A 115,343-nucleotide genomic window follows, 5' to 3' on the forward strand; every position below is an offset into this window, starting at 1 on the left:
GCTACAAAAATATTAGGGAAAACACAAATATCTCAGCTAACGCCCTTTGATTTTATTTCTGCAATCGTCCTAGGTGAGCTCGTTGGAAATTCAATATATGATCCTAAAATTAAAGTATGGTCTATTTTATATTCAGTATTTGTTTGGGTAATTTTAATTTATACTATTGAAGTGATAACACAAAAAGTAAGAGGGACAAGAAGGTTTTTTGAAGGATATCCTTCAATTATTATTCGTAATGGAAAGATTGATCGTGAACAATTAAGCGTAAATCATTTGGATATAAACCAATTACAACAAATGCTTAGGCAACAAAAAGATATATTTTCAATCCGAGAAGTTGAATATATGATATTGGAACCTAACGGAAACATAAGCGTTTTGAAAAAAAGTAAATACGAATCTCCTACTGTAAATGATTTAAGTTTAAAACATAAGCCTGTATACTTACCAATTTCATTAATTAGTGATGGAAAAGTAGTTAAGGATAATTTGAGGGAAGCGGGATTTGATGAAGGGTGGCTTTATAAACAAATAAAGCAAAAAGGAATTACTAAATTTGAAGACGTATTATATGCGGAATGGAAAACAGATGATGGCTTCTTTTGTCAGGAAATGCAGCGGTAGAGAATAAGTGATATATGTAATGTTTGTTTCTAAGTTATCTTTTACATATCAAAAAACGTAATCATTGTATACAATAAAACTAGATCAACAATTTGTATGGAGTGATAAAGATGGAAGCGTTTATTAGAAGTGATCAATATAATTTTATAAAATCACAAGCTTATATTTTAGCAAACGGGCATGCAACGGCAAATGATAGAGGTGTAATTCAAGCGTTAAAATCGCTTGCGATTGAAAAGATAATACATGTATTTGAGAATTTAACGGATGAACAGAAAGAGTTAATTGATACGGTATTAACAGTTCAAAATAGAGAAGATGCAGAATCATTTTTAATGAAAATAAATCCGTATGTAATTCCGTTTCAAGAAGTTACAGCACAAACATTAAAAAAGTTATTTCCTAAGGCGAAAAAGTTAAAACTTCCTGATATGGAAGAAATAGATATGAAAGAAATATCTTATTTAAGCTGGATTGATAAGGGATCAAGCAGGAAATTTATTATAGCGAAAAATGATAAAAATAAATTTGTTGGTCTGCAAGGAACGTTCCAAAGTTTAAATAAAAAAAGCATTTGTTCATTATGTCATGGGCATGAAGAAGTAGGAATGTTTTTAGTTGAAATTAAAGGCGATGTACCAGGAACTTTCGTTAAAAAGGGAAACTACATTTGCAAAGATGGTGTAGCTTGCAATCAGAATATGAAATCGCTAGATAAATTGAACGATTTTATTGACCGCTTGAAGAAATAACGAGAAAACCTCTAGTATTTAAACTGGAGGTTTTTATTTTTTGAAGAAGTAAAATAAGCTTTCTTTGTAAATGTAGATTTATAATGAAATTTGATAAAAATATCTATTATGATACAGTTGCTTATATGCAAGGAGGTAAAACATGGATTACCTTTTATCGAAAGAAAAAGTGAAGCGATGGCCCAAAGATATGATAGCGGCGGGGCGTTGTCATACTGTTGGCCTTAAATCGGATGGCACGGTAGTAGCGGTGGGCCGGAATAAAGAAGGTGAATGTAATGTAAGTGGCTGGCGAGATATTGAAGCAGTCGCAGTGGGCAATGTTCATATGGCAACGAACACGGGTAATGCTCATACAATCGGTCTTACATGTGACAGTACTACGGTAGCAGTAGCAGTGGGTTGGAATAAGCATGAACAATGTGATGTAAACGATTGGCATAATATTGTAGCGGTTGCGGCAGGGTGGCGTCGTACTATTGGCCTTAAATCGGATGGCACGGTAGTAGCGGTGGGCCGAAATAAAGAAGGAGAATGCAATGTAAGCAGTTGGCAAGGTATTGTGGCAGTCACAGCGGGTGACTGGCATACAGTCGGTCTCAAATTGGACGGCACATTGACGACTGTGGGGAATAATCGATATGGTCAATGCAATGTAAGTAGCTGGCGAGGTATTGTAGCGGTCAAGGCTGGGTATCTTCATACTGTTGGTCTTAAACGAGACGGTACGGTGACAGCAGTGGGGAATGATAAACATAACCAGTGTGATGTAAGTGGCTGGATAGATATTGTAGCAATAGCGGCTGGTACGAATCATACAATCGGACTAAAATCAGATGGTACCGTGCTGGCAGTGGGCTGGAATGAGTATGGTCAATGTAACGTAAGTGATTGGCGCGATATTGTAGCGATAGCGGCTGGTTGTGCACATACAGTCGGACTAAAATCAGACGGCACGGTGGTCGCGGTAGGTAATAATGAATTTGGCCAATGCGATGTAGGTAGCTGGCGCGACATTCGGTTGCCTGGCAAATAGTCAATTTACAATCAATGATTAGTAATATTATTCTATTTTAGGAGTAATTATGGAATAGGATATGTAGAAAATAATTAAACTTAAATCTACTGAATAAGAATCTCTTTTGAAAAGGGATTCTTATTATTTTTCATAAAATGAGGGTCTAAATGGAATTTTTGAACAAACTATATTTCAAAATTACAGTAGAAGATATAAATAAAGTATAGAGGAGATAAAGGAATGCTTAAAAGGTTTTTACTTTCTTTACCGGATGTTTTACTTATATGTATCGTTCTTTACATAACGTACACAAATTCTTTTAGCTTTGGACAAATGTTAGTAATTTCGATTGCAATCGGAATCATTGGTGGTCTTGTTATAAGGAGTGGTAAGGATGTATTTATGTATATAAGGTGGACAATGAAACAGAGGAAATCTTGAATACGTTGTATTGCTATTAGGAGGAGATGAAATGACTAAGAAAAAGAGTAGAGTGAAAAATGAAGTAGCGCTTTGGGCATTAACAGCGGTTGTTCTCATCATTGTATGGTACTTTTATCAAAAATAAAAACGCATCGTATTAAAAAAGCACGATGCGTTTTTATTATTTTTTTTTCCAATTTTTTTTAATAAAGTCTTCACGACCAGATTCCTTTTGCTCAGTAGCATATTTCTCTGGATTCTTTTTATAGAAATGTTGGTGGTATTCCTCTGCTGCGTAAAAAGGTGCAGCAGGACGAATTTCAGTCACGATTGGATCTTTAAACATACCGCTTTCTGTAAGAGCTTGTTTTGATTTTTCGGCAAGCCCTTTTTGTGTTTCGTTATGATAAAAAATAGCGGTACGATAAGATGGACCACGGTCAAAAAATTGTCCGCCATCATCAGTTGGATCGATTTGTGGCCAATATAAGTCTAGTAATTTCTGATAAGGAAAAATAGAAGGATCGAATGTAATTTGAACAACTTCTAAATGTCCAGATGTTCCAGCTTTTACTTGTTCATATGTTGGGTTTTCTACATGACCTCCTGCATAGCCAGAAAGTACTTTATGAATACCAGGAAGTTCATCAAATGGTTTTACCATGCACCAAAAGCAACCGCCTGCGAAGGTTGCGAGTTCGTATGTTTTTTCGGACATTGCTGTAATCCTCCTAAATGTATATGTTTTATATAGTATTATATAAAATGTTTTATTGCGCAATAAAAAAGATTTGAAAATATATGTTTTTTATAAACAAGATCCTCCGCTCACATCAATTAATTGTCCAGTTACCCAGCGGCTGTCTGGAGAAGCAAGGAATGCAGTAGTATCGGCAATGTCTTCTACTTCACCTAAGCGATTGAAAGCGGAAATAGTAGTAGCGTACTGCTTCATCATCGGGTCGCTCAAGAGTTCTGCATTCATATCTGTTTTAATAAATCCTGGAAGTATTGCATTCACCGTTATTCCTCGTGCTCCAAGCTGTTTTGCTAGCGTAAAAGTCATTGTATTAATAGCGCCTTTCGTCATACTATATGCAACAAAATCAGGTAAAGAAATGCGGGTGGCAGCGGATGAAATATTAATAATTCGGCTATTGTCACGTAAACGTGGCAGTGCTTGTTGAATGATAAAGAATGGTGCTTTTGCATTTACTGAAAACATTCTATCAAAAAATTGTTCAGTCGTTTCTTCAATAAAAGCACCAGGACCAATGCCAGCATTGTTTATTAAAATATCAAATTGTGTTTCACCAGTGCGCTTTTGTAATTCAGTATCTAAAGCTTTATAAAGGTTTTCTACACCGTGTAAGGATTCTAAATTTGCGCCGATAGAAAAAGCTTGGCCACCATCTGATCGAATTTCCTGAACAGTTTCTTCAGCGTCATCTTTTCGATTACCGTAATGAACAGCAACCAATGCACCGTCATTTGCTAAGCATTTAGCGATCGCTCGTCCAATTCCTCGGCTTGCTCCTGTAACTAACGCTACTTTCCCTTTTAACATAGTTTCCTCATCTCCTCATAAACTTTATAAGTTTTTCTTTATGTAGTAATGCAAACATACTTAAGTAATATATGAGTGTATGTAAGTAATGCATTCCAATTTTGATTTGAGAAAAAATAAATAGAATGAATTTTGATTTTTTTGAAAAAACATGTTGACAACGAAAAGAACAACGTCCTATAATACGTGTAACAAATAAAAGTTAATTAAGAATTTTCTAACTTTATATGTTGTATATGCAAAGAAGAGGAAAGTAGATGATTATGATCGTTTCAGAGAGCTACTCCAAGGCTGTGAGGGTAGTAACAATCGAATCATTGAAGATCACCTCGGAGCATCGCTTGCGAAAGGGAAACTGAGTAGAGGGCGGCGGCATCGTCTCCGGTAAAAGGACGGAGGTCTGATTGGACCTACAAAGCTTATATTTCGTGAGAAGTATAAGGAAGCTGAGTGGTAACGCGAAACTCTCGCCTCAGCAATCAAAGCTACTAAATTGTAGTAGTTGATTGCTGAGGCGAGAGTTTTTATTTTTAAAAATAGAAGAAGAGAATGCGTAGAAGAGGAGAGTAAATGATAAAGATTGTTTCAGAGAGCTGCCCCGAGGCTGTGAGGGTGGTAACAATTCAATCATTGAAAATCACCTTGGAGCACTACTTTTGAAAACTAGTAAAAAGTAGCGGGGTTGTTCCCGATAGAAAAACAAAAGTCTAATTGGACTTGCAGAGCTTATGTTTCGTGAGAAGTATAAGGAAGCTGAGTGGTACCACGATTCCCTCGTCTCAGCAATGGATTGCTACAAGTATGTAAGTAATCGATTGTTGAGACGAGTATATTTTTAAGGGTTATATACTGAATATTCTGTTAAAAATACTCATCTCAGCAATCGATGTAGAAATAGATTGCAAAAATAGAGAAAAAAGAGGAGCGATGTGAGATGGGAAACCAGTACATTTACATGAATGGGGAATTTGTAGAAAAAGAAAAGGCAGTTGTTTCAGTGTATGATCACGGTTTTTTATACGGAGACGGTGTATTTGAAGGGATTCGTAGTTACGGAGGAAATGTATTTTGTTTAAAAGAACATGTGAAACGATTGTATGAATCAGCGAAATCTATTTTACTAACAATTCCAATGACGGTAGAAGAAATGGAAGAAGCAGTTTTACATACACTCCAAAAAAATGAATACGCTGATGCTTATATTCGCTTAATTGTCTCAAGAGGAAAAGGTGACTTAGGACTTGATCCGAGAAGTTGTGTGAAGCCGAGCGTAATTATCATTGCAGAACAATTAAAGTTATTCCCACAAGAATTTTATGATAATGGGCTAAGCGTTGTATCTGTTGCATCAAGACGTAATACGCCAGACGCGTTAGATCCACGTATTAAGTCAATGAATTATTTAAATAACGTACTTGTAAAAATTGAGGCGGCACAAGCAGGAGTGTTAGAGGCTCTTATGTTAAATCAACAAGGATATGTTTGTGAAGGTTCTGGCGATAATGTTTTCGTTGTGAAAGATGGAAAAGTATTAACCCCGCCATCCTATTTAGGGGCATTAGAAGGTATTACGAGAAATAGTGTTATCGAGCTATGTGAACGACTGAGTATTCCGTGTGAGGAAAGACCATTCACTCGCCATGACGTATATGTAGCGGATGAAGTATTTTTAACAGGAACAGCAGCGGAGTTAATTCCAGTTGTAAAAGTTGATTCGAGAGAAATTGGAGATGGGAAACCAGGAAGTGTAACGAAACAATTGACCGAAGAATTTAAAAAATTAACGAGAGAAAGAGGAGTACGTGTTCCCGGGCTGACGGAAAGCTTAGCATAAATAAGGAGAGGAGTTAATTGAAATGAAGCAGCAGTATACAGCGTATGAGAAGTTACAGTGTGAAGAAATGACAGGCGCTGGGCACGTGATTCAAGGTTTGAAGAAATTGGGTGTAACGACCGTTTTCGGCTATCCAGGCGGAGCGATTTTACCAGTATACGATGCGTTATACGAAAGTGGTTTGAAACATGTTTTAACTCGTCATGAACAAGCTGCCATTCATGCGGCTGAAGGATATGCGAGAGCTTCTGGGAAGGTCGGGGTAGTCTTTGCTACCTCTGGCCCAGGGGCGACAAATTTAGTTACGGGCTTAGCAGACGCTTATATGGATTCGATTCCTTTAGTTGTCATTACCGGCCAAGTTGCAACGCCTTTAATTGGTAAAGATGGATTTCAAGAAGCGGATGTTGTCGGAATTACAGTACCTGTTACGAAGCATAATTACCAAGTTCGTGATGTAAATCATGTATCACGAATTGTGCAAGAAGCTTTTTACATCGCCAAAAGCGGACGACCGGGACCAGTATTAATCGATATTCCAAAAGATGTTCAAAATGCAAAAGTCACCAGTTTCTTTAATGAAGAAGTTGATATTCCGGGGTACAAACCAGAACTTGTACCAGACAGCATGAAACTTAGAGAGGTGGCTAAAGCAATTTCAAAATCAAAGCGTCCACTTCTTTATATTGGAGGAGGTGTCATTCATTCAGGTGGATCCGATGAACTCTTCGAATTCGCAAGGGAGAACCGTATTCCAGTCGTTTCAACTTTAATGGGACTTGGTGCATATCCACCGGGAGATCCATTGTTTCTAGGGATGCTTGGTATGCATGGGACATACGCTGCTAATATGGCGGTAACAGAATGTGATTTACTACTTGCATTAGGTGTACGCTTCGATGATCGTGTAACAGGAAAATTAGAACTTTTTTCTCCGCACTCGAAAAAAGTACATATTGATATTGATCCTTCTGAGTTTCATAAAAATGTAACTGTAGAGCATCCGATTGTTGGTGATGTGAAAAAAGCGTTACACATGTTGTTACATATGTCTATTTATACACAAACAGATGAATGGCTTCAGAAAGTAAAGGCATGGAAAGAAGAATATCCACTTTCTTATAAGCAAAAAGAATCTGAGTTAAAACCACAGCATGTGATCAACTTAGTAAGTGAATTAACGAATGGTGAAGCGATTGTCACAACAGAAGTAGGACAGCATCAAATGTGGGCTGCTCACTTCTATAAAGCAAGAAAACCTCGGACGTTCCTTACCTCTGGAGGATTAGGAACAATGGGGTTTGGGTTCCCAGCGGCAATTGGTGCTCAGCTTGCAAAAGAAGAAGAACTTGTCATTTGTATTGCAGGTGATGCTTCTTTTCAAATGAACATTCAAGAACTACAAACAATTGCTGAAAATAATATCCCTGTAAAAGTATTTATTATAAATAACAAATTTTTAGGGATGGTAAGGCAATGGCAAGAAATGTTTTATGAAAATCGTTTATCAGAGTCAAAAATTGGCTCACCAGATTTTGTGAAAGTGGCAGAAGCTTATGGAGTGAAGGGATTAAGGGCGACAAATTCAACAGAGGCGAAACAAGTGGTGTTAGAAGCATTTGCTCACGAAGGTCCTGTCGTAGTTGATTTTTGTGTAGAAGAAGGTGAAAACGTATTTCCGATGGTTCCGCCAAACAAAGGGAATAACGAAATGATTATGAAGAGGTGGGAAGAATGAGTCATACTTTTTCACTCGTTATTCATAACGAGCCAAGTGTCTTATTACGTATAAGTGGAATTTTTGCTCGGCGTGGCTATTATATTTCTTCTTTACATTTAAACGAAAGAGATACGAGTGGCGTTTCTGAAATGAAACTCACAGCAGTTTGTACTGAAAATGAAGCGACATTACTTGTTAGTCAGTTGAAAAAATTAATTGATGTACTGCAAGTAAATAAATTATAAGGGGTGTATGGAGTATGAAAACGTATTATGAGAAAGATGCAAATGTAGAGTTATTACAAGGGAAAACAGTTGCGGTAATTGGTTATGGATCTCAAGGGCATGCGCAGGCACAAAATTTACGTGATTCAGGTGTGGAAGTTGTAGTTGGTGTTAGACCTGGTAAATCGTATGAAGTAGCAAAAGCAGATGGATTTGAAGTAATGTCTGTTTCAGAAGCGGTTCGAACCGCACAAGTTGTACAAATGTTATTGCCAGATGAACAGCAAGCACATGTATATAAAACAGAAGTAGAAGAGAATCTCCGTGAAGGACAAATGTTACTTTTCTCACATGGATTTAACATTCACTTCGGCCAAATTAATCCGCCAAGTTACGTAGATGTAGCAATGGTTGCGCCAAAAAGTCCAGGTCATCTCGTTCGCCGTGTATATCAAGAAGGAAATGGTGTTCCGGCATTAGTCGCAGTGCATCAAGATGCGACGGGAACAGCGCTACATGTAACATTAGCGTATGCAAAAGGTGTAGGTTGTACACGTGCGGGTGTAATTGAAACGACATTCCAAGAAGAAACCGAAACGGATTTATTCGGTGAGCAAGCTGTACTTTGCGGCGGGGTAACTGCACTTGTGAAGGCCGGGTTCGAAACGTTAACGGAAGGTGGATATCGTCCTGAAATTGCATACTTTGAATGTTTGCATGAATTAAAGCTAATTGTTGACTTAATGTACGAAGGTGGATTAACGAATATGCGCCATTCTATTTCAGATACGGCAGAGTTTGGAGATTATGTAACAGGATCGAGAATTGTTACAGATGAAACGAAGAAGGAAATGAAGCGTGTTCTGACAGAAATTCAGCAAGGTGAATTTGCGAAGAAATGGATTTTAGAAAATCAAGCAGGGCGTCCGACGTATAACGCAATGAAAAAAGCAGAACAAAATCATCAATTGGAAAAAGTGGGAGCAGAGCTTCGTGAAATGATGAGTTGGATTCATGCACCGAAAGAATTAGTAAAGAAATAGAGTAAGAGAGTATAAATGAAAAATATGTAAGAGGGGATTTGACAAGATGAGAAGTGACATGATTAAAAAAGGTTTTGATAAAGCGCCGCACCGTAGTTTATTAAAAGCAACTGGTTTGAAAGATGAAGATTTTGATAAACCTTTCATAGCGATTTGTAATTCTTTTATTGAAATTATTCCAGGGCATAAACACTTGAACGAGTTTGGGAAACTTGTAAAAGAGGCAGTTCGTGCGGCAGGTATGGTACCATTCGAATTCAATACAATTGGAGTTGACGATGGTATTGCGATGGGACATATCGGTATGCGTTATTCTCTTCCGAGTCGTGAAATAATTGCAGATTCAGTAGAAACGGTTGTAAATGCACACTGGTTTGACGGCATGATTTGTATCCCAAACTGTGACAAAATTACACCAGGTATGATGATGGCTGCACTACGTATTAATATTCCGACTGTGTTTGTTTCAGGCGGCCCAATGGCAGCAGGAAAAACATCTAAAGGAGAAGTTGTTGATCTGAGTTCCGTTTTTGAAGGAGTAGGAGCTTATCAATCTGGGAAAATTTCGGAAGAAGAATTAAAAGATATTGAAGATCATGGCTGTCCATCTTGTGGCTCTTGTTCGGGTATGTTTACCGCGAACTCTATGAATTGTTTATGTGAAGTGTTAGGTTTAGCTCTTCCTGGTAACGGGAGTATTTTAGCAATTGATCCAAGACGTGAAGAATTAATTAAACAAGCAGCAGAGAAATTGAAAATTTTAATTGAAAGAGATATTAAACCGAGAGACATTGTAACGGAAGAAGCAATTGATGATGCGTTTGCGCTTGATATGGCGATGGGCGGTTCAACAAATACAGTGTTGCATACATTGGCGCTCGCGCAAGAGGCTGGATTAGATTACGATATGAACCGTATTGATGCCGTTTCAAGACGTGTACCACATTTATGTAAAGTAAGCCCTGCTTCCAATTGGCATATGGAAGATATTGATCGTGCGGGCGGGATTAGTGCAATTTTGAAAGAGATGAGCCGGAAAGAAGGAGTACTTCATCTTGATCGAATAACTGCTACGGGGCAAACATTAAGAGAAAATATTGCTGAGGCAGAGATTAAAGATAAGGAAGTTATTCACTCTCTTGAAAACCCTCATAGTGAGGAAGGAGGATTGCGTATATTAAAAGGCAACCTTGCGAAAGATGGAGCGGTTATTAAAAGCGGTGCAACAGAGGTAAAGCGTTTTGAAGGACCTTGCGTTATTTTTAATTCACAAGATGAGGCACTTGCTGGCATTATGCTTGGGAAAGTGAAAAAAGGAGATGTAGTTGTCATTCGTTATGAAGGACCAAGAGGTGGCCCTGGTATGCCAGAAATGTTAGCACCAACATCAGCAATTGCTGGAATGGGATTAGGTGCTGAGGTTGCATTATTAACGGATGGACGTTTCTCTGGAGCTTCACGTGGAATTTCAGTAGGACATATTTCACCAGAAGCAGCAGCTGGTGGAACGATCGCACTTCTTGAACAAGGGGATATTGTATGTATTGATGTTGAAGAACGCTTGCTAGAAGTAAGTGTGAGTGATGAGGAATTAGAAAAGCGTAAAAAAGAATGGAAACGACCAGAACCGAAAGTGAAAACTGGCTGGCTTGGACGTTATGCACAAATGGTAACATCGGCGAATACAGGGGCTGTTCTGAAAATCCCGAATTTTGATTGAGCCAATTTAAAAGAGATAAGGATGATATATAATGGTGCAAAAGGTAAAGGAGAGAGTGAAAATTGAAGATATCTTAATGGCTCATAATTGCATGAAAGATATTGTTATTAAAACACCGTTACAACGTGATACAGTTTTATCTGAGAAATATGATTGTGACGTTTATGTAAAACGAGAAGACTTACAATTAATTCGCTCTTTCAAAATTCGTGGTGCATACAATTTGATTCAAAGTTTACCGAAAGAAAAGTTACAAAACGGTGTTGTTTGTGCAAGTGCTGGTAATCATGCGCAAGGAGTTGCTTATACATGTAATTTATTGAAGATTCCGTCGAAAATATTTATGCCCACAACAACACCGAAACAAAAAGTATCACAAGTACAATTTTTCGGTGGTGATTTCGCAGAGATTGTATTAGTTGGTGATACATTCGATAGCTCTTTCCAAGAAGCACAGTGTTATTGTGAAGAAAATAGAATGACATTTGTTCATCCGTTTGATGATCCGTATGTAGTTGCTGGTCAAGGGACAGTGGCAGTTGAAATTATGCATGATATGGAGAAACCGGTTGATTATATCTTTGCGGCAATCGGCGGTGGTGGATTAGCATCAGGTGTTGGTACATATGTAAAAGGTGTTAGTCCTACTACAAAGGTTATTGGTGTAGAACCGATGGGAGCTGCATCTATGAAAGAGGCTTTTCTTCAAAATGATAATGTCGCATTAGAGAAAATAGATAGTTTTGTTGATGGGGCAGCGGTTAAAAAGGTAGGAAAGTTAACTTTTGAAACTTGTAAAGATGTAATTGATGACATCGTTTTAGTACCAGAGGGGAAAGTTTGTACGACGATTTTAGAACTGTATAAGAAAAATGCGATTGTAGCTGAACCGGCTGGTGCACTCTCTATTGCAGCACTTGATTTATACAGAGATGAAATTAAAGATAAAACAGTTGTATGCACATTAAGTGGTGGAAATAATGACATTGATAGAATGCAAGAAATGAAAGAACGATCTCTCATTTACGAAGGGTTAAAGCATTATTTCATCATTGAATTCCCGCAGCGTTCAGGCGCGTTAAGAGAATTTCTTGATAAAGGATTAGGGCCAGAAGATGATATTACTCGTTTTGAGTATATTAAGAAACATAATAAGGAAAATGGTCCAGCATTAGTCGGAGTAGAATTAAAACATAAAGAAGATTATGAGCAATTAATTACTCGCTTTAAAGAAAATAATATTCAATTTATGGAGCTTAATAAAAACCCTGTTTTGTTTGATTTGCTTATTTAATAGAAGGGAAGAAGAAGCATCTAAATAAAAAAGATAGATACAAGCGAGGAAATATAGTGCTTGTTCTATCTTTTTTATAGTTAAACTAGATACTCATTAAATTCAAGAAGAATAAAGCTAGTTAACCAAAAAAATATCGCAATGCGAATAATTACATACATAGTAAATTCAAAGGTAGTAAGTTTTCGTTCACGTTTTATTTTTTTAGAAATCTAACAGAAAAAACTGAACATAAAAGTAGAACGGCTATAGACATTTTATAAATATTTTCTAACAAACTTACATTTTCTAATAAGTTTTTCAGCATATTTATCACCTATTCTGTAAAGTAGATTACAGAGAAATAGATCTTGAGCTGTCTAGTTTCGTTTATTTTTTATTTTCCCTGTATCATCAATTTCTACATCAGTTGAAATTGTTTGTAAATATTGAAGAGCTTTTTTCTTTTCTTCCTCATTTACAGGGGAAACTTGGTTGTTGCGAATGATATAAGGATTGAATGACATTTGGACATCCTTTCCTTTAAAAGTTAAAGTTAATACGCCAGTTTCGGCGCTTTTTCCATTCACATAACTTGGGAATAAAAAGTTACCTAATGAGTAAGCGATAGGAACTTTATTATAATACTCAAACCCTTGTAACCAATGTGGATGGCTTCCGACAATCGCGTTAGCTCCTGCTTCAACCATTTTAGGTACATATTGCTTTTGGTATTCTACCGGACGGTTTGATTTTTCAACGCCCCAATGCATATAGACGATTAAATAGTCTGCATCTTGTTTTTGTTCTTTAATTGTTTTTGTTACAAGATTTAAATCATAGCCATTCGCAACGCCAGGTTTATTCTCACCAGCTACCCAATTAGAATCAGGCATAAATCGAACGAAGGAAAGAAATTTAAACTTTTTCCCTTTTACGGTCATTTCTCGTGCAGTATATGCATCTTTTGCATTTTTTCCGGCTCCAATGTAAGGGAACTTTAATTTTTCTACGTGAGAAATCGTATCCAATAATCCATCTTGCCCATAATCAAGTGTGTGGTTATTCCCAATATTTACGATGTCATATCCAGTGTTTTTAATAGCTTGTAGTGTAGATGGATCACTTTTAATCCAAAACAATTGCCCAGGTGCTTTCTTTTCTTTCGTTGTAAATGCCGATTCTAAATTCACAAAAGAAATATCAGCTTTTTTTATTTCTTCTTTTACATGTTGGAATGGGTAATCAGCCCCATTCTTTTCGATTATAGGACGTAATTGCCAATCAAACATTGTATCACCAGAGAAGGTGAGTGTGATTTCTTGGTCTTCTATTTTCTTTTCGCTTTTTGAAGCGGTTTTACTAGATTTGTTTTGCAAATCGGGTTTGTCTTTTGCTTTTGAAATAAAAGAGTAATTGATTAATAAAACAATCGGTGTAATGAAAAAGGCTATTAACAAAAATCGTTTTAGTAAAGTTTTCATATATACCTTCCCTTTTAATATTATCCCGCAATTAAATTAACACTGAATCTATTAAAGGTAATTAAAGTTACAAAAAAACAGCGGGTTATGTAGTGGAAAACATTTGTTAATATTCTCAATATTAAGTTAACATATAGATAACCTGTAAATCAATGTATAAACCAAAATATAGAAATAAAGAATTCGAAGGGTGAAGAATGAGAAATGGTTATATTAGGAGCAGTTGTAAATGGGATTTGTATTATATTTGGTACTTTACTTGGTAAATTATTTAGTAGGATTCCAGAAAGTATGAAAGGGACGATAATGCACGCAATCGGTTTAGCGGTTACTGTGCTTGGGCTTCAAAAGGCATTAAAAAGTGAAAACTTTCTTGTTGTCATACTGAGTTTAGTGATTGGTACGGTAATTGGAGAATGGTTACAATTAGAAGAAAAGTTAAAACATTTAGGGGATTGGCTAGAAAATAAAGTTGGATCGAAGGGGAAAGGAAGCATATCAGAAGGTTTTGTAACAGCTACTTTAATTTTTGCAATTGGTGCGATGGGGATACTTGGTGCACTTGACAGTGGGATTCGCGGAAATCATAATATTTTATTTACCAAGGCAATTATCGATGGATTTATTTCTATTATATTAACGACAACTCTAGGAATTGGCGTAGTATTTTCGGCGATTCCAGTTGTTTTATATGAAGGTGGTATTGCAGTTTTTGCAACACAAATTAATAGTTTTGTCCCGGAAGAATTAATGAACCAATTTATAGTGGAGATGACGGCTGCGGGCGGCATTATGATATCTGCTATTGGATTGAACTTGCTTAGTATTATTAAAATCAAGGTGGCAAATTTACTTCCAGGTATATTAGTAGTGGGTGTAATTGTTTCAATTATTTATGGTTACGGTTTGTTAGTAAATTAGTAGAGGATGGAAACACATATGGAGGAATTTCAATTTACAAAACGTGTGCATAAAATATTGGAGATTGCAGCAGAAGAGAGTGAGTGTAGCATAATTCACCCGGTCCATCTGTTTATAGGTATGTGTAAAGAAGGTACAGGAGTTTGCGCTGAGTTATTTATGTATTTGTTTCATAAAGTCGGTCCAGATTTTTTAGAAAAACTTTCGTTACGAAAACGATTCGATTTACATAATCAAGAGTATAAAAAAATAGAGCAATATAAACTATCTTATAATGCGATAGAAATTTTACAAATAGCGAAGAAACGTATGGAACGCTTTCAGCAAGTAGTAATCAATGAAGGACATATTATGTATGCATTATTTCGTGTAGATACAGATATTGGTGAATTTATACATACACAAATGCAAGAAGATATATTACGTATTACAGCTGCACCGAGAGACTTAGCGGTTGATTTAAATAGTTTTAAATCTATTTATAATACATTATTTTGTCATGTAAGAAGAGCTAGTCCTTCTGATTTTGATAAGTTATCACGATTTGTGGCGGATGAATTTGGTGAACGGTGGTTACAGTCGGTTGATTATGGATTTCGGACATATAATGAAAAGTTACCTATCTATATTGCACAGCAGGAGGAAGTGATAATTGGTTTCGCCTGTTACGATGTAGTGAGAGGAAAGAAAGGATTGTTTGGTCCAATGGGCATAGCGAAACAAAATCGTGTGAAAGGTGTAGGAAAAGAATTATTGCATCATTGTTTATATAATATGAAGCAAGATGGATATGAATATGCGATTATTGGACAAGCAGGTCCCATTGAGTTTTACGAGAGAAATTGTAATGCTCGTTTAATATCGATAGATAATAAGTAACCAACTTCATCTAAAGGAGTTGGTTTTATTATGAAAATGATGTAGAGATGTAGTGGTTTTTACTAGAAAATAGCGGGTTTTGTAGTAAATCTTGCATATAAAGCAAATTACTAAACTTTTTACAAGAAAGGGTGTAGAATGGGTATCTAAAGAAAGAAGGTGTGAAAATGGCCAGCTGGAAACGAAATTTAATGATTTGTTGGCTAGGTTGTTTTACCACTGCAGCCGGTATGAGTTTAGTAATCCCTTTCTTATCTTTTTATATTGAGGAATTGGGAGTAACTGGCACTTCAAGCATTGCACAGTGGTCGGGACTTGCATTTGGTGTAACATTTTTAATGGGTGCGATCGTATCACCAATATGGGGAAAGCTTGGTGATATACATGGACGGAAATTGATGCTAATTCGTGCTAGCCTCGGTATGGCGATTATTATGACGCTTATGGGGTTTGTAACGGATGTATATCAATTAGTCGCACTAAGATTTTTAATGGGAGCAGTATCTGGTTTCCTTTCAACCGCAATGACATTTATTGCAGCAGAAACTCCGAAAGAACATTCAGGTTGGGCAATTTCCACAATTTCAACTGGTGGTGTAAGCGGTTCGTTACTTGGCCCGTTACTTGGAGGTTATTTATCTGAATTAATTGGAATGCGTCATGTCTTTCTTGTTACAGGAGCTTTTTTATTCCTTTCCTTTCTCATCGTTTTTTTCTTCTTGCATGAAGAAAATCACTCTGCTCAAGCAAAAAAAACACAGCCGAAAAAAGTATGGACGATGGTCCCAGCGAAGCATTTAATTATTAGTTTGTTTGTTACAACATTTATTATTCAACTTGCTAATATGTCAGTTCAACCAATTGTTACATTGTACGTGAAAAATTTAGTAGGCCCTCATACTGCACATATTGAAACAATTGCGGGAGCAGTTATGTCAGCGACAGGATTAGCCGTTATTTTGGCAGCACCAAGACTAGGAAGATTATCAGATCATATCGGTCCTCAAAAAACGTTAGTTGTAGCGTTATTTGCTGCAGGAATTATTTTTATCCCGCAAGCATTTGTAACCTCAGCTTGGCAACTATTAATTCTTCGATTTTTATTAGGTATCGCACAAGCAGGATTATTACCTTCCGTACAAACTCTACTAAAACAACATACACCAACCCATGTTACGGGAAGAATATTTGGATATAATCAATCATTTCAGTTTTTAGGAAATATGATTGGTCCAGTACTCGGGGGACAAATTGCAGCGCATGCAGGTTTCCAATATGTTTTCCTCTCTACATCATCACTATTATTTATTGCGTGTATCTGGGTTTATTTTCATAATAAGAACGAAGAGGTATCAGAGAAACGACATTTGGAAGTTAGTTAACTAAGTGAATAAAAAAAGGATGAAGCAATGATTGCTTCATCCTTTTCTTTAAAATTTAAGACATAGATAGCTTAATGTACCAAGCTCATAACTACGGTGAATGACTTCACTGCTATTTTCACCACTTCCCATAGCGATAAATAAAGGAACAAAATGTTCTGCTCTTGGTACTGCTAATTGTGCATGAGGAGCATTTTTTTCCCAATTAAACAATGCATCTTTATCGTTATTCTGCATATGTTTAATAATCCAATCATCAAATTCAATTGCCCATTTTTCAGGTGTAGTTTGATTCCATTTCAGTGCTCGTAAGTTATGGACGGTAACACCACTCCCGATTACTAAAATATCTTCTTGTCCGAGTCCTTTAAGTGCTTCTCCAATTTTAAATTGTTCTTTTGCAGAAAGGAATGGATTTACTGATATTTGCACGACAGGAATATTTGCTTCTGGATACATGCGGTGCAGGAGTGTCCATGAACCATGATCTAAACCTCTTGTCATATTATGATGGACTGAAATACCTTTGTTCTTAAATTTTGTTTCTAACATAGATGCAATGCTAGAAGAGCCTTTCGCACGATATTTGATTTCGTATAACTCAGGGGGAAAACCTCCAAAATCATAAATTGTTTCATACTCGTTATCTGATGAGGAAATCGTTAATACTTCACTTTCCCAGTGAGCAGTGAAAATAACAATTGCTTTCGGTTTATATGTTTCTCCAAGTGTTTTTAAAAATCGTGTATAGTCTGTATCTTGAATAGCGAGCATAGGCGAACCATGTGCTAAAAATAATGATGGCATCATAATAGTAGAAACCTCCTAAAAATTATATAGTTACTTTATGTAAGTAACTATATAATTTTATTTCAGGTTCGTCAAGAGATCAGTTTGAAAGCAAGTCTGAAAAATACATCATTTGTCATAATGAAAGCAATTACATATAATATAAAATAAGAAAAGTGAATGGATATTCATTTCTCTTAAAGGTATACATAATAGAGTTGGGAGCTGACGAAATGAATGTACAGGAAAGTTTCGTTACGGCATTGGATGGATCGGAAATTTATTTGCGTAAGTGGTTACCAGAAGGAGATCCGAGAGGAATTATTCAAATAGCACATGGCATGACAGAGCATGCAGGGGTGTATACAGAATTTGTGGATGCTTTATTGGAAGCAGGGTATGGTGTTTATGCGCATGATCATAAAGGACATGGGAAAACAGTAAAAAAAGAAGAAGATTATGGTCATTTTGAACCAAATATAGGGTGGAATCAAGTTGTATCGGATGTTATCTTTGTTTCAGAAAGGATAAAAGAAGAGCAGTCAAGTCCTTTGTTTTTACTTGGACATAGTATGGGTTCTTTTTTATCAAGACGTGCTGTACAACTTAGGGGCGAATTATATGATGGATTTCTGATTTCAGGAACAGGTGGAAATCCAGGGCTTTTAGGAGTTATTGGTCATAAAGTAGCAACAATCGAAATGAAGTTGCGCGGGGCAAAAACGAAAAGTCCAATGTTAAACTTTTTATCTTTCGGAAACTTCAATTCGAACTTTAAGCCAAATCGTACAAAATTTGATTGGTTATCTTCAGATAATAATCAAGTTGATAAATATATTGTGGATCCGTTATGTGGTTTCATTTGTACGACGAGTTTTTACCGAGAATTATTTTCTGGTGTATTAGAAGTAAATAAACTAGAAGAATACAAGAAGACGCCAAAGAATCTTCCAATACATATATTCTCTGGTGATCGTGATCCTGTTGGCGATATGGGGAAAGGTGTAAAAGAAGTATATGAAAACTATAAAAAATGTGGTGTGAAAGACGTGACACTACGTTTATATGAAAATGGTAGACATGAAATGTTTCATGAAGTAAATAAGGATGAAGTATTTAAAGATTTAATTTCGTGGTTAGATGCGCATAATAAATGAGAAAGATAATCCCAAACTGTTTGTAGTTTGGGATTATTTATTTTACAGAAATACGGGCAATAAATTCTTAAATTTACTTTACTTAATAAAAAATAAATCTTATTCTAGAGTCGTTAAAAAAATAAAGAAATATTGTATGAGAGGAAACCTCACTTTTCTGAAGTGAGGTTTTTTGTAGTAACGAAGTAATAGTGAATAAAACTAATTTTAAAAATAATTTAAAATCAAACTATTTATAAAGAAACAGATGCCTGTTCATAATAGTAGTATAATAGTGAATGAGGTGTTAATAGAATGGAAGATAGAACATTAGGTTTATTACTAGATGTTGTTGGTGAATTATTTTCAGATGAAATTTCAATTGCTGTTTCGAATACGAAAGAATATATTTACTATCGGCCAAGTAAACGAATTGATTTAAAGATTAGCGCTGGGGATCCTATAAAGGAAGGAACGATTGCTCATAAAGCGATGGTGATGAATCAAAAAACATCTGAGTTTATGAATCGGGATGTTTTTGGTATTCCTTATCATGGAATGGCTGTACCATTTTCAAACAATGGAAAGCTTGAAGGGTGCGTAACGGCAATTTATCCAGCTTTAACGGATGGAAAGTCAGTCGTTACTTTAAAAACAACAGATGGCTGGATTCCAGTTCCTTTTTCAAAGGTTATGTATTTAGAGGCTAAAGATAAAAAGACGTATGTGAATTCAGAAGAGTTATCAGGAACACATAAATACTCTCTGCAAGAATTCGAATACTTGCTTCCTAAAGATTCATTTATTAGATGTCACCGTTCGTTTATTGTAAATGTTAATCATATTAAAGCGATTTATCCTGATACCCATTCTACTTTTGTACTTTCGATGGATAATGGTGAGAGAGTACCAGTTAGTCAATCATACGCTAGTTATTTCCGTAAGCTTCTAGGATTCTAAATTTTTCTGCTTTAGAACCTAAATTTGCTGTTCTGTCTGAATTTTCGTTATTGTATACTAAAATCCCTATTTTGATAGTGTAAATGTGTAAAATAATTATGAATATTCAATGAGAGAGGGATTACATATGGAGAATAATTTAGATAGAATTAGAGATCAACGTCTAAAAGATCGGGTAGTTACACCTGAAGAAGCAGCTTCCTGGATTCAAAGTGGAATGACTTTAGGCTTAAGTGGGTTTACACGTGCAGGTGATGTAAAAGCAGTCCCATTTGCGCTTGTAAACCGAGTTAAGAATGATGAATCTTTTAAAGTAAATGTTTATACTGGGGCTTCTTTAGGCTCGGATGTAGACAAATTATTTGCTGAGGCAGGAATTTTAGGGAAAAGATTACCTTTCCAAGCTGACGCGACGATGCGAAAAGGAATTAATAACGGAGACTTTTTATTTGTGGATCAACACTTATCTCATACAGCAGAGTTACTCCGCGCTGACGTTCTGGATATAGATTTCGCTATTTTGGAAGCGGTTGCGATTACAGAGGACGGAATGATTATTCCAACCACTTCAATTGGAAATTCCTTAGCGTTTTCCTTAAATGCTAAGTCTATTATTATTGAAATGAATATGGCTCAATCCACGCAATTAGAGGGACTACATGATCTATATGAACCAGGTAAACAAGGGGAGAGGCTTCCAATTCCGCTTGTGAAAACAGATGACCGAATTGGAACAATCGGTATTCCAATTGATCCTGAAAAAGTAAAGGGAATTGTGTTTACGAATCAATTGGATTCGCCATCGACAATTGTTCCTCCGGATGAAGAAACGGTCATTATGGCACAGCATTTAATAGAATTCCTTCGAGAAGAAGTTAAAATAGGGCGATTAACAAATCGTTTAGCGCCGTTACAATCAGGAATTGGTTCAGTTGCTAACGCAGTATTGCATGGAATGTTAGATTCAGAATTTGAAGATTTAGAAGTGTATTCTGAAGTTTTACAAGATGCAGTTTTTGATCTTATGGATGCTGGAAAAGTCAATTTTGCTTCTTGTTGTTCTATCACGCTTTCTGAAGAGAAAATGCAACAAGTATTTTCTAACTTTGAAAAATATCGTGACAAATTAATGATGCGTCCGCAAGAGATTTCCAATCATCCTGAAATTATTCGTCGCCTTGGATTAATCTCAATTAATACTGCATTAGAATTAGATATATACGGAAATGTTAACTCTACTCACGTTTTAGGTACAAAAATGATGAATGGTATTGGTGGGTCTGGTGATTTTGCAAGAAATGCACGCCTAGCTATCTTTGTTACTAAATCGATTGCGAAAGGTGGTAACATTTCAAGTATTGTTCCTTTCGTTTCTCATGTAGACCATACTGAACATGATGTAGATGTTATTGTTACTGAACAGGGGTATGCCGACATAAGGGGACTTGCGCCAAGAGAAAGAGTGGAACTTATTATTGAGAATTGCGCACATCCAATGTATCGTGATCAACTACGTGCTTATTACGAAGAAGCAAAAACAAGAGGTGGACAAACTCCTCATATTTTAGAAAAAGCTTTTTCTTGGCATACGAATTATGCTAAAAATGGAACAATGCTTGAAGCGGTAGTAGAAACTGTATAGGTTTGTATCGTACGAAATAGTAAAACGAATGAGTGAGTTTGAAGATTAAATTTTAGAAAAAGAGAACGCCAACTTTTAGGGATGGCGTTCTTTTTCTTTAAAAAAATTGTACTGGTTATAATAAAGATTTATAAAAATAATCTCTAATTTATGAAAAAAAAGGTTTTTTGAAGTGCTTTCCGAATCAATTTAGTAGTTTACATATCGAAGGTGAGGAGAAAGAATCATGAAGATAAGAGAAGCGTTATTAAGTGAAGCAAATGAATTAAGTGAATTCGCACTACAATCAAAAGCAACGTGGGATTATAGTGAAGAATTCATATTTGCTTGTAAGGAAGATTTAGCAATTACAGAAGAATACATAAAAAATAATTTTGTATATGTTTTAGAAAACGATAATGCGAAGATTGGTTTTTTCTCATTTTTACGTAATGATAAAGCTCTCGATTTCTTGTACATTCATCCTGATTACAAAGGAAAAGGTTACGGGAAAATACTTTGGGAGTATGTAATAGAAAAAGCCAATGAACTAGGATTAAAAAGTTTTACAATTGATAGTGATCCGAATGCAAAAGGATATTACTTGAAAATGGGAGCACAGTTAATAGGAGAGACACCATCAACTGTCTTTAAGGGTCGTTTACTGCCTCTTTTGAAATATGATGTGTAAAACTATTAATAGTAGGGGAAGATTAGAATGGATGATGTAAAGGAAAAAAGAATATATGGAGCACTAATAAAATCGTGGTCGATTGAAACAAGTTCAAAGTGGACAATTGAAAATCCAGCAAAGGGACAGTGTGGTGTAACGGCTCTAGTCGTTCAAGATATATGTGGAGGGAAAATTATAAAGACAAAAATAGGGGGCGTGTGGCATTTTTATAACTTTATAGATGGGCAGAGGTTTGATTTTACAGAGTCTCAATTCAATGAAAACCTGAATTACTTGGGTGTGGAATCAAATCGGGAAGAAGCATTTGCAGATACAAATGAAAAGCAATATAGCATTTTGAAGGGAAAAATAACGAAAGAATTAAAATTATCTTTTGACTCTTAATCTTTAATAAGTTACTATAATGGTGGTAACTTATTAAAGGGAACTTCATAGAGTTGAAAGGGGAAATACATTTGAAAACAATTTATGTAAACGCTACAATTGTAACGATGAATGAACAAAACGAAGTGATAGAAAATGGATATATCATTGTAGAAAATGATCAAATTATAGATGTAAAGAGCGGAGAATTCGCTAATGATTTTGAAGTAAGTGAAGTAATTGACATGAAAGGAAAGTGGGTTTTACCAGGGCTTGTAAATACACATACACATGTTGTAATGAGTCTTTTAAGAGGTATTGGAGATGATATGTTATTACAGCCATGGCTTGAGACGAGAATTTGGCCACTGGAAAGTCAATTTACTCCCCAAATTGCGGTCGCTAGTACGGAATTAGGATTACTTGAAATGGTGAAAAGTGGTACAACATCATTCTCTGACATGTTTAATCCAATTGGAGTAGATCAAGACGCAATTATGGAAACGGTATCAAGGAGCGGGATGCGAGCTGCTGTTTCAAGGACTTTATTTAGCTTCGGAACGAAAGACGATGAAAAGAAAGCGATTGAAGAAGCTGAGAAATATGTGAAGCGTTACTATAACGAAAGTGGCATGTTAACTACGATGGTTGCACCACATAGTCCATATACATGTAGTACAGAATTGTTAGAAGAGTGCGCACGGATTGCAGTAGAGAATCAAACGATGGTTCATATCCACCTTTCTGAAACAGAGCGTGAAGTACGTGATATTGAAGCACAATATGGAAAACGTCCAGTAGAATATGCAGTGAGCTGCGGATTGTTTAAACGCCCAACAGTTATTGCACACGGTGTAGTATTAAATGACGATGAGCGTGCATTTTTAGCAGAACATGACGTTCGAGTAGCTCATAATCCGAATAGTAATTTAAAACTAGGTTCTGGTATAGCGAATGTAAAAGCGATGCTAGAAGCAGGAATAAAAGTAGGAATTGCAACAGATAGTGTTGCATCTAACAATAATTTAGACATGTTTGAAGAAATGCGCATAGCGACTTTACTACAAAAAGGTATTCACCAAGATGCAACAGCTTTACCAGTTGAAACAGCTCTTACACTTGCGACTAAAGGGGCTGCTGAAGTAATCGGGATGAAACAAACAGGATCACTTGAGGTTGGAAAATGTGCTGATTTTATTACGATTGATCCATCTAATAAGCCGCATTTACAACCAGCAGATGAAGTGTTATCACATCTTGTGTATGCTGCTAGTGGAAAAGATATAAGCGATGTAATTATTAACGGAAAACGTGTCGTTTGGAATGGCGAATGTAAAACGTTAGATGAAGAGCGTATTATATTTGAAGCAAGTCGTTATAAACGAGGTTTGCAAAGATAACTAATTATGTGGCAGTTGAAAAAGCTATCCTTTTAAAAGGATAGCTTTTTTCTTGAACGAATAAATATTCAAAAGAATGTCGCATCTTTCTGTTCATATTTCTGCTATAATATATAACGCTTTATAATATTTTATACTTAAGGAGAACAACTCATGAAGCGAAAAAAGAGCCATTTAATGGTAATGGCACTTGTTACATCTTTATTATTAACAGCTTGTAATAATAAAGCGAATAAAAGTGATACAGAGGTTAAAAAACAAGTGTTAAATGTAACAGTATCAGAAGAAATTCCTTCTCTGGACACTGCGAAAACGATGGATGGTACATCAGCACACGTTATGCAAAACATATTTGAAGGGTTATATGTATTAAATGATCAAGATCAGCCTACTCCAGCAGTAGCAAAATCGTTTAAAAGAAGTGAAGATGGTAAGAAATATACATTTAACTTGCGTAAAGATGCAAAATGGTCAAATGGAGATAATGTAACAGCAAATGATTTTATATTTGCGTGGAAACGTGCAATTAACCCTGAAACGGCATCTCAATATGCATACATGCTCTTTTATGTGAAAAATGCGAAAGAGATTAATAAGGGAACAATGCCTCTTGATGCACTTGGGGTTAAAGCAATAAATAATTATACGTTAGAAGTTGAACTCGAACAGCCGGTTCCGTATTTTTTACAGTTGTTAGCACTACCTATATACTTACCACAGCATGAATCATTTTTGAAAGAACAAGGAAACAATTATGCATTGGAACCTAGTAATCTCATATATAACGGGCCATTTGTATTAGAAAAATGGAAGCATGAACAAGAGTTTCAATTAAAGAAGAATGCTGCATATTGGGATCGAAAGAAAGTGAAATTAGACGAAATAAACTTTCATATCGTAAAGGATACAATGACAGCTGTAAATTTATATGAAGCCGGAGATTTGGATCGAGTACCTATTAATTCGCAAGTTGTAGACAAGTATAAAGGGAATAAGGAATTACATATGTCGAGCGATCCTGGAATTGCTATGCTTCGTTTTAATGAAAAAAATACCGCGTTAGCAAATAAAAAGGTGCGTCAATCTATTTCATTAGCGTTAAATAAGGATGATTTCGTTGCTCACTTTATTAATAACGGAGCAAAGCCTGCAAGCGGGCTTGTACCAGTTGGTCATGTAAATGAAGTGACCGGTAAAGATTTTAGAAAAGAAAACGGAGATCTTTCTTCATATGATTTGCAAAATGCGCAAAAGATTTGGAAAGAAGCGAAAAAAGAGCTTGAAGTAGAGCAAGTAAACCTCGAGTTTTTAACGTTTGAACAAGATAATGCAAAACGGATGGCAGAATATATAAAAGGTGATTTAGAAAAGAATTTGCAAGGAATCGCGATACAAATTAAACAACAGCCATTTAAGCAAAAATTACAGTTAGAACAAGCAGGTGATTACGATATAACTATGGCAAATTGGGGACCTGACTATAAAGACCCAATTAGTTATTTAGAGTTATTTACGACAGGGAATCCGAATAATAAAATGAATTATTCTAATGTTCATTACGATGAATTAATAAAGAAAGCGAAAACGGATTTTGTACTAGATACGGAAAATCGATGGGAAGCGTTGCGAGAAGCCGAGCAGGTATTATTAGAAGATGCTGCGGTGGCGCCGCTTTATCATATTGGCTCAGCATATGTACAAAAGGATTATGTAAAAGGAATTGAAAAGCATCAATTTGGTGGTATTTATACTTATAAGAATGCTTATATTGCTAATGAATAAATATAAAAAACCTTACTTTTTAAAAGTAAGGTTTTTTACACATGAATTCTATTAAACCGATTTTAATAAAGCGTAAAAATTCGTATCATATGGGACATCATCTTGATACATATAATTTTTTAGAACGCCTTCTTTTTCAAAGCCTAATTTTAATAGTACTTTATTGGAAGCTTCATTTTCAAGAAATACAATTGCTCCAATCCGCTTTAAATGAATCGTATGGAAACCGTATGATATAACCTCAGAAACAGCTTCAGTCGCATATCCTTTTCCCCAGTGTTCAGGCAAAAAGGCATAACTTATATTGGCTCGTTTATGCTCAGAAGACCAATCATGAAAACCAATGGTACCGATGAGTTCTTTCGTGTCTTTTAATTCGATTCCCCATTTTATACCGCTTCTTGCATTGTAACTCAACTTAAAGTTATGAATGATTTGTTTCACTTGATCAACATCTTGTAACGGTTTTTGGCCATAATAGCGCAGTACATTAGTATTAGAAAAGCATTGTAGTATACGCGGTGCATCTTCTTCGGTAAGTTCTCTTAAAATGAGTCGGTCTGTTTTCAATATAGGAAACATGCTTTCACTCCATTTCTTTTGAAACTAGAATGTGTTGTTATTATATAATCTAGTCTGAAAATAAAGATTATTCAAGAGGGGAGTATGGTTTTAATTTATGATAAAATTGATTGTGGAATATATTTCAAAAAGAGGTTTGTATATGGAGAAAAATTCAATTTTAATTGTAGATGATGATCAAGATATTGTTCAATTTATAAAAGTGAATCTAATGCAAGAAGGTTTTAAAGTTTTTAGTGCTCATAACGGAGAAGAGGCTTTAGAAATAATAAATAATAACAGTATTCAACTTGCTATTTTGGATATTATGATGCCACAAATGGATGGGATAGAATTGTGTAGAAGGATTAGAGAGAAACATAGTTTACCAATTATGTTTTTAAGCGCGAAATCATCGGATGTCGATAAGGTAATTGGATTTAGTACTGGGGCAGATGATTATATTGTGAAGCCGTTCAGTACAATTGAATTTATCGCAAGAGTGAAAGCTCAATTAAGAAGGTATACATATTTCAACCAAAATGCTGTCCAAGTAATGGAAAAGAAAATAAATATTAGAGGTTTAGAAATAGATGAAGTGTCGAGAACTGTAATGTTATATGGAGAAACAATGAATCTTACGAAAACTGAATATGATATTTTACACTTAATGGCAGCCGCAAGGAATCGTGTGTTTACAATTGAAGAAATATATGAGAGCGTTTGGAACGAAAGAGCCTATGAAAGTAATAATACAGTAATGGTTCATATTGCAAGATTGAGAAATAAAATTGAAGAGAATCCAAAAGAACCGAAGTTTATACAAAATGTTTGGGGAGTCGGATATAAAATTGAAGATTAGATCTTTACAGGGTATTAGGGCGAAATTTTTTTTAGCTTTCATATGTAGCATCTTGTTAGCGACTGTAAGTATAATAGTGCTTCAAATTTTAGTTGGAAATATATATAGTCATGTTAATGCGTTAGAGGAAAAATATTCATTTTTATACTTTATAGTTTTTTTGATTTTTACTACGACATACTTTGCATGTATGACAAAAACAATGATGAAAAGATTGTCTGAAATTAATAAGAACGTGAAGGAAATAAGTAATGGTAATTTTGAAGTACATATACCTATTTCAAAAAATGACGAGATTGGTGAATTAGCGACGAATGTAAATAGAATGGTCAAAAGTTTAAAAGAGTCTATCGAGAATGAAAAAAAATCACAGGAAATGAAAAATGAAATGATTAGTAATATTTCTCATGATTTACGAACGCCAGTAACATCTTTAATCGGTTATGCGGACCTGTTAGGAAATAAACTCCATTCGAATGGAGAAGAATGTGAACAGTATGTAAGTATATTAAAGCGAAAAAGTTATGAATTAAAACATCAAGTAGATGATTTATTAGAATACTGTCAAATAAATTATAGAGAGATTGAATTACATAAAGATGAAGTAGATATGAAAGCATTAATTGAACAAATCATGATTGGCTTTGTACCACAATTAGATGATGCTAATATGAGCTTTTATATTAAAAGTGATGAAGTGCTGTATGTAGAAGTTGATGTGGCACTTATAGTGAGACTATTTGAAAATATAATAGGTAATAGTATTATGTATGGAAAAGATGGAAAGGAAATTGCAATTGGAATTTCCAATAAAACAATGAATGTTGAAGTAGAAATTAAAAATTTTGGACAATGTATTCCGGAAGAGGACCTTCCTTACGTTTTTGAGAAATTTTATCGTAGTGAAAAATCACGTAGTTCTTATACTGGTGGGAAAGGAATGGGGCTTGCAATTTCAAAAAGTATAGCCGAGCTCCATCAAGGGGATCTAACTGTACGTAGTAACGATAAAGAAACAGTTTTCACTGTGAAATTACCGCAGTATAAAAAAGTAAGAAAGTCGTAAGTATTTCTTTTATATGTCGTAATTTTTACTTTGTATCATTGAGAAAAAGGATATGAGAGTAGGGATGCGACATGTGGAAGAAATTTTTATTAGTGATTATAGTTTCTTTTTTAATTATAAGTTGGATCTTAGTTTATGTAGCTAATGGTGTTACATCAGTTTTTGTTTGGTGGAGTATTCAGGCTTTTAGTTTTATTTCAGTTTTCCTCTTGATAGGATCAGTAATAATATTTTTTTGGAAAGGCATTTTTAGAAAGCGGATAGATAGAACGCTATTTTTAATCATTCTGTTTTCTATCATTGGAGCTTGGCCTGTCGGTTGGTTTGCTAATATAGGTAGAATTGCTTACCCAGCAGATATACAATCTATGAGTCCTAAAGCAGTAGTTCGTGTTCCTTTGAATGAACGAGCATTAATAGGCTGGGGCGGTGATCAGTTAGAAACGAACTATCATGTTATAAAGCCAAATGAAAGGTGGGCATATGATATCCTCATTCCACCTGCTGAAGTGAAAAGTAGTAAGTTAGAGGATTACGGAATATATGGAGCGAAAGTAATGGCACCAGCTTCTGGGACGGTTGTATCAATCAATAATGATGAAAAAGATTTAATTCCCGGATTGGATGATTTTCAGTCAATGGCAGGGAATTACATATATTTACGGATAGATGAAACAGAGACATTTTTGATTCTTGCCCACTTAAAGAAAGGGTCCATTAAAGTTAGAGAAGGACAACGTGTAAATGAAGGAGAATTTCTTGCTCAAGTCGGTAACTCAGGAAGTTCAAGTGAGCCACATTTACATATTCATCATCAAAGGCAAGATCCGTCCAAGGTAAGTATGTTTTTTGCGGAAGGATTGCCACTTTACTTTCGAACTGAAAATGGTGTCATGATGCCGGAAAGAGGGACATACATAAGTGGTAACCAGAAGAAAATCATTTCATCCAAAAAGGGTATTCCAAATTAAAATTGGAATACCCTTTTTCATTATCCTACAAATGTTTGATACAGTAAGAAGATATTTAAAATGATAACGAGTGCTGCAATTATCCAAGCGATAAATGTTGTTATACGGTGGTTAACGAGTGCACCCATAATCTTTTTGTTACTTGTAAACATAATAAGTGGTACTAGCGCAAATGCAATACCGAATGATAAGACGACTTGGCTCATGACTAGAGCGTAAGTTGGATTTACACCTAAAGCGATAATAACTAATGGTGGAATCATTGTAATAAATCGGCGTAAGTATAACGGAATATGCATGCGAATGAAACCTTGCATAATAATATCACCCGACATTGTACCAACAGAAGAGCTAGATAGTCCTGCTGATAAAAGTCCAATCCCAAATAATGCAGCCGATACAGGACCTACTAAATTGGTAAATTGAGTGTAAGCAACATCTAAATCTTCAACGTGCAAGCCGTTTTTAAAGAATAGTGCAGCAGCAACAATTAACATACTTGCATTAATTGCTCCAGCAATAACCATTGCAATAATAATATCGATAAATTCGAAACGAAAAATCTTTTTCTTTTGTTCGTCAGTTGTTCCGACTACGCGGCGTTGTGTTAATGCAGAATGCAAGTATATTGCATGTGGCATAACTGTTGCACCTAAAATCCCTGCTGCAAGTAATATACTGTCTACACCTTGGAATTTTGGAATAAATAGTCCTGAAAGAAGGGGACTTAATTCTGGTTTTGCATAAAAAACTTGAATCCCAAAAGCAATTACTACAATGAAAATCATTCCTGTAATAATAGCTTCTAGTGGACGAAATCCTCTACGTTGAAACTCAAGAATAATAAATGATCCGGCTGCAGTAATTAAAGCGGCAGGTAGCATCGGGATTCCAAATAGTAAGTAAAGCCCCAAAGCAGCTCCAATAAATTCCGCTAAATCTGTAGCCATAATAACTAGTTCACCTTGTATCCATAAGCCGATAGACACAGGCTTTGGAAAGTTTTCACGAGCTATTTCGGGTAAATTGTTTCCTGTAGCAATTCCTAATTTAGCTGATAACGTTTGGATTAATACAGCCATTAAGTTAGAAGCGAGTATAACCCATAATAGTAAATATCCATATTGTGAACCAGCTGCGATATTTGTAGCAAAGTTGCCAGGATCAATATAAGCAACGGACGCGATAAAAGCGGGTCCTAAAAATGGTAACAGTCTTTTCCAGCCTTTTGTTTCTCCACTTAAAGCTAAATGAGCTGATTGTACAGTTGTACTTTCAGAAGGGAGATGTTCATCTTTTGTTATATCTTTATTCATAGTAGTTTTCCCCTTTAAAATGTTAACTTGATGAAATTATTGTATTTATTCTTACTCATTATTTCAATACATTTAAATATGTTATGTGATAATTTCATTTGAACACGAAAGTTTCCTTAATGCAAATTATATGCCTTTACGCAATGGATGGTGTGATAACGTAAAATAAATTGGGAGTTTATGGTGTGATGACGTGGGGAAACATAATAAATTAAAGGGTCAATTTTGAAATTTATGTGAACATAAAGCCGATAATCCAGCATATTAATTGATGGAATTGCATTTGTATGATATATAATATATTGGGATTACAACATAACCATAGTGTTTTGATGTGTAATCTTGTTTTTTATTTTTGTTAACTGATAGAAAATAGTATAAAGAAAAGAAAATGGGATTCATTTTCTTATTATATATGTTTTGATATGAACGTTAACTTATACATGATTTTAAAAATTAGATAGGTGGTAGAAATACATTGGCAACTACAAAACCATACAGAGTATTACTATATTACATGTACACAACAATTGAAAACCCAGAAGAATTCGCGGCAGAGCATTTAGCATTTTGTAATTCACTTGAATTAAAAGGAAGAATTCTTGTAGCAAAAGAAGGTATTAACGGAACTTGTTCTGGAACTGTAGAACAAACAGAGAAATACATGGAAGCAATGAACAATGATCCACGTTTTGACGGTATCGTATTTAAAATAGATGAAGCTGATGGTCATGCATTCAAGAAAATGCACGTGCGTCCTCGTCCAGAGTTAGTTACACTTCGTCTAGAAGATGACATTAACCCACACGAAATAACTGGGAAGTATTTAGAGCCAAAAGATTTTTATGAAGCAATGAAACAAGAAGATACAGTTATCATTGATGCACGAAATGATTATGAATTTGATTTAGGTCACTTCAAAGGTGCGATTAAACCTGATATCGAATCCTTCCGTGAATTACCAGATTGGATTCGTGAAAATAAAGAAGTACTTGAAGGTAAAAAGATTTTAACTTATTGTACAGGCGGAATTCGTTGTGAGAAGTTTTCTGGTTGGTTAGTTCGTGAAGGCTATGAAGATGTAAGTCAGCTTCACGGCGGAATTGTAACGTACGGAAAAGACCCAGAAGTACAAGGTGAGCTTTGGGATGGACAATGTTACGTGTTCGATGAGCGTATCGCTGTACCAGTAAACCAAAAAGAACATGTTATCGTTGGTAAAGACCACTTTACAGGTGAACCTTGTGAGCGCTATGTAAACTGTTCAAATCCAGAATGTAATAAGAAAATTTTATGTTCTGAAGAAAACGAAGCGAAATATTTACGTGCATGTTCTCATGAATGTCGTGTAAGTCCACGTAACCGCTACGTAATACAACATGAATTAACGGAAGAGCAAGTAGCTGCTGCATTAGAGCAAATCGAAGCAGGGAAGTAAACTGAATTCGTATAATAAAAGGGGTACTCCAAGTTTAATTTTGGAGCACCCTTTTTTTATTATCCGGTCCTGTTATTTGTCGGTTTTTGTCGGTAAGTCGATATATTAAAAAAATCGCTGATATATTTTGAGTTGCGCTGATATATCTTAAAAATCGCTGATATATTTCGAGTTGCGCCGATATAATCGGAAAATCGCTGATAAAGATTTCACTTACTGCAGCGCGCCAAGAATTTGAAAATACCCTTCTTTAATTTTTATCTTCTTTCTCTTTAACGGCAGAAAGTACAGTTTGTTTTACCCAAGCTTTTCTTCGTTTATGCTGTAGACCCCATTGGTATAAACTTTGGGCTCCTAAAATAAGTGAAATGACAATGCCGCTAATCGCAATTAATAGAGCGAAAAATTCAAGAGGTGACGATATTTTGTTTGAATCGGTGTTTCTTAAAAGGTCAATCATAGTAAACCCTAACATTTGGCCCACTACAGAGTAGAGCGTTAAAATTAATAATAAAAGGCTATCTTTTTTAGAGGCGACATTTTCTTGATATTTAAACAAACTATCAAGATTTTGTTTCGCGTTCGAGTATAGAACCTCAATATTAAAAAGTTTTCTTAAGCGGAAGAAAATATCTTCACTTTGTGATTGGGATACTAATTCTAAAGAAAAATAATTAGCAGTGAACGAATTGATCGAATAAATTAATTTCTCTATTTCATTAGTATCTTGTTCAATGTTTAGCTCAGCATAGGCGTTTGCCATTTTTAATAAAACAATTTTATGGAATAGGTTTAATAATAAAGCGTAATAAAATTCCCCGTACATTTGACTAGCAAGTTTAGCGATTTCGCGTTCTCCTTCATTTGTTACACATGTAAAAATATGTTCTTCCATTATGAAATAACGATTTGGAGCCCATCTCTGGTAAGCGTGTTTTTTTAAATAGTCATGAATGTAAGGAAGGTTATTTGCACTCACATATGGCTTACCATCACTTGTTAATCCGGAAAGACTAGAAGTACGATAAACATCCACTTCATTAAGTTCCATACCTTCTTTTAGTGACAATAAAGTTTGGACGTACATTCTTTGGTCTTCGAAGAAAGGGAAGGTTTGAAAGTATGAACTTCTTAATCTCTTCTTTTCAAAGAAATCAGTTACGCCATGAAATAAATAACCAAAAATGAATTTTTCAACTTGGGAATACTTTTTTCCGTTACATTCAATACAAATAGTCTCATTTGTATCATTTTTAGTTTCAAGTACACGGAAGCGAGCAGCGAATTCGATTGCTTCAGATAAAGTCATGTTTGGAGCAGTGTTTACTTCTGTTCGAATTGTTAAGAAGCCAAGTTCATAAGGACAAAGTGTTACATCAATAGAGTGTATCTTGAATGGGGTTGAAATAAGGTTTGTTGTTAAATGTCCAGTTAAGTTAAGGTCCTTTGAATAACGTTGCAAGCCCTTTTGATGCTCTGAGTGAGGAAAGAGAATTTTATTTGTAAATGAAAGATAGTATGCTTCCATATTTTGATGTGAAACTTTAAACTCCCCATAATATGTATTTTCATCATAGAGATGATCGAGCCGAAAAGGACGGAAATCGTTTTTTTGTAAGAAAGGGAACATATTTTGTTCATATCCAGCTTTAAACGAAAACGGGAATATAAATTGAAATATAGCTGTTGCTACATCTTTTTCCTCAATTGCTTGTATTGCCTCCATCTACATTGTTTCCTTTCCATATATGCTATAGAAACAACATGCCCAAATTTATTTGAAAATAACCACTGTTTTATACTCGATTGAGAGTGAAAATTCAGCTTATTTAGCAGAGGACATGTATAATGTTATGTATACAAAAAGTTATAAAATTGTATTTTGAAGAGGGGGATGCTGTATGCGGATTTTAGTATTAGGCGCTGGTGGAGTCGGAGGATTTTTTGGTGGCAGATTAGTCGAAAAGGGAGAAGATGTTACATTTCTTGTTCGTAGTAAACGGAAAAAACAATTAGAGGAAAGAGGACTTGTAATCCGAAGTGTTAACGGGGATTTTTCCTTTCAACCGAAATTAATAACGAAGGAAGAGAGAACTTCTCCATTTGATGTCATTTTATTTTCAACAAAAGCGTATCACTTAAACGAGGCAATTCAAGATTTGAAGCCGTTTGTTGGCGAAGGTACTGTAATCATTCCATTGTTAAATGGTATCGCTCATTTATCACTATTACAAAAAGAATTCGGCGAAGAAAAAGTAATTGGCGGTTTATGCTTTATCGAGACGACGTTAAACGATCAAGGAGAAATTGTACAAACTAGCGCTGCCAACAGACTTGTGTTTGGAGAAATTAAGTCTCAAAATTCAGAGAGAGTAAAGCATATTTCTAAAGCATTTGCAGGTACGAAATCTAGTTTTGTTTTAAGTGAAAATATTACGCAAGATATGTGGCATAAATATTTATTTATTACTGTAATGTCCGGTGTGACAACGTTAATGCGTGCACCAATTGGACCAATTCGTGAAAGTGAAGGCGGCCGTGATTTTATCCGTAATGTGTTTGAGGAATCTGTACAAATCATGAGAGTATTAGGAGCTCCAATAAAGGTTAATATTGCCCAGGAACATATGAAAACGATTGATAAAATTTCGTATGATATGAAGTCATCGATGCAACGTGATATGGAGAAGGGTTCGTTTATTGAAGGGAAGCACTTGCAAGGATATTTACTGGATGTAGCAGAGCAATTTTCTATAACGGCACCATTATTAAGCACTATATATCAAAATTTAAAGGTGTATGAAGAGATGACCTTTAACAGATCTGTAATAGAATTAGATGTATGAAAAAATAAAAAAGATAGCAATATATAAGTGTATTGCTATCTTTTTTATTTTTTTGTATGACAAATTATTTATTTCTTTTCGTTCTATCTGTCAAATTTATTTCCTGTTCACGTTTACCATATAACTGATTAATTTCATGTGCTACTGCATCTAAATATGAATCGGAAAAAATAGGCTTCTTTTCTTTAGACATATGGGTCTCCTATGTGGATTTTTTAGTATTCATTATGTATATTTCTCAGTGGATTATGCACAATCATTTTAATTTTTTTCTTATTAAAAATTTTTGTTTACTTTTTGAAAATAAAGGAGTATTATAATCCACAGTTTCAATTTTCTAAATCGCTGAAACCGCATGGTACGGGGGACCCGTTTTTACGGATTGGTACATAATCCGATGGGGTGAATCCTTGAAAAAGGTAGGGCTACTCATAGGCCCGAATCCGACAGCTAACCTCGTAAGCGTTATATTGAGAAGGAAGGTGGAGCTTGTGCGACAAAAAAAATAATGTCTACAAGTCTATTTCGCTATGGCTTGTAGACATTTTTTGTTTTCTGAAGAAATAGTTTACTGGCTGTAACAAGCAGAAAAGTTCGTACAAAATTATTGGAGAGTGGACAGCATTGGTTTCATCTATTAAAAGATTTTTAATTGGAAGACCGTTAAAATCAACAGAGCTTGGAGAACAAAAGCTTAATAAAACGAAAGCTTTAGCTATTTTATCTTCTGACGCATTATCATCAGTTGCTTACGGTCCAGAGCAAATTTTAATTGCTTTAGCAGGTGTTGGAGCGATCGCTTATTGGTATTCCATTCCGATCGCTGTTGGAGTATTAGTATTATTGACAGCCCTTATTTTATCTTATCGACAAATTATTTTTGCTTATCCGCATGGCGGGGGAGCGTATGTTGTATCAAAAGAAAATTTAGGGATGAATCCAGGCTTAATTGCTGGAGGATCTTTATTAGTTGACTATATTTTAACTGTAGCCGTTAGTGTGTCCGCTGGTACAGATGCAATTACGTCTGCGTTTCCTAGCTTACATGCACATAACGTAATTATTGCGGTTATATTTGTTATATTAATTACGATATTAAATTTAAGAGGAGTAACGGAATCAGCTTCCGTTTTAGCATATCCTGTTTATTTATTCGTTTTAGCACTATTTATATTAATTGGTGTGGGTATATATAATATTTTAACTGGTCATGTTTCACCTACTTTACATGCGCCGATTGGTACACCAGTTGCAGGGATTAGTTTATTTTTATTATTAAGAGCATTTGCATCAGGTAGTTCTGCTTTAACAGGTGTTGAAGCAATTTCAAATGCAATTCCGAACTTTAAAGATCCTGCGCCAAACAATGCTGCAAAAACATTGCTTGCAATGGGTGCATTACTTGCTGTGTTATTTTCAGGAATTGTATTTTTAGCTTATTATTACGGAGTGACTCCGAGTAAAGAAGTAACAGTTGTTTCTCAAATTGCTGAACAAACATTTGGACGTAATTTCATGTACTATTTCATACAAGGTACAACAGCTTTAATATTAATTCTCGCTGCTAATACAGGTTATTCTGCATTTCCTTTATTAGCGGTTAACCTTGCAAAAGATAAATTCATACCGAGAATGTTTACGATTAGAGGAGACCGTCTGGGTTACTCAAACGGTATTATTATACTTGGAGTTGCTTCGATTATTTTAATTGTAGCTTTCCAAGGACAAACAGAACATTTAATTCCATTATATGCAGTAGGTGTATTTATTCCATTTACACTTTCTCAAACAGGGATGGTATTAAAATGGCTTCGCGAAAAGCCTGAAGGATGGGCTTTAAGATTAACAATTAATTTAATTGGTGCAGTTATTAGTTTTATCGTAATGAGCATGTTCTTCTTAACTAAATTTGCACAAGTTTGGTCGATTCTTATTTTCTTACCAGTTATTATCTTCTTATTCCATCGAATTAAGAAGCATTATGATGCAGTGGGTGATCAATTAAGTTTAAAAACTTGCGAACCTCTTATTCCAATTGAGGGGAATGTAATTGTCGTTCCTGTAGCAGGTATGACGCATGTAGTAGAAAATTCGTTGAACTATGCAAAATCTCTTTCAGCAGATCAAGTTATCGCAGTATATGTTGCTTTTGACAGAGAAGAGGAAAAGAAATTTGAAGAGAAATGGAAGAAGTGGCAACCTGAAGTAAGGCTTGTTACATTACATTCTCATTATAGAAGTATTATTCAGCCGCTAACAAAGTTTATTGATACAGTGCAATATAAGGCAAGTGAATCGAATTACCGCGTTACGGTCGTTATACCACAGTTCATTCCGAAAAAAGGTTGGCATAACATTCTTCATAATCAATCCAGTTTACTCATACGTGCGTATTTACTTTATAAAAGAAATGTTGTTATTACGACAGTTCCATATCATTTGAAAAAATAAGAAGATTTTTTAAGGATAGTTTCGTGAAAATGAAGCTATCCTTTTTGTGTATATGCTATGCATAATTGCATACGGGGTTAAAAATTATATCAATATAATTTTATCGGTTATTTGCAAGTGGTGTTTTCTGTTTTGATATGTAGATATTTCAATCGATAAAGTGAATCGGATTATATTTTGAAATAAGGACATGAAAGCTTGAAAATAAAGGGAATGAAAATACTTCTTTACGTTATATAAACAGCTGTGTTTAAATGACCTTACAGTACAAAACTTATATGAAAACAAAACGAAATTTCATATTTATGTATGTTGTTTAGTTTAAAATGAATAATATTTTTAAGTAATATATTCACTGTGTGAATGTGAGAATTTCGATGGAATAGAAAATTTATACAATATTATTCATACTAAACACATATGAAAAATAATAAAATGTTTTGTGACGATAAGTAAGTGCTGTAGCAATACGAGAGAGGTGGTTCATACATGGATCACGGTGAGAACGTTCTCTATTTTAACCATCTCAAATTATGGGCAAGAAAATAGAATAATAAAATGCGATAGTAATAGTTGCTAATACATAGGAGGAGTTAAAGTGAAAAAGACTTTAATTACAGGGTTATTGGTTACAGCAGTATCTACGAGTTGCTTCATTCCTGTAAGCGCTTACGCTAAGGAGGGGCAAACAGAAGTGAAAACAGTATATGCGCAAAATGTAATTGCTCCAAATACATTATCCAACTCAATTAGAATGTTAGGATCACAATCACCGCTTATTCAAGCATACGGATTAATTATTTTGCAACAGCCAGACATTAAGGTAAATGCGATGAGTAGCTTAACGAATCATCAAAAGTTTGCAAAGGCGAATGTACGAGAGTGGATTGATGAATATAATCCGAAGCTAATTGACTTAAATCAAGAGATGATGAGATACAGCAATAGATTTAATAGCTATTATAGTAAGCTCTATGAACTAGCAGGAAACGTAAATGAAGATCAGCAAGCAAAAGCAGATTTTATGAGTGCATATGGAAAATTACAATTGCAAGTACAGAGCATCCAAGAGAGTATGGAGCAAGATTTATTAGAGTTAAATCGATTTAAAACAGTATTAGACAAAGATAGTAACAACTTATCAATTAAAGCCGATGAAGCAATAAAAACACTGCAAGGATCAAGTGGAGATATTGTGAAATTAAGAGAAGATATTAAAAGAATTCAAGGGGAAATTCAAGCTGAACTAACTACTATTTTGAATAGACCTCAAGAAATCATTAAAGGTTCTATTAATATCGGTAAACAAGTATTTACAATCACAAATCAAACTGCACAAACGAAAACAATCGATTTTGTTTCTATCGGTACTTTAAGTAATGAAATTGTAAATGCTGCAGATAGTCAAACGAGAGAAGCAGCTCTTCGCATTCAGCAAAAGCAAAAAGAGTTATTGCCACTTATTCAAAAGTTATCACAAACTGAAGCAGAGGCGACTCAAATTACATTCGTTGAAGATCAAGTAAATAGCTTTACAGAATTAATTGATCGTCAAATTACAACTTTAGAAACGTTATTAACCGATTGGAAAGTTTTAAATAATAATATGATTCAAATTCAAACAAATGTTGAAGAAGGCACGTATACAGACAGTAGTTTACTTCAAAAACATTTTAATCAAATTAAAAAAGTAAGTGATGAAATGAATAAGCAAACAAATCAATTTGAAGATTACGTTACAAACGTTGAAGTACATTAAATAGAAAAATAATTAGCGATATAGGGAGAGAAGAAAAATGACAAAAAAACCATATAAAGTAATGGCTCTATCAGCACTTATGGCAGTATTTGCAGCAGGAAATATTATGCCGGCTCATACGTATGCAGCTGAAAGTACAGTGAAACAAGCTCCAGTTCATGCGGTAGCAAAAGCTTATAATGACTATGAAGAATATTCATTAGGACCAGAAGGCTTGAAAGATGCAATGGAAAGAACAGGTTCAAATGCTTTAGTAATGGATCTGTATGCTTTAACAATTATTAAACAAGGTAATGTTAACTTTGGAAATGTATCGACTGTTGATGCAGCTTTAAAAGGAAAAGTGATTCAGCACCAAGATACAGCTAGAGGAAATGCGAAGCAATGGTTAGATGTATTAAAGCCACAGCTTATTTCAACGAATCAAAACATCATTAACTACAATACTAAATTCCAAAACTATTATGATACTTTAGTTGCTGCGGTAGATGCAAAAGATAAAACGACTCTTACGAAAGGCCTAACTAGATTATCAAGTAGTATTAATGAAAATAAAGCGCAAGTGGATCAGTTAGTAGAAGACTTGAAAAAATTCCGAAATAAAATGACGTCGGATACGCAAAACTTCAAGGGTGATGCAAATCAAATTACATCTATATTAGCTAGTCAAGATGCAGGAATTCCGCTTCTGCAAAATCAAATTACAACGTACAATGAGGCAATTAGTAAATATAATGCAATTATTATCGGTTCATCTGTTGCGACAGCTCTAGGACCAATTGCAATTATTGGTGGTGCAGTAGTTATTGCTACGGGCGCAGGAACACCGCTAGGAGTCGCATTAATTGCAGGTGGTGCAGCAGCTGTAGGCGGTGGTACAGCTGGTATCGTATTAGCGAAGAAAGAACTTGACAATGCACAAGCTGAAATTCAAAAAATAACTGGACAAATTACAACTGCTCAATTAGAAGTAGCTGGGTTAACGAACATTAAAACACAAACTGAGTATTTAACAAATACGATTGATACTGCAATTACAGCGTTGCAAAACATTTCAAACCAATGGTATACAATGGGATCAAAATACAATTCTTTACTTCAAAATGTGGATTCAATTAGTCCAAACGATCTTGTTTTCATTAAAGAAGATTTAAACATTGCGAAAGATAGCTGGAAAAACATTAAAGACTATGCAGAAAAGATTTATGCTGAAGATATTAAAGTAGTAGACACGAAAAAAGCATAATTGAATACGAATCGTTAGAGCGTTAAGTGTTGATGAATGATTTGAAGCTCCTGTTCAGTTGTGAGCAGGAGCTTTTGATATCCTTATAAAGAGAATAGGTGAAAAATATGCAGAAACGATTTTATAAAAAATGTCTTTTAGCGGTAATGATTGCTGGGGTGGCAACGAGTAACGCATTTCCTTTACATCCTTTTGCAGCAGAACAAAATGCAAAGGTGCTACAAGAAAATGTGAAAAACTATTCTCTTGGACCAGCAGGATTCCAAGATGTAATGGCACAAACGACATCAAGCATATTTGCAATGGATTCATATGCAAAATTAATTCAAAATCAACAAGAGACGGATTTAAGTAAAATAAGTTCGATTAATAGTGAATTTAAAGGGAATATGATTCAGCATCAAAGAGATGCAAAAATTAATGCAGCATATTGGTTAAATAATATGAAGCCTCAAATTATGAAAACGGATCAAAATATTATAAATTACAATAATACTTTTCAATCGTATTATAATGACATGTTAATAGCGATTGATCAAAAGGATAGCGGAAAATTAAAAGCGGATTTAGAAAAGTTGTATGCGGATATTGTAAAGAATCAAAATGAGGTAGATGGATTATTAGGAAATTTGAAAGCTTTTCGCGATAGAATGGCGAAAGATACAAATAGTTTCAAAGAGGATACAAATCAGTTAACAGCGATATTGGCAAGTACGAATGCTGGTATTCCAGCTCTAGAGCAACAAATAAATACATATAACGATTCGATTAAAAAGAGTAATGATATGGTCATTGCTGGTGGCGTACTTTGCGTAGCTCTAATAACATGTCTTGCTGGCGGGCCGATGATTGCGGTTGCGAAAAAAGATATCGCAAATGCAGAAAGAGAAATCGCCAATTTAAAAGATAGAATTTCAGGAGCACAAGCAGAAGTCGTAATTTTGACTGATGTAAAAAATAAAACAACAAACATGACAGAAACAATCGATGCAGCAATTACAGCACTACAAAACATATCAAATCAATGGTATACAGTAGGTGCAAAATATAATAATTTACTACAAAACGTAAAAGGGATTAGTCCGGAAGAGTTTACGTTTATAAAAGAAGATTTACATACAGCGAAAGATAGCTGGAAAGATGTAAAGGATTATACAGAAAAATTACATGAAGGTGTGGCAAAGTAAACAGTGGACTAGTTCTGCTGTTTATTTTTTTATCCTGTTTTTTTGTGAGAGTTGAACTTGTAATTATATATAAGTTTGTCATATGTTTTATCAATGTGGCTATTGGGTAATATTTAATCAAATTGATACGAATAACCTAAATAAATTTCTGATCAAGTCTTTTATATGTAATGTTTTAATGAAAAAAGCTATACTGTAAGCAAAACTAAAAATTGGAGAGGAAATACTACAACATGGAAAATTATCTATTATTTATCCTTACAGCAATGCTAATCATAATGATGCCTGGTCCTGGTTTTGCACTAGTTACAAAAAATACTATCTCGCATGGTAAAAATGGCGGGATAAAGACTGTTTTAGGAACGATATCTGGAATGATGATTCATACAATAATGGCTACGTTAGGACTTTCTGCTATCTTAATGAAATTTGCTATGTTATTTACATTTATAAAATATGCTGGGGCTGTTTATTTAATTTATTTAGCTGTAAAGTCAATTAAAAGTGCCTTACATAAAAAAGAAGATATGTCAGGTTCAGCAGAAATGGACTCTAAGGATATTGGGGCAATTAAAAGCTTTAGACAAGGATTTACTACGGCAATTTTAAATCCAAAAACCGCTGTATTTTTCCTTAGTTTTTTACCCCAATTTATTGTGAGTAATCAAAATCATTTCCTCCAATTTCTTTTATTAGGAGTCACATTTACGACTTTGACAGCAATATGGTATTTACTTTACATCTCACTCATACGTCAATTAAGAACTTTTTTAAGAAAAGAAAGAGTGAACCGTACAATGGAGGGTATTACGGGCATAGTATTGTTAGTATTTGGAGTTAGGTTATTTTTCCAAAAATAAATATGTAGATAAAACGAGAAATAAAAAAGTTGATTATTTCTCGTTTTATTCTTTAAAATCTGCAACAGAACCAGGATCTCCCATCAAAGTATAAATTCCAAGGGAGGAACCGTTTTTTATTTACTTATATACGCACAGCTGTACCACTGACAGCAACCATTAACATTCCATCACGAACAACTTCGTAATCTACGTCAATACCAACGATAGCGTTCGCACCTTTTTCTTTTGCAAGTTCTTTCATTTCGCCCATTGCAATATCACGAGCGTCTTTTAGTTTACTTTCATAAGCACCAACACGGCCACCGACAACATCACGAACGGAAGCGAATACATCGCGGACAATATTTGCACCCATAATAGCTTCACCATTTACAATATCAATATACTCAATAATCTCTTTACCTTGAATTCCAGAAGTTGTTGTTACAATCATGACTGACACTCTCCTAATATTTTATAATTTTTGATTAGCTTTCTTATGTCATAGAAAAAGTATTTTTGGCACCAGAAACAAGTCTAGTTTCTTACAGAATGAAACCAAGACAATTGTTTAACATATGTATCGCTATAACATATGCAATGGATCTTTTAGAAATAAGATAAGCCGCAGTAAGTATCAACGATCCAGGTAAATAAATAGCAATATCCGAAAGTTGGTTCGTATGAAGAAGTGTAAAAATCATAATCGAAATGATAGATGCAATAGCGGTACCAATATGGTAAGAAAAACGATTTATTAATATGTGGCGAAACACAATTTCTTCAAGTATTGGACCCAGAATACCAAATACAAGCAATGTAAATACAAGAGGTACCTCTGCACCCGTTTCAAGGAGCTGCTCTTGGTTCTCTGGTTGACCAGTTGCTAGAAAATACATAACACACTGTTCCACAATTAACGTAAATAAAACTACCATAGGAATACTTACTATTTTCAAAATTGTCTTCTCTTTAAAATAAGTAAAACTTTCAATAATTTCTTTCCTAAAGCAAATGATTCCTACAATAGCAGGTACAGTAAAACCGATGGCACTCAGAACAAATTCTGATTCAACTAAATTGACATTAGCTAAAAGTGATATGCCAAATAGTATGTACAAGCCAATTTGAAATGGTACAAACAGTGTAAAGATTATTAGCATAATGATTTCTTTTTTATTCATTTTTATAAAGTTCACTGTATTGCCCCCATAATTAAATTACCTATAATTTTTGATTTTTCTTTCTGCATAACGCTCTCCTTCTAAATATATTTATATAGGATTCTAAACCGGACGGTTCGGTCCGAATCGAAATCTAATGATACTACAAGTTTCTAGTTTTTTAAACCCTTTTTATAAAGTATTAACAAAATCAAAATGGAAAAAAGCAAATATATTTATATTTCAGTTGCTTTGTTACAATTTAATTCCAGTAATCATTAATGGTTAATCTTTTATAGAATGAAGTGAAAGTGGGAGTAGTTCAAACACTTTAGCTAAACATATTGATAAAAATTATATATAATAATCATATGTCTATACGTTAAAATTAACTATATATTTTTACACCTCTACGATTTTAGATGAAATTAGTTGTATAATATGACTGAATTAAACAATTGGTCATGTTGTTTTGATAGAAAATTCACTTAAGTTATGTAGGTAATACAATTTGATTAACTTCTTTTCAAACTGTATTGTTTGAGGTTTCCATAAGATAGGGATTGATAAGATATTTCTGTTCCAAACTTATTTATACTTACAAAAAAATTAAGAAAATAGAGGGTAAACATTACCTAGAATATTAGGATCGTTTTCATTAGGAGGATTACAAAGCATGACTAAAGTTGATAAGGTTAAAGAAAAAATTATTGAAACATCTTTATATTTATTTAATACTAATGGGATAACTCGCACATCCATCCAGGATATAATGACAGCTACTGAACTACCTAAAGGATCTATTTATCGTAGATTCAAAAGTAAAGAAGAAATTGTCCTTGCTGCCTACGACAAAAGTGGTGAGATTATGTGGAGTCATTTTCATAAAGCAATGGAAAATAAAAAGACAGCAATTGATAAAATCCTTGCAATTTTCCTTGTATATCAAGATGCAGCTAATAATCCTCCTATTGCTGGAGGCTGTCCATTACTTAATAGTGCCATTGAAAGTACTGGAGTATTTCCAGAATTACAAAAAGCAGCAGCAAAAGGTTATGATGATACAGTAATGTTAATGGCTTCTCTCATAAAAGAAGGAATAGAGAAACAAGAATTTAAAGAAGATATAGAGGTTATATCACTCGCTTCCTTTCTTGCCTCTTCAATGGAGGGGGCTATTATGGCAAGTCGAGTATCTAACGATAATATACACCATCATTATTTTATTGAACAAATAAAACATCATCTTTTCACTTATTCTAAATAAGTGAGAACTTGCATTGTTTCCATCCAATTTTTATAAAATTAAATTGAATAAATACCCCTTATAAATAGTATCTTCTGTTTATAAGGGGTATTTGAATAGTTTTTAGATGATGTTTCATGTTTCTTATTGAACGGCTTTGTTATCGTTACTACAGAAAAAATGTGAATTAAATGTTAATCGATTTACATGTTTCAAGCGTATCTATATTGAGTTTGTAAATCTACACAATAAGTTTTCATTATATATTAAGTGTAGTAGAAGTTCAGATAGATAAAATTCGGTAGTCGAATTTTTTTGCATAAAGCTGTATAATGCTTGTAACGAAAGGGAAATACAGGAAGGGATTTGTAATGAGTTACTATGGAAAAAGATAAACAACAATTAAGCGTTGAAGTTGCAAGATTATATTATCAATCAGATTATAGTCAGCAAGAAATTGCTAACAAATTAAATATTTCAAGACCAACAATTTCTAGATTGTTAAAGTATGCGAAAGAAAAAGGGTTTGTTCAAATTAGCATCGCTGATCCATTTGCGGATTTAGATAACGTTGGGAATTTACTGAAAGAAAAATACAACTTGTTAGAGGCACATGTTGTATTTTCTCCAGTACCGGAATATGCAACGATTACAGAGTATATAAGTAAATATGCAGCTGAGTATATGGAAAAGACAGTTAAAAACGGTGATATTGTTGGTGTAAGCTGGGGAATGACGATGTATGAAATCGCTAGAAAAATCGTACCGCAACATGTAAAAGGGGTAGAGGTTGTCCAGCTAAAAGGTGGTATTAGTCATTCAAGTGTAAATACATATGCGAATGAAACGATAGCTTTATTTGCAGATGCTTTTCAAACGACGCCAAGAAATCTACCTCTTCCAGTTATATTTGATAATGCAGTGACAAAAGAATTAGTAGAGCAGGATCGACATATTCATCATATTATCGAAATGGGGAAGCAAGCGAATATTGCAATTTTCACTGTAGGAACAGTGCGAGACGAAGCGCTATTATTCCGATTAGGTTATTTCGATAAGGGTGAAACGAGTTTACTCAAAAAACAATCGGTCGGTGACATTTGTTCACGATTCTTTGATGGGGACGGAAATATTAGTAGTGAAGAAATTAATAAGCGGACCATTGGAATTGAGTTAGAAGAACTGAAATTAAAGAAACGTTCTATTTTAGTTGCAGGTGGTAATAGAAAAATCAAAGCAATTGATGGTGCGTTACGTGGCGGGTATGCAAATGTATTAATTATCGATCAGCATACAGCAAAAGAATTGTTACATTATCAAAAAGATTAGAAATAAAAGGCGTTCTCAAGATGTTAATTTTGAGAACGCCTTTTATTTTGTTATGTATGAATGATAGGAGTTTTTTGAACACAAGTTGCCTTTTTAAAAATAATTATGGATATGGAGATACATACTACCATTGTTAACATAAAAATTTTGATTATATATTTGAAATGTTCTTTGTTAGAATGCGCTTTATTTACTACAAGAAAATTCCTTTTAAAAAAGAATGAACAAAATTTCAAAAGTGTATTTACATTTGTTCAACTAAGAGTTAGAATGAAGTTGTTAAAAGATATGAGGAGTGAAGATAATGAACATTGCAAAGTTAATTGACCATACAATTTTAAAAGCTAATACTACTAAAGAAGATGTTATGAAAGTAATTGAAGAAGCAAAGGAATATAAATTCGCTTCTGTTTGTATTAACCCAACATGGGTAAAATTAGCGGCTGATGAACTAGCTGGACATGATGTAGACGTTTGTACTGTAATCGGTTTCCCATTAGGAGCAAGCACTACTGAAACAAAAGCATTTGAAACAAAAGATGCTGTCGCAAAAGGTGCAACTGAAGTTGATATGGTAATCAACGTAGGCGCTTTAAAAGATGGCGACAACGAACTTGTTGAAAAAGATATTTATGAAGTAGTACAAGCAGCAAAAGGAAAAGCTCTTGTAAAAGTAATCATTGAAACTTGCCTATTAACAGATGAAGAAAAAGTACGCGCTTGTGAATTATCAGTAAAAGCTGGTGCTGACTTCGTAAAAACTTCAACTGGATTCTCAACTGGCGGAGCAACTGCTGAAGATATCGCATTAATGCGTAAAACAGTAGGACCAAACGTTGGTGTAAAAGCATCTGGTGGTGTTCGTACACGTGAAGATGCAGAAAAAATGGTAGCTGCTGGAGCTTCTCGCGTTGGAGCAAGTGCTAGTGTTGCAATCGTATTAAATGATGCAAAAGGTGCTACAGATAACTACTAATCATTAATGAAGTCAAAAGCGATAGATACACAAAGTAAAGTGTATCTATTGCTTTAATAATTGAAAAAAATGTAAGCGGATACGAATGGGAGGAGACGGCTTATGAAATACTTAATCGGTGTTTTAGGCCTCGTATTGATTTTAGGTATCGCTTGGCTTGCTAGTAATGATAGAAAAAAAGTCAAATATCGCCCAATCATAACGATGGTTATATTACAATTCATTTTGGGATTTTTATTATTAAATACAAGTGTAGGGAATATATTAATTAGCGGAATAGCAGATGGTTTTGGAGAGTTATTAAAATATGCTGCTGACGGTGTGAATTTTGTATTTGGTGGACTAGTAAATCAAAAAGAGTTTTCGTTCTTTTTAAGTGTATTAATGCCAATCGTATTTATCTCGGCACTAATAGGTATATTACAACACATTAAAGTATTACCTATTATTGTGAAATCTATCGGTTTAGCATTAAGTAAAGTAAATGGAATGGGGAAACTAGAATCATATAATGCTGTTGCTTCTGCGATTTTAGGACAATCTGAAGTATTTATATCAGTTAAGAAACAACTAGGGTTATTGCCAGAGAAAAGAATGTATACATTATGTGCATCTGCAATGTCTACCGTTTCAATGTCTATCGTCGGATCATATATGGTGTTATTAAAACCGCAATATGTTGTAACCGCTTTAGTGCTTAACTTATTTGGTGGTTTTATTATCGCTTCTATCATTAACCCTTACGAGGTTACTGAGGAAGAAGATATGTTAGAAGTGCAAGAAGAAGAGAAAAAGACTTTCTTTGAAGTATTAGGTGAATACATTATAGACGGATTTAAAGTTGCCATTACAGTAGCAGCTATGTTAGTCGGTTTCGTTGCTCTTATCGCATTCATTAATGCAGTATTTAAAGGTGTAATCGGTATTTCATTCCAAGAAATTCTTGGTTATGCATTTGCACCATTTGCATTTATTATGGGTGTACCTTGGCATGAAGCAGTTAATGCCGGAAATATTATGGCAACAAAATTAGTATCGAATGAATTTGTCGCTATGACAGATTTAGCACAAGGAAACTTTAATTTCTCAGATAGAACGACAGCGATTATATCTGTATTCTTAGTTTCATTTGCAAACTTCTCTTCAATTGGGATTATTGCAGGGGCGGTTAAGAGCTTAAATGAAAAGCAAGGGAATGTAGTGGCAAGATTTGGTTTGAAATTACTATTCGGTGCAACATTAGTAAGTTTCTTATCAGCAACAATCGTTGGCTTATTATTTTAATAGATTCGTATAATATAAAAAGGAATGGTGATTGTAATGAGAATGGTAGATATTATTGCAAAAAAACGTGACGGCAAAGAATTAACGACTGAAGAAATCAAATTCTTTATTAATGGATATACAGACGGAAGTATTCCTGATTATCAAGTGAGTGCACTTGCAATGGCAATCTTCTTTAAAGATATGACAGATCGCGAACGTGCAGATTTAACGATGGCGATGGTTGAGTCTGGTGAAACGATCGACTTATCAGCAATTGAAGGAATTAAAGTAGATAAACATTCAACTGGCGGTGTTGGTGATACTACAACATTAGTATTAGGACCATTAGTTGCTGCTTTAGATGTACCAGTAGCAAAAATGTCTGGTCGTGGTTTAGGACATACAGGCGGAACAATTGATAAATTAGAAGCGGTAGAAGGATTCCACGTTGAAATTACAAAAGAACAATTTATTGATATTGTAAACCGTGACAAAGTAGCTGTTATTGGACAAACAGGAAACTTAACACCTGCAGATAAAAAGATTTATGCATTGCGCGACGTAACAGGAACTGTTAACTCAATTCCTTTAATCGCAAGTTCAATTATGAGTAAAAAAATTGCAGCTGGTGCTGACGCAATCGTACTTGATGTAAAAACAGGTGCTGGTGCATTTATGAAAACAGAAGAAGATGCAAAAGAATTAGCACATGCAATGGTACGTATCGGAAATAATGTAGGACGTCAAACTATGGCTGTTATTTCGGACATGTCACAACCGCTTGGTTTTGCGATTGGTAACGCTCTAGAAGTAAAAGAAGCGATTGATACGTTAAAAGGTGAAGGTCCAGAAGATTTAACAGAATTAGTACTTGTATTAGGTAGCCAAATGGTCGTACTTGCGAAAAAAGCAAATACGTTAGAAGAAGCTCGTGAAATGCTAATTGAAGTGATGAAAAACGGAAAAGCAACTGAGAAATTTAAAGAGTTCTTAAGCAATCAAGGCGGAGATAGCTCAATTGTAGACAATCCAGAAAAAATGCCACAAGCTAAGTATGTAATTGATGTACCTGCAAAAACTTCAGGTGTTATTTCTAACATTGTTGCAGATGAGATTGGTATTGCAGCTATGTTACTTGGTGCAGGTCGTGCAACGAAGGAAGATGAAATCGATTTAGCAGTAGGATTAATGTTACGTAAAAAAGTTGGCGATGCAGTAAAAGAAGGCGAGCCATTCGTAACAATCTACGCAAATCGTGAAAATGTAGAAGATGTAAAAGCAAAAATTTATGAGAACATCTCTATCGCTGAAACAGCAATGGCTCCTAAATTAGTTCATACAGTTATTACTGACTAATCATCATTTCATTTACTTTGAGGGGGAAATAATATGGATAAGAAAAAATATATTGAAGAAGCAAACAAGATGTTATCGAAAGCGTATATTCCGTATTCTAAATTTCCTGTTGGCGCAGCGTTAGTTACGAAAGAAGGGAAAATCTATACTGGTTGTAATATAGAAAATGCTTCTTACGGTTTATGTAACTGTGCAGAAAGAACAGCAATATTTAAAGCAGTATCAGAAGGTGAGCGCGATTTTAGTTACTTAGTTATTACAGGAGAAACTGATGGACCGATTTCACCATGTGGTGCGTGTAGACAAGTAATTGCTGAATTCTGTGATCCGAAAATGCCTGTATTATTAACGAATGTAAAAGGTGATGAAAAAGAAGTGACTGTTGAGCAATTACTTCCAGGTGCTTTCTCAATAGAAGATTTAAAATAAATTGAAAAGCCATTCTACAATTATTATTTGTGGAATGGCTTTTTTATTTTCAAAAATTGAATGTAATATTTTGTTCATACTCCGTTCATAAACTTCGCTTAAAATAATTGCAGCGAATATAGAAAGTTTACAACAGGAGGAATAGAATGAAGAAATTATATAATGCGGCATTTATTTACTTAATTATTGGTTTATTATCAGGTGTATTTGCAAGAGAGTATACGAAAGCACAAGGAATTAAAGGATCCACAATGTTGCAATTAGTGCATACACATGTATTAGTGCTCGGTTTTGTATTCTTTTTAATTGCTTTAGCTTTATGTAAAGTGTTTCATGTACAAGAAACAAAGAGCTTTTGTGCATGGTTTGTTGTTTATAATGTAGGAGTAATCTTTACTATTGCTACAATGCTATGGAGAGGTCTTTTACAAGTAAATGGAACTGACTTTTACGGTTTAAGCCATATGGCTGGATTAGGTCATGTTATTATAAGTATCGGGCTCGTTTGGTTTATGATTTTGCTCAAAAAGTCTTTTAAATAGATAGGAGTGGGAAGAGTATGATAGCACTTTTATCAAGTATTTTAGCGGTTTGTATGGCTGTTGGTGTCATGTTTCTGCGCTTTAAAGCAGCGAAAAAACCGGTAACGAAAAAGAAAATTATATTGCCGCCAATTTTTATGAGTACTGGAGCAATGATGTACTTTTTACCGGAATTCCGATTAACGTCGTTAGAAATAATAGAAGCAATTATTGCAGGGCTTATTTTCTCTGTATTTCTTATAAAAACAACGAAGTTTGAAATAAGAGACGAACAAATATATATGAAACCGTCAAAAGCATTTATATTTATTTTAGTCGGATTATTAGCTGTACGAGTAGCGTTGAAATCATATTTAAGTCAATCGATTGATTTAGCGGAGTTAAGTGGAATGTTTTTCTTACTTGCATTTGCGATGATTGTGTCGTGGAGAATTGCGATGTATCGCTCGTTTACTAAATTAAAAAAGACAATAAAAAGAGCTGGAATTTCTATATAGGAAATCCAGCTCTTTTTATGTTTTATTGAAATTCTTTAGCTCGGAACTCATTTGCTTAATTTTAAACGTATTTGAGCATCTTGTAATGCAACTGGTGTAACGTTAAGACCATTAGGATCAACAATTTTTGTATTTAATAAAATGGAATCTAGGCTTCCACGAAATGTTTCTGTATAGTTTTGACGCAACATTTGTTGTTCTTGTTTTTCATCAACTGTTAATCCAGACGTTCTTTCTTTTTTTGATAATTCATTAATACGGAATAAAATGTTTTGCATTTTGTTCACCTCTTATTTAAATTCAAATTAGTAACTTACTAATTTATAGTTATTGTAACTTGTTTAGTTGTCTGTGTCAATACTATCTAAAATTTAGTTAAAAATTGACGAAAAATTATAACAATAATAGAATGAAGTGTATTGAATAATTAGTTTCACAATTATACATAAAACGCTAGGGGGATTATTATGAAATCAACATTTTTTGCTCAAAATAGAGAACGATTAGCAAACACATTACCAGAGGGATCTATTACGATTTTATTTGCGGGACAAGCACCGCATATGTCAGCTGATGCACATTATAAATTTGTACCGAATCGTAATTTTTACTACTTAACGGGAATCGATGAACCAAATGTTATTTTTATGCTGAAAAAGGTTGGGAATAGTGTAGAAGAGACACTTTTCATTGAAAAGTCAGATCCAGTAATGGAAAAATGGGTTGGGAAAACAGTTTCTAGCGAAGAAGCAGAGGGAATTTCAGGTATAAAGAAAGTTGTATATTTAGATAGCTTTGAAAAGACAATGTCAAATATACTCTTTACAGAAAATGCGAAGCATTTATATTTAGATATAGAAAGTCGTGAGTGGAATGGTACGGAGACAAAAACATTAGCATTTGCTAAACATGTAAGAGAAAAATACCCACACGTAACAATTGGTAATGTATATCCGAACATTTGTGAATTACGAGTATTTAAAACAGAAGAAGAAATTGAAATTATTAAAGAAGCGATTGCTATAACGAAAGACGGTATTTACAACGTACTTAAGCATGCAAAAGCAGGCATGATGGAGTATGAATTAGAAGCACAATTTGATTTTACACTGAAATCATCTGGCATTAAGCACCATGCGTTCAATACAATTTTGGCGAGTGGGAAAAATGCTACAGTTCTTCATTATGAAGATAATGATGCACAAATTCAAAATGGTGACTTAGTATTACTAGATTTAGGTGCTCAAAAAGACTACTACAACGCTGATATTAGTTATACATTCCCGGCAAATGGAACATTCTCTAGTCGTCAAAAACAAATTTATAATATTGTATTAAAGGCATTAAAAGAAACAACAGCGCTTATTAAGCCAGGATTAAAGTTCGCTGCATTAAATGAGCATACAAAAAAGGTACTGGCAGAAGAGTGTAAAGCAATTGGTTTAATTCAAGAAGATGAAGAGTTATCAAAATACTATTATCATGGTGTCAGCCATTTCCTTGGTTTAGATACACATGATGTAGGAACATATAAAGATAGAGTGTTAGAAGAAGGTATGGTTATAACAATTGAACCGGGTCTTTATATTGAAGAAGAATCAATTGGAATTCGTATTGAAGATGACATTCTTGTAACGAAAGACGGGTATGAAAACTTGTCAAAAGATATCATTAGAGAAGTTGAAGAAATTGAAGAATTTATGAGTATAAATAATGAACATGTAAAAGGAAACCAAGCTGTAGTTAAATAATAAAAAGTCATCACTAATTTATTTGAACTTTATCTCGAATCGTGGACAATTAAAAAATCCATGATTCGGGATAGGGTTCTTTTCTTCGAAATACTAATCTTTAATTATTAATCCTAATAAAGTTGCAAACTGAACAGCTTGATATGTTGATACTTTACATCCTCTTAAATCGTTCACTGAAACTGTAAGCGTATCAAAGCTAGAAGAACTAATATCTATCCCCTTCAGTGATGTCTGATCAAAATTAGCTTCATCAAGACTACATAATTGGAATTCAACTTTTTTTAGTTTACAGTCAAAAAAATCTGCATTATTTAATGAAGTTTCATTGAAGATGATTTTTTCTAGTTTAGAATTTCCAAATGCCGCTAAATTCAAAATTGAATTCTCAAATTTAACATTTCCTAAGCTAGATTCTGTGAAATTTACTCCGATTAATTTACTGTTTTTAAATTCGACTCTGTGAACAGAAGAATTGCTTAAATTAACATTTGATAAATCACAGTTTTCAAAACAAACATCTGTAATATCAATATTGCTAAAGTCTGTATTAGTAAACTTACAGTTTTTTATCACCGCATCATATAATCGTACTCTATCTACAGATTCATTTTCGAAAGTGGAGTCTATAATTTCACACACTTCCAATGTTGGATCTTCTTCATAAAAAATATCTTGAAAATTCTTTGAAGATAATTCTGGTGAAATTTTTGGTCTATCAATTTTCATCGTATATCAATCCTCTTCTATTTGATATATTTGTGTAATTTGAGTCTATTGTCTGTGAAGAACATTAGTTCTTATTATACAAAAATCTAAGTTCTTTTGTGAAGAGCATTTTAGCTACATTTTTCTTATTTAATAATAGAAGTGTTATTGTTTCTTAAGAAATAACGTCAAAACAAATACGAGAACGGCTAATATAGTCGCTACAAGGAAAGCATTTTGTATTTCTAAAATATTCGCCTCTTGTAATGTCTCCACTTTTAGTAATCTTCCAATTAGCTTACGTAAGATCTAATTACATCTCCTTATTTTCTTGAAAATCAACTTCTATAATGATTTTGAAAAAGAAAAAGGAGGGATTTTCCATGAAGCGATTTGTATTAAAAGCTGTTACGGTCTCTGTAATATTTTTAATTGCTGCATGTTCTTTGGCCACAAATACAACAAATGATCATAAAAATATGAAAGATAAAAAAACAATACAGACTGAAACAGCTACAAAACCATTGAAGGTTGAAAAAGGACCAGAAGTTACTTTAATAGCGAAAGAAGAAAAGCAAAAGTTAAGTAACGGTGTTATTGTTCCAGTCTGGACATTTAATGGATCATCTCCTGGTCCAGAAATTCGGGTGAAAAAAGGTGAAAAGGTGAAAGTGACATTAAAAAATGAATTATCTGCACCAGTATCTATTCATTGGCATGGATATCCTGTACCAAATAACATGGATGGAATTCCAGGCGTGACACAAGATGCAGTTGAACCAGGAAAAAGTTTCACTTACGAATTTGAAGCGAACGTACCAGGAACGTACTGGTATCACTCGCATCAAGATTCTGTAAATCAATTAGATAGAGGTTTATATGGAGCGCTCATTGTAGAAGATACAAAGGAAAAATATGATAAAGATTACACATTAATGTTGGATGAATGGGTTACAGATAAAGAAGAAATGAATAAGCAGTTAAAAGAAATGACAAAAGGGCAAATAGGTAATAAATCTAAAGGTAATGAAAATGAGGAAAAGAATGATGATAAGAACGGCATGGATCATTCTGGTATGGACATGGGCAGTGATCAAAAAGACTCTGGCAATATGGCAGGAATGGACCATGGAAATATGAAGATGGAAGGTCATGATATGAGTATGTATGATTTATTCACAATCAATGGAAAAAGCGGTGATTTAGTAGTGCCATTGAAAGTGAATAAGGGAGATAAAGTTCGTTTTCGACTCGTTAATGCTGGTTATCTATCACATGATATACATGTTCACGGTCATGATATAAAAGTAATTGAGACAGATGGTCAACCAATAAACGATCCAAAAGTTATAAAGGATAAAGTAATTTCAATCGCACCGGGCGAACGTTATGATATTGAATTTACTGCTAATAAAACTGGGAAATGGTATGTTGAAGACCATTCGAAAAATAAAGGTGCAAAAGGAATGAAAGCTGTTATTGAATATGATGGCAGTAAAGAGATGAAAGATAAAGCAGACGAAAAAGAAAAATTACCGAAAGTAGATATAATGAAATATAGTACTAAAAAATTAGGTAGTTTCACGTTAAATCAAGAGTATACTGCCACATATAATATGGACTTAAATACGCAAATGAATGGAAATGAAATGGTATATACAATTAACGGAAAGGTATTTCCGGATATTGACCCAATTCAAGTAAAAAAGGGTGATTTAGTAAAAGTGAAGTTGGTAAATCGTTCTAAAATGGATGATCACCCAATGCATTTACACGGGCACTTCTTTCAGGTGTTGAGTAAAGATGGAAAACCGATAGAAGGTTCTCCAATTGTAAAAGATACATTGAACTTAAAACCAGGAGAAGAATATGAAGTAGCCTTTGTAGCAGACAATCCCGGTGAGTGGATGCTCCACTGTCACGACCTACATCATGCTTCAGCAGGGATGGTAACGGAAGTGAACTATACAGATTATAAATCTGACTATGTTCCAAACCAAAATATTCCTAATAAGCCAGAATAATAGGAAGCAGTTATCCTATGGATAGCTGCTTATTCATTTTTGTTGCAAGTACTAATGTATATGTTGATTATGCCCAGGTGAAGGTGCAGGAGTATGATCTGGGAATGTCGCGAATATGGCAACGATAATTACTACACTAATTGAAAGGAATAACAAAAAACGCTGTTGGATAAAAGTAGAAAAGTTCTCCGATAACAATTGAATCACACAGGACATAGTAATCGTTATAGTAAGTAAAAGGCTAATGAACAATATACTATGAGCTTGTTGAGCGTTTAACATTTCTGTAATCATTGCTCCCATCATACTTGCCATTAATCCAGAGAACATTCCTTCTAAAGCAGTATATAGGTGAAAACGTAGACCCACTAAAAAACCGATAAAACCACTAATTAAAATAGCAAGTAAAGTAGAATATAGTAATTCCCCCTTAAAGAGAATGCCTAAGTAAAAACCAATACTTAAACCGATACTCATACTAAAAGACATAATAAATACCATATACTCCATTAGGGTACCCTTACGTTTAGAAATATTGGATGCAATAAGAATTGAGGTACAGCAAAGTGTTAGGGCAGTTAACGTATAAGCAAACATTATGATACCTCCTTGTCCTATCGTTCATTTCATCATATGTGTACTTATGATAATTTATATCTGCATATTATCTGCACAATTTCATAGATGTAAGCAAAGGAACGCTTGATTTTTTAGGGCGTCTTTTTTAATTGTAAGCATGTGAAAGAAATTGTTATATTATGAGTTTCTATTGTGAAGCCATAAAGAATAAGCGTATAATATTATAGGTCTCCCATTTGCGAGACAAACCGCGAATGATAAATAAGATTGTTGTTTTATCATCGCTTCTAAACATATAGACAATGAAAGTAACACTGGAATACAGATAGGGAGTTATAAAATGAAATTAATTATTGCCGAGAAACCAGATCAAGGGTTGGCTCTTGTTTCACAGTTTAAATATCGCCGGAAAGATGGATATTTAGAGGTAGAAGCGAATGAGTTATTTCCAAATGGAGCGTACTGTACATGGGCAATTGGTCATTTGACGCAGTTATGTAATCCAGAGCATTATCACGCAGAGTGGAAAAAATGGTCACTTAATACATTACCGATGATTCCAGAGCGTTTTCAATTTGAAGTAACAAAGTCAAAGTATAAGCAATTTAACGTTGTGAAACAGCTGTTACATAATCCACAGGTAACAGAAATTATTCACGCAGGCGATGCTGGGCGTGAAGGGGAACTAATCGTACGAAATATTATTAATCTTTGTAACGTGCAAAAGCCGATGAAGCGTCTATGGATTTCGTCTTTAACGAAGCAAGCTATTTATCAAGGGTTTAAAAATTTACTTGACGAATCAGATACAATTAATACGTATTACGAAGCATACACAAGATCTTGTGCTGACTGGGTTGTTGGTATGAATGCATCACGTGTGTTTAGTATTTTGCTAAAGAAAAAAGGAATGAATGATGTATTTTCTGCTGGTCGTGTCCAAACACCAACGTTAGCATTGATTGTAAAGCGTGAGAAAGAAATTGAAAACTTTAAGTCAGAGCCTTTCTGGGAAGTGTTTGCAACCTTTAATATAGAAGGAAAGAAATATGACGGGAAATGGGAGAAGGATAATGAATCCCGCTTAAAAGTCCCTGATATGGCGAATAAAATTGCGGCATTTTGCCAAGGGAAACCGGCTGTTGTGAAGGAAATGAAAACGGAGCGTAAAGAGTTTCAGCCGCCGCTTTTATTCAACTTATCATCACTGCAAGCAACGGCAAATAAAGCCTTTAAGTTTTCACCGAAAAAGACGCTTGATATAACGCAAGCACTCTATCAAAAAGGGATTGTTTCTTATCCACGTTCAGATTCTAACTATGTTACTCAAGGAGAAGCAGCGACGTTCCCTGATATTTTACAGAAGTTAAGTCAGTTTGATGAATATAAAGGTTTATTACCGGCTCCGGTTGAATCCATTATGAACAATAAGCGTTATGTAAATGAAAAGAAAGTAACAGATCACTACGCGATTATTCCGACAGAGCAAGTTACAAACCCAAGCAGACTATCAGGTGATGAAAAGAAAATATACGATATGATCGTAAGAAGGCTTATTGCAGCTCATTATGAAGTTGCAATCTTTGACTATACAACGATTGTAACGCTTGTAGATGAACGTGCTGAATTCATTTCAAAAGGAAAACAGCAAATTCAAGAAGGTTGGCGTAAAGTTATTTTCCAAGACGATAAAGATGACGAAACCATTCTTCCAATTGTAGCTGAAGGTGAAGAAGGAAAAGTTGTAAAGGTGAAAGTGAAAGAAGGAAAAACACAGCCACCGAAGCGTTATACAGAAGGACAACTTATTACGTTAATGAAAACAGCTGGTAAGTATTTAGAGAATGAAGAGCTAGAGAAGGTATTGAAGAAAACAGAAGGTTTAGGTACGGAAGCGACCCGCGCAGGGATTATTACGATGCTGAAAGACCGTAAATATATAGATGTAAAGAAAAACCAAGTGTATGCGACTGATAAAGGAAAAGTATTAATTACCGCAATTGGTGACAAAATACTAGCTTCACCGGAAATGACTGCGAAATGGGAACAACGTCTTGCGGAAATTGGTGAAGGTACAGCTTCACCAGCAACTTTTATGGAACAGACGAAAAAGCTATCAGCTAAAATTATTGAAGACGCAGTGGAAATGTCTGAGAAGTGGGATTTCACGGGACTACATGTTGAATCGATTGAACGAAAAGGATCGAAATTTACAACGGGTAAAAAGGTTGGTAGCTGTAAAAAATGTGATGGCGATGTAATTGATAAGTCAACGTTTTACGGTTGTTCTAACTATAATACAACGCAATGTGATTTCACCATTTCAAAGAAGATATTAAGTAAAACAATTTCGCAAAAGAATATGACAAAGCTCTTAAAAGGTGAAAAGACTGATTTAATTAAAGGCTTTAAAAAGGGCGAGAAAACGTTTGATGCGAAATTAGAGTGGAAAGATAATAAGATTAATTTTGTATTTGAGAATTAATTTGTTAAAAGAGCATGACATAAAATTGTCATGCTCTTTTGTTTTTCTTTGATATAAAATTTAACGATAAAAAAAATCCTCTAAATAATATTTTTTTATTGTAAAACGATAAATTTTGTATTAAAATCAAAATCATAATAAATGAGTGAGGTGCTTTTGTTAAAAGGTAACAACCTTATTTTAAAATTAGAGGAGGTATAACTATGAACAGTAACAATTTGATTGTTAAAAATATGGATAACCCCCATGAGTTGGAGAAGATGTATAGAAAAGATCCGAAAGCTTTTAAAAAAGCATTCTCACAAGCATGGGACCAAAACCCTGATTCTCAAATTCTAGGTGCTTGGTATGAAAGGTTGCATTTCAAGGAGAAAGTAAATAAAGAAAAAACATCTTTGTTTCAAAAAGGTTTCTTATTCATGGGCCTTTTAGCTATTCTGGCCGGCATAAGCACCAGGATCATTTTCCACTTTGTTGAGCAGGAAGCAATTGCTCCAATAAACTTGGCTTTTGGTGTAATTCCCTTTATTGCTGCTTATTTTGTTTACAATAATAAGCCGAAAAAAAGTATTATTTATTCCCTTATAGCGTTATTCCTAGTTTCCGGGGTGTATCTTAATACGTTGCCAATAAATTATAAAGACAGTACCATACTTGCTTATTTACATCTTCCTATATTTTTATGGGTCTTAGTAGGGCTTGCGTTTACAGGAAATGAATATTCAAAAGGCAGTACAAGATTAGCCTATATTAAATTTAATTTAGAATATTGTCTTCTCTATGCCAGCATGGCAGTGAGCGGAATGATACTAGCGGTATTCACCATGCGTTTATTTAGCTTTGTTGACTTAGATATAGGAGAGTTCTATTTTAGTAATGTTGTTTTATTTGGAGCAGCCGCTCTCGCTATTGTGACTGCATACTTAGTATCAATGAATCTTAAGCTTGCTAAAAATATTACACCATACATATCTAAAATTTTTAGTCCTCTCGTCCTAATCACCTTGCTTATCTATCTTATAACGGTAATTTGGGTCGGGAAAAATCCATTCTTGGATCGCAATTTCCTAATGGCCTTCAACGGAATACTGCTTGGTGTATTGGCTGTTACTATATTTTCTATCGTTGAGAGTGACTCGGACGAGAAAAAGAACATTTCAGATTATATAAATTTTTCCTTAATTGTTCTGGCACTTATTATTGACACTGTCGCATTGTCAGCCATCGTATTTAGACTTTCTTCTTACGGGATTACACCTAATAGACTAGCTGTTTTAGGTGTAAACATACTGATCTGGGCAAATCTAATTTGGATTATGTTTTCCTATATGCGTTTCTTGCAAAATAAATCAGGACCAAAAGCTATCCAAGATGCCGTTACGAAGTATTTGCCAATATACGGACTTTGGGCAGCTTTCGTTATATTTACGTTTCCTATCATTTTTAATTAGAAAGGATCTGTTAATGCGGGAGTGGTGAGGGCTAATAATCATTGGGGGATGAACAAAACCCCCAATGATTAAAGTTTCACTTTATTATAATTGGTATTATTATGTTTGTAGTTTCGGTAATTTCATTTGTAATGATAAATAAGAAATAAGTGTTGTATGTAATCTTTCCATAATAAAAAACGTCCCAAAATGGGACGTTTTTTATTATGCATATTGCCGTTTTTTCTTAATAAGCAACAAAACTTGTGACACACAAGCTAGTACCGGTAACTCAATCAATGGTCCAATAACGAGTGCAAGTGCGATAAGAGGTTCGTCTGGAAAAGCGGTCACAGCGATAGCGAGTGCAACAGGTGAGTTTCTTGCTAACGTTGTTAAGCTTAGACTTACTGTATCTTTGTAAGATAAATGCATCATGCGCCCGATAAATTGTCCTAGTAAAAAATTAATGATGAAGAACAATAGAACAGGAACGAGTAATAATAAAACAACATTCATATTTTGTAGTAAATATTTACCTTGTGATGCAAACATCGCTACTATTGCTAAACTTAAAAATACAATTTGAGCAGAGCTGAAAAACGGAATGAGTTTATTCTCGAGAGGTTCAGCTTTTTTCATTTTATTCATAATGAACTTTGTAGCGTGTGCAAGTATAAATGGTAAGACGATTACGATAACAATACTTTCTACTAAAACAGAAACCGCTACAGTTTTCATGACACCAGCAAATAAAAATAAATAAATGGGAAGGAGCAGTACTTGCAAAATTAAATTTACAGGTAAAATTGCAGTAGAAAGTGCTACATTACCTTTCGCTATTTCAGTAAAGATTAAGTACCAATCTGTACATGGAGTAACCATTAACATTATAAATCCAACCCAAAGTGCTGGATGATCGGAAAGAAATAGTGCCCCTAACCCCCAAGCGAGTAAAGGTGTCCATAAGAAGTTAATAGTAAGACTTGTTCCAGCAAATTTTAAATTGCGAAATCCGTTTTTTATTTGTTTTAATGGGATGCTGAGGAATAATCCATATAGCATGAAGAATAAGAAGGGGACAATAAATTTGTCTGAATACGTATGTATCATATTAAATTGTCCGAGTACGATGCCGCATGTAACAGCAAAAAGAATAATAAAAGTTTGAATCTTTTCTATAGTGCTCATGAATAAATCCTTTCTATATATGAATTTTCCTCTCTAAGTTTATTATACAAGTAATAAAGATGTATTTGGTGTTCAATTGTATCTCGCTTAATATTTTTAAGTCGAGATTTTATTTTTCATTAAAAGTTACTTGACTAAAGTAAGTGACTATATTACAATCACTTACATAAGGTAATTAAATAACAAAAAGTTGCAATGGCGTATCTTAAGGTATCTATTGGAACTTTTTCTTAGAATAAGAATTTTTATGATGATGAATAATGAATATGAAAAGAAAGATTAGGTGAAGAAAATGGGACTATTTAGCTCATTATTTGGTAAAAAAGAAGAAAATACGACTGTAGAGGGGAATAAAAAAATGTCGAAAGTATTATTTGTAAAAGCAAACGATCGTCCAGCGGAGCAAGCAGTTAGTTCAAAAATGTATGAAACATTTGTAAGTACTTATAAAGAAGCAAATCCAAATACAGAAATTACGGAATTAGATTTATTTGCATTAGATCTTCCTTATTACGGAAATATTGCGATTTCAGGTGGATATAAACGTAGCCAAGGTATGGAGTTAACAGCTGAAGAAGAGAAGGCAGTTGCTACAGTAGATCAATATTTAAATCAATTTTTAGAAGCTGATAAGGTTGTATTTGCATTCCCATTATGGAACTTTACAGTACCAGCACCATTAATCACATATATTTCATACTTATCTCAAGCTGGAAAAACGTTTAAATATACAGCAAATGGCCCAGAAGGTTTAGTTGGTGGTAAGAAAGTAGTTGTGTTAGGTGCTCGTGGTTCAGATTACTCTTCAGAGCAAATGGCTCCTATGGAAATGGCAGTTAATTACGTAACAACTGTACTTGGATTCTGGGGAATTACAAATCCAGAGACAGTTGTAATTGAAGGACACAATCAATATCCAGATCGTTCACAACAAATTGTTGAAGAAGGTCTAGAAAACGTTAAAAAAGTAGCAGCAAAATTTTAATTCATAATAGTAAATGGAAAAACCAACATGGATGACTATGTTGGTTTTTTAGTCTATTTTTCATGTTAAAAAATGTATATTTATAAAATAAAAGAAAAGTTCGAAAATAGTATTGCAAAATATTATATAGCAAACTATAATGAATTCAAGAATAGTTGATACTCAAATTAAATATTCAGAAAATTCAATTAGTTAAAATTGGAAAATGAGATAAGGAAACTTGAATGGGGGTTATATTATGGCGAATAAAGTACCGTTTTCGTTCATAGTAGTTATTGGATTAATGTTATTTGCACTATTTTTTGGAGCGGGAAATTTAATTTTTCCAGCGATGCTTGGTCAATCAGCTGGAGAGAATGTATGGATTGCTAACGCTGGATTTTTAGTAACTGGTGTTGGATTACCATTACTAGGTGTACTAGCATTTGGTTTTTCAGGTAAAGATGATTTGCAGTCGTTAGCTAGTCGTGCTCACCCAGTGTTTGGGATTGTGTTTACAACAGTTTTATACTTAGCGATTGGTCCGTTATTTGCAATACCAAGAACAGGAAATGTTTCTTATGAAATTGGTCTTAAGCCGTTTATGCCAGAAGGAGTAGGTTCTACACCTTTAATTCTTTTCACAATTATATTCTTTAGTATCACTTGTTTTTTTTCGCTAAATCCCGCGAAAATTGTCGATATTGTTGGAAAAATCTTAACGCCAATTAAGTTGACTTTCATCGGTATTTTAGTAATCGTTGCTTTTATACATCCGATTGGAGATATGCAAGCACCAGTGGAAGCTTATACATCACATGCATTCTTTAAAGGATTCCAAGAAGGATACTTAACGATGGATACGCTAGCATCATTTGTATTCGGGATTATCATTATCAATGCTATTAAAGAAAAAGGTGCGAAAACGAAAACACAAATTATGGTCGTTTGTGCAAAAGCGACAATTATTGCAGCATCTATTTTAGCAATTATCTATACAGCACTTTCTTATATGGGTGCTTCAAGTGTTGCAAAGCTTGGACATTTAGAGAACGGCGGAGAAGTATTAGCGAAAGTTTCTAACTACTATTTCGGATCATATGGCGGAGTATTATTAGGATTAATGATTACAGTAGCTTGTTTAACAACTAGTGTGGGACTTGTATCAGCATGTTCTTCATTCTTCCATAAGTTATTCCCAAATGTTCCTTACAAAGCAATTGCAATTACGCTATGTGTATTTAGTGCAATTGTTGCAAACGTAGGATTAACACAATTGATCGCAGTTTCTGTTCCAGTATTAACAGCAATTTATCCACTAGCAATCGTATTGATTTTCTTAACATTCTTCCATTCATTATTTAAAGGAAGAGCTGAAGTTTATCAAGTAAGCTTAATCGTAACATTTATCATCAGCTTATTTGATGGATTAAGTGCAGCTGGAGTTAACATTGAAGTAGTAAGCCAAGTGTTCACTAAATTCCTTCCGATGCAGGAAGTAGGATTAGGCTGGATCTTCCCAGCGATTATCGGTGGATTTATCGGATATGGCATTAGCATTTTAAAAGTGAAAAACCAAGTTCAACCAGCAACTAGAGCGGATAAGAAAATAGGTTAAATAAAAAAAGTTATAGACTTGTTTCTATAGCTTTTTTTGTTACTATTAATAATGAGAAAAAATAAAGTAGTAGGGGAAATAAAATGAAAAAAACAATTGATCATATCGGAATCGCAGTTCGAGATATAGATAGTACGATACGTTTTTATGAAAATGTGTTACTAGGAACTTTAATAGATCGTTACGTAAGTGAAGCTCCTGGTGTGGAAAGCGAAGTAGCCATTCTTGAAGTGGATGGAGATAGAATAGAATTACTTGCACCGACGAATAATACGACATCTCCAATTGCCCGTTTTATTAAACAAAAAGGTAAAGGTGTTCATCACGTTGCGTATCGAGTAGATGATTTAGATGTGGCTTTAGAGGAATTGAAAGAACAAGGAATTCGAACGTTAGAGCATACACTTCGGATTAATAAGCACGGTAGAAGATTAATATATCTTAACCCAGCGGATACAGAAGGAACGATTATCGAGTATTGTGATTATCCGGAAGAGAAATAGAAGAAGGATATTTTTAAAAAGGTGTTACGTTATTACGTAACACCTTTTTATTTATGCATTTCACATTTTCTTCACAAATGATTCACGATAACTTTTCTTCTTTGATAACTTACATAAATATATTTTATGATATAATAACAATCGACTTTAAAAATGTAAGTTGTATCTATAGTGATAGTTACTATTATATTAGAAGCTTAGAGGTGGAAGAGAAATAAGAGTTATACTTTATAGAAGTTTATATTTAATCAGGTTAATATTTCGCCCGAGAATCAAACTTCGGAAGTTAAAGTAATGAAAATAGAGCGATGAGGAAGAAAGAAGTGAAATGAGTGTGAAAGTAATGAGAAGATTAGGGACATGGTTATTACTTGTGTGTGTGCTTATCATATTGATACCGCAAAGTGCATCTGCTCATGCGTACGTTGTGAAATCAAACCCTACTGAAAATGAAACATTGAAGAAAGCACCATCTGTTGTAAAAATCGAATTCGATGAGGACATACAAGTTTCAAGTTTTAATACATTGTACGTGAGAGATACATCAGGTAAAAGGGTCGATTTAAAAGATGCTCATATTGATAAAAAAAATAAAAAGCTATTAGAAGCTGGATTAAAAGACAATCTCAAAAATGGTCTTTACTCTATTCAGTGGAAAGCTATTTCAGCTGATGGACATCCAATTCAAGGAGTTATCCCGTTCCGGGTTGGATTAGCGGAAGCGGAAACAGACGATATACAAGTGGAAGAGATGGGTTACGTCCCACAAATCGATATGATTATGGAACGTGGAATTTTATATACAAGTTTCTCACTATTTATAGGAGTGCTATTCTTTAATCTTATTATGTATAAAAGCAATGCAACCTCGGTTCGATTAAGGAGTAAGAACATAATATGGATCTCTTTATTTGGGATATTGATTAGCTTGTTATTCAATCTACCACTGCAAGCGAAAATAAATGCTGATGTTTCATGGCTAGAAGCATTCAATCCTTTACTATTAAAAGAAACATTACAGCTTTCTGTTTTTGGTTATGTATGGATTACTCAAATGGTTCTCATTAGTACGCTTATAATTGTTACGTATTTTGCGGTGAAGCATGAGAAGTTTTCGTCGTTTAAAGTATGGAGTATTCCAATACTATTGTTTATAGGGTTACTTGTTATGAAGGCCTTTAATAGTCACGCATACGGTTTAAAGTTTAAAGACATTGCTGTCGTTATGGATTTTCTACATTTATTAGCAGCTTCATTATGGGTTGGTGGTTTATCATCTATTATTCTTCTTTTACGTAAAGAGGATAACAAGTGGCATATGTATTGGGATATGATTAAGCGTTTTTCACCGTGGGCAACAGGTGCTGTCATCGTGATTTTAATAACAGGCCTTTTTAACAGTACATTTTTTATTCCAACAATCCACTCGTTATTTGATACGAAGTATGGATTGGCTTTATTAACAAAGATACTTTTATTCATTTTCATGGGGATATTGGGAATTATTCATTATATGAAAGGGAGAATGCGAGCGCAGCAAGGATTAGGAGCTACGGTGAAAGTAGAGTTTGTCATTGGAATTATCATTTTCGTAATCGTAGCTTTTATGACAAACGTACAAACACCACCGATGCCTCCTACTGGACCATTTACAGAGAGTAAGCAATTAGATAATGGATATGAACTTACGCTAAATGTAAGTCCGAATAAGGTAGGACAAAATAAATTCCATATTACACTAAAGGATGAAAAGGGACAGCCTATTACTGATATGGAACAAATGATATTGACGACTCAATCATTAGATATGAACATGGGAAAAGGTTCATTTAAAGTTTCAGTAGTTTCACCAGGAGAATATGAAGCAGAAGGTATGTATATTAACATGACAGGAAACTGGAATATACATGTTCATGGATTAACAAAATCTCTTGATAGTTTCGATACAGATTTTAAATTTATTGTCGGTGGCAGATAAAAAGAAGCTATGTATGAAAAGGAGCTAATAGAAAATGAAACATATAAAAAAATTAGGAACAACAATGATCGCAACAATTATTGCAATGGGAATTTTTTCGTTACCTGTTAGTGCGCACGTCACTGTAAAACCAGCAACTTCTGACGTTGGTTCTTGGGAGACTTATACGATAAAAGTACCAGTTGAAAAAAATGTAGCAACAACAAAAGTTACACTGAAAATACCGTCTGGAGTAGAGTTCCAGCAGTATGAACCAGTGCCAGGATGGAAAGTTGAGGAGCAAAAAGATACAGCCGGAAAAGTTAAAACTGTAGTATGGGAAGCAACAGGAGAAGGGATTTTACCCGGTCAGTTCCAGCGATTTACTTTCGTCGCTAAAAATCCGGATAAAGAGCAAAAAATAGCTTGGGACGCATATCAACAATATAAAGATGGAGAAATTGTTGAATGGACAGGCGATGAAAAAGCTGAAAAACCGCATTCACTTACTATAATTGCAAAAGATACGTCATTAACAGGAGAACATGGTGAAGTGTCTAGTGTAGAAAAGAATGAAGGTACTAGTAATATACAATTGATAGCAATTGTCTTATCTATTTTTGCGATAGTATCGTCGGTAAGTGCGTGTGTTTTTGTAGTACGTCGTAAAAAGTAAGACGTAAGAAAGAGCCTACAAACAGTAGGCTCTTTCTTACGTTTATTTCAATTCAACTTGCTGCCTTACAGCAAGTGTTTTCGGTTTTATATTTACAAAACAAATACTCACAACAATAAATAATAGTCCGATGAATAAGCTAATGGTAATAGCCTCATGTAAGAAAATTGAACTTACAATAATAGCTATTAGTGGAATGAGGAATGTATAAGCCCCAACTTTACTTGCTTCACCAGCTCCAACAAGTGTGAAGTATGCAAGCCACCCCATTGCAATAACAAAGAATGAAATAAAGAGAAGTACGCTAACAAATGGCATACTCCAAGCGATACTAGACCAGCTTTCAAACTCTGAACCAAATCCAATTAAGCAAAGACCACCAATAATAAGCTGAAGTGTTACCATCCAAATGGCATTAACACGGTGACCAGTCTTTTTAATGAATACTGTGCCAAGTGCCCAGCCAATAGCGCATCCTAACGCGAGAAGGATTCCAATAATAGAAATATGTCCTGTTAAACTGCTTGAGCTAATAACGCCTACACCAATAAATCCGAGAACAAGCCCGAAAATTTTCAAGCCGTACATTGATTCTTCAAGCCATATCCACGAGAAAATACCGAGTAAAACTGGTTGTAGAAATACAATGGCGGAAAATAACCCAGCAGGCATATATTGAAGGCCGACAGTTTGTAATCCGTAAAATATAATGATGTTAAGTAAGGAAGAAATAACGTATAAATGCCACGTTTCTTTTAAATGTAACTCTTTGTATTTCGGTAATGCGAACAGAAGTAAAATGAATCCTCCAATTAAAGTTCGAACGCCTGCAAATAAAACAGGTGGTGTATAATGCAGGGCAAACTTTGATAAAGGCCAATTGATTCCCCACATGAAAACGAGAAAGGTAAGGATGATGGCCGTCTTAGTTCGAGAAAGCTGTTTCACTGAAAGACCTCCTTGTTGTTATTCATTTCACTATGATATGATATCGACTGTAATAAATAAAATGAATCTTTTTTATAAGGAGTATAAGTGATTAGTTATGACCATTACACAACTGCAAGTATTAATAAAAACTGTTGAGTTAGGTAGTTTTACGAAGGCCGCCAGGGTATTAAATATGACGCAGCCAGCTGTTAGTCATGCGATTTCAAGTATTGAGTCAGAGTTAGGCGTTACTATTCTTATACGTGATAAACGAAAAGGGCTCCTCGTTACGGATGTAGGAAACAGGATTCTTGTACATATTAGAGAGATTTTGAACGGTGTAGAGAAGATTGAACAAGAAGTTGCGATGGAGAAAGGACACGAAGTTGGGACGATTCGAATTGGTAGTTTTCCGAGTGCTTCTGCACATTTCTTACCCAAAATGATAAACCTTTTTAAGGAGAAGTATCCGAGCTTAGAAGTAGTTCTTTGTGAAGGAACGATTAAAGAAGTTGAAGATTGGTTAGTATCGAGGGTTATTGATATAGGAATTGTTATTTTGCCTAATAAAGATATGGAGATTGTTCCATTAACGAAGGGGAAAATGGTTGCTATCTTAAGAGAGGATCATCCTCTCTGTAAGAAGGACTCTATTACAATTAGTGATTTAGAGAATGAACCGATCATATTATGTAAGGGCGGATACGAACCACCTATTATTGATATGTTTAAACAAGCAAACGTACCACTTCGGGCTGAGTATGTAATTTCGACAGTTACTACAGCTTTAAATATGATTCAAGAAGGATTAGGCATTGCAATATTAGCTGAATTATCTTTAACGAATTTACCAAAAAATGTGCAAACGAGAGAATTGGAACCACAAGTATGGAGAGAAATTGCTTTAGCTGTTCCTTCATTAAAGGATTCTTCAATCGCTGTGCAGCTATTTATTGAAGAATTTCAATCGCTATTTGCAGAATAAAAAGAGGTGTCTCATATATCATAATGGGACACTTTTTAATTTACTTATAAAAAATCTATGAAAAGGATTGACTTATTTTTTAGTTGTAACTATAATGATTACATCGAGGTGGTGATTACGATGAAAATTAGTAGCCGCTTTTCCATAGCTGTTCATATTTTATCTATTTTGAAAAACAATCCATCTTCACTTTGTACTTCAGACTATATGGCTGAGAGTGTCAATACAAATCCAGTAGTCATTCGTAAAATCATGTCGTACTTGAAACAAGCTGGCTTTGTTTACGTAAATCGTGGACCGGGTGGCGCGGGATTACTAAAGGATTTACATGAAATCACATTGTTAGATGTGTATCATGCAGTGAACGTAGTCGAAGAAGACAAGCTATTTCATATTCACGAGCAACCGAATCCAGATTGTCCAATTGGGGCGAATATTCAAGCGGTGTTAGAAATTATTTTAATTCAAGCACAATCCGCGATGGAAGAAGTTTTGAGAAATATTACGATGGGGCAGTTGTTTGAAACTTTGCAAGAAAAAATGAATGCTTAAATAATATTTATATTTTTTTATCATTAATGTAACTGATTTGATTACAACTATAAAGGTAAGGTGTAAAAGTTATGACTGTAAAAATGAAAGTATACTCAGATTTTATATGTCCGTTTTGTTTTTTAGCAAAAGGTCCATTAGATGAGGTAGCGAAAGAGAAAGATGTAGAGATTGAATGGATGCCATTTGAATTACGTCCAAGTCCATATGCAAAAATAGATCCATGGAATGAGCCAGAAAAATTAGGTTCATGGGATGCTTTCATTCTTCCGACAGCGAAGAAGTTAGGAATTGATATGCGCTTGCCACGTGTTTCACCACATCCATATACACATTTAGCTTTCGAAGGATGTCAATTTGCGAAAGAACGTGGACTAGGTAATGAGTATCATCACCGCGTATTCACAGCATTTTTCCAAGAAGAGCAAAACATTGAAGATATTGATGTGTTAACAAAATTAGCGGTAGAAGTAGGACTTCCTGAGGCGGAATTTAAAGATGCTTTAGTAACTCGTAAATATAAAGAAAAGCATCAAGAAGCAATTCAACACGCATATGATGAAGCGAATATTATGGCTGTTCCAACTGTCATGATTGGAGATGAAGTCATTCAAGGGCTTGCTAGTAAAGAAACACTAGAAAGGGTCATTGATAAAGAAATTGAAAAGGATAAAACAAATTCATTTGAAGGTATGCAATGTAATACCGATGGATATTGCTAATTCGCTTGTTATGAAATAACAAAATAAATTATAAAACAAACATTTGGAGGAATTAAAATGTCAGCAACTACAACAAACTTAAAAGAAGCAATCGTGAACCGCCGTTCAATTCGTAAAGTAGCAAAAAACGATGCAATTACGAAAGAAAGAATTGAAGAAGTGTTAAAAACAGCTTTACACGCACCAACATCTTTCAATATGCAAAGTGGTCGTATGGTTGTATTAATGGATGGAGAGCATGAAAAGTTTTGGGATATCGTTAAAGAAACATTAAGAGCCCGTGTACCAGCAGAAAACTTTGAAGCGACTGTAGAAAGACTAAAAGGTTTTCATGCAGGTGTAGGAACAGTTCTATTCTTTGAAGATCAAGCAACTGTAGAAAAAATGCAAGAAAATGCACCATTATATAAAGATCAGTTCCCATTCTGGTCTCATCAAGGAAATGCGATGTTACAACATACTGTGTGGATGCTATTATCTGCTGAAGGAATTGGGGCGTCATTACAACATTACAACCCAATCGTAGATGCTGAAGTGAAAGAAACTTGGAACATTCCGGCAGAGTGGAGCTTAGTAGGTCAAATGCCATTTGGTGAACCAAACGAACAACCAGCAGAAAGAACGTTCTTGCCTACTGAAGATGTAGTGAAATTTTATTAAGAAATACAATATGTAACGAGAAGGAAGCTGTGCTTAAAAACAGCTTCCTTTTTTGTAGTGGTGTTAATTTATGCGCATTTAGGGAAGAAATATAAGAAATAATACGGTGAGAAGGGAATTAGAAAAATGAATGATGAGAAAAAATATACAGTGGTAGGTACTGATGTTGAGGAAGTAAAGCGTTTAAATAAAAATTCAGGATTAACGTATAATCAAGTGAAAGAAATGTTAGCAAAGCAAATGCAAAAAAAGAAGTAATTAGATTGAAATCTTTCATTTTTTCATTTAGCATTTTGATTGGAGAGAGTTAAGTAAAAGGTAACTCTCTTTTTTGTATAGCTAAGCATCTTATAGAGTGGAGGAAGCAACATGAAGAAATGGGTAAAGGTAACGCTGTCTATCACTGGAGGCATTGTCTTATTAGCGTGTGCCGGTGGATATTACGTGTATAAAAATTATTTTCCAAAGGAACCTGAGCGTATTGTATATGATAAAGAAAGAGTGCTACAACCGATACATAATCAGCTTAAAGGAATCAATATAGAAAATGTAAAGATAAAAGAAAAAGAAGTCGTAAATGCGACTGTAGATGAGCTTCAAAAAATGATTGATGATGGAAAGTTGTCATATGAAGAATTAACGAGTATTTATCTCTTTAGAATACAAGAACATGATCAAAATGGAATAACATTAAATTCTGTTACAGAGATAAATCCTAATGCGATGGAAGAAGCAAGAAAGTTAGATCAAGAGCGGGGTAGAAACAAAAATTCGAATTTATATGGTATTCCTGTCGTTGTAAAAGATAATGTACAGACGGAAAAAGTGATGCCGACTAGTGCAGGAACTTATGTATTAAAAGATTGGATTGCAGATCAAGACGCAACAATTGTGAAGCAGTTGAAAGAAGAAGGAGCATTTGTTTTAGGAAAAGCGAATATGTCTGAGTGGGCGAACTATTTATCTTTTACAATGCCAAGCGGGTATAGCGGGAAGAAAGGACAAAATTTAAACCCGTACGGTCCGATTACATTCGATACTTCAGGATCAAGTTCAGGATCTGCTACAGTAGTTGCAGCAGATTTTGCGCCGCTTGCAATTGGAACAGAAACGACGGGATCGATTGTTGCACCAGCGGCGCAGCAATCAGTAGTTGGGTTACGTCCATCTTTAGGTATGGTAAGTAGAACAGGAATTATTCCATTAGCTGAAACTCTTGATACAGCAGGACCTATAGCAAGAACAGTAAAAGATGCAGCAACGTTATTTAATGCAATGATAGGTTATGACGAAAAAGATGTTATGACAGAAAAAATGAAAGATAAAGAAAGAATTGATTATACAAAGGATTTATCAATAGATGGATTAAAAGGGAAAAAGATAGGGCTTCTTTTTTCTGTAGACCAACAAGATGAAAATAGAAAAGTAGTAGCAGAAAAAATTAGAAAAGACCTTCAAGATGCAGGTGCGATATTAACGGATAATATCCAGTTAAGTACTGAGGGTGTAGATAATTTGCAAACATTAGAATATGAGTTCAAGCGACTATCTTTCACAGCAAAAGAATGTACCGGTAAAATCGTTAGAAGAGATTATAGCGTTTAATAAAAAGGATAGTAAAAGACGAATAAAATACGGACAAACATTAATTGAAGGGTCTGAAAAATCTGTTATAACGAAAGAAGAGTTTGAAAACGTAGTGCAAACGAGTCAAGAAAATGCAAGAAAAGAGCTAGATAGGTATTTAGTAGAAAAAGGTTTGGATGCTCTAGTTATGATTAATAACGATGAAGTTCTTCTATCAGCTGTAGCTGGTTATCCGGAATTAGCGGTTCCTGCTGGATATGATAAAAATGGAGAACCAATCGGTGTAGTGCTTGTAGGGAAACAGTTTGGTGAAAAAGAGCTTTTCAATATTGGATATGCGTATGAACAGCAGTCTAAAAATAGAAAATTACCTAGTTTATAAAAGATTATATGAAAAATAACTGGAATCCACCGAAATATGTTGGTGGATTCTAGTTAAACGAATCTAACAATATGAAAAGAAAAAAAGGATTCTTCTCAATTAGTAAGAAAGATTGTCTATAGGAGTTCATAAAATGTAATATATTCAATTTCCATCCATTGAAGGGGGAGGTTAATTCTTAATGAATGAAGTAAAGAGTTTTTTTCGAAGTAGAGGGTTTCAACGGTTTCTCGTTTTAATAATAGTAGCGCTTGTATTATACGCATTAAAAAGTATGATTAATTTAATATTAATTACGTTTATACTGACGTTTTTAATGGATCGATTTCAACGTTTTATTTCAAGAAAATTGAAAGTAAACCGGAAAATTGTTATTGCATGTTTATATATAATACTAGTTTCCTTTATAGGCACAACGTTATATAAATATTTACCTGTGCTGACGATACAAATTTCACAATTAATTTATCAATTTAAACTATTTTTTCAAAATCCACCTGATAATGAAATCGTTAAATATGCACTTTCGACAATTAATGGGATGGAAGTATCAAAATATATAGAACAAGGTGTAGACGTCATATATCAATCAATAGCAAATATAGGGAAGGTAAGTTTACAAATATTATTATCTCTAATTTTAAGCTTATTTTTCTTATTAGAAAAAGAGCGTATTATTACATTTACATCAAAGTTTAAAGATAGTAAGTTAAAAATCTTTTATGAAGAAATTGCATATTTTGGTGAAAGATTTGCAAGATCGTTCGGCAAAGTAATTGAAGCTCAGTTTTTAATTGCCGTTGTAAATTGTATTCTTACTGTTATTGCATTAATCGTTTTAGGATTTCCACAGCTACTTGTATTAGCTGTTATGATTTTCTTACTAGGGTTGATTCCTGTTGCAGGTGTGATTATTTCTTTGTTTCCACTTTGTATCATTGCTTACAACGTAGGCGGAGTTATGTACGTAGTATACATACTCGTATTCATAACAGTAATCCATGCTCTTGAAAGTTATTTTTTAAATCCGAAGTTTATGTCTGCAAAAACAAATTTACCAATATTCTACACATTTATGATTCTTATCTTCTCAGAGCATTTCCTCGGAATATGGGGGCTTATTATCGGGATACCAATCTTTATCTTTTTATTAGATGTACTTGATATAAATAATGAGGATGAGACTAAAAAATAAGAAATGATAGAAAATCACTAAAAAGTCATAGGAGATAATGAAAATAAAAAAGCAATCCAAAATAAATTGGATTGCTTTTTTATTTTCATTAAAGAACCGGAGCCATTGTTTCTTTCAATACTTGAACAGAGTGGTCGAATTTTAATTCTTCATCTTCACTTAATTCAACCTCTAAAATTTCACGAACACCGCCGCGATTTAAAACAGCAGGTACCCCGATATAAACATCTTTTTGACCGTATTGACCTTCTAAGTAAGCTGATACAGTTAATACACTATTTTCGTCGTTTAAAATTGCTTTTGTAACACGTAGAAGTGACATACCGATACCATAATAAGTTGCGCCTTTACGCTCAATAATATGGTAAGCTGCATCACGGACGTTTATGAAAATTTTGTCTAAATCTTCTTGATTATACGTGTTGTCTTTTTCAAGCAATGTTTGTAGTTTTTGGATACCAACGGAAACATGGCTCCAAACTGGAAGTTCAGTATCGCCGTGTTCTCCGATAATATAAGCGTGAATGTTGTGTGGACCAATATTGAAGTACTCACCTAACATATAGCGGAAACGAGCAGAATCAAGCGTTGTACCAGAACCGATTACACGTTCTTTCGGTAAACCAGATTCTTTCCAAGTTACGTAAGTTAAAATATCTACAGGGTTTGTTGCGATTAAGAAGATGCCATCAAATCCGCTATCCATAATACTGCGAACGATTTGTTTAAAGATTTTGGCGTTTTTCTCAACTAAATCTAAACGTGTTTCGCCTGGCTTTTGTGGTAATCCAGCTGTAATAACTACAAGGTCAGCATCTTTACAATCTTCGTAGCTGCCTTTCCATACTCTAGTTGGAGCTGGGGCGAATGGAACAGCATGACTTAAATCCATTGCTTCCCCTTCAGCTTTTGCTTCATTTACATCGACTAAAACAAATTCTTCAGCTACGGCTTGGTTAATCATGCAGTAAGCATAACTACATCCAACTGCTCCTGTTCCTACTAATACAACACGGTTAATACCTTTTTTCATTTCAAAATTCCTCGCAATTTCATTGGTTTTGTTATGTAAGATAATACGTCTTACTTCTATAGAGTCATATCTAGTTTATTACATTTTATAAAAGATATTCAAGTATTTGAAAATGTATCCGTGCAAATCTGCGAACAAAACATAGGAATTCAGTGAACCGAATATAATTCAGTAAAATCCTTTGTAAAAGGGGAAATGGTATGGGGAACCCATTAACAATGGAAGAAATGTTTCATATTATTCATGCAGGGCTTGTTAAAAAGAATAACCCAAAACGGATTACCATTGCAGGTGCAGGGATTTCTGGATTAGTTGCAGGTTCTTTATTAAAAGAGGCTGGGCACGAAGTAACGATTATAGAAGCAAATAACAGAATAGGTGGCAGAGTGTATACGATTCGGGAACCATTTAGTGTGGGTTTATATTTTAATGCGGGACCGATGAGAATCCCTGACACCCATAAGTTAACCTTAGCGTATATTCATAAATTTAAACTACCTTTAAACCTTTTTATAAATAAAACTTTTGCAGATATCATTTATACGAATAACATTCAAACGAGATTGAATGTGTTTGAAAATGATCCAAGTGTACTTGAATATCCGGTTTTGGATAAAGAAAGAGGAAAAACGGCAGAAGAGCTAATGATTGAGGTATTAGAACCAATACTAAATTATATTAAGAAGGATCCTGATAAAAACTGGCTTATCGTTGAAAAAAAGTATAAAACGTATTCGCTTGGTTCATTTTTAATGGAGTATTATTCAGATGGTGCAATAGATATGATTGGGGTACTTCTTGATATGGAAGCTTATATGGGAATGTCCTTAATTGAAGTATTACGTGAAATGATTTTCTTTACTTCAACAACGAAATATTATGAAATAACTGGTGGAATGGATAAATTATCGAATGCATTCTTACCACAATTAAGGGAACATATTTTAATGCAGTATAAGGTTGATAAAATTATACAAGAAGATAATAAAGTAATGTTACAAGGAAATCATGAACAAACGTTAGAGCAATTTACAATAACAAGTGATTTTGCTATTATTACAATTCCATTTTCAGCGTTAAGGTTTGTAGAAGTTCAGCCATACTATTTATTCTCTTATTTTAAAAAAAGAGCAATTCGTGAATTAAATTATATTGCTGCAACTAAAATTGCAATAGAGTTTAAAAGTAGATTTTGGGAGAAAGCGGGACAGTGTGGAGGTAAATCTATTACTGATTTACCGATACGTTTTACATACTATCCGAGTTATGGCATTCATACTCCAGGACCAGCTATCGTTATAGCAAGTTATACGTGGGCAGATGAGGCGTTAACATGGGATAGTCTCCCGCAAAGAGATCGTATTCGTTACGCATTAAAAAATTTAGCGGAAATATACGGTGACATCGTCTATAGTGAGTTTGTCACTGGAACATCTTTTAGCTGGAGTAAAAATCCGTATTCTTGCGGTGCATTTACAGCTTTCGAACCAGGCCAAGAGCTCGAGTTATTTCCGTATATTACACCACCATCTGGAAAAGTACACTTTGCAGGAGAGCATACGACATTAACACATGGGTGGATGCAAGGGGCAATTGAGTCTGGAGTTAGAGTTGCATATGAAGTAAATGAACAGTGAATCTCTTATATTTACAAATGGTCATTCTTTTAATAAAATAATAAGTATAAATCGTAATTATTACGCTTTGAATACATTTGAAGTAAAGAAATGGATGGTCGGTTGAATGAATAAAGTGGAGATTCATATATTAGGTGGTTTTTTAGGTAGTGGAAAATCAACATTATTACAAAATTTATTGTTAGCAGAGAAAAAGAAGAATAGAAAAGTTGCAGTATTAATGAATGAAATTGGTGAATACTCAGTAGATACAGATATTATTGGAAAAGAGAATGTTTTAAGAGAACTTCTTAAAGGATGTATTTGTTGTACGTTAAAAGAAGAGCTTGAAATACAATTACATTCGTTATACCAACAAGAAAGACCAGATGTAATTTATATAGAAACGACAGGTGTTGCGCATCCAATTGAAGTGTTAGACGCGTGTGTCTCGCCAATTTTAGCTCCTTTTCTGGAAGTGAAATCAATTGTAGTCGTTTTAGATGCAGTAAGGTGGTTAAACCGAAGTATATTAAGTGCAAATGTACAACAGCTATTGCATGAGCAACTGAAATTTGGTAGTCACATTCTTGTTAATAAAGCAGATTTACTAACAGATGAAGATAAGAACACAGTATTTGAAGAAGTAAAGGCAATAAATGATCATGCGAAAATGTATGAGACAAAGTATTGTAATATATCTTTAAAAGATATAGAAGAAGCAGAATTTCCAAATGATGAGGAACATGAGACACTACATGTCAAACAGCATTTACATATACAAACGATGACATATCAATTTACGAAACCGATTGATCAAGACAAATTATATGAATGGCTTTCGAATTTACCAGATAGTATTTATCGAGTGAAAGGTTTTGTGAAATTCCGTGGAGATAAATACCCTCACCTATTCCAATATTCGTTCGGAGTACCAACTTTATTAGAACAAGACTTCGGTTTCCCGACAAACTTAGTAGTAATAGGAGAAGGACTAGATAAGAAACAATTGGCTGAAGGGTTAGAGAAAGTAGAACTTAACTCTAATTAAGGGGAAAAGACTAACTTAAAAATAAGTTAGTCTTTTTGTATGGTCATTACTGAAATGAAACAGTATTTTCAATTGGATTGCAGAATATATATTGATTGTATGTCCGTTTCCATTACATAGGAAGGTGATTATATATTTGTGCCGAATGTAGAGGGTACTACAAGAGTTTTCCATTATCTATCGAATTAGTTAGTCATGATTACGGACAGGGGATTTTGGTGTGTTTGATTCTATCAGAAAGTAAAGTATGGGGAGGATCACAATGTCGATGAAAAAACGTAAGTGGCTAAAGACAATGTTTACTGGTTGTGTTTTAGGTTCGTTATTAATAACGGCAGCTTGTTCAGGAAAGAAAACAAGTACAGAGGATGAAAAAACGATTAAGGTAGGAGTTCTTGCTTCTTTAACAGGACCGCTAGAATCGTATGGAAAACAAACAGTGAACGGATTTGAATTAGGGTTAGACTATGCAACTGGTGGAACTGGGAAAGTAGATGGGAAAAAGATTAAGTTTGTTGTAGAAGATACAGAAACGAAAGCTGATGTAGCAGTTAAAAAAGCTACGAAGTTATTAGAAGAAGAGAAAGTTGATTTTTTAGTTGGATCGTCTAGTTCAAGTGATACGTTAGCGGTTTTACCACTGGCCGGGGAATATGAAAAGATTATGGTTGTAGAACCGGCAGTTGCGGATAGTATTACCGGGAAGAACTGGAATAAATATATTTTTAGAACTGGAAGAAGTTCCTCACAAGATGCGATTGCAGGAGCAGCGGCAATTGCGAAAAAAGGTGTAAAGATTGCGACATTTGCCCCAGATAACGCTTTTGGTCGTGAAGGGATTGCTGCATTTAAAGCGGGTGCGAAAAAATTAGGTGCGAGCATTGTGAATGAGCAATACGCGGATAGAAATTCAACAGATTTTACAGCGAATATTCAAAATATCATTAGTTCAAAACCAGATTATTTATTTATCGTTTGGGCAGGGGCAAATTCACCTTGGAAACAGTTGAAAGATATGAATGTGGAAGCGCAAGGTATTAAAATTTCTACAGGTGCGCCAGATATACCAGCATTAAAAACAATGGATGCATTAGTAGGTATGCAAGGTTTTTCTGTATATTATCACACACTTCCAAAAAATAAAGTGAATGATTGGCTAGTTGAAGAGCATAAAAAACGTTTTAATGGTGTAGTGCCAGATTTGTTTACAGCGGGAGGAATGTCAGCAGCAATTTCTATTGTAGAAGCCTTAAAGAAAACAAAAGGTGATACAGATGTAGATACCTTGATTAAGAAAATGGAAGGAATGGAATTTGATACACCGAAAGGAAAGATGAAGTTTAGAGAGAAGGACCACCAAGCGATGCAGACGCTGTATTCTATCACATTGAAAAAGCAAGATGGTGTTGATTATCCGGTGCCAGTGTTAGAGCGAGAATTAACGATGAAAGAAACAGAACCACCAGTTCAAAATAAATAGACTGAATTTTCTGTTGTTTTTGTATAAAGAGGGGGGACCCTCTTTATACATATTTCCTTCATACTCACGGCTTTAAAGGGAGGGATTTCGTGACACATTTGCTAGAGACGAAAAATCTTAGTGTATCTTTTGGTGAACATCAAGTTATTAAAGATGTAAATTTAACTGTCCAAAAAGGAAAGCTCATTTCTATTATCGGGCCAAATGGTGCGGGGAAGACAACATTATTTAATTTACTAAGTGGACAGATTTCACCTACAACAGGTGAAGTGTATTTTAAAGGGCAAGATATTACAAAACTATCGATTTCAGATCGAACACGCTTAGGAATCGGTCGCTCTTTTCAGCTTACAAACATATTCCCAGAATTAACGGTACTTGAAAATGTCCGTTTAAGTGTTCAATCATTCGTACAAGATTACTATAGTTTTTTCCCGAGTTCAGCAAAATTAAAGCAACAAGTTGGAGAGGCGAGACGTTTCTTAAAAACAGTATTACTTCACGAGAAAGAGAACATATTAGCGAAAGATTTGGCACATGGAGAGAAAAGAAAGCTAGAACTTGCGATGTTATTGGCTTTAAAAACGGATGTGTTATTACTTGATGAGCCGACGGCAGGTATTTCGGTTGAGGAAGTCCCTGCTATATTACAAGTGATTGAAAATATTAAGAAACATCCAGAGAGCACAATTGTACTTATCGAACACAAAATGGATATGATACTAGGTTTGTCAGATCATCTTATCGTTTTATTTCATGGAGAGTTATTGGCTGAAGGATTGCCAGAAGAAATTATGAAAGATGAGCGTGTACAAAGTGCTTATTTAGGGGGATTATATAGTGGCACTATTACAAGTGAATAATATAGAAACGTATTTAGATCAGTTTCATATTTTGCAAGGAGTATCTCTTGCTGTTGAGAAAGGGACGATTACTGTACTGTTTGGTAGAAACGGGGCAGGGAAAACAACGACATTACGTTCAGTTATGGGATTTCACCGCATTGCAGATGGTGAAATTTATTATGATAGTGCAAAAGTAAGTGGATTACCTACACATTTAATTTCAAGGAAAGGAATAGGGTATGTACCAGAAAATCAAGGTATTTTTCATGATTTGACAGTAGAAGAAACATTCGCTCTTGCTAGGGGGAAAGGTGAAGAAGTAGAAGGGAAAATAGAGTGGATGCTGGAACTATTTCCGGATTTAAAGCAGTTTTGGAATAAGAAAAGTGGGCTCTTGAGCGGAGGGCAAAAGCAAATGTTGGCTATTTCAAGAGCGTTTATTAATAGTGATGGATTATTACTTATTGATGAGCCGAGCAAAGGGCTATCCCCGATAATGGTGGAGAAATTAATGGTAGCTATTTTGAAGATGAAAGAGAAAACAACAGTTTTACTTGTTGAGCAAAATTTTATGATGGCTAGTCAAATTGGTGATTATTTTTACATTATGGATAACGGACGAATTGTTCATAACGGTTTTATGAATGAATTAAAAAAGGATAAGGAAATGTGTCATAAATATTTAGGAATCTCTTAACATGAATCCGAGGTGAAAAGGGTGGATGTGTTAATCAATTTATTTGTAAATGGGATTTCAACAGGGATGCTCATTTTTTTGTTAGCATCAGGTCTTTCACTTATTTTCGGTCTAATGAGCGTTTTAAACTTTGCACACGGTGGTTTATTTGCATGGGGAGCATTTACAGGTGTTTGGTTATTTAATATGACAGGAAGTTATATATTAGCTTTAGTTGGAGCAGTAGCCATGGGAATGTTCCTAGGATTTATTTTAGAAAGGTTTCTTATTAGACCGGTATATGGAAATCATGTTCGACAGCTGCTCGTTACGCTTGGAGGAATGCTCGTTCTTAGTGAGTGTATTAAAATATTTTGGGGGCCAAACCCTATTAGTGCAAAATTACCGTTATGGTTACAAGGAAGTTTTACATTCGGAGGTATTATATTAATTAAATATCGTCTATTTGTTATTTTGATTGGGATAATTATTTACATTGCACTACTACTATTACTCAAAAAGACGAAGATAGGTCTTATGATCCGTGCAGGTGTAATGGATAAAGAAATGGTTCAAGCGCTTGGTATTAATGTAAAAGCGATATTTTCTTTCGTCTTTTTATTAGGAGCAGGGATGGCAGCTTTGGGAGGATTCTTATTAGCTCCGTATTCGGGCGTTATTTTCGCCGAGATGGGCATGCAGTATGCAATTTTAGCTTTTATAGTAGTAATTATCGGTGGATTAGGAAGCGTTCAAGGTTCAGCTATTGCTTCTTTAATTGTCGGATTAGCTGGTGCTTTTACAGCGTATTTTATACCAGATTTATCACTTGCAATTAATATGTTAATGTTACTATTTTTCTTAATAGTGAAGCCAACTGGACTTGTTGGTGAAAAGGGGTGAAATGGTGAACAACACATCGGACCGAATTAAAGTATACTTCGGAGTATGTATGCTCATTTGTTTAAGTGTATTTCCGTTCGTAAATGATTCACGGAGCCTGTTAATTTTGTTCACTCAAATCTTCATCTTTGCTATTTTTGCAATGAGTTTTGATGTATTGCTTGGGTATACAGGAATTGTATCGTTCGGTCATTGTATGTTCTTTGGGATAGGAGCATATGGGGTAGCGCTTTTATTTGATCGACACGGCGTATCAATAACGAACTTTTTAATTGGAATAGTAGCTGCAATTATCATTTCAGCAATAGTTAGTTATATAATTGGTTTACTTTCTTTACGGCTGAAAAGTCATTTTTATGCGATGCTAACACTTGCTATTTCACAGCTGTTTTTCGTCCTTGCTGAAAAATGGCGTGGGCTCACTCACGGAGGAGATGGTTTTACATTTGGTGTACCAGACGTATTCCGTGATCGTTTTACGTTTTATTATGTAACACTTATATGTTTACTTATCATTTTTGTTCTGTTACGTCTTTTCACCAAATCTTCTATTGGAAAAGTATTAAAGGCAATTTCACAAAATGAGCAACGTGTTGAAGCACTAGGATATAAAGTGCTTCATTATAAAATTATTGCTAGCATTGTTGCAGGAGTAGTAGCTGCGATTAGCGGTGGTTTATTTGTTATTACATTACGCTTTGTCAATACGACTGTATTTTCAATTGAAATGACACTAAATGCACTCTTGATGACAATGATTGGAGGAGTCGGAACATTAATTGGAGCTATTGCTGGGTCTGGGATTATTGAATCCCTAAAATATTATTTATCAGAACTAGCTACAGAGTATCCGATCTTTGAACGATGGACGATTATTCTTGGTTTATTGTACATTATCGTATTGCTAGTTTTCCCGAAAGGATTAGTTGGCACGGTTAAGGGACTGAAGAATATGAAACGGAATAAGAAGGAGAAAAGTGCAGAAGTGGAGCAAAATGTGTGAAAAATCAATTGTATAGAATATGAAAATCCCTCTTTTAGATTCATAAAGGAGGGATTTTTTATTAACCAAATAGTTCATCAGGGATTTGTTTGAAAGAGTTTTGATTTGTAAAAAAATGAACAGCTAATTTCTCAACTGGAACATCTTCAATTGGTACCAATTTATCATTTTTAATCGGTAAAAAAGCTATTCCTTTTCCATCATCAATAAACTCTTCCATAAGCGAATAAGAATCCAACTGTTGAAGTTGTTGCTGAGATAGATTGTTTTCTTTTAGAAATTGTATCGTCTTATTTCTAAAAGGGCACTTTTTGTCATTGCTAACGAAGAAAATTTCTTTTGAATAATCAATGGTACATTTTTCTTTCGCTTTTAATAAGCCTACAGAAATTGAGGTCGTGAACACTTTTTTAAACGATGCGTCAGGATAATCCTCATAAGTTATGACCATATCAACTTTTTGTTGCTGAAGTAATTTTTGCAAATGACTACTACTTTCTACATATATTTGATAATTTCTGAAGTTTTCTTCAATACGCTTACTTAAATAATTTGTCAAAATAGATTGTGACGTCGCTATTATATAAGAAGAACCACTCGTTTTAATTTCATCTTTTACTTCTTCTAATAGAGTTAATATTTTATTCGTGTAATCTAATAAAATGTCACCAGCAGGTAACAAGGAAACGCCTTTGTTATCTCTATGTAGTAAAGGCGTTTCTAATTCTTGTTCTAATTTTTTGATTCGCTCAGTTACGTTCGGTTGAACATATCCTAACTCTTTAGCAGCTTTACTAATAGAAGCCTCACTGGCAACAGTTTTGAATATGATAAGATCATTTATTTCCATATATCTCAGCCCCTTATGCACTATCATTATAAATGATACCAAACATAATTTATACCTATTTTACGTTAGTCAATCATCGGTTTATCATTATGTATATAGGATAGAAAGTGAGTGATAAACATGATTGGAATGCAATATAAGGTCATTTTGCCAAAGGATTATAATATAAAAATTATTAGGAATAGGGTAAAGGATAATGGGCATAAAACTGATGGTTTTCAAGACCTGAATTTTAAAGCTTATTTAATTACTGAGGTAGGTAAGGACGGGAATTTCTATAACTGTTATGCACCTTTATATATTTGGAATGGCCATGAAGGAATGAACAAATTTATCTTTGAAGGATATTATGATAATATTTTACAATCTTTTGGATGGCAACAAATAAATATAGGTGTTCCATTAGTTGTTAATCTAAGTGATGGATTTAAGAAAAGTAGATATGTTGTTGAATATGCGGGAAGTATTTCTCAAAGTAAAACGCTGGTTGGGACTCAATTAAACACGATGAATGAAAATGTACAAAACAATGAAAAGTGTTTAGGGGATGTAATCGTTTATAATCCGGATAAATGGAGATATAGTAGGTTTGAGTTTTATGAAGAGAAACCTGATATTGTAGTGAATAAAGGTGTTACAGTATATGAGATTTTACACATTTCACGATGAAATTTTGTTGTATATTAAAAATAAGAAAAGGAATGAAAGTCTATGCCTTTTGTGAAGATTTATTATTCTGAAAACATATTAAATGAAGAAGAGTTGGAAAAAATGGGTGAATGTATCCATCTTTCATTAATTGAACATTTTAACATCCCTGAAAATGATTATTTTCAAATGTTCCTACCTTACCAACAAAACAAATTTTTATATAATCCATATTATTTGTTGGAAAGAGGAGAAAAGAGAACAGAGAATATGATTTATGTTTCTATTACATGTGGACCGGGAAGAACGGTGCAACAGAAAAAAGATTTGTATCAATCCGTATCCTTGAAAATTACGGAATATTCCGATTTTAAAACTTCGGATATTTTTATTACACTAAATGAGACAGCTGCTGAAAACTGGTCATTTGGTCAAGGAATAGCACAAATGGTGAAAATAAAGGGAGAAAAAAATGAAAAACGAACTTATTGAAGTACATATTAAAAAGAAAATGAGAGAAATGTCACCTGCATTTGCTCATTATAGTGAAAAGATATTATTTGAGGAAGTGTGGCGGGATGCCACTTTAACATTAAGAGAAAGAAGCTTGTGTACTGTGTCAGCACTAATCAGTCTCGGTAATACAGAACAATTACAATTTCATCTGAAGCTAGCTAAACAAAATGGGGTTATGGAGAATGAATTGGTTGCATTAATAACACATATGGCTTTTTACGTTGGTTGGCCAAAAGCTATGGCAGCTTTAAATATAGTAATGAATGAAATGAAAAGTTAAGAATAATGATAAGTAAGAATTCATGTTTATATGAATTCTTACTTATCATTATTTATACAATACTCTATCGCTATATTTATTACATTTTCTCTTGCTTTTTTATCACTTGCGTAGTAAAGTGATAGTAAGATTCACGATAGGAAGTGATTAAACATGCGTGATAATACGATAGGATCATTAATATGGTTACGTTTAATACGATTTACGAACCAAAGTAATCAAATGTCAAATGAGTTTTTAAAACGTTTTGATTTAACGACAGCTCAATTTGATGTGCTTTTGCAAATACGTACGTATCAACCACTAACACAAATGGAGTTAGCTGAAAAGGTAACTGTTACACAAGGTGGCATTTCTCGAATGTTAACTCGTCTTGAAAAAGAAGGATATATTGTACGAAAACAAGATTGGAAAACGAAAACAATTAGTCTTACAGAGCAAGGGGAATCGGCCTTAGAGAAAGCATTGCCAGAGCAACTTGCATTTCAATCTTCGTTTTTTGATGATGTATTAAATGAAGAAGAGCAGAAAATATTATACGAGCTAATGACGAAAGTTCATAAGCATAGTGAAAAAAAAGAATTACCGCAAGAGTAATTTTTTTTACACTATCAATTGACTAATCAAGTGAAGGTATAGGTAATACGGAGATATACTTGACTTACCAACGTTTTTAGAAAAAAACTAATACTACTTTATTAAAGAGGAGAGTAACTATGGAAAAATACCGTATAGATATAAGAAAAGGAATTGAGTTTGGATTATATTCAATTGGTGATCATGTTTTAAATCCACATAATGGGGAGAAAATTACGCCAGAAAAAAGAATTCACGAACTAATTGAAACAGCTAAGTTAGCAGATGAGGCAGGGCTTGATGTGTTTGCTGTAGGCGAAAGTCATCAAACGCATTTTACAACACAAGCTCATACAGTTATTTTAGGAGCTATTGCACAAACTACGAAAAATATAAAAATTGCAAGTTCCGCAACGATATTAAGTACATCTGACCCAGTTCGAGTATATGAGGATTTCGCTACCATTGACTTGATTTCTAATGGACGTGCAGAAATTGTGGCTGGTCGTGGATCTCGTATTGGAGGATATAGTTTACTTGGTTATGACGTGAATGATTATGAAGAATTATTTGAAGAGAAGATGGATCTTTTATTAAAAATTAATAACGAGGAACATGTAACATGGAATGGACAGTTCAGAGCACCGCTCGCACATGCATCGGTTATTCCGAGAGCGAAAAATAATAACTTACCAATTTGGCGTGCAGTTGGAGGTCCACCAGCTAGTGCAATTAAAGCAGGACGTGCAGGTGTGCCAATGATGATAACAACACTTGGTGGTCCAGCAATTAACTTTAAAGTGTCAGTAGATGCTTACCGCGAGGCTGCTCAGCAAAGCGGATTTGATCTAGCTAGTTTACCAGTTGCGACAACGAGTTTATTTTATACGGCAAAAAATTCACAAGATGCACTTAGTGAATATTACCCTCACATTAATGCTGGTATGCTTACACTGCGCGGTGGTGGGTATCCGAAACAGCAATTTACAAATGCAATAGATTACCGTGATGCTTTAATGGTTGGTAGCCCACAACAAATCATTGAGAAAATGCTTTACCAATATGAATTATTTGGCCAACAACGCTTTATGGCACAAATTGATTTTGGCGGTGTACCATTTAATAAAATTGAGAAAAATATTGAATTAATTGCTACTGAAATTTTACCAGCCGTTAGAAAACATACAGCAAAATAAATAAAAAAACTGAGAGTCTAATCGACTTTCAGTTTTTTTTATTTGTTCTGGAAAAATGACAAAAAAATGAACTTTTAGTCGAGGAAGAGGGAAGTTATTTTCTATTTTTGAATAACATTATTTCGAGTTTGAATTTTGAAAATACATTTTTCTCTTGACAAAAAACAAGCATTTATCGTGGGTGGTTTCGAGGACATTTTTTCGGGTGAAAGTCAAGTGTATGAAGAAAAAACGATTGTTTTATAGATATAAAAGTAAGCCGTATATTGAAAAAACACATTTTGCTAATGAAAAAAATCTGATTCAAAAAAATGACAAAAGACATATTTCAGACAAAATGATGTCAATAATACGTCAAAAATAACCTGAATTTACTATGCAGGTATATTATACAATTCGATTAACGAATAAAACACTACAGAAATAGTGAAAAGGTAAAAAATAGCATTACAATAGTTTGAAAAACTGAAACTTCATATTTTTCGACAATACATACAAAATGTTTTTGTCTTTTCGTATTTCTTAATAATTGAGTTTGATAAGATTGCTCAATTAACTTTTATTATAAAAACTATGAAGGAAGTGATTTTAGTATGGAAACGCTCGAATTGGCACGAATACAGTTCGCATCAACAACGATTTTCCATTACTTTTTTGTTCCGCTGTCAATTGGTTTAGCTTTTATTATTGCGATCATGCAAACGTTGTATGTGGTAAAAGGGCAAGAAGTATATAAGAAGATGGCAAAGTTTTGGACGCAATTATTCCTTATTAACTTTGCAGTAGGTGTAGTAACAGGTATTTTACAAGAATTCCAGTTTGGTATGAACTGGTCAACGTATTCACGTTTTGTAGGTGATGTATTTGGTCCATCACTTGCGATTGAAGGATTACTGGCATTTTTCATTGAGTCTACATTCCTAGGTTTATGGGTATTCGGTGAGGATAAATTACCGAAGCGAATTCACTTAATGTGTATTTGGCTCCTTTCAATTGGAACGATGTTATCAGCATTCTGGATTTTAACTGCAAGTGCATTTATGCAGTCACCTGTCGGGTATGAAATGGCAGCTGATGGTCGTGCGCAAATGAATGATTTCTTAGCCATTATTCAAAACCCACAACTATGGGTACAATTCCCGCATACAATTACAGCGGCAATTGCAACAGGTGCATTCTTTATTGCTGGTGTAAGTGCATGGAAAATTACAAAAGGACAAGAAACTGTAGTATTTAAAAAATCTTTCCGAATTTCTATCATTGTTGGAACAATTACAACGGCGCTTGTATTATTCTTCGGTCATGCACAAGCGCAACAATTAATTAAGACACATCCAATGAAGATGGCGGCAGCCGAAGCGCTATGGAATACAAGTGAGGATCCAGCACCATTTACAGTATTTTCGAAAATTGATACAGAGAAGAAAGAAAATTCGTTTGAAATTCAAATCCCTTATATGCTAAGTCTATTATCGTATGATAAGTTTAGCGGTCAAGTTGAAGGGATGAATCAAATTCAAAAACAATATGAGGAAAAATATGGACCTGGAGATTATATTCCTCCAGTGCATACAATGTTTTGGAGTTTTAGAGCGATGGTAATGAGTGGAACATTCATGCTTCTTCTAGGAGCTTACGGATGGTTCTTATCAAGAAAAGATCGTTTAGCGGAAAAAACGTGGTATTTAAAATTAATGGTGTATGCAATTTCTCTTCCATTCATCGGTAATACAGTAGGGTGGATTATGACTGAAATGGGTCGTCAACCTTGGGTTGTATTTGGTGTAATGAAAACAGAAGATGCTGTATCACCAAATGTAACATTCGGTGAAGTATTATTCTCACTTATTTCATTCACATCAATGTATTTAATTATGGGTGGAATTTGTGTGTACTTATTTGTTCGTACCATTAAGGGCCACAAGAATAAGAAAACGAAAAAGGATTATCAAAGCCATGATCCATTTGATAAGGAGGAAGAGTATGTTATCTCTTAATGAGTTATGGTTTTTAGTTATTGCAATCTTATTTGTTGGATTCTTTGTACTGGAAGGTTTCGACTTTGGGGTAGGAATGGTTTCGAGGTTTTTAGGAAAGAATGATTTTGAAAAACGAGTTTACTTAAATACAATAGGACCGTTCTGGCACGCGAATGAAGTATGGCTTGTTTGTGCTGGCGGAGCCATGTTTGCGGCATTTCCGCACTGGTATGCAACTTTATTTAGTGGTTTTTATATTCCGTTTGTATTTATGCTTCTTGCTTTAATTTTAAGAGGTGTTTCCTTTAAATTTCGTGCGAAAATAGATAATCATAAATGGAAGAGTGCATGGGATTGGGGGATGTTTATTGGAAGTATGTTACCTCCTATCCTTTGGGGAGTTGCGATTGCAAACTTTATGGTAGGTGTACCTATTGATGAGAGTAAAAATGTTGTAGGTGGATTCCTGCAATTACTTCATCCATTTGCGTTACTTGGAGGAGTAATGTTTCTCCTACTATGTATTGTTCACGGATTACAATTTCTTACGATACGTACAACTGGTAAATTGAGAGAACGTGCACGAATTGCTGCAATAAAAATTGCACCATTTTCATTAATTACACTTCTTGTTTTTGCTGGTGTGGGGTTATGGAAAACCGACATTTTCACTGCTCATGGAACAGAATGGATTATGGTGCCAATCGGAGCTTTTGTAGCACTATTAGTGTCCACTTTATTAAATAAAAGAAGAAGAGATGGTTGGGCTTTCTTTATGACGAGTTTAACAATCATTTTACTAAGTGCGAGTGTATTTATCGGTATGTTCCCACGTGTTATGATTAGCTCTTTAGGAGCAATGAATGATTTGACAATTTACAACGCAGCATCAGGGGCTTATGCATTAAAACTTATGACTTACTTTGCGATTGCTATTTTGCCTTTCGTTATCGGAAGTCAAATATGGAGTTATTATGTATTTAGACAACCTGTTAAGTCAGACAACGATTTGGAGTACTAATGAAAAGAAAAAGAGGACTTCCGTCTTATCCCGGTAGCCGTATTTTATATGTAGCGTTAACGATTATTAGTATTTTAGAAGCTTTTAGTATTATTGCGCAAACAATCTTTTTAGCACGAGCTATTACGTTTTTATTTCATGGAGAGACAGTACAAACAATATTAAGTGAAATTGTTTATTTTGGTATCGCGTTTGCAGCGCGTCACATAGTAGTTCGAACATCACAAATATTAGTGGAACGTTTTGCTGAAAAAACAGGGTCGTTACTAAGAAAACAACTAATAGAGGCATATTTCACATTAGGTCCAAGGTATGTTCAAACTGTTGGGACTGGTCATCTGGTTACCTTATCAATTGAAGGGATTGAGAAATTTAAAACATATATTGAATTAACGATTCCTAAAATGATTAGAAGTAGCATTGTTCCAGGTCTAATTGTACTATATGTTTTTACGCTAGATATTGAGTCTGGAATCATTTTAGTTGTAACGATTCCTATCGTGATCATATTTATGATTCTTCTCGGATTAGCAGCGCAAAAAATGGCAGATAGTCAGTATGAGATATATCGTGTACTTTCGAACCATTTTGTAGATACGTTAAAAGGTTTAGAAACATTAAAGTATTTAGGGAAAAGTGAACAGCACGAAGGAAAGATTGAAAAAGTAAGTAAAAGATATAGAAAAGCAACGATGCGTACTTTGCGAGTTGCTTTTCTTTCTTCTTTTGCATTAGATTTCTTTACGAGTTTATCAATTGCGTTTGTGGCAGTTGGATTAGGGATACGTTTAATAGATGGAACGATTATACTATTACCAGCCCTTACAATTTTGATTTTAGCTCCGGAATATTTTCTGCCGATTAAACAAGTGGGAGCAAATTATCATGCGACATTAGATGGACAAATTGCGATGGAGCAAATAGAAGAGATTTTGCAACAACAAAAAGGAATACAAAAGAAAGATTTAAATGAAGATATAGTATGGAATGCCTCTAGTAGCTTGAAATTACAAGACATCAAAGTTAATAATACTGAATCTGAAAAGGCTATATTAGAAGGAATTAATTTTACTTGGGAAGGTAACGGTGCTATTGGTGTTATTGGTGAAAGTGGTGCAGGCAAATCGACGTTAATCGACGTATTAGCAGGTTTTTTATCTCCTTCGAGTGGAAAGATGTTAGTAAATGGTGTAGAAGTTGATGGATCTACTCGTGAAGATTGGCAAAAAAATATCGCTTATATTCCCCAGCAACCTTATATTTTTCCGCTTTCATTAAAGGATAACATTCGTTTTTATGAAACAAATGCAACAGATGAAGAAGTTGAAAGAGTTATTAATGAAGTCGGCCTTCGTTCACTCGTTACATCACTTCCAAATGGGATGCACGAAAGAATTGGAGAAGGTGGACGTATGCTAAGTGGCGGACAAGAACAGCGTGTTGCTATGGCGCGTGCGCTTTTAAGTAAAAAACCAATCATTTTATTAGATGAGCCTACGGCACATCTTGATATTGAAACCGAATTTGAAATAAAGCAAGCGATGTTACGTCTATTTAATGGAAAGTTAGTATTTTTAGCAACCCACCGTCTACATTGGATGAAACAAATGGACTATATTCTTATTTTAAATAAAGGGGAAATGAAAGAAAGTGGGACGTATGAAGAACTTTTAGAGAATGAGACATTACATTTTCATAGGGAAGAGAGGGGAGAGAAATGAGTAACTGGGTTAAACCTTATATAAAACAAAATAAAGGTAGAATGACTTTAACTATTTTCCTTGGTCTTCTTGGAGTTAGTTCAGGAGCGATGTTACTTTTTATTTCAGGTTATTTGATCTCAAAATCTGCCCTTAGACCAGAAAATGTAATGGCTGTATATGTTCCTATTGTTGCAACAAGAGCGTTTAGTATAGGGCAAGCTGTATTTCATTATATAGAGCGCTTAGTCGGACATGATGTCGTACTACGTATATTAGAAAAAATGAGAACGAGGCTATATAGAATAGTAGAACCACAGGCGTTATTTTTCCGTTCTCGATTTCAAACGGGTGATATGTTAGGAGTGTTATCCGAAGATATAGAGCATTTGCAAAACCTATATTTACGTACAATATTTCCTAGCATATTAGCGCTAGTTGTTTATAGTATCTTCGTACTTGTTATCGGTGCATTTGATTTTGTTTTTGCACTTATTGTAGGTTGTATGTTAGCTATTATCGTTTTTCTTCTTCCGTTTGTATCATTACTTTTGATGAAGAAACATCATGTTACTTTAAAGCAAGGAAGAAACCGTTTGTATCAACAACTGACAGATGCTGTTTTTGGATTATCTGATTGGCAAGCAAGTGGTCGTAAAGATGAATTTATTAATGAGTATGTAAAACAAAATGATCAGTTGTTAAAAATCGAAAAGAGAGTGAAACGCTGGTATCATATTCGGGACAGTATCATTCAATTAGTAGTAGGTATTGTAGTTATTTCGATGATCATATGGACTGGGAATGAAGCGGCAAGTGAACAAATTGCTCCTACAGTTATCGCAGCTTTCGTATTAATGACTTTATCTGTAACGAACGCGCTTATTCCTATTGCAGATGCCATCGATCGAATACCGTCGTATGTAGAATCTACCCATCGTCTTAATGGCGTAGAAAGTGATAGTGTTTTACATGATGAAACGGATTTGCATGGAGAGAAAGATTATATTGAACCAAAACATGTAGATATTGAACTGAATCACGTATCGTATAGTTATCCAGATAGTAATGAGATTGTATTAAAAGATGTATCATTACAAATAAAAGCAGGGAAGAAAATTGCTATTTTAGGGAGAAGTGGGACAGGGAAATCTACTTTACTAAAATTGTTAACAGGGGCGTTAAGCCCAGTAAATGGCCAAGTTGTACTAAATGGTGAACGAGCTAATACGAATCTTTTATCTAAATATATTTCTGTATTAAATCAAAAGCCGCATTTGTTTGATACGACAATTGGAAATAATGTACGAATTGGCAAACCAGAGGCGACGGATGAAGAGATATGGAAAGCTTTAGAGAAAGCACAATTAGCTTCACATGTTACTTCTCTTCCAGACGGATTACAAACAAAAATGCATGAAATGGGAAAGCGGTTTTCTGGTGGGGAAAGACAAAGGGTTGCTTTTGCTAGAACTCTTATGCAAGAAACACCAATTATTGTACTTGATGAACCGACTATCGGTTTAGATCCAAAAACAGAATTGTCTTTAATTGAAACAATGTTTTCTGCAACGGAAGAAAAGACGGTTATTTGGATTACGCACCATCTTGTAGGAATAGAACATGTAGACGAAGTTATATTCCTTGATCGTGGCCAAATTGTCATGCAAGGTAGTCATAAACAACTCCTGAAAGAAAATGAAAAGTATCGTAAACTTTATGAGTTAGATAAAGGAATATAATTTGAATAAGCAATAATTGTAAAAATAGCTACGCCTAATGGTGGAGCTATTTTTTTGTTAGATTGCAGGTGTATATGATTGTTGCGAATTAAAAATGAATTTCATATTATACATATAATGGAGGGGATGTACATGAAGGAGCAATATAAAATCATTGTTTTAAGTGATGAATTATCAGGGGATAGGATTCGAAATACGTTAGACAAAAATAAATGTAAAACAATAGTTCATGTTGTGGACGTTTCAGATGTTGTTCGTATAGAAAGTTCTTTTCAATATATAGTCATTTGGAGAGGGGACGCAGAAAAACTTACAAATGACTTGATAAATAGGGGCGTGCAAAGTTCAAAAATTATTAATTTAACAAAATACATGTATGAATGGAAGGATAAATTAATTTCTATCTATCAAATAAATCCGGATCTTATGTCTTTATACATTTCTATGAAAAAAGCAAAGAGTGATCCGACGTATGAATTGTTTGCTACCGGTTTGTCTTATCCGCATTGTGGCATAAGTACGGAGCTTCTCTCAAAAAAGTCAATAAAATTAACACTTCCATCGCAAGATCTATACTATGATTATTTAATAGCGTCACAACTTTTATCAAACAATCATTCATTTCAATATTGTTTAATAGGAATAGCCTATTTCTCGTTTTACTTTGATATGTCGTTATCCTCCGAATCATATAGAATTCACAAAGTATATTATCCATTGTTTCAAGATGGTCATCATACTGTAGTTCACTCTCCTCTACCCACTGATGGATTCTCACATCTAAATACTCCGAAACCACTTCTTTCTATTTTTAATTTGCATTTTGAATATATTTTATTAGATGAACTAAAAGATGAATCATTGATACTGCCTTGGATAAATGCTGAGTGGAATACCACTCCTCTTCACATTCCTTTTGAAGAACACGGGAAAATAAGAGCAGCTTCACATGCTAAATTGTCGTACCCTCATACTTTAGTTGAAAATAAAATGATTTTTAAAAAATATTTAGATTTACTGTTAAAAAATGATATAAAGCCACTAATTGTTGTGTTCCCTGTTACTTCACATTATTTCAATTGTAGTAGTAAAAAATTAAAAGAAGATTTTTATAAAGTTATAAATGATTTCCAAACTCAATATTCTTTTCAAATCATAGATCTATTTGATTCGCCATTATTTTGTGACGATGATTTTTATGATAGTGATCATATGAATAAAAAAGGTGCAAATAAAATGTCCGCATTATTAAATATGTTTATTCAGGAACGAAAAGTATGATAATTTGTTTCATGTTTGCATAAAAGTATATAGGCTCCATACAGTTAAAGTAATGTGATTTTTGTGTCGCGTATATAAATAATATGCGAAGAGGTGAGAGAGTTAAAATGAGAACTCGTATTGAAAGAACTGAAGAGGTGGTAGAGCAACTTCCGTTGGTAAGTGTATTAATTCCTACGTATAATCGTCCTCGTTACTTTGAAAAGGCGCTATGTAGTGTGTTAGAACAAACGTACCCTAATATAGAAATTATAGTTGGAGATGACAGCACGAATGATGAAACAGAAAAAGTGTTACAAAAATACTTATGTGATCATTCAAATATTATTTATATAAAAAATAGATCAACTCTCGGACAATTTGAAAATGCGCTAATGTTATTTAATGAAGCGAACGGTGAATATATAAATTTTTTAATGGATGATGATGTATTTCATGTGAATAAAATTGAAAAAATGATGAAGTATTTTTTCGATGATTTAGATAATGAAATTAAGCTTGTAACATCTCATCGTCAAGTCATTGATGATAAAGGGAAAGAGCTACGACATATTTATTCGACTGTCCGTTTATTTGAAGAGGATACCATTATAGCGGGAACAGAATTAGGAAATAAGGTAATTGTGGATCAAAAAAATTATATTGGAGAACCGACAACAGTTTTATTTCGTAAAAATGATTTACAAGAACCGTTTGGGATTTTTGATAAGAGGCGGTATTTATGTAACGTAGATATAGCTTCATGGTTATCTTTATTAAGTAAAGGAAAAGCTGTATATATAGCAGAGACACTTAGTTACTTTCGATTACATCCAGATCAACAGTTAAATGAATCTAATAAAATGATGGATGGGTTAGAAGATTTTTCACACAGTATTATAGCAGGAGAACAATATGGTTTCTTATCCAGTGAAAAAGAGTTAAACAAAGCGATAACTAATTTTCTAGATTATGCAAGAAGGATAGTTCCATCATCGATATTATATACATTAGACTATTACCAAAAAATTAGAGCGAAGAAAATAAACATAGAAAAGAAAAAACAACATATAAATAATAATTCTTCTTTACCGAAAGTAAGTATACTTATTCCTGCGTACAATAGACCTTATTACTTGGAATTAGCACTCAACAGCGCTTTGAATCAAACATATGAAAATATTGAAATTATTATTTCTGACGACAGTACAAATAATGAAGTCAATGCTATGATTCAACCGTACTTACGTGAATATGAGTGTATTACATATGTTAAAAATGAAACGCCGTTAGTTGCCGAAAACTTTAATAAGTGTGTAGAACTTGCGAATGGGGACTATATAAACTTTTTATTAGATGATGATTTATTTCATCATGAAAAGATCGAGAGAATGATGAAATACTTTTTGACGTTAGAAAATATTTCATTTGTGACGTCATATCGTGAACTGATTGATGAGAATGGAGAGATATTACCACCTTCAACATTAAATATGAAAATCGCGAAAGAAACTACACTTTTTGAAGGAAAAGAATTAGGGAATTATATGTTAAAAAACTTGAAAAATGTAGTTGGTGAGCCGACAACTGTTTTGTTTAATCGGAATTTGTTTGACGGGAAGTTTGGATATTTTAAAGGAAAGGCTTATTCTGCTATTAATGACATTGCAACTTGGCTAGATATGATGAGGAAAGGAAAAGTAGTTTATATACAAGAACCTCTTAGTTATTTTAGACAACATAGTGGACAAAATCAAAAACAAATGCATTTTATTTTAATGACAATTGAAGAGTGGATTGAATTAATTATAGATGCATATAATAGTGGATTTTTAAGCTCCGAAAGTGAGTATAAAGAGAGTTTATCTTATTGTTTAGAAAATGCGGGATTTATAGTTAAGGATGCAGTAAGAAATGGCGAACTAGATCAAATTTATAATGAAAAGATAAAAAAAGGGTTAAACAAGTTAGTTGCTCATATGTTCGAGAAAGAATCTTGTTATTGTCAATATTGCAATCAACAATTTGAAAAATTTTCACCTTGGCCATCACATTATGATTTTCCGAAATATAAATTTGAGATGTGGAATAAAGATACAGGGATATGTCCAGTTTGTAATTCGATGGATCGTGAAAGATTGTATCGTGCGTACATTGAAACGGAAACGGACTTGTTAAATAGAAACTATACTATGCTTCATATTGCACCTGAAGCGAAGTTAAGAGATTGGTTTAACGAGTATAAAAATATTACGTATGTATGTGGTGACTTAGAACCAAAGGATCCATTAATGAAGGAAATTGATGTTACAAGGATTACATATGATAGTAATACTTTTGATGTAATATTATGTAGTCATGTGTTAGAACACGTTCCTGATGATGACAAAGCAATGCGAGAGTTATATAGAGTGTTAAAGCCAAATGGATGGGGAATTATTCAAGTACCAATCGTAATGAATGTAGATTTTATTGTAGAGAATGAATTAATTGTAACACCACAATTGAGGAAATTAGCTTTTGGTCAAGAAGATCATGTGAGAATTTATAATCAATCGGGATTTATTCAACGATTAATGAATGCAGGATTTAAGGTAGAATTATATAACATAGCGGAAAAACAAGGAATGAAAAGTGCTAGGGAATTTGGATTATCTGAAACAGATATGCTCTATATTGTCCGAAAATGATAGGAAGGAATAGATAGATATGGAGAGTATTCCTTTTTTACGTGCTTCAACTGTACCTGTAAGTGAGTATTTGGATGAATTGAAGGAAATTGATACATCTCACATATATACGAATTATGGACCTATAAATCAACGTTTTGAGGAAACAATTATGTCGTCATTTTTTCAAAACAGGGGAGCTGTTACAACAGTAGCAAACGCAACGTTAGGGTTAATGGCGGCTATTCAACTAAAGAAAAGAAGAAAGGGAAAGTATGCTCTCATGCCTAGCTTTACATTCCCTGCGACTGCCTTAGCCGCTATTTGGTGTGGATTGGAACCTTACTTTATTGATATTTCAATAGATGATTGGTATATGGATAAAAACGTACTTTTGGATAAGATAGAAGAATTAAAAGAAGAGGTTGCAATTGTTGTCCCGTACGCCACTTTTGGATCATGGATGAACTTAGAAGAATATGAAGAATTAGAGAAGAAGGGGATTCCGGTTGTCGTAGATGCGGCGCCGGGATTTGGATTAATGAATGGAGGAGTGCATTACGGTCAAGATTTTAGTGGAATGATCGTATATAGCTTTCATGCAACAAAGCCTTTCGGAATTGGTGAAGGAGGGCTCATATATAGTAAAAACGAAGAAGATATACAACGTATTAAAAGAATGGGGAATTTCGGATTTGATAAAAATCGTGAATGTACGATGATGGGGTTTAATTGTAAAATGTCTGAATACGCAGCAGCTATTGGGATTGCGACTATAAAAAAGTGGGATCAAAAATTAAAAGAACGCACTCGTATTTCTGAATGGTATAAACAGTTGTTACAAAATACTGGGTTAATGAAAAAAGGGTGGAAAGTCCAAAAGACAGAAGCAGTTATTCACCAATTTATGCCTATCATTTGTCCAGAAGAAGTTCGCAACATACAAGTAATAGAAGAATTGAAAAAACAGAAAATAGAAGCTAGATTATACTTTTCACCATCTTGCCACCAACAAGTTCTTTTTAAAAACTATAAGTCTACAGATTTAACAAAGACGAATAAAATAGCAAAACGAATCGTAAGTTTACCTTTATGGGAAGGAATGACGAAAGAACTAGTAGAGCAAATTGTAATCTGTTTAGAGCAGAAGGTGGTGTCGGTAGATGAATAGTTTTTATAGTCAAGAAGAACTAAAGGGAATTGGATTTTTATCTGTTGGGAAAAATGTATTGGTTAGTAAAAAAGCAAGTATATATAATCCGAGTGCTATATCAGTTGGCAATCATGTAAGAATTGATGATTTTTGCATTTTAAGTGGTAAAATCACAATTGGAAGTTATTCGCACATATCAGCGTATACAGCGTTATATGGAGGGGAAGTTGGGATTGAAATGCATGATTTTGCAAACATCTCAGCTAAAACAATCGTATATGCAGTACTTGATGATTTCAGTGGAAATACATTAATGGGGCCAACCGTCCCGAATCAATATAGGAATGTGAAAGCAGAAAAAGTTATTTTAAAAAAACATGTGATTATTGGTGCTAATTCTATTATTTTTCCAAATGTAACGGTAGGAGAAGGTACGGCAGTCGGTGCGATGAGTATGGTAAAAGAGAGTTTAGATGATTGGTATATTTACGCTGGAGTTCCCGTAAGGAAAGTAAAACCTCGTCAAAAAAAGATGCTAGAGTTAGAAATTGATTTTTTAAAAAGCATCCATTCTTAACAAAAAAGAATGAATGCTTTTTATTTTTATCTCGCTATTCGCCGATAAAGATTCGACTGGTGAGGGTTAATTAAAGTTTCACTTTATGATAGAGCGGAGTGTATCTTAACTTATTATGTTTTAAATTTTGCTGACCAAGGCAATACTGAGCCATAGTGAATGTAAAGTTGGAGGGCGAGCGTATATGTTTGATGAGGATGGGATGGTTTTAATTATGGAACCAGCTGATGAAAGAAACTTGAGGAGATTTATTTTTTCAGTGCCAAAGTCAGTGTATGAAAAGAAGGGGCTTACATTACACTATGGAACAGCTATAGGACAAGGATATATGGATATAATTGAAGATATTATAAGCGTACATATAGAAATAGATGTTGTAACGATAATAGGGCATGTAAGAGGATAAATAGCTATTTGAAAAAGGTTATAAACAATTTAGCTAGAAGTTATGTATAGAGAAAATTACAGACAATGATAAAGACGAAGGGGGTCTAAAATGAAAATAAAATCAATTGTATTAGTATTCATAGTTTCAATTGGTTTAATGGGATGTTCAATAGTGGAAGAAGGAAAGAACTCCATAGATTATGCGCAAAAGGCGACAGACTATGTAAATGAAATAAGTGCATTTGCAAATGATGCACCAGCATTAGCAGAAAAGGCCGTTAATGATAGCGAGGCTCGAAAAGAATTAGAAACGAAGCTTAGTGAAATTAAACAAGATATACCCGCATTCAATGAATTAACGCCACCTGATGTAGCAAAGGATCTTCATCAACAAATCGTCGGATATAACGAAAAGTTAAATACGTTAATTGATACGGCAAAGACAAAGATAGAAGAAGGCAAAGTGGATGTAGAGCAATTTAAAAACTCTGAGCTTATGCAGACGGTAGATCAAGTTCGAGATTTGAAAGATAAAGTGCAAAATTTAGGTCAATAGTAAAAAGCTCCGTTTGTGATAAACGGAGCTTTTTACTATTGGATACAATAAACGATTACACCAACGATAATAATCATGTTGCCGATGAGTTTACGTTTCGTTATTTTTTCTCCTAGGAAATACCAACCAAAAATTAATATGATGATATAACTTAAGGATTCTAATGCTGATGCTTGTTTTAATGCCATGCCCTTCATGGCGATAACATTTAATCCGGCGTTAATTACAAATAAAGAGTAGCCGATAATAACATAAGGATTCACATATTCTTTTATTCTAGAATCGTATTGTTGCAAAGTAGCTTTTTTTAATAATATTTGTGAGTAATTAGCTAAAATTATCCCGAAAATAAATAATAACATATAACTATTCATCTTTTGTCACCACCACAATTCCGACGATAATAATAGCCGCACCAAGTAAATGATTCCACTGAATCGTATCTCCAAATAGAAATACTGACCAAAGCATTGACCATAGTATAATAATTCCGCGATGTGAATATGCTTTTGAAATTTCGAAATGTTTAATTACTTGTTGCCATAAAATTGCATATCCGAATAAAAGTATAACTAGTCCGAAATAAGCAACAAAAAATGAGATGGAAGCAATGGGGAATTTAGCTGCCCATTTCATGTAAACCATAATGATAGAATATATCAAAAAAGCTACATGTAAAAATACGTAATTTTTAATAGTTGGTTTCATTTATTCACTCTCTTTTGCATATAAATATATATTTATACCTAATTTTTCTAATGATATATATTGGAACGTATTTTGTTTAACCTTTCACATTCCAAATTATATAGTATCATGGCTTTTATTGTAAAACAATAGAAGCTATGCATTCATTTTTTCCAAGGTTCTACAATATGTATCATTTTATTTGTTGCATCCAACTCTACTTGAACACCGATAGGTATGGTAATCATTGGATGTGTATGACAACAATCGAAGTCAGCTAGAAAAGGAATTCTTTGATTTTGAAGTACTTCTAATAGTATTTCAAAAGGTTTTCGATTGGTACCACAATCATCAAATTGCTCGTGTTTTCCAAGAATGATACCTGAAATTTTATCGAATACACCGTTAATTTTAAGTAATGAAAAGCTTCTTTCAATAGTAGCTGCATCTTTTGAACTGTCCTCAATAAAGAGAAGGTCGCCTTCTTGAATATGTGGCATATAGGGGCTACCCAAAATTCCTTGTATCGTGTTTAAATTCCCGCCAATAATACGCCCAGTAGCTTTTCCATCAATTACTGAAATCCAATCGTTTGGTCGAAGTTCTTTCTCCTTCGTCTTTTCTTCCCAATTAATAAATTCATCTGACCAAAATAATGGTTGTTTTATATGATAAGGAAGAGATTGATCATGTAGTAAAGTTTCTGCAAAATATTTGTATGTGCAATTAACAAAAGGTTCAAATTCGCCAAAGGAAGGGACGAGAGCTGGCCCATAAAATGTAGGGATTCCTGTTTTAGCATAAATTCCTAGTAATAAAGCAGTTGCATCTGAATATCCAATCATTATTTTAGGGTTATTTAGAAAAGCATCATAATCAATATAAGGTAATATTGAATTTGAATTCATCCCACCAATTGTTGACATAATACAAGAAATATTAGGATTTCTTATCAAGACATTTAGCTCCTCAGCACGCTCTTGTATACTACCAGAACGATAAAAATCATATCGACCTGTTAATGAACCTTCTAATATATGAAACCCTTTCTGTTGTAAGTAAGATTTTGCTCGTTCAAATCTTTTTGGAGAAGTGTAGGTTACTGGTGAAGAAGGGGAGTAGATCCCAATTGTGTCTCCGTATTTTAATGATTTTGGAAGTAGCATTTGTATGAATCCCTTCTATTAAATAGTTTATCTCGCTATTTGACGGGTAGCCCGATTGGGGGGCTGATTAAAGTTTCGCTTTATTTACGAGATTTTATTATTGAATATTCTTACGTTTCAATATTGTAAGTTTAACATAAATAAATTAAAATAATCATTGCTGTACTATGAATAAATATACCTTTTACCTTGACTGTATAAAGGAATTGTTGTTAAGGTTAAATGTGAGCGTATAAAAGGTTTGCTAAAGGAGTTTTGAAATGAATCGGTTAAAATGGGGAAGGATGACAGTCCTATTAGTCATTATTTTAGGGATATGTTGGTTCTTATTCCAAGGAAATCAAAAGAGCATAGCGAATGTAGAGGGACAACCTTTGCAAGTGGCAGAACTACCTAAAGCAGGATTTACTGAAAAAGTAGTCCCGCCAAAGTACATCCCACCAGAAATTAACGCAAAAGCAGCTATGATTATCGATGCGAGTGATGGAGATATTATTTATCAATATAATGAAAATGAAGCTTTTGCACCGGCTAGTATGTCTAAGATGATGACAGCGTATCTCTTACTAGAGAGTATACATAACGGGAAAGTTCGCTGGGAAGATCCAGTAAAAATGAGTGCGAAGGCGGCACTAACAGAGGGAGCGAGAATCCCAGTACAAGTTAATGATACATTAACTGTTAAAGATTTATATCATGCATTAATGATTGAGTCAGCTAATAATTCAGCTGTGGCTTTAGCAGAACATATGGCAAAATCGGAGAAAGATTTCGTTCAGCTTATGGATGCAAAAGCGAAACAGTTAAAAATGTCGGAACATGCTAAATTTGCAAATGCTTCTGGATTACAAGAGCCGGATGGAAGTGAAACAAAAATGACGGCTGCTGATGTAGCGCAATTGGCGTATCATCTTATAAAAGATTATCCGGAAATATTAGAAGTGACTCACTTACGCCAAAGTCAGCTAGCATTTAATAATATTAATGTTATAAGCACAAACGACATGTTAAATAAAAATAATAAAAGTTTATATATAGAAGGAATGGACGGACTAAAGACTGGATTTACAGATAGTGCAGGATACTGTTTTACTGGGACTGCAAAGCAAGGTGATAATCGAATTATTACAGTGGTCATGGGGACATCAAATAAACCAAAACGTTTTACAGAGACAAATAAGTTAATGTCGTATGCATTTGGATTAGTTAATTAAGTAAGTAAAATACGAATCTAGATCGCTACATAAGTAAGACTGTTTGTTGTTACTAATTTTAGATAACAACAAACAGTCTTTTTATTTTTATTTTAAAAAGGAAAAAGCTTCTAAATATAAGTGGTATTATTTGAGTTTGTTTGTTGCTGTGATATTATAAAGTTATAAGCTTATTAATAATAAGTTTGAGGGGCGTAATATGATATATACATATGAAATAGCCTCAATTGAAAATTGGAGGGAATTATGATGGCAAAAGATTTTTACTCAGCAATTGAAGACAGAAGATCTATTTATGCAATTAGTAAAGAGCAAGTAGTTTCTGATGAGAAAATTCAAGAAGTGATTTATCATGCTGTAAAACATACACCTTCAGCTTTTAATTCTCAAAGTGCTCGCGTTGTTGTTTTATTAGGAGAACAACATGATAAATTATGGGATATTACGAAAGAAACGTTACGAAAAATTGTACCTGAAAATAACTTTGCATCCACTGAAGAAAAAATGAATGCATTTAAAAGTGGTTATGGAACGGTTTTATATTTTGAAGACAGTGAAGTAGTGGAAAGCCTTCAAGCTAACTTTGCATTATATAAAGATAATTTCCCAACTTGGTCTCAGCAATCATCAGGAATGTTACAATTTGCAATTTGGACAGCTTTAGAAATTGAAGGGTTTGGTGCTACGTTACAGCATTACAATCCGCTAATTGATGAAGAAGTGAGAAAAGAGTGGGATGTTCCAGAGAATTGGAAACTTATTGCGCAAATGCCATTTGGTAAACCGGTAGTACATGCTGGTGAAAAAGAATTCCAACCGCTAGAAGACCGTGTGAAAATTTATAAATAATTTAAAAAGGTGAACAGGAATATAACCTGTTCACCTTTTTTTATACGTAATAAGGGTTTTTTTGTCCGGCATTTTTCATCTGGTTTTTTAATTCATTTTTACGTGTTTCAATAGCTGATACTTTTTGTAATGTTATCATTGAAACGAATTGAATAAAAGCATAGTATAGCTCTATGTTTTTTTGTATTGGATCATCTATTATATTTCTCACAAATATGCCTCCTCTTTTTATTCCAATAAAACTCCGTATTAATGGGCAGCCCGAGTGGTGAGGGTTAATAATTAGCGGAGGATGTATAAAACCCTTACTGATTAAAGTTTCATTTTATAAGGGAATGAAACTTTAATCAATTCGCTAAAATTCTTTTTTATTAAGATATGTATATAATACTATGAATATCCTATAAATTCCATTATGGGAAAAAGAGAACAGTTGATATAGTGTGTGTTTTCTTTAAAGGAGAAATGGCTTTTGTGAAATAAATCTTACAATTCGTCAAATTATTTCAAAAATGTAGATAGTATAGAAATTTAGTTTTCTAAAAATATTATACTATTGATAAATAGAGTGATTTTTGTCATGATGAAAGTATACTTCATGTAAGGAGCTTTATAAGGAAATACATAATGTGGTTTGTATTAGGTTAATAGAATTTTTTATAGAAGATAGAAAAGGGATGTTTTATATTGAGATATTAAATGAAATGTCGAATTTTCATGCGATATATGAGAAATTTGAAAAAATCATTGTAAAAACACTATAATTAATGATAAAGTTCACATGAAGTTCACACGGATTTCACTTTGTTCATTTAAAATGAACTCTGTGTGAAAAATAAAACTCTTGCTAAAAAATGGAACTGGATGAATATTTTACTTTGATAATATTGTAAAGTATTAAAGTTTTAAGTTTTTTTTAAGAGGATAGTAGGGAAAGGAAGTAAAGACAACTTATGAAAAAAGTAATTGCAGGTTTAGCAGCAGCTTCTGTAGCTGGCGTTGCAGTTCCAGGAATGGATTCTGCTCATGCACAAGTTTCAAATGAAGCGCTAAAAGAAATTAATGGACAAACTCAAACTCAAACTCAAACGACTGTAACTGAAACAAAAACTGTAGAAACAACTTCTGAATTAAAATACACAGTAACTGCTGATGTATTAAATGTTCGTTCAGGTGCTGGTACAGGACATAACGTTATTTCTAAAGTGAAATCAGGTCAAGTGCTACAAGTAGTTGGACAAGAAAACGGTTGGTTCAAAGTAAACGTAAATGGTCAAACAGGTTATGTAAGTGGTGACTTCGTAACGACTGGTGGCAAAACAGGAACGACTGTTCAACAAGGAACAGGTACTTACACAGTAAACGTTTCTTCACTTAACGTACGTACAGGCCCAAGTACATCTCATACAGTATTAGGTTCTGTAAACAAAGGTAAAACAGTACAAGTTGTAGGTGAAGTACAAGATTGGTTTAAAATCAACTTCAATGGTGGAACTGGATACGTAAGCAAAGACTTCGTAACAAAAGGTGGTTCTGCTGTATCTAACGAAACACAACAACCAACTACAAACAACAATACTACAACAGTTCAAACTGGTGGTTCTTATGTTGTTAACACTGGTGCTTTAAAAGTACGTACAGGCCCAGCTACATACAACGCTGTAATCGGTGGAGTAACAAATGGTAAAGTATTAAACGTTACTGGTGCTGAAAATGGTTGGTACAAAATTAACCATAACGGCCGCACAGGTTACGTAAGTGCAGACTTCGTTAAGTTTGTAAAAGGCGGAGTAAACAACGTTACAAATAACAATAATGTTACAAATAACGTTCAACAACCAGGTAAAGACGTACAAAAACCAACAACAGGTGGAGATACATCTTCAATCGCTGGATTCGCTAGATCTTTAAATGGTTCACCATACAGAACTGCTGGTACAACACCTGCTGGTTTTGACTGCAGTGGATTCATTCACTACGTATTAAATCAAACTGGTCATAAAGGCGCTCGTCAAACAGTTGCTGGATACTGGAGCTCTAAAACAAAAACTAGCAATCCACAACCAGGTGATTTAGTATACTTCCAAAATACTTATAAATCAGGTCCTTCTCACATGGGTGTTTACTTAGGAAACGGTCAGTTCATTAGTGCAGAAACAGATGCAACTGGTGTACGTATTAGTTCTGTAAGTAACTCTTACTGGAGCAAGCACCTATTAGGTTACACAAAAGCATACTAAGAAAAAGTAGTTTTATATACTTTTCGTATAGAGAAAAGGCTTTCCAAGGAAACTTGGGAAGCCTTTTTATAGTTGAATAAATTGGAAGTTTAATAGTTTTTATTTTAACTTTCCATTTAAAAATCGATCATATAAGTCATGGAAATAGTTAGGACGAAATAAGTTCGCTGCATGTCCCGCTAAAGGTATTTCCTTATATAAAACGTTAGGCAAAATAGATTTCAAATCAAATAGACAAGATTTATAGAGATGATCATGCTCTCCCATTACCCATAGTATAGGGTGAGGAAGTGATTTTAATTTAGATTTTAAATCGAATTCTAACCGATGTCGTAATGACTGGGCAATTATGGATGAATGTAATTGTAATCCGAAACGGTAGTAAATATTTCTTGAAATGACTGCGAACGGATTTGCTTTTAATATACCGCTTGGAAAAATAGTATTTGCGTATTGAGAGAGCCATTTAGAGTATTCATCTCCTCGCTTCTCCCAAAAATTTTGAAATACATTATATAAACGAGAAGGGTTATTGTAATGTCCTCCAATATGACAAATACTTAATACTTTTTCTGGATGCATTTGTGCAAAAATTGTAGAGATGTAACAGCCGTAACTTAGCGCACAAATATGTGCTTTTTTAATACCTTCTTGTTCATATAAGTTTAATAATTGATCTACGAGGCGCTGTAATGAAAAGTCGATTGCTTCTCCTTTATCATCACCGTGACCTAATAAGTCATAAGTTATAATGTTGTAGGAGGCAGAAAATCGTTTTTGCTCTTTTTTGAAGGCGCGACGATTGCCAACTAATCCATGAATAAAAATAATTGTTTCCTTTTCAGAATGTATATTTGTTTGCAAAAAGGATACTCCTTTCACTAACTGGAGATTTATATCGTGTTTTAAATTATTTATCTATAATTTACATAGAATAATATTAAGTACCAGGTAATAATATCAGATGTTTATATCTGTTGTAAAGATGAGTTTTTATGTATATTTTGTAAAAATAGAAAAAGTGTGTTTACATTCAGTTTACATTTGTATCGTATTCTAATTTTAGAAAGAACAGTTTTGTTTAACATGAGGAGATGAACAGGAATGGAAGTTAGAAATGAAATAAAGAAAAAAGGGAGTTGGAGGCAGTTTTTACGCCTTATTCAAGATACAAATCCTCCGAAAGGAATTTTAGTATTTGCGTTGTTAATGAGTTTGCTTTCTACGGGAGCGAGTTTATTTATTCCTATGCTGACAAAAGGATTAGTAGATAATTTTTCGCTTTCTTCAATTAGTGCAGGACAAATTGTTGGGTTAGTTGCTTTCTTTGTAATGCAAACTATTGCGGCAGGGTTGTCTATATATTTACTAAATTATATTGGGCAGAAGATTGTAGCGGGACTAAGAGAACGTTTGTGGAAAAAGGTACTTATCTTGCCGGTATCTTATTACGATCAAAATAGAACAGGTGATACTATTAGCCGTATGACGAATGATACAGGTGTTGTGAAAACGTTAATTTCTGAGCATTTGTCAAACTTATTAACAGGTGGTATTTCAATTGTTGGATCGTTAATTGTATTATTTGTTTTAGATTGGAAAATGACTGCGTTACTTTTAACGGTTATTCCGTTGTCTGTGTTAATTTTAGTTCCACTTGGAAGAAAAATGTATAAGATTTCAAAAGCGCTTCAAGATGAAACTGCATCTTTTACAAGTGTGTTAACGCAAGTGTTATCAGAAATTCGTTTAGTGAAATCTTCAAATACAGAAAAAAGAGAATATGAAACGGGTAATACAGGTATACAAAAGTTATTACAATTTGGTTTGAAAGAAGGAAAAGTGCAAGCATTAATTTCGCCAGTTATGTCGTTTATTTTAATGGCACTACTTGTTATTATCGTAGGGTATGGCGGGATGCGAGTTTCTAGCGGTGCATTAACAACCGGTGAACTTGTAGCGTTTATTTTGTATTTAGTTCAAATTGTAATGCCAATGAGTCAATTATCTATGTTCTTTACACAATTCCAAAAGGCAATTGGTGCAACGGAAAGAATTAGTACGATTTTAGAATATGAAGTAGAAGATCATGAAACTGGTGTGAAAGTGACAAATGCTAAGCAACCGATCGTTCTTGAAAATGTACATTTTGAGTATAACGAAGAAGAGCAAGTTTTGAAAAATATTGATTTCACAATTGAATCTGGAAAAGTGACAGCGATTGTAGGACCAAGTGGTAGTGGGAAAACAACGTTATTCTCATTATTGGAACGTTTTTATGAGCCAACTAGTGGCGCCATTAAATTAGGGGAAGAATCAATTACGAGTTATTCATTACAGTCATGGCGACGTCAAATCGGTTACGTATCACAAGATAGTCCGTTAATTGATGGAACAATTCGTGATAATATTTGTTATGGCGTCGAGGGCGAAGTAACGGATGAAGAAATTGAAAAAGTAGCAGCAATGGCATATGTTGATGCATTTATTCATGACTTACCAAACGGTTATGCAACAGAAGTTGGAGAACGCGGTGTGAAGCTTTCTGGGGGACAAAGACAGCGAATTGCCATTGCCCGAGCGTTACTTCGAAATCCGCAAATTCTTATGCTAGATGAGGCGACTTCAAGCTTAGATAGTAAATCTGAGTCTGTCGTTCAAAAAGCGTTAAATAACTTAATGAAAGGCAGAACAACGTTAGTGATTGCGCATAGACTTTCTACTGTTGTAGATGCAGATAAAATTGTCTTTATTGAAAAAGGGAATCTTACAGGTAGTGGTACGCATGATGAATTATTACAGACGCATGATATGTATCGTGAGTTTGCAACGCAGCAATTGAAAATTAAAGAGGGTGCATTATAAAATGAATCATCAGTGGGATTTTACTCCACTGATGATTCATTTTTAAACAATATATTAGATGCTAAGTAGAAAGGAAATGGTTCCTTTGATACCTAAAATTTTAATAGTAGATGACGATCCACACATTAGAGAACTCGTTTCTGTATTTTTAGAACGAGAAGGCTTTCAAACATATGAGGCAATTGATGGAGTAGATGCACTTCAGAAAATGGATGACGTAAAAGTCGATATGGTTATTCTTGATATCATGATGCCAAATATGGATGGATTTGATGTATGTTTTGAATTAAGAAAATACTATGATATCCCGGTTCTGATGCTAACTGCCAAAGGGGAAACATCACAAAAAGTAAAAGGATTTCACCTTGGGACAGATGATTATCTTGTAAAACCATTTGACCCTATAGAATTAGTAGTGAGAGTAAAGGCATTATTGAAACGTTACCAAATTACAGTTTCCCAATCGATTCAAGTTGGAAATGTATTATTAAATCGTAAAACATTCGAAGTTACATCTGGAGAACAAACGGTTACATTACCGTTAAAAGAATTTGAGCTGCTCTTTACTTTAGGGTCTAAATCGGGAAGAACTTGTTCGAGAGAGCAATTAATTGAAGAAATATGGGGATATGATTTTGAAGGGAATGAACGTACACTAGACGTTCATATTAATCGGTTACGTGAGAAGTTTCAAGAAGAGCAGTCGAAATTTAGTATTAAAACAATAAGAGGATTAGGGTATCGCTTAGAGGTAAGTAAATGAGAAAAAGAAAACGAATGAGTAAGTTGAAGATGCTGAAAGTATTTGGAGCGGTATTAGCGCTCTTTTCTTTTCTTACTATCATTTGGTCTATCGCATTTTATGTAGCAACTAGTATATTGAATGCTTTTGACGTAAACGTATCGCCGTTTGTTGCCTTTCTAATTAGTGATATGGTCGGTTTTGTATTTATTATTCTTATTTGGACATTGATTGGAATATTAATGAGGCCAAAACGAGAGGCAATGATTTGGACTATTATTGAACCGATACAAAAAATTGCAAAAGGAGACTTCTCCGTAAAAATACGAAATGAAGAAAAGTATGATGGCGAAATTGGCGTGCTCGTAAAAAGTATAAATGATATGACAGATGAACTGAATGCGATGGAGAAAATGAGACAAGAGTTTGTATCAAATGTTTCTCATGAAATACAGTCACCATTAACTTCTATAAAAGGATTTGCTAGAGCACTACAAGACGATAATCTTTCTGAGGAAAAAAGAAAGCATTATCTTACCATTATTGAAACTGAAACAACGAGATTATCTAAACTAAGTCAAAATTTACTAAAGCTAACTCTTTTAGAATCAGAAGAGTATACACCAGAAAGAGTGAGCTATCGATTAGATCAACAATTAAAGCAAATTGTGTTAAATAGTGAACCACTCTGGGCTGAAAAAGAAATTGAGTTAGAACTAGATTTAGAAAAAGTACATGTTATTGCTGACCAAGAAAGTATGAGTCAAGTGTGGATTAATTTAATTCATAATAGTATTAAATTTACTCCAAGCGGTGGTACGATTACTATTCAGTTAAAGGAACATGAGACAGTAGTGGAAGTGCGTATCCGTGATTCAGGAATTGGTATATCAGAAGAACAGAAACAACATATTTTTGAGCGTTTTTATAAAGCGGATTCTTCACGAAATCGTGCCTATGGAGGAAGTGGCTTAGGTTTAGCTATTGTAAAGAAAGTACTCGACCTTCATCATGGGGAAATAAAAGTTGAGAGTGAGGAAGGAAAAGGTACTGAATTTATTGTGCGTATGCCAAATCATGAAGAGAAATAGTGTTAGAAGGAGAACCTTCTAACACTATTTCTCTTTAAAAATGCATTTACCGTTACTGCAATTATATTGATAAGCTTTTCCTTCGCTTTTCATACTCATACACTCCCCTATGCTGGATTTGTTTTTATTTTACATGAATAATGGTAAAAAAATGAAACTTATAAATAAAAACTTTCTATAGTTACCTACAAGTAACCTACGCACATGAAAGTGCATCATTGCCTTTTTACATAAACATAGATACAATTTTAATATAATACATAACTGAAATGATTAAGGAGTGTTATACTTGGCAGAATTATTACAAGGTAAAAATGCTTTAATTACAGGAGCAGGTAGAGGGATTGGTCGCGCTGTAGCGATTGCATTAGCGAAAGAAGGCGTAAATGTAGGACTTATAGCTCGCTCAGAAGAAAACTTAAAAGCTGTAGCGAAAGAAGTAGAAGCAGAAGGCGTAAAAGCTGTTATTGCAACTGCAGATGTTTCTTCATACGAAGAAGTAACAACTGCGATTGAAACGTTAAAAAATGGTTTAGGATCTATTGATATTTTAATTAATAACGCTGGTATTTCTAAATTCGGTAAGTTTTTAGAACTAGACGTTGCTGATTGGGAAAAAATCATTCAAGTAAACTTAATGGGTGTATACTATGCAACTCGTGCAGCTTTACCGAGCATGATTGAACAACAATCTGGTGATATCATTAACATTTCATCTACAGCAGGACAAAAAGGTGCACCTGTAACAAGTGCATATAGTGCTTCTAAATTTGGTGTCCTTGGTTTAACAGAATCGTTAGCGATGGAAGTTCGCAAACATAACATTCGTGTAACAGCTTTAACTCCAAGTACAGTAGCAACTGATATGGCTGTAGATTTAGGATTAACTGATGGAAACCCTGATAAAGTAATGCAAGCGGAAGATATTGCAGAATTTATCGTAGCGCAGCTGAAATTAAATAAACGTACATTTATTAAATCTGCTGGGCTTTGGTCTACTAATCCATAGGAATTAAATTTAACTTTAAAAGAAGGGATATCTATTCTGTAAGTGGTAGATGTCCCTTCTTTATTTTTTGTATCCGAGACAGAATTTTCGGTATAATTAAAAGTGAATGGTAGAAAGCATTGGTAAATTGAAAGGAATGGCAGTTGTAAAAGAGTGATGTAAGGAGGGAAAAGGATGAAAAAGAAGTTTCAAAAATTATAACATGTATCGTGTATAACGAGATTAGCTCGTGGACCTCCAGTATACATAGCACTATATTGTATATTAAAAAATTGGAGGCTATAAATAGATGAGAACTGAAAAAGAAACGCTAGACGTAATTATAAATATAGCAAAAGAGGATGAAAGAATTCGAGCTGTCATCATGAATGGATCGCGTGTAAATCCAAATGTGAAAAAAGATTGTTTTCAAGACTATGATATTATGTATGTTGTAAATGATATACAATCTTTTACGTCTAATCATAATTGGATTCATAGATTTGGAGAAATAATGATTGTACAAATGCCAGAAGAAATGTCGTTAGTTCCACCAGATGAAGACGGAAAGTTTCCATATTTAATGCAGTTCATGGATGGAAATCGGATTGATTTAACGCTAGTTCCAGTTGAGTTAATAAAAAAGTTCGTTGGACAAGATAGTTTAAGTAAACTGCTTCTTGATAAAGATAATTGTCTGGAAGAATTCCCACCAGCAAGCGATAAAGATTACTTAATAAAAAAGCCTACAGAAAAAGAGTTTTTAGATTGCTGTAATGAATTTTGGTGGTGTAGTACGAATGTGGCAAAAGGGCTATGGAGAGAAGAGCTTTCTTATGCAAAAGGAATGCTTGAAGGACCAGTGCGAGATATGTTCATTGTAATGCTAGAATGGCATATTGGTATGAAAACAGACTTTACAGTTAATACAGGGAAGTTTGGAAAGCATTTCGAGCAATATATTGAAGAAGATATGTGGGAGCAATTTAAAAGGACATTTTCTAATGCAGAATATGAAAACATATGGGAGTCATTCTTTGTCATGGGTGATTTATTTAGGGAAGTGGCGAACGAAATCGCTAACACATATGAATATCAATATCCGCAAGATGATGATGATAAAGTGACGAACTATTTAAAACATGTGAAAGCTTTGCCGAAAGATAGTACATCGATTTATTAATAATATAAAGCAGCAAGACTGTCCTAATTAAGGACAGTCTTATTTTTTGTTTATGAATAACAATTTCTCTAACAAAGTGCAGAGGAATCACATATGAAAAATTAGGGAGGTTTTTTTATCATGTATTATTTTTATTCGCCACAAATGTTTGCTCCATATCAATGGGGACTAGAACGAGATGTTTCGTATGCTTATATGCCATATAACTCATTTTATTATGGAGACTATATAAGTTCATTGCCATACGTATATACCCCTCAAAACTATGAAGTACAAATGAAAGCATATGAGCGTGGATCGTGGACACCATTTTCATGGGTCGAAAAATATGCGTACGCATTTTCCGGACCGTACAATAAAGCGGAAGTAGCTCTTACATTTGATGATGGACCAGATTTAGAATTTACGCCAAAAATTTTAGATAAGTTAAAACAACATAATGTAAAAGCTACTTTTTTCTTACTTGGTGAAAACGCAGAAAAATTTCCGAATGTAGTAAAGCGTATTGCAAATGAAGGGCATGTAATTGGTAATCATACGTACAGTCATCCGAATTTAGCGAAAGTAAATGACACTGAGTACCGTAATCAAATTATAAAAACGGAAGAAATATTAAAACGTTTAGCCGGCTATGCTCCTAAATTTATACGTCCACCGTATGGTGAAATACTTGAAAATCAATTGAATTGGGCAACTGAGCAAAATTTTATGATTGTACAGTGGAGTGTTGATACAGTTGATTGGAAAGGTGTAAGTGCCGATACGATTACAAATAATGTGTTAGGGAATTCATTTCCAGGTAGTGTCATACTGCAGCATTCTACTCCAGGTGGGCATTTACAAGGATCTGTTGATGCACTAGACAAAATCATTCCGCAGTTAAAAACGAAAGGGGCACGTTTTGTAACACTTCCAAGTATGTTCCAGACATCGAAAGAAAGAAAGTGAATGTGTTATAAATTGGAAAAATAAGGGTTGTGTCGTATAATGAAAGTGTAAGTTAGGGGGGATATAATTGATTTATGCACTAGTAAACATAGGAATAAGCATATTGATTGGTATTATTTTTATACTTGCGGCAATTATTCTTCAAAAAAATCCACCGACCGATATTAATGCGGCATATGGTTATCGTACGAAACGATCTATGAAAAATAAGGAATTATGGGATGCGGGTAACAGGTATAGTGCAGAAGTGATGAAGCAAAATGGATTCATCATGATGTTAATTGGAAGTGTTATTAGTATACTGTTTAGATACTCCCATACAACGTTAGCTATAATGATCTTTATGCTAGTACTAATCATTCGCTTATTCATACGAGTAGAGAAAAGATTGAAGGCACTTGAGCAATAATGAAAAATAGGACTCCACGCAATATAATGCTAGGAGTCCTATTTTATTTATAAACTATTATTTTCTAGTAAGTCTTTTCCTTGTTCAACAACAAATTCATAGTATGCAAGATCATATGGATAAATATCATCAAAAGTTATCGTTATCGGTTTATTGCTCAAAACAGAAGTAGCTGTAAAAGATGAAATTTCACCATTTAATAGTTGTAGAAAAGAAGTTGCATGTACTTTCATCACATCGTCTACTTCTTCACCTGGTGCGAATGGAAGTGGATTGATGACATTGTGAAAATACATATGACAAAATTCACGATCAGTAAGATTTGAAATTTCATAATCTATTTTAAAGATTCCTTTGTATACTAAATCAGTAGTTTGAAAGGAAAGCCCCAATTCTTCTTCGATTTCACGAAGACCACCAATTTGTACATCTTCATCATGCATAATATGTCCAGCTGAAGTAATATCCCATATAAGTGGAGCTTCTTTTTTATTTTTAGAGCGTAATTGGAAATATAAGAATATATCTTTAGCATCTTTTTCTACAAACCAACAATGAAATGTTTCGTGCCAATCACCGTCACGATGCACTTCATCGCGTAATTTCTTCCCAAGTGTATTTCTTTCAGAATCAAATATTGTTAACCACTCTGTCATTTTAATTCCCCTTTCTGCAAATTTTATTATACAATATTCGTATTGAATTTTGGGAAAATAAAGAAAAAGGGGCGATTATAAGTGGAGATAGAGCGTATGGAAATAAAATCGATTATTTCAACAGAGGAAGAGTTACGGAAAATATTGGGGAAACCAAGTGAGCGAGCATTGAAAAAAGTTATTTCATCATTAGACCACCATGGTGTAGATTTCCTTTCTAAATCTCCTTTTCTAGTATTATCTACTGCAAATAAGTTGGGGGAGTGTGACGCCTCGCCGAGAGGAGACGCACCTGGATTTGTATACGTACTCAATAATAATAAAATTATCATTCCAGAAAGGCCAGGAAATCGTCGTATAGACTCCATTTTGAATATTATTTCAAATCCACGTGTAGGACTAATCTTTTTTATTCCAGGTCTTGGGGAGACACTTAGAATAAATGGCCGAGCGTATATTACAAACGACGAAGAAATTTTGAAAGAAATGCAGGCGAATGGACGTAATCCGTTGCTTGGAATTGTTGTTGAAATAGAAGAGTGTTACATTCATTGTGCAAAAGCGTTTATTCGTTCGAAGATATGGGATCCAGAATCTTGGTTAAATAAAAAAGAGTTACCTTCAGCAGCAAAAATGTTGTTAGAGCATGCGAAAGTGAATGCTTCAGAAGAAGATGTTGCACGTTCTTTAGAAGAAAGTTATACAAAAAGATTGTATTAAAAATTTTA

Annotated in this window: 109 protein-coding genes, 3 pseudogenes, 1 riboswitch and 1 other annotated feature (1 of these 114 running past the window's edge); of the genes and pseudogenes, 87 read left to right on the plus strand and 25 right to left on the minus strand. The window is 34.1% G+C overall.

The features are described from left to right. The 4 genes from ACTFRY_RS13265 to ACTFRY_RS13280 all read left to right on the plus strand — a co-directional run. Nucleotides 1–627, plus strand: partial view of a DUF421 domain-containing protein gene (locus ACTFRY_RS13265; protein WP_001015535.1) — the 3' portion only. It extends 60 nt beyond the left edge of the window; 627 of the gene's 687 nt are visible here — the last part of the coding sequence; its start codon lies beyond the left edge, outside the window; it ends in the stop codon at nucleotides 625–627. A gap of 110 nt (nucleotides 628–737) precedes the next feature. Further along, nucleotides 738–1,379, plus strand: a complete 642-nt coding sequence (locus tag ACTFRY_RS13270) for a FusB/FusC family EF-G-binding protein (RefSeq protein WP_000387064.1) — start codon at nucleotides 738–740, stop codon at nucleotides 1,377–1,379. Between the two features lie 142 nt (nucleotides 1,380–1,521). After that, nucleotides 1,522–2,415, plus strand: coding sequence for an RCC1 domain-containing protein (locus ACTFRY_RS13275; protein ID WP_098616418.1), 894 nt, complete (start codon nucleotides 1,522–1,524; stop codon nucleotides 2,413–2,415). Nucleotides 2,416–2,637: 222 nt separating this feature from the next. After that, complete coding sequence (locus tag ACTFRY_RS13280; protein ID WP_098616417.1) at nucleotides 2,638–2,838, plus strand: hypothetical protein; 201 nt, start codon at nucleotides 2,638–2,640, stop codon at nucleotides 2,836–2,838. Nucleotides 2,839–3,001: 163 nt separating this feature from the next. On the opposite strand, the gene msrA is transcribed toward ACTFRY_RS13280, so the two are convergent. Together msrA and ACTFRY_RS13290 are read right to left on the minus strand one after the other, a co-directional pair. After that, nucleotides 3,002–3,538: a peptide-methionine (S)-S-oxide reductase MsrA gene (gene msrA, locus ACTFRY_RS13285; RefSeq protein ID WP_098616416.1), complete on the minus strand. Its 537-nt coding sequence runs from the start codon at nucleotides 3,536–3,538 to the stop codon at nucleotides 3,002–3,004. 90 nt (nucleotides 3,539–3,628) lie between these two features. Beyond that, nucleotides 3,629–4,387, minus strand: coding sequence for an SDR family oxidoreductase (locus tag ACTFRY_RS13290; RefSeq protein WP_098616415.1), 759 nt, complete (start codon nucleotides 4,385–4,387; stop codon nucleotides 3,629–3,631). Nucleotides 4,388–4,932: 545 nt separating this feature from the next. Then, nucleotides 4,933–5,172: a binding site (T-box leader), on the plus strand. A 149-nt stretch (nucleotides 5,173–5,321) separates the two neighbouring features. On the opposite strand from ACTFRY_RS13290, the gene ilvE reads away from it, so the two are divergent. Genes ilvE through ilvA form a run of 6 tightly spaced genes read left to right on the plus strand, consistent with a single transcriptional unit; the run spans nucleotide 5,322 to nucleotide 12,222 of the window. Beyond that, nucleotides 5,322–6,221 (plus strand): branched-chain-amino-acid transaminase, encoded by a 900-nt coding sequence (ilvE, locus tag ACTFRY_RS13295; protein ID WP_000528156.1) that lies wholly within the window; start codon nucleotides 5,322–5,324, stop codon nucleotides 6,219–6,221. A gap of 22 nt (nucleotides 6,222–6,243) precedes the next feature. Then, complete coding sequence (ilvB, locus tag ACTFRY_RS13300; RefSeq protein WP_016117575.1) at nucleotides 6,244–7,959, plus strand: acetolactate synthase large subunit; 1,716 nt, start codon at nucleotides 6,244–6,246, stop codon at nucleotides 7,957–7,959. Beyond that, the gene (locus ACTFRY_RS13305) at nucleotides 7,956–8,186 is read left to right on the plus strand and encodes an ACT domain-containing protein (protein ID WP_000019916.1); all 231 of its coding nucleotides are present in this window, start codon (nucleotides 7,956–7,958) and stop codon (nucleotides 8,184–8,186) included. Before ilvB ends, ACTFRY_RS13305 begins: the two co-directional genes overlap by 4 nt. Before the next feature lie 14 nt (nucleotides 8,187–8,200). Beyond that, nucleotides 8,201–9,208 (plus strand): ketol-acid reductoisomerase, encoded by a 1,008-nt coding sequence (gene ilvC / locus ACTFRY_RS13310; protein WP_098616414.1) that lies wholly within the window; start codon nucleotides 8,201–8,203, stop codon nucleotides 9,206–9,208. Nucleotides 9,209–9,254: 46 nt separating this feature from the next. Beyond that, nucleotides 9,255–10,928, plus strand: coding sequence for a dihydroxy-acid dehydratase (gene ilvD, locus ACTFRY_RS13315; protein WP_078385465.1), 1,674 nt, complete (start codon nucleotides 9,255–9,257; stop codon nucleotides 10,926–10,928). A 31-nt stretch (nucleotides 10,929–10,959) separates the two neighbouring features. Next, nucleotides 10,960–12,222, plus strand: a complete 1,263-nt coding sequence (ilvA, locus tag ACTFRY_RS13320) for a threonine ammonia-lyase IlvA (RefSeq protein WP_000250321.1) — start codon at nucleotides 10,960–10,962, stop codon at nucleotides 12,220–12,222. 80 nt (nucleotides 12,223–12,302) lie between these two features. On the opposite strand, the pseudogene ACTFRY_RS13325 reads toward ilvA, so the two are convergent. Beyond that, nucleotides 12,303–12,529, minus strand: a pseudogene (locus ACTFRY_RS13325) (hypothetical protein). Nucleotides 12,530–12,581: 52 nt separating this feature from the next. Beyond that, nucleotides 12,582–13,685, minus strand: coding sequence for a CapA family protein (locus ACTFRY_RS13330; RefSeq protein ID WP_000854538.1), 1,104 nt, complete (start codon nucleotides 13,683–13,685; stop codon nucleotides 12,582–12,584). A 204-nt stretch (nucleotides 13,686–13,889) separates the two neighbouring features. Here ACTFRY_RS13330 and ACTFRY_RS13335 point away from each other — a divergent pair, with 204 nt between their 5' ends. The 3 genes from ACTFRY_RS13335 (at nucleotide 13,890) to ACTFRY_RS13345 (ending at nucleotide 16,867) form a co-directional block, all read left to right on the plus strand. Continuing rightward, nucleotides 13,890–14,606 carry a DUF554 domain-containing protein gene (locus tag ACTFRY_RS13335; protein WP_098616413.1) on the plus strand — a complete coding sequence of 239 codons (717 nt, stop codon included), beginning with the start codon at nucleotides 13,890–13,892 and terminating at the stop codon, nucleotides 14,604–14,606. 18 nt (nucleotides 14,607–14,624) lie between these two features. Next, nucleotides 14,625–15,485 (plus strand): GNAT family N-acetyltransferase, encoded by an 861-nt coding sequence (locus ACTFRY_RS13340; protein ID WP_000390845.1) that lies wholly within the window; start codon nucleotides 14,625–14,627, stop codon nucleotides 15,483–15,485. A 167-nt stretch (nucleotides 15,486–15,652) separates the two neighbouring features. Beyond that, entirely contained in the window at nucleotides 15,653–16,867 is a 1,215-nt protein-coding gene (locus ACTFRY_RS13345; protein ID WP_000179303.1) for a multidrug efflux MFS transporter, read from the plus strand. 48 nt (nucleotides 16,868–16,915) lie between these two features. Here the strand turns inward: ACTFRY_RS13345 and ACTFRY_RS13350 are convergent, their stop codons facing one another. After that, nucleotides 16,916–17,677, minus strand: a complete 762-nt coding sequence (locus tag ACTFRY_RS13350; protein WP_098616412.1) for a DODA-type extradiol aromatic ring-opening family dioxygenase — start codon at nucleotides 17,675–17,677, stop codon at nucleotides 16,916–16,918. A gap of 212 nt (nucleotides 17,678–17,889) precedes the next feature. Between ACTFRY_RS13350 and ACTFRY_RS13355 the strand changes: the two genes are divergently transcribed. The 7 genes from ACTFRY_RS13355 to ACTFRY_RS13385 all read left to right on the plus strand — a co-directional run bounded on the left by ACTFRY_RS13355 (nucleotide 17,890) and on the right by ACTFRY_RS13385 (nucleotide 25,612). Beyond that, nucleotides 17,890–18,813 carry an alpha/beta hydrolase gene (locus tag ACTFRY_RS13355; RefSeq protein ID WP_098616411.1) on the plus strand — a complete coding sequence of 308 codons (924 nt, stop codon included), beginning with the start codon at nucleotides 17,890–17,892 and terminating at the stop codon, nucleotides 18,811–18,813. 294 nt (nucleotides 18,814–19,107) lie between these two features. Next, nucleotides 19,108–19,752, plus strand: a complete 645-nt coding sequence (locus tag ACTFRY_RS13360) for a LytTR family DNA-binding domain-containing protein (protein WP_000390207.1) — start codon at nucleotides 19,108–19,110, stop codon at nucleotides 19,750–19,752. 127 nt (nucleotides 19,753–19,879) lie between these two features. After that, entirely contained in the window at nucleotides 19,880–21,394 is a 1,515-nt protein-coding gene (locus ACTFRY_RS13365) for an acetyl-CoA hydrolase/transferase family protein (protein ID WP_098616410.1), read from the plus strand. 226 nt (nucleotides 21,395–21,620) lie between these two features. Beyond that, nucleotides 21,621–22,064 carry a GNAT family N-acetyltransferase gene (locus ACTFRY_RS13370; RefSeq protein WP_098616409.1) on the plus strand — a complete coding sequence of 148 codons (444 nt, stop codon included), beginning with the start codon at nucleotides 21,621–21,623 and terminating at the stop codon, nucleotides 22,062–22,064. 27 nt (nucleotides 22,065–22,091) lie between these two features. Continuing rightward, a complete protein-coding gene (locus ACTFRY_RS13375; protein ID WP_000342921.1) occupies nucleotides 22,092–22,451 on the plus strand; it encodes a YunG family protein in 360 nt (119 codons plus the stop codon). Nucleotides 22,452–22,504: 53 nt separating this feature from the next. Beyond that, nucleotides 22,505–23,830: a bifunctional S-methyl-5'-thioadenosine deaminase/S-adenosylhomocysteine deaminase gene (locus tag ACTFRY_RS13380; protein WP_136986023.1), complete on the plus strand. Its 1,326-nt coding sequence runs from the start codon at nucleotides 22,505–22,507 to the stop codon at nucleotides 23,828–23,830. A 153-nt stretch (nucleotides 23,831–23,983) separates the two neighbouring features. Further along, on the plus strand, nucleotides 23,984–25,612 hold the full coding sequence (locus ACTFRY_RS13385) for a peptide ABC transporter substrate-binding protein (protein WP_000823521.1): 1,629 nt from the start codon (nucleotides 23,984–23,986) through the stop codon (nucleotides 25,610–25,612). A 51-nt stretch (nucleotides 25,613–25,663) separates the two neighbouring features. Here the strand turns inward: ACTFRY_RS13385 and ACTFRY_RS13390 are convergent, their stop codons facing one another. Further along, nucleotides 25,664–26,194 carry a GNAT family N-acetyltransferase gene (locus ACTFRY_RS13390; protein WP_000483976.1) on the minus strand — a complete coding sequence of 177 codons (531 nt, stop codon included), beginning with the start codon at nucleotides 26,192–26,194 and terminating at the stop codon, nucleotides 25,664–25,666. Between the two features lie 142 nt (nucleotides 26,195–26,336). Between ACTFRY_RS13390 and ACTFRY_RS13395 the strand changes: the two genes are divergently transcribed. The 3 genes from ACTFRY_RS13395 to ACTFRY_RS13405 all read left to right on the plus strand — a co-directional run bounded on the left by ACTFRY_RS13395 (nucleotide 26,337) and on the right by ACTFRY_RS13405 (nucleotide 29,072). Beyond that, entirely contained in the window at nucleotides 26,337–27,035 is a 699-nt protein-coding gene (locus tag ACTFRY_RS13395) for a response regulator transcription factor (RefSeq protein WP_000414526.1), read from the plus strand. Next, nucleotides 27,001–28,101, plus strand: coding sequence for a HAMP domain-containing sensor histidine kinase (locus ACTFRY_RS13400; protein WP_116777434.1), 1,101 nt, complete (start codon nucleotides 27,001–27,003; stop codon nucleotides 28,099–28,101). Before ACTFRY_RS13395 ends, ACTFRY_RS13400 begins: the two co-directional genes overlap by 35 nt. A gap of 71 nt (nucleotides 28,102–28,172) precedes the next feature. Next, nucleotides 28,173–29,072, plus strand: a complete 900-nt coding sequence (locus tag ACTFRY_RS13405) for a M23 family metallopeptidase (protein ID WP_098616407.1) — start codon at nucleotides 28,173–28,175, stop codon at nucleotides 29,070–29,072. A gap of 20 nt (nucleotides 29,073–29,092) precedes the next feature. Here the strand turns inward: ACTFRY_RS13405 and ACTFRY_RS13410 are convergent, their stop codons facing one another. After that, entirely contained in the window at nucleotides 29,093–30,388 is a 1,296-nt protein-coding gene (locus ACTFRY_RS13410; RefSeq protein WP_001030677.1) for an Nramp family divalent metal transporter, read from the minus strand. 478 nt (nucleotides 30,389–30,866) lie between these two features. Here ACTFRY_RS13410 and trhO point away from each other — a divergent pair, with 478 nt between their 5' ends. After that, nucleotides 30,867–31,826, plus strand: a complete 960-nt coding sequence (gene trhO, locus ACTFRY_RS13415) for an oxygen-dependent tRNA uridine(34) hydroxylase TrhO (RefSeq protein ID WP_000246214.1) — start codon at nucleotides 30,867–30,869, stop codon at nucleotides 31,824–31,826. 250 nt (nucleotides 31,827–32,076) lie between these two features. On the opposite strand, the gene ACTFRY_RS13420 is transcribed toward trhO, so the two are convergent. Continuing rightward, nucleotides 32,077–33,552, minus strand: a complete 1,476-nt coding sequence (locus ACTFRY_RS13420) for a hypothetical protein (protein ID WP_098616406.1) — start codon at nucleotides 33,550–33,552, stop codon at nucleotides 32,077–32,079. Nucleotides 33,553–33,727: 175 nt separating this feature from the next. On the opposite strand from ACTFRY_RS13420, the gene panE reads away from it, so the two are divergent. Continuing rightward, on the plus strand, nucleotides 33,728–34,672 hold the full coding sequence (gene panE, locus ACTFRY_RS13425; RefSeq protein ID WP_016117589.1) for a 2-dehydropantoate 2-reductase: 945 nt from the start codon (nucleotides 33,728–33,730) through the stop codon (nucleotides 34,670–34,672). Nucleotides 34,673–34,736: 64 nt separating this feature from the next. Here the strand turns inward: panE and ACTFRY_RS13430 are convergent, their stop codons facing one another. Further along, a complete protein-coding gene (locus ACTFRY_RS13430) occupies nucleotides 34,737–34,865 on the minus strand; it encodes a hypothetical protein (protein ID WP_000031871.1) in 129 nt (42 codons plus the stop codon). Between the two features lie 140 nt (nucleotides 34,866–35,005). Further along, nucleotides 35,006–35,152: riboswitch (cyclic di-AMP (ydaO/yuaA leader) on the plus strand. A gap of 144 nt (nucleotides 35,153–35,296) precedes the next feature. Here ACTFRY_RS13430 and ACTFRY_RS13435 point away from each other — a divergent pair. The 5 genes from ACTFRY_RS13435 to ACTFRY_RS13455 all read left to right on the plus strand — a co-directional run bounded on the left by ACTFRY_RS13435 (nucleotide 35,297) and on the right by ACTFRY_RS13455 (nucleotide 42,175). Continuing rightward, nucleotides 35,297–37,123, plus strand: coding sequence for an APC family permease (locus ACTFRY_RS13435; protein ID WP_000254884.1), 1,827 nt, complete (start codon nucleotides 35,297–35,299; stop codon nucleotides 37,121–37,123). 598 nt (nucleotides 37,124–37,721) lie between these two features. Further along, nucleotides 37,722–38,882, plus strand: a complete 1,161-nt coding sequence (gene nheA / locus ACTFRY_RS13440) for a non-hemolytic enterotoxin NHE subunit A (RefSeq protein ID WP_000751823.1) — start codon at nucleotides 37,722–37,724, stop codon at nucleotides 38,880–38,882. Between the two features lie 37 nt (nucleotides 38,883–38,919). Further along, a complete protein-coding gene (nheB, locus tag ACTFRY_RS13445) occupies nucleotides 38,920–40,128 on the plus strand; it encodes a non-hemolytic enterotoxin NHE subunit B (RefSeq protein WP_000162981.1) in 1,209 nt (402 codons plus the stop codon). A gap of 107 nt (nucleotides 40,129–40,235) precedes the next feature. Then, complete coding sequence (gene nheC, locus ACTFRY_RS13450; RefSeq protein WP_001171981.1) at nucleotides 40,236–41,315, plus strand: non-hemolytic enterotoxin NHE subunit C; 1,080 nt, start codon at nucleotides 40,236–40,238, stop codon at nucleotides 41,313–41,315. Between the two features lie 233 nt (nucleotides 41,316–41,548). Continuing rightward, the gene (locus ACTFRY_RS13455; RefSeq protein WP_000433001.1) at nucleotides 41,549–42,175 is read left to right on the plus strand and encodes a LysE family translocator; all 627 of its coding nucleotides are present in this window, start codon (nucleotides 41,549–41,551) and stop codon (nucleotides 42,173–42,175) included. A 124-nt stretch (nucleotides 42,176–42,299) separates the two neighbouring features. On the opposite strand, the gene ACTFRY_RS13460 is transcribed toward ACTFRY_RS13455, so the two are convergent. Then, a complete protein-coding gene (locus ACTFRY_RS13460) occupies nucleotides 42,300–42,611 on the minus strand; it encodes a heavy metal-binding domain-containing protein (protein WP_000637518.1) in 312 nt (103 codons plus the stop codon). 91 nt (nucleotides 42,612–42,702) lie between these two features. Beyond that, complete coding sequence (locus ACTFRY_RS13465) at nucleotides 42,703–43,356, minus strand: CPBP family intramembrane glutamic endopeptidase (protein ID WP_001009301.1); 654 nt, start codon at nucleotides 43,354–43,356, stop codon at nucleotides 42,703–42,705. A gap of 640 nt (nucleotides 43,357–43,996) precedes the next feature. On the opposite strand from ACTFRY_RS13465, the gene ACTFRY_RS13470 reads away from it, so the two are divergent. The 8 genes from ACTFRY_RS13470 to ACTFRY_RS13505 all read left to right on the plus strand — a co-directional run bounded on the left by ACTFRY_RS13470 (nucleotide 43,997) and on the right by ACTFRY_RS13505 (nucleotide 50,961). Beyond that, nucleotides 43,997–44,587 carry a TetR/AcrR family transcriptional regulator gene (locus tag ACTFRY_RS13470; RefSeq protein ID WP_000169648.1) on the plus strand — a complete coding sequence of 197 codons (591 nt, stop codon included), beginning with the start codon at nucleotides 43,997–43,999 and terminating at the stop codon, nucleotides 44,585–44,587. Between the two features lie 360 nt (nucleotides 44,588–44,947). Next, a complete protein-coding gene (locus tag ACTFRY_RS13475) occupies nucleotides 44,948–45,895 on the plus strand; it encodes a sugar-binding transcriptional regulator (RefSeq protein ID WP_000409785.1) in 948 nt (315 codons plus the stop codon). 304 nt (nucleotides 45,896–46,199) lie between these two features. After that, nucleotides 46,200–46,871: a deoxyribose-phosphate aldolase gene (gene deoC / locus ACTFRY_RS13480; protein WP_044795722.1), complete on the plus strand. Its 672-nt coding sequence runs from the start codon at nucleotides 46,200–46,202 to the stop codon at nucleotides 46,869–46,871. A 102-nt stretch (nucleotides 46,872–46,973) separates the two neighbouring features. Then, nucleotides 46,974–48,155, plus strand: a complete 1,182-nt coding sequence (locus tag ACTFRY_RS13485; RefSeq protein WP_044795723.1) for a NupC/NupG family nucleoside CNT transporter — start codon at nucleotides 46,974–46,976, stop codon at nucleotides 48,153–48,155. A gap of 36 nt (nucleotides 48,156–48,191) precedes the next feature. Then, nucleotides 48,192–49,493 carry a pyrimidine-nucleoside phosphorylase gene (locus ACTFRY_RS13490; RefSeq protein ID WP_061664479.1) on the plus strand — a complete coding sequence of 434 codons (1,302 nt, stop codon included), beginning with the start codon at nucleotides 48,192–48,194 and terminating at the stop codon, nucleotides 49,491–49,493. 33 nt (nucleotides 49,494–49,526) lie between these two features. After that, nucleotides 49,527–49,922 (plus strand): cytidine deaminase, encoded by a 396-nt coding sequence (locus tag ACTFRY_RS13495; RefSeq protein ID WP_000358532.1) that lies wholly within the window; start codon nucleotides 49,527–49,529, stop codon nucleotides 49,920–49,922. A gap of 146 nt (nucleotides 49,923–50,068) precedes the next feature. Beyond that, on the plus strand, nucleotides 50,069–50,464 hold the full coding sequence (locus ACTFRY_RS13500; protein WP_000737876.1) for a DUF2871 domain-containing protein: 396 nt from the start codon (nucleotides 50,069–50,071) through the stop codon (nucleotides 50,462–50,464). A 17-nt stretch (nucleotides 50,465–50,481) separates the two neighbouring features. Beyond that, a complete protein-coding gene (locus ACTFRY_RS13505; protein ID WP_000561044.1) occupies nucleotides 50,482–50,961 on the plus strand; it encodes a CcdC family protein in 480 nt (159 codons plus the stop codon). 47 nt (nucleotides 50,962–51,008) lie between these two features. Here ACTFRY_RS13505 and ACTFRY_RS13510 read toward each other — a convergent pair whose 3' ends face one another. Continuing rightward, a complete protein-coding gene (locus ACTFRY_RS13510; protein WP_001179616.1) occupies nucleotides 51,009–51,239 on the minus strand; it encodes a DUF896 domain-containing protein in 231 nt (76 codons plus the stop codon). 189 nt (nucleotides 51,240–51,428) lie between these two features. Between ACTFRY_RS13510 and ACTFRY_RS13515 the strand changes: the two genes are divergently transcribed. Continuing rightward, nucleotides 51,429–52,712 carry an aminopeptidase P family protein gene (locus ACTFRY_RS13515; protein ID WP_044795726.1) on the plus strand — a complete coding sequence of 428 codons (1,284 nt, stop codon included), beginning with the start codon at nucleotides 51,429–51,431 and terminating at the stop codon, nucleotides 52,710–52,712. A gap of 93 nt (nucleotides 52,713–52,805) precedes the next feature. On the opposite strand, the gene ACTFRY_RS13520 is transcribed toward ACTFRY_RS13515, so the two are convergent. Next, complete coding sequence (locus ACTFRY_RS13520) at nucleotides 52,806–53,441, minus strand: pentapeptide repeat-containing protein (RefSeq protein ID WP_044795727.1); 636 nt, start codon at nucleotides 53,439–53,441, stop codon at nucleotides 52,806–52,808. Between the two features lie 362 nt (nucleotides 53,442–53,803). On the opposite strand from ACTFRY_RS13520, the gene ACTFRY_RS13525 reads away from it, so the two are divergent. Then, a complete protein-coding gene (locus ACTFRY_RS13525; protein WP_098616403.1) occupies nucleotides 53,804–55,444 on the plus strand; it encodes a multicopper oxidase family protein in 1,641 nt (546 codons plus the stop codon). A 51-nt stretch (nucleotides 55,445–55,495) separates the two neighbouring features. On the opposite strand, the gene ACTFRY_RS13530 is transcribed toward ACTFRY_RS13525, so the two are convergent. Further along, nucleotides 55,496–56,041: a hypothetical protein gene (locus ACTFRY_RS13530; protein WP_098616402.1), complete on the minus strand. Its 546-nt coding sequence runs from the start codon at nucleotides 56,039–56,041 to the stop codon at nucleotides 55,496–55,498. A gap of 322 nt (nucleotides 56,042–56,363) precedes the next feature. Between ACTFRY_RS13530 and topB the strand changes: the two genes are divergently transcribed. Both topB and ACTFRY_RS13540 read left to right on the plus strand, forming a co-directional pair. Further along, complete coding sequence (gene topB, locus ACTFRY_RS13535) at nucleotides 56,364–58,508, plus strand: DNA topoisomerase III (RefSeq protein ID WP_047385938.1); 2,145 nt, start codon at nucleotides 56,364–56,366, stop codon at nucleotides 58,506–58,508. A 203-nt stretch (nucleotides 58,509–58,711) separates the two neighbouring features. Next, nucleotides 58,712–59,959, plus strand: coding sequence for a DUF4153 domain-containing protein (locus tag ACTFRY_RS13540; RefSeq protein WP_098616401.1), 1,248 nt, complete (start codon nucleotides 58,712–58,714; stop codon nucleotides 59,957–59,959). Nucleotides 59,960–60,163: 204 nt separating this feature from the next. Here the strand turns inward: ACTFRY_RS13540 and ACTFRY_RS13545 are convergent, their stop codons facing one another. Continuing rightward, a complete protein-coding gene (locus tag ACTFRY_RS13545) occupies nucleotides 60,164–61,129 on the minus strand; it encodes an arsenic resistance protein (protein ID WP_000103821.1) in 966 nt (321 codons plus the stop codon). 292 nt (nucleotides 61,130–61,421) lie between these two features. On the opposite strand from ACTFRY_RS13545, the gene ACTFRY_RS13550 reads away from it, so the two are divergent. The 5 genes from ACTFRY_RS13550 (at nucleotide 61,422) to ACTFRY_RS13570 (ending at nucleotide 66,847) form a co-directional block, all read left to right on the plus strand. Next, nucleotides 61,422–62,114: an FMN-dependent NADH-azoreductase gene (locus tag ACTFRY_RS13550; RefSeq protein ID WP_000522529.1), complete on the plus strand. Its 693-nt coding sequence runs from the start codon at nucleotides 61,422–61,424 to the stop codon at nucleotides 62,112–62,114. A 238-nt stretch (nucleotides 62,115–62,352) separates the two neighbouring features. Further along, a complete protein-coding gene (gene brnQ / locus ACTFRY_RS13555) occupies nucleotides 62,353–63,711 on the plus strand; it encodes a branched-chain amino acid transport system II carrier protein (RefSeq protein ID WP_001284783.1) in 1,359 nt (452 codons plus the stop codon). Nucleotides 63,712–63,794: 83 nt separating this feature from the next. Beyond that, nucleotides 63,795–64,214, plus strand: a complete 420-nt coding sequence (locus tag ACTFRY_RS13560; protein WP_000750850.1) for a VOC family protein — start codon at nucleotides 63,795–63,797, stop codon at nucleotides 64,212–64,214. A 328-nt stretch (nucleotides 64,215–64,542) separates the two neighbouring features. Beyond that, a complete protein-coding gene (locus ACTFRY_RS13565; RefSeq protein ID WP_136986259.1) occupies nucleotides 64,543–66,192 on the plus strand; it encodes a copper resistance CopC/CopD family protein in 1,650 nt (549 codons plus the stop codon). A gap of 34 nt (nucleotides 66,193–66,226) precedes the next feature. After that, nucleotides 66,227–66,847, plus strand: a complete 621-nt coding sequence (locus ACTFRY_RS13570) for a YcnI family copper-binding membrane protein (protein ID WP_098616400.1) — start codon at nucleotides 66,227–66,229, stop codon at nucleotides 66,845–66,847. 42 nt (nucleotides 66,848–66,889) lie between these two features. Here the strand turns inward: ACTFRY_RS13570 and ACTFRY_RS13575 are convergent, their stop codons facing one another. Then, entirely contained in the window at nucleotides 66,890–67,795 is a 906-nt protein-coding gene (locus tag ACTFRY_RS13575; RefSeq protein WP_000811703.1) for a DMT family transporter, read from the minus strand. Between the two features lie 97 nt (nucleotides 67,796–67,892). On the opposite strand from ACTFRY_RS13575, the gene ACTFRY_RS13580 reads away from it, so the two are divergent. From ACTFRY_RS13580 to ACTFRY_RS13610, 7 genes and pseudogenes are all read left to right on the plus strand, one after another. Continuing rightward, nucleotides 67,893–68,762: a LysR family transcriptional regulator gene (locus tag ACTFRY_RS13580; RefSeq protein WP_016117598.1), complete on the plus strand. Its 870-nt coding sequence runs from the start codon at nucleotides 67,893–67,895 to the stop codon at nucleotides 68,760–68,762. A gap of 120 nt (nucleotides 68,763–68,882) precedes the next feature. After that, nucleotides 68,883–69,314 carry an Rrf2 family transcriptional regulator gene (locus tag ACTFRY_RS13585; RefSeq protein ID WP_000704073.1) on the plus strand — a complete coding sequence of 144 codons (432 nt, stop codon included), beginning with the start codon at nucleotides 68,883–68,885 and terminating at the stop codon, nucleotides 69,312–69,314. Between the two features lie 71 nt (nucleotides 69,315–69,385). Then, on the plus strand, nucleotides 69,386–70,036 hold the full coding sequence (locus tag ACTFRY_RS13590) for a DsbA family oxidoreductase (protein ID WP_016117599.1): 651 nt from the start codon (nucleotides 69,386–69,388) through the stop codon (nucleotides 70,034–70,036). 57 nt (nucleotides 70,037–70,093) lie between these two features. Beyond that, the gene (locus ACTFRY_RS13595; protein WP_001277011.1) at nucleotides 70,094–70,696 is read left to right on the plus strand and encodes a nitroreductase family protein; all 603 of its coding nucleotides are present in this window, start codon (nucleotides 70,094–70,096) and stop codon (nucleotides 70,694–70,696) included. Between the two features lie 126 nt (nucleotides 70,697–70,822). Then, a complete protein-coding gene (locus tag ACTFRY_RS13600; RefSeq protein ID WP_000997344.1) occupies nucleotides 70,823–70,954 on the plus strand; it encodes a hypothetical protein in 132 nt (43 codons plus the stop codon). 111 nt (nucleotides 70,955–71,065) lie between these two features. After that, nucleotides 71,066–72,665: pseudogene (locus ACTFRY_RS13605) on the plus strand (amidase family protein). Between the two features lie 181 nt (nucleotides 72,666–72,846). Further along, entirely contained in the window at nucleotides 72,847–73,860 is a 1,014-nt protein-coding gene (locus ACTFRY_RS13610; protein ID WP_001006598.1) for an AI-2E family transporter, read from the plus strand. Between the two features lie 88 nt (nucleotides 73,861–73,948). On the opposite strand, the gene ACTFRY_RS13615 is transcribed toward ACTFRY_RS13610, so the two are convergent. Beyond that, a complete protein-coding gene (locus ACTFRY_RS13615; RefSeq protein ID WP_000715326.1) occupies nucleotides 73,949–74,893 on the minus strand; it encodes an L-lactate dehydrogenase in 945 nt (314 codons plus the stop codon). 200 nt (nucleotides 74,894–75,093) lie between these two features. Between ACTFRY_RS13615 and ACTFRY_RS13620 the strand changes: the two genes are divergently transcribed. From ACTFRY_RS13620 to ACTFRY_RS13650, 7 genes are all read left to right on the plus strand, one after another. After that, a complete protein-coding gene (locus ACTFRY_RS13620; protein WP_086392224.1) occupies nucleotides 75,094–76,530 on the plus strand; it encodes a flavin monoamine oxidase family protein in 1,437 nt (478 codons plus the stop codon). Between the two features lie 106 nt (nucleotides 76,531–76,636). Further along, nucleotides 76,637–77,560 carry a CobW family GTP-binding protein gene (locus tag ACTFRY_RS13625; RefSeq protein WP_001044941.1) on the plus strand — a complete coding sequence of 308 codons (924 nt, stop codon included), beginning with the start codon at nucleotides 76,637–76,639 and terminating at the stop codon, nucleotides 77,558–77,560. Between the two features lie 262 nt (nucleotides 77,561–77,822). Beyond that, nucleotides 77,823–79,040: a substrate-binding domain-containing protein gene (locus tag ACTFRY_RS13630; RefSeq protein ID WP_098616399.1), complete on the plus strand. Its 1,218-nt coding sequence runs from the start codon at nucleotides 77,823–77,825 to the stop codon at nucleotides 79,038–79,040. 89 nt (nucleotides 79,041–79,129) lie between these two features. After that, nucleotides 79,130–79,903, plus strand: coding sequence for an ABC transporter ATP-binding protein (locus ACTFRY_RS13635; RefSeq protein ID WP_000149337.1), 774 nt, complete (start codon nucleotides 79,130–79,132; stop codon nucleotides 79,901–79,903). After that, complete coding sequence (locus ACTFRY_RS13640) at nucleotides 79,881–80,582, plus strand: ABC transporter ATP-binding protein (protein ID WP_001196696.1); 702 nt, start codon at nucleotides 79,881–79,883, stop codon at nucleotides 80,580–80,582. Before ACTFRY_RS13635 ends, ACTFRY_RS13640 begins: the two co-directional genes overlap by 23 nt. 21 nt (nucleotides 80,583–80,603) lie before the next feature. After that, nucleotides 80,604–81,464 (plus strand): branched-chain amino acid ABC transporter permease, encoded by an 861-nt coding sequence (locus ACTFRY_RS13645; protein ID WP_000382787.1) that lies wholly within the window; start codon nucleotides 80,604–80,606, stop codon nucleotides 81,462–81,464. 49 nt (nucleotides 81,465–81,513) lie between these two features. Then, the gene (locus ACTFRY_RS13650) at nucleotides 81,514–82,467 is read left to right on the plus strand and encodes a branched-chain amino acid ABC transporter permease (RefSeq protein ID WP_136986674.1); all 954 of its coding nucleotides are present in this window, start codon (nucleotides 81,514–81,516) and stop codon (nucleotides 82,465–82,467) included. A 61-nt stretch (nucleotides 82,468–82,528) separates the two neighbouring features. On the opposite strand, the gene ACTFRY_RS13655 is transcribed toward ACTFRY_RS13650, so the two are convergent. Next, entirely contained in the window at nucleotides 82,529–83,317 is a 789-nt protein-coding gene (locus ACTFRY_RS13655; RefSeq protein WP_086392220.1) for a LysR family transcriptional regulator, read from the minus strand. Nucleotides 83,318–83,437: 120 nt separating this feature from the next. Here ACTFRY_RS13655 and ACTFRY_RS13660 point away from each other — a divergent pair, with 120 nt between their 5' ends. The 15 genes from ACTFRY_RS13660 to ACTFRY_RS13730 all read left to right on the plus strand — a co-directional run bounded on the left by ACTFRY_RS13660 (nucleotide 83,438) and on the right by ACTFRY_RS13730 (nucleotide 99,577). Continuing rightward, complete coding sequence (locus tag ACTFRY_RS13660; RefSeq protein ID WP_044795744.1) at nucleotides 83,438–83,986, plus strand: DUF4865 family protein; 549 nt, start codon at nucleotides 83,438–83,440, stop codon at nucleotides 83,984–83,986. Between the two features lie 42 nt (nucleotides 83,987–84,028). Beyond that, nucleotides 84,029–84,457, plus strand: coding sequence for a tautomerase family protein (locus ACTFRY_RS13665; RefSeq protein WP_044795745.1), 429 nt, complete (start codon nucleotides 84,029–84,031; stop codon nucleotides 84,455–84,457). Further along, nucleotides 84,438–84,761 carry a carboxymuconolactone decarboxylase family protein gene (locus ACTFRY_RS13670; RefSeq protein WP_000787201.1) on the plus strand — a complete coding sequence of 108 codons (324 nt, stop codon included), beginning with the start codon at nucleotides 84,438–84,440 and terminating at the stop codon, nucleotides 84,759–84,761. Before ACTFRY_RS13665 ends, ACTFRY_RS13670 begins: the two co-directional genes overlap by 20 nt. A gap of 153 nt (nucleotides 84,762–84,914) precedes the next feature. Next, on the plus strand, nucleotides 84,915–85,358 hold the full coding sequence (locus tag ACTFRY_RS13675; RefSeq protein WP_001205528.1) for a MarR family winged helix-turn-helix transcriptional regulator: 444 nt from the start codon (nucleotides 84,915–84,917) through the stop codon (nucleotides 85,356–85,358). 119 nt (nucleotides 85,359–85,477) lie between these two features. Beyond that, nucleotides 85,478–86,533, plus strand: a complete 1,056-nt coding sequence (locus ACTFRY_RS13680; protein ID WP_044795746.1) for an LLM class flavin-dependent oxidoreductase — start codon at nucleotides 85,478–85,480, stop codon at nucleotides 86,531–86,533. A gap of 593 nt (nucleotides 86,534–87,126) precedes the next feature. Continuing rightward, nucleotides 87,127–88,530 (plus strand): cytochrome ubiquinol oxidase subunit I, encoded by a 1,404-nt coding sequence (gene cydA / locus ACTFRY_RS13685; protein WP_000448869.1) that lies wholly within the window; start codon nucleotides 87,127–87,129, stop codon nucleotides 88,528–88,530. Next, the gene (gene cydB / locus ACTFRY_RS13690) at nucleotides 88,517–89,533 is read left to right on the plus strand and encodes a cytochrome d ubiquinol oxidase subunit II (RefSeq protein ID WP_000950083.1); all 1,017 of its coding nucleotides are present in this window, start codon (nucleotides 88,517–88,519) and stop codon (nucleotides 89,531–89,533) included. The genes cydA and cydB overlap by 14 nt, the downstream gene beginning before the upstream one ends. Continuing rightward, complete coding sequence (cydD, locus tag ACTFRY_RS13695) at nucleotides 89,533–91,254, plus strand: thiol reductant ABC exporter subunit CydD (RefSeq protein WP_086392219.1); 1,722 nt, start codon at nucleotides 89,533–89,535, stop codon at nucleotides 91,252–91,254. The genes cydB and cydD overlap by 1 nt, the downstream gene beginning before the upstream one ends. Continuing rightward, a complete protein-coding gene (gene cydC, locus ACTFRY_RS13700; RefSeq protein ID WP_000073648.1) occupies nucleotides 91,251–92,975 on the plus strand; it encodes a thiol reductant ABC exporter subunit CydC in 1,725 nt (574 codons plus the stop codon). Before cydD ends, cydC begins: the two co-directional genes overlap by 4 nt. Nucleotides 92,976–93,107: 132 nt before the next feature. Then, entirely contained in the window at nucleotides 93,108–94,256 is a 1,149-nt protein-coding gene (locus tag ACTFRY_RS13705; protein WP_000664248.1) for a hypothetical protein, read from the plus strand. A gap of 107 nt (nucleotides 94,257–94,363) precedes the next feature. Further along, a complete protein-coding gene (locus ACTFRY_RS13710; RefSeq protein WP_044795748.1) occupies nucleotides 94,364–96,925 on the plus strand; it encodes a glycosyltransferase in 2,562 nt (853 codons plus the stop codon). Nucleotides 96,926–96,944: 19 nt separating this feature from the next. Beyond that, on the plus strand, nucleotides 96,945–98,075 hold the full coding sequence (locus tag ACTFRY_RS13715; protein ID WP_044795749.1) for a DegT/DnrJ/EryC1/StrS aminotransferase family protein: 1,131 nt from the start codon (nucleotides 96,945–96,947) through the stop codon (nucleotides 98,073–98,075). Continuing rightward, nucleotides 98,068–98,634 (plus strand): acyltransferase, encoded by a 567-nt coding sequence (locus tag ACTFRY_RS13720; protein WP_001084167.1) that lies wholly within the window; start codon nucleotides 98,068–98,070, stop codon nucleotides 98,632–98,634. Before ACTFRY_RS13715 ends, ACTFRY_RS13720 begins: the two co-directional genes overlap by 8 nt. Before the next feature lie 184 nt (nucleotides 98,635–98,818). Beyond that, nucleotides 98,819–99,040, plus strand: coding sequence for a hypothetical protein (locus ACTFRY_RS13725; RefSeq protein ID WP_141541461.1), 222 nt, complete (start codon nucleotides 98,819–98,821; stop codon nucleotides 99,038–99,040). 90 nt (nucleotides 99,041–99,130) lie between these two features. Beyond that, nucleotides 99,131–99,577: a DUF6376 family protein gene (locus ACTFRY_RS13730; RefSeq protein WP_000695229.1), complete on the plus strand. Its 447-nt coding sequence runs from the start codon at nucleotides 99,131–99,133 to the stop codon at nucleotides 99,575–99,577. Nucleotides 99,578–99,612: 35 nt separating this feature from the next. On the opposite strand, the gene ACTFRY_RS13735 is transcribed toward ACTFRY_RS13730, so the two are convergent. From ACTFRY_RS13735 to ACTFRY_RS13745, 3 genes are all read right to left on the minus strand, one after another. Continuing rightward, the gene (locus tag ACTFRY_RS13735) at nucleotides 99,613–99,951 is read right to left on the minus strand and encodes an EamA family transporter (protein ID WP_001089868.1); all 339 of its coding nucleotides are present in this window, start codon (nucleotides 99,949–99,951) and stop codon (nucleotides 99,613–99,615) included. Further along, a complete protein-coding gene (locus tag ACTFRY_RS13740; protein ID WP_000805125.1) occupies nucleotides 99,944–100,285 on the minus strand; it encodes an EamA family transporter in 342 nt (113 codons plus the stop codon). The genes ACTFRY_RS13735 and ACTFRY_RS13740 overlap by 8 nt, the downstream gene beginning before the upstream one ends. Before the next feature lie 143 nt (nucleotides 100,286–100,428). Further along, nucleotides 100,429–101,430, minus strand: a complete 1,002-nt coding sequence (locus ACTFRY_RS13745) for a S66 family peptidase (RefSeq protein WP_044795751.1) — start codon at nucleotides 101,428–101,430, stop codon at nucleotides 100,429–100,431. A 260-nt stretch (nucleotides 101,431–101,690) separates the two neighbouring features. Here ACTFRY_RS13745 and ACTFRY_RS13750 point away from each other — a divergent pair, with 260 nt between their 5' ends. Next, complete coding sequence (locus ACTFRY_RS13750; RefSeq protein WP_440032351.1) at nucleotides 101,691–102,644, plus strand: D-alanyl-D-alanine carboxypeptidase family protein; 954 nt, start codon at nucleotides 101,691–101,693, stop codon at nucleotides 102,642–102,644. Between the two features lie 246 nt (nucleotides 102,645–102,890). Beyond that, nucleotides 102,891–103,493, plus strand: a complete 603-nt coding sequence (locus ACTFRY_RS13755) for a nitroreductase family protein (protein WP_103572897.1) — start codon at nucleotides 102,891–102,893, stop codon at nucleotides 103,491–103,493. Between the two features lie 40 nt (nucleotides 103,494–103,533). Here ACTFRY_RS13755 and ACTFRY_RS13760 read toward each other — a convergent pair whose 3' ends face one another. Next, entirely contained in the window at nucleotides 103,534–103,704 is a 171-nt protein-coding gene (locus tag ACTFRY_RS13760; protein WP_001244279.1) for a hypothetical protein, read from the minus strand. A gap of 742 nt (nucleotides 103,705–104,446) precedes the next feature. Between ACTFRY_RS13760 and entFM the strand changes: the two genes are divergently transcribed. Then, nucleotides 104,447–105,733: an enterotoxin EntFM gene (entFM, locus tag ACTFRY_RS13765; protein ID WP_000755513.1), complete on the plus strand. Its 1,287-nt coding sequence runs from the start codon at nucleotides 104,447–104,449 to the stop codon at nucleotides 105,731–105,733. Nucleotides 105,734–105,832: 99 nt separating this feature from the next. Here the strand turns inward: entFM and ACTFRY_RS13770 are convergent, their stop codons facing one another. After that, nucleotides 105,833–106,597 carry an alpha/beta fold hydrolase gene (locus tag ACTFRY_RS13770; protein ID WP_001194306.1) on the minus strand — a complete coding sequence of 255 codons (765 nt, stop codon included), beginning with the start codon at nucleotides 106,595–106,597 and terminating at the stop codon, nucleotides 105,833–105,835. A gap of 240 nt (nucleotides 106,598–106,837) precedes the next feature. On the opposite strand from ACTFRY_RS13770, the gene ACTFRY_RS13775 reads away from it, so the two are divergent. From ACTFRY_RS13775 to hitS, 3 genes are all read left to right on the plus strand, one after another. Then, nucleotides 106,838–108,598: an ABC transporter ATP-binding protein gene (locus ACTFRY_RS13775; protein ID WP_016117617.1), complete on the plus strand. Its 1,761-nt coding sequence runs from the start codon at nucleotides 106,838–106,840 to the stop codon at nucleotides 108,596–108,598. Between the two features lie 85 nt (nucleotides 108,599–108,683). Beyond that, entirely contained in the window at nucleotides 108,684–109,361 is a 678-nt protein-coding gene (hitR, locus tag ACTFRY_RS13780; protein WP_000612414.1) for an envelope stress response regulator transcription factor HitR, read from the plus strand. After that, a complete protein-coding gene (gene hitS, locus ACTFRY_RS13785) occupies nucleotides 109,358–110,431 on the plus strand; it encodes an envelope stress sensor histidine kinase HitS (protein WP_016117618.1) in 1,074 nt (357 codons plus the stop codon). The genes hitR and hitS overlap by 4 nt, the downstream gene beginning before the upstream one ends. A 24-nt stretch (nucleotides 110,432–110,455) precedes the next feature. On the opposite strand, the pseudogene ACTFRY_RS13790 reads toward hitS, so the two are convergent. Continuing rightward, nucleotides 110,456–110,524, minus strand: a pseudogene (locus ACTFRY_RS13790) (DUF3139 domain-containing protein); the annotation flags it as partial. Nucleotides 110,525–110,720: 196 nt separating this feature from the next. On the opposite strand from ACTFRY_RS13790, the gene ACTFRY_RS13795 reads away from it, so the two are divergent. The 4 genes from ACTFRY_RS13795 (at nucleotide 110,721) to ACTFRY_RS13810 (ending at nucleotide 113,959) form a co-directional block, all read left to right on the plus strand. Then, on the plus strand, nucleotides 110,721–111,440 hold the full coding sequence (locus ACTFRY_RS13795) for a 3-ketoacyl-ACP reductase (protein WP_440032352.1): 720 nt from the start codon (nucleotides 110,721–110,723) through the stop codon (nucleotides 111,438–111,440). A 289-nt stretch (nucleotides 111,441–111,729) separates the two neighbouring features. After that, nucleotides 111,730–112,602, plus strand: coding sequence for an aminoglycoside 6-adenylyltransferase (locus tag ACTFRY_RS13800; RefSeq protein WP_016117619.1), 873 nt, complete (start codon nucleotides 111,730–111,732; stop codon nucleotides 112,600–112,602). 120 nt (nucleotides 112,603–112,722) lie between these two features. Next, nucleotides 112,723–113,550 (plus strand): peptidoglycan-N-acetylglucosamine deacetylase, encoded by an 828-nt coding sequence (locus ACTFRY_RS13805; RefSeq protein ID WP_016117620.1) that lies wholly within the window; start codon nucleotides 112,723–112,725, stop codon nucleotides 113,548–113,550. A 70-nt stretch (nucleotides 113,551–113,620) separates the two neighbouring features. Further along, nucleotides 113,621–113,959 carry an SdpI family protein gene (locus ACTFRY_RS13810; RefSeq protein ID WP_033693873.1) on the plus strand — a complete coding sequence of 113 codons (339 nt, stop codon included), beginning with the start codon at nucleotides 113,621–113,623 and terminating at the stop codon, nucleotides 113,957–113,959. Between the two features lie 47 nt (nucleotides 113,960–114,006). On the opposite strand, the gene ACTFRY_RS13815 is transcribed toward ACTFRY_RS13810, so the two are convergent. Next, nucleotides 114,007–114,615 (minus strand): NUDIX hydrolase, encoded by a 609-nt coding sequence (locus tag ACTFRY_RS13815; RefSeq protein ID WP_000141384.1) that lies wholly within the window; start codon nucleotides 114,613–114,615, stop codon nucleotides 114,007–114,009. An 81-nt stretch (nucleotides 114,616–114,696) separates the two neighbouring features. Between ACTFRY_RS13815 and ACTFRY_RS13820 the strand changes: the two genes are divergently transcribed. Further along, nucleotides 114,697–115,335, plus strand: a complete 639-nt coding sequence (locus ACTFRY_RS13820) for a pyridoxamine 5'-phosphate oxidase family protein (protein WP_000402139.1) — start codon at nucleotides 114,697–114,699, stop codon at nucleotides 115,333–115,335. Nucleotides 115,336–115,343: the final 8 nt, after the last annotated feature.

This window comes from Bacillus cereus group sp. MYBK195-1 (genome assembly GCF_051916605.1).
GTDB classification, from domain to species: Bacteria; Bacillota; Bacilli; order Bacillales; family Bacillaceae_G; genus Bacillus_A; species Bacillus_A cereus.

Excerpts from the sequence above, each read along its gene's own strand:
- ACTFRY_RS13270 (WP_000387064.1), top strand. The coding sequence starts at position 738 with ATGGAAGCGTTTATTAGAAGTGATCAATATAATTTTATAAAATCACAA.
- ACTFRY_RS13275 (WP_098616418.1), top strand. The coding sequence starts at position 1,522 with ATGGATTACCTTTTATCGAAAGAAAAAGTGAAGCGATGGCCCAAAGAT.
- ACTFRY_RS13280 (WP_098616417.1), top strand. The coding sequence starts at position 2,638 with ATGCTTAAAAGGTTTTTACTTTCTTTACCGGATGTTTTACTTATATGT.
- msrA (WP_098616416.1), bottom strand. The coding sequence starts at position 3,538 with ATGTCCGAAAAAACATACGAACTCGCAACCTTCGCAGGCGGTTGCTTT.
- ACTFRY_RS13290 (WP_098616415.1), bottom strand. The coding sequence starts at position 4,387 with ATGTTAAAAGGGAAAGTAGCGTTAGTTACAGGAGCAAGCCGAGGAATT.
- ilvE (WP_000528156.1), top strand. The coding sequence starts at position 5,322 with ATGGGAAACCAGTACATTTACATGAATGGGGAATTTGTAGAAAAAGAA.
- ilvB (WP_016117575.1), top strand. The coding sequence starts at position 6,244 with ATGAAGCAGCAGTATACAGCGTATGAGAAGTTACAGTGTGAAGAAATG.
- ACTFRY_RS13305 (WP_000019916.1), top strand. The coding sequence starts at position 7,956 with ATGAGTCATACTTTTTCACTCGTTATTCATAACGAGCCAAGTGTCTTA.
- ilvC (WP_098616414.1), top strand. The coding sequence starts at position 8,201 with ATGAAAACGTATTATGAGAAAGATGCAAATGTAGAGTTATTACAAGGG.
- ilvD (WP_078385465.1), top strand. The coding sequence starts at position 9,255 with ATGAGAAGTGACATGATTAAAAAAGGTTTTGATAAAGCGCCGCACCGT.
- ilvA (WP_000250321.1), top strand. The coding sequence starts at position 10,960 with ATGGTGCAAAAGGTAAAGGAGAGAGTGAAAATTGAAGATATCTTAATG.
- ACTFRY_RS13330 (WP_000854538.1), bottom strand. The coding sequence starts at position 13,685 with ATGAAAACTTTACTAAAACGATTTTTGTTAATAGCCTTTTTCATTACA.
- ACTFRY_RS13335 (WP_098616413.1), top strand. The coding sequence starts at position 13,890 with ATGGTTATATTAGGAGCAGTTGTAAATGGGATTTGTATTATATTTGGT.
- ACTFRY_RS13340 (WP_000390845.1), top strand. The coding sequence starts at position 14,625 with ATGGAGGAATTTCAATTTACAAAACGTGTGCATAAAATATTGGAGATT.
- ACTFRY_RS13345 (WP_000179303.1), top strand. The coding sequence starts at position 15,653 with ATGGCCAGCTGGAAACGAAATTTAATGATTTGTTGGCTAGGTTGTTTT.
- ACTFRY_RS13350 (WP_098616412.1), bottom strand. The coding sequence starts at position 17,677 with ATGATGCCATCATTATTTTTAGCACATGGTTCGCCTATGCTCGCTATT.
- ACTFRY_RS13355 (WP_098616411.1), top strand. The coding sequence starts at position 17,890 with ATGAATGTACAGGAAAGTTTCGTTACGGCATTGGATGGATCGGAAATT.
- ACTFRY_RS13360 (WP_000390207.1), top strand. The coding sequence starts at position 19,108 with ATGGAAGATAGAACATTAGGTTTATTACTAGATGTTGTTGGTGAATTA.
- ACTFRY_RS13365 (WP_098616410.1), top strand. The coding sequence starts at position 19,880 with ATGGAGAATAATTTAGATAGAATTAGAGATCAACGTCTAAAAGATCGG.
- ACTFRY_RS13370 (WP_098616409.1), top strand. The coding sequence starts at position 21,621 with ATGAAGATAAGAGAAGCGTTATTAAGTGAAGCAAATGAATTAAGTGAA.
- ACTFRY_RS13375 (WP_000342921.1), top strand. The coding sequence starts at position 22,092 with ATGGATGATGTAAAGGAAAAAAGAATATATGGAGCACTAATAAAATCG.
- ACTFRY_RS13385 (WP_000823521.1), top strand. The coding sequence starts at position 23,984 with ATGAAGCGAAAAAAGAGCCATTTAATGGTAATGGCACTTGTTACATCT.
- ACTFRY_RS13390 (WP_000483976.1), bottom strand. The coding sequence starts at position 26,194 with ATGTTTCCTATATTGAAAACAGACCGACTCATTTTAAGAGAACTTACC.
- ACTFRY_RS13395 (WP_000414526.1), top strand. The coding sequence starts at position 26,337 with ATGGAGAAAAATTCAATTTTAATTGTAGATGATGATCAAGATATTGTT.
- ACTFRY_RS13400 (WP_116777434.1), top strand. The coding sequence starts at position 27,001 with ATGTTTGGGGAGTCGGATATAAAATTGAAGATTAGATCTTTACAGGGT.
- ACTFRY_RS13405 (WP_098616407.1), top strand. The coding sequence starts at position 28,173 with ATGTGGAAGAAATTTTTATTAGTGATTATAGTTTCTTTTTTAATTATA.
- ACTFRY_RS13410 (WP_001030677.1), bottom strand. The coding sequence starts at position 30,388 with ATGAATAAAGATATAACAAAAGATGAACATCTCCCTTCTGAAAGTACA.
- ACTFRY_RS13420 (WP_098616406.1), bottom strand. The coding sequence starts at position 33,552 with ATGGAGGCAATACAAGCAATTGAGGAAAAAGATGTAGCAACAGCTATA.
- panE (WP_016117589.1), top strand. The coding sequence starts at position 33,728 with ATGCGGATTTTAGTATTAGGCGCTGGTGGAGTCGGAGGATTTTTTGGT.
- ACTFRY_RS13430 (WP_000031871.1), bottom strand. The coding sequence starts at position 34,865 with ATGTCTAAAGAAAAGAAGCCTATTTTTTCCGATTCATATTTAGATGCA.
- nheB (WP_000162981.1), top strand. The coding sequence starts at position 38,920 with ATGACAAAAAAACCATATAAAGTAATGGCTCTATCAGCACTTATGGCA.
- nheC (WP_001171981.1), top strand. The coding sequence starts at position 40,236 with ATGCAGAAACGATTTTATAAAAAATGTCTTTTAGCGGTAATGATTGCT.
- ACTFRY_RS13455 (WP_000433001.1), top strand. The coding sequence starts at position 41,549 with ATGGAAAATTATCTATTATTTATCCTTACAGCAATGCTAATCATAATG.
- ACTFRY_RS13460 (WP_000637518.1), bottom strand. The coding sequence starts at position 42,611 with ATGATTGTAACAACAACTTCTGGAATTCAAGGTAAAGAGATTATTGAG.
- ACTFRY_RS13470 (WP_000169648.1), top strand. The coding sequence starts at position 43,997 with ATGACTAAAGTTGATAAGGTTAAAGAAAAAATTATTGAAACATCTTTA.
- ACTFRY_RS13475 (WP_000409785.1), top strand. The coding sequence starts at position 44,948 with ATGGAAAAAGATAAACAACAATTAAGCGTTGAAGTTGCAAGATTATAT.
- deoC (WP_044795722.1), top strand. The coding sequence starts at position 46,200 with ATGAACATTGCAAAGTTAATTGACCATACAATTTTAAAAGCTAATACT.
- ACTFRY_RS13485 (WP_044795723.1), top strand. The coding sequence starts at position 46,974 with ATGAAATACTTAATCGGTGTTTTAGGCCTCGTATTGATTTTAGGTATC.
- ACTFRY_RS13490 (WP_061664479.1), top strand. The coding sequence starts at position 48,192 with ATGAGAATGGTAGATATTATTGCAAAAAAACGTGACGGCAAAGAATTA.
- ACTFRY_RS13495 (WP_000358532.1), top strand. The coding sequence starts at position 49,527 with ATGGATAAGAAAAAATATATTGAAGAAGCAAACAAGATGTTATCGAAA.
- ACTFRY_RS13500 (WP_000737876.1), top strand. The coding sequence starts at position 50,069 with ATGAAGAAATTATATAATGCGGCATTTATTTACTTAATTATTGGTTTA.
- ACTFRY_RS13505 (WP_000561044.1), top strand. The coding sequence starts at position 50,482 with ATGATAGCACTTTTATCAAGTATTTTAGCGGTTTGTATGGCTGTTGGT.
- ACTFRY_RS13510 (WP_001179616.1), bottom strand. The coding sequence starts at position 51,239 with ATGCAAAACATTTTATTCCGTATTAATGAATTATCAAAAAAAGAAAGA.
- ACTFRY_RS13515 (WP_044795726.1), top strand. The coding sequence starts at position 51,429 with ATGAAATCAACATTTTTTGCTCAAAATAGAGAACGATTAGCAAACACA.
- ACTFRY_RS13520 (WP_044795727.1), bottom strand. The coding sequence starts at position 53,441 with ATGAAAATTGATAGACCAAAAATTTCACCAGAATTATCTTCAAAGAAT.
- ACTFRY_RS13525 (WP_098616403.1), top strand. The coding sequence starts at position 53,804 with ATGAAGCGATTTGTATTAAAAGCTGTTACGGTCTCTGTAATATTTTTA.
- ACTFRY_RS13530 (WP_098616402.1), bottom strand. The coding sequence starts at position 56,041 with ATGTTTGCTTATACGTTAACTGCCCTAACACTTTGCTGTACCTCAATT.
- topB (WP_047385938.1), top strand. The coding sequence starts at position 56,364 with ATGAAATTAATTATTGCCGAGAAACCAGATCAAGGGTTGGCTCTTGTT.
- ACTFRY_RS13540 (WP_098616401.1), top strand. The coding sequence starts at position 58,712 with ATGAACAGTAACAATTTGATTGTTAAAAATATGGATAACCCCCATGAG.
- ACTFRY_RS13545 (WP_000103821.1), bottom strand. The coding sequence starts at position 61,129 with ATGAGCACTATAGAAAAGATTCAAACTTTTATTATTCTTTTTGCTGTT.
- ACTFRY_RS13550 (WP_000522529.1), top strand. The coding sequence starts at position 61,422 with ATGGGACTATTTAGCTCATTATTTGGTAAAAAAGAAGAAAATACGACT.
- brnQ (WP_001284783.1), top strand. The coding sequence starts at position 62,353 with ATGGCGAATAAAGTACCGTTTTCGTTCATAGTAGTTATTGGATTAATG.
- ACTFRY_RS13560 (WP_000750850.1), top strand. The coding sequence starts at position 63,795 with ATGAAAAAAACAATTGATCATATCGGAATCGCAGTTCGAGATATAGAT.
- ACTFRY_RS13565 (WP_136986259.1), top strand. The coding sequence starts at position 64,543 with ATGAGTGTGAAAGTAATGAGAAGATTAGGGACATGGTTATTACTTGTG.
- ACTFRY_RS13570 (WP_098616400.1), top strand. The coding sequence starts at position 66,227 with ATGAAACATATAAAAAAATTAGGAACAACAATGATCGCAACAATTATT.
- ACTFRY_RS13580 (WP_016117598.1), top strand. The coding sequence starts at position 67,893 with ATGACCATTACACAACTGCAAGTATTAATAAAAACTGTTGAGTTAGGT.
- ACTFRY_RS13585 (WP_000704073.1), top strand. The coding sequence starts at position 68,883 with ATGAAAATTAGTAGCCGCTTTTCCATAGCTGTTCATATTTTATCTATT.
- ACTFRY_RS13590 (WP_016117599.1), top strand. The coding sequence starts at position 69,386 with ATGACTGTAAAAATGAAAGTATACTCAGATTTTATATGTCCGTTTTGT.
- ACTFRY_RS13595 (WP_001277011.1), top strand. The coding sequence starts at position 70,094 with ATGTCAGCAACTACAACAAACTTAAAAGAAGCAATCGTGAACCGCCGT.
- ACTFRY_RS13600 (WP_000997344.1), top strand. The coding sequence starts at position 70,823 with ATGAATGATGAGAAAAAATATACAGTGGTAGGTACTGATGTTGAGGAA.
- ACTFRY_RS13610 (WP_001006598.1), top strand. The coding sequence starts at position 72,847 with ATGAATGAAGTAAAGAGTTTTTTTCGAAGTAGAGGGTTTCAACGGTTT.
- ACTFRY_RS13615 (WP_000715326.1), bottom strand. The coding sequence starts at position 74,893 with ATGAAAAAAGGTATTAACCGTGTTGTATTAGTAGGAACAGGAGCAGTT.
- ACTFRY_RS13620 (WP_086392224.1), top strand. The coding sequence starts at position 75,094 with ATGGGGAACCCATTAACAATGGAAGAAATGTTTCATATTATTCATGCA.
- ACTFRY_RS13625 (WP_001044941.1), top strand. The coding sequence starts at position 76,637 with ATGAATAAAGTGGAGATTCATATATTAGGTGGTTTTTTAGGTAGTGGA.
- ACTFRY_RS13630 (WP_098616399.1), top strand. The coding sequence starts at position 77,823 with ATGTCGATGAAAAAACGTAAGTGGCTAAAGACAATGTTTACTGGTTGT.
- ACTFRY_RS13650 (WP_136986674.1), top strand. The coding sequence starts at position 81,514 with ATGCTCATTTGTTTAAGTGTATTTCCGTTCGTAAATGATTCACGGAGC.
- ACTFRY_RS13655 (WP_086392220.1), bottom strand. The coding sequence starts at position 83,317 with ATGGAAATAAATGATCTTATCATATTCAAAACTGTTGCCAGTGAGGCT.
- ACTFRY_RS13660 (WP_044795744.1), top strand. The coding sequence starts at position 83,438 with ATGATTGGAATGCAATATAAGGTCATTTTGCCAAAGGATTATAATATA.
- ACTFRY_RS13665 (WP_044795745.1), top strand. The coding sequence starts at position 84,029 with ATGCCTTTTGTGAAGATTTATTATTCTGAAAACATATTAAATGAAGAA.
- ACTFRY_RS13670 (WP_000787201.1), top strand. The coding sequence starts at position 84,438 with ATGAAAAACGAACTTATTGAAGTACATATTAAAAAGAAAATGAGAGAA.
- ACTFRY_RS13675 (WP_001205528.1), top strand. The coding sequence starts at position 84,915 with ATGCGTGATAATACGATAGGATCATTAATATGGTTACGTTTAATACGA.
- ACTFRY_RS13680 (WP_044795746.1), top strand. The coding sequence starts at position 85,478 with ATGGAAAAATACCGTATAGATATAAGAAAAGGAATTGAGTTTGGATTA.
- cydA (WP_000448869.1), top strand. The coding sequence starts at position 87,127 with ATGGAAACGCTCGAATTGGCACGAATACAGTTCGCATCAACAACGATT.
- cydB (WP_000950083.1), top strand. The coding sequence starts at position 88,517 with ATGTTATCTCTTAATGAGTTATGGTTTTTAGTTATTGCAATCTTATTT.
- cydD (WP_086392219.1), top strand. The coding sequence starts at position 89,533 with ATGAAAAGAAAAAGAGGACTTCCGTCTTATCCCGGTAGCCGTATTTTA.
- cydC (WP_000073648.1), top strand. The coding sequence starts at position 91,251 with ATGAGTAACTGGGTTAAACCTTATATAAAACAAAATAAAGGTAGAATG.
- ACTFRY_RS13705 (WP_000664248.1), top strand. The coding sequence starts at position 93,108 with ATGAAGGAGCAATATAAAATCATTGTTTTAAGTGATGAATTATCAGGG.
- ACTFRY_RS13710 (WP_044795748.1), top strand. The coding sequence starts at position 94,364 with ATGAGAACTCGTATTGAAAGAACTGAAGAGGTGGTAGAGCAACTTCCG.
- ACTFRY_RS13715 (WP_044795749.1), top strand. The coding sequence starts at position 96,945 with ATGGAGAGTATTCCTTTTTTACGTGCTTCAACTGTACCTGTAAGTGAG.
- ACTFRY_RS13720 (WP_001084167.1), top strand. The coding sequence starts at position 98,068 with ATGAATAGTTTTTATAGTCAAGAAGAACTAAAGGGAATTGGATTTTTA.
- ACTFRY_RS13725 (WP_141541461.1), top strand. The coding sequence starts at position 98,819 with ATGTTTGATGAGGATGGGATGGTTTTAATTATGGAACCAGCTGATGAA.
- ACTFRY_RS13730 (WP_000695229.1), top strand. The coding sequence starts at position 99,131 with ATGAAAATAAAATCAATTGTATTAGTATTCATAGTTTCAATTGGTTTA.
- ACTFRY_RS13735 (WP_001089868.1), bottom strand. The coding sequence starts at position 99,951 with ATGAATAGTTATATGTTATTATTTATTTTCGGGATAATTTTAGCTAAT.
- ACTFRY_RS13740 (WP_000805125.1), bottom strand. The coding sequence starts at position 100,285 with ATGAAACCAACTATTAAAAATTACGTATTTTTACATGTAGCTTTTTTG.
- ACTFRY_RS13745 (WP_044795751.1), bottom strand. The coding sequence starts at position 101,430 with ATGCTACTTCCAAAATCATTAAAATACGGAGACACAATTGGGATCTAC.
- ACTFRY_RS13750 (WP_440032351.1), top strand. The coding sequence starts at position 101,691 with ATGAATCGGTTAAAATGGGGAAGGATGACAGTCCTATTAGTCATTATT.
- ACTFRY_RS13755 (WP_103572897.1), top strand. The coding sequence starts at position 102,891 with ATGATGGCAAAAGATTTTTACTCAGCAATTGAAGACAGAAGATCTATT.
- entFM (WP_000755513.1), top strand. The coding sequence starts at position 104,447 with ATGAAAAAAGTAATTGCAGGTTTAGCAGCAGCTTCTGTAGCTGGCGTT.
- ACTFRY_RS13775 (WP_016117617.1), top strand. The coding sequence starts at position 106,838 with ATGGAAGTTAGAAATGAAATAAAGAAAAAAGGGAGTTGGAGGCAGTTT.
- hitS (WP_016117618.1), top strand. The coding sequence starts at position 109,358 with ATGAGAAAAAGAAAACGAATGAGTAAGTTGAAGATGCTGAAAGTATTT.
- ACTFRY_RS13800 (WP_016117619.1), top strand. The coding sequence starts at position 111,730 with ATGAGAACTGAAAAAGAAACGCTAGACGTAATTATAAATATAGCAAAA.
- ACTFRY_RS13805 (WP_016117620.1), top strand. The coding sequence starts at position 112,723 with ATGTATTATTTTTATTCGCCACAAATGTTTGCTCCATATCAATGGGGA.
- ACTFRY_RS13815 (WP_000141384.1), bottom strand. The coding sequence starts at position 114,615 with ATGACAGAGTGGTTAACAATATTTGATTCTGAAAGAAATACACTTGGG.